General features: G+C 72.1%; 99 protein-coding genes (2 of these 99 cut by a window edge). 52 read left to right on the forward strand and 47 right to left on the reverse strand.

Annotated features, from left to right (window positions below; all coding sequences use genetic code 11):
- A protein-coding gene (locus tag AC0KTA_RS03170; RefSeq protein ID WP_481053536.1) for a helix-turn-helix transcriptional regulator crosses the window boundary here: on the reverse strand, positions 1–240 show its beginning. Its footprint begins 816 nt before the window's first position; the window shows 240 of its 1,056 coding nt (coding positions 1–240); it begins with the start codon at positions 238–240; its stop codon lies off the left edge, out of view.
- Between the two features lie 111 nt (positions 241–351).
- On the opposite strand from AC0KTA_RS03170, the gene AC0KTA_RS03175 reads away from it, so the two are divergent.
- Both AC0KTA_RS03175 and AC0KTA_RS03180 read left to right on the forward strand, forming a co-directional pair.
- Positions 352–1,071, forward strand: a complete 720-nt coding sequence (locus AC0KTA_RS03175) for a TetR-like C-terminal domain-containing protein (RefSeq protein WP_481053537.1) — start codon at positions 352–354, stop codon at positions 1,069–1,071.
- Positions 1,072–1,239: 168 nt separating this feature from the next.
- On the forward strand, positions 1,240–2,415 hold the full coding sequence (locus AC0KTA_RS03180) for an epoxide hydrolase family protein (protein ID WP_481053538.1): 1,176 nt from the start codon (positions 1,240–1,242) through the stop codon (positions 2,413–2,415).
- Between the two features lie 12 nt (positions 2,416–2,427).
- Here the strand turns inward: AC0KTA_RS03180 and AC0KTA_RS03185 are convergent, their stop codons facing one another.
- Positions 2,428–3,225 (reverse strand): SAM-dependent methyltransferase, encoded by a 798-nt coding sequence (locus tag AC0KTA_RS03185; protein ID WP_481053539.1) that lies wholly within the window; start codon positions 3,223–3,225, stop codon positions 2,428–2,430.
- Positions 3,222–4,259, reverse strand: coding sequence for an RNA polymerase sigma factor SigJ (gene sigJ / locus AC0KTA_RS03190; RefSeq protein WP_481053540.1), 1,038 nt, complete (start codon positions 4,257–4,259; stop codon positions 3,222–3,224). Before sigJ ends, AC0KTA_RS03185 begins: the two co-directional genes overlap by 4 nt.
- 158 nt (positions 4,260–4,417) lie before the next feature.
- Here sigJ and AC0KTA_RS03195 point away from each other — a divergent pair, with 158 nt between their 5' ends.
- The gene (locus AC0KTA_RS03195) at positions 4,418–5,047 is read left to right on the forward strand and encodes an LUD domain-containing protein (protein WP_481053541.1); all 630 of its coding nucleotides are present in this window, start codon (positions 4,418–4,420) and stop codon (positions 5,045–5,047) included.
- A 19-nt stretch (positions 5,048–5,066) separates the two neighbouring features.
- Here the strand turns inward: AC0KTA_RS03195 and cydC are convergent, their stop codons facing one another.
- The 4 genes from cydC to AC0KTA_RS03215 all read right to left on the reverse strand — a co-directional run bounded on the left by cydC (position 5,067) and on the right by AC0KTA_RS03215 (position 11,055).
- Positions 5,067–6,791, reverse strand: coding sequence for a thiol reductant ABC exporter subunit CydC (cydC, locus tag AC0KTA_RS03200; protein ID WP_481053542.1), 1,725 nt, complete (start codon positions 6,789–6,791; stop codon positions 5,067–5,069).
- On the reverse strand, positions 6,791–8,548 hold the full coding sequence (cydD, locus tag AC0KTA_RS03205; RefSeq protein ID WP_481053543.1) for a thiol reductant ABC exporter subunit CydD: 1,758 nt from the start codon (positions 8,546–8,548) through the stop codon (positions 6,791–6,793). Before cydD ends, cydC begins: the two co-directional genes overlap by 1 nt.
- 29 nt (positions 8,549–8,577) lie before the next feature.
- Positions 8,578–9,639: a cytochrome d ubiquinol oxidase subunit II gene (gene cydB, locus AC0KTA_RS03210; protein WP_481053544.1), complete on the reverse strand. Its 1,062-nt coding sequence runs from the start codon at positions 9,637–9,639 to the stop codon at positions 8,578–8,580.
- A 111-nt stretch (positions 9,640–9,750) separates the two neighbouring features.
- Positions 9,751–11,055, reverse strand: a complete 1,305-nt coding sequence (locus AC0KTA_RS03215; protein WP_481053545.1) for a cytochrome ubiquinol oxidase subunit I — start codon at positions 11,053–11,055, stop codon at positions 9,751–9,753.
- A gap of 259 nt (positions 11,056–11,314) precedes the next feature.
- Here AC0KTA_RS03215 and AC0KTA_RS03220 point away from each other — a divergent pair, with 259 nt between their 5' ends.
- The 3 genes from AC0KTA_RS03220 (at position 11,315) to AC0KTA_RS03230 (ending at position 14,211) form a co-directional block, all read left to right on the forward strand.
- Positions 11,315–12,244 carry a LysR family transcriptional regulator gene (locus AC0KTA_RS03220; protein ID WP_481053546.1) on the forward strand — a complete coding sequence of 310 codons (930 nt, stop codon included), beginning with the start codon at positions 11,315–11,317 and terminating at the stop codon, positions 12,242–12,244.
- Between the two features lie 312 nt (positions 12,245–12,556).
- Entirely contained in the window at positions 12,557–12,880 is a 324-nt protein-coding gene (locus AC0KTA_RS03225) for a 2Fe-2S iron-sulfur cluster-binding protein (RefSeq protein ID WP_481053547.1), read from the forward strand.
- Positions 12,880–14,211: an NAD(P)/FAD-dependent oxidoreductase gene (locus AC0KTA_RS03230; RefSeq protein ID WP_481053548.1), complete on the forward strand. Its 1,332-nt coding sequence runs from the start codon at positions 12,880–12,882 to the stop codon at positions 14,209–14,211. Before AC0KTA_RS03225 ends, AC0KTA_RS03230 begins: the two co-directional genes overlap by 1 nt.
- Here the strand turns inward: AC0KTA_RS03230 and AC0KTA_RS03235 are convergent.
- From AC0KTA_RS03235 to AC0KTA_RS03250, 4 genes are all read right to left on the reverse strand, one after another.
- Positions 14,175–14,624, reverse strand: a complete 450-nt coding sequence (locus AC0KTA_RS03235; RefSeq protein ID WP_481053549.1) for a 2-thiouracil desulfurase family protein — start codon at positions 14,622–14,624, stop codon at positions 14,175–14,177. The genes AC0KTA_RS03230 and AC0KTA_RS03235 overlap by 37 nt on opposite strands.
- A 93-nt stretch (positions 14,625–14,717) precedes the next feature.
- Positions 14,718–15,242, reverse strand: a complete 525-nt coding sequence (locus AC0KTA_RS03240) for a P-loop nucleotide/nucleoside kinase family protein (protein WP_481053550.1) — start codon at positions 15,240–15,242, stop codon at positions 14,718–14,720.
- A gap of 279 nt (positions 15,243–15,521) precedes the next feature.
- Positions 15,522–16,514 carry an adenosine deaminase gene (add, locus tag AC0KTA_RS03245; RefSeq protein WP_481053551.1) on the reverse strand — a complete coding sequence of 331 codons (993 nt, stop codon included), beginning with the start codon at positions 16,512–16,514 and terminating at the stop codon, positions 15,522–15,524.
- Positions 16,511–17,608 carry a nucleoside hydrolase gene (locus tag AC0KTA_RS03250; protein WP_481053552.1) on the reverse strand — a complete coding sequence of 366 codons (1,098 nt, stop codon included), beginning with the start codon at positions 17,606–17,608 and terminating at the stop codon, positions 16,511–16,513. The genes add and AC0KTA_RS03250 overlap by 4 nt, the downstream gene beginning before the upstream one ends.
- 98 nt (positions 17,609–17,706) lie before the next feature.
- Between AC0KTA_RS03250 and AC0KTA_RS03255 the strand changes: the two genes are divergently transcribed.
- From AC0KTA_RS03255 to AC0KTA_RS03265, 3 genes are all read left to right on the forward strand, one after another.
- Positions 17,707–18,762, forward strand: a complete 1,056-nt coding sequence (locus AC0KTA_RS03255) for a LacI family DNA-binding transcriptional regulator (RefSeq protein WP_481053553.1) — start codon at positions 17,707–17,709, stop codon at positions 18,760–18,762.
- Between the two features lie 203 nt (positions 18,763–18,965).
- Positions 18,966–20,363, forward strand: coding sequence for an MFS transporter (locus AC0KTA_RS03260; RefSeq protein ID WP_481053554.1), 1,398 nt, complete (start codon positions 18,966–18,968; stop codon positions 20,361–20,363).
- Positions 20,360–21,592: an FAD-dependent monooxygenase gene (locus AC0KTA_RS03265; RefSeq protein WP_481053555.1), complete on the forward strand. Its 1,233-nt coding sequence runs from the start codon at positions 20,360–20,362 to the stop codon at positions 21,590–21,592. The genes AC0KTA_RS03260 and AC0KTA_RS03265 overlap by 4 nt, the downstream gene beginning before the upstream one ends.
- On the opposite strand, the gene AC0KTA_RS03270 is transcribed toward AC0KTA_RS03265, so the two are convergent.
- The 4 genes from AC0KTA_RS03270 to AC0KTA_RS03285 all read right to left on the reverse strand — a co-directional run bounded on the left by AC0KTA_RS03270 (position 21,535) and on the right by AC0KTA_RS03285 (position 27,007).
- Positions 21,535–22,227, reverse strand: a complete 693-nt coding sequence (locus AC0KTA_RS03270; RefSeq protein WP_481053556.1) for a response regulator transcription factor — start codon at positions 22,225–22,227, stop codon at positions 21,535–21,537. The two genes, AC0KTA_RS03265 and AC0KTA_RS03270, sit on opposite strands and share 58 nt — an antisense overlap.
- Entirely contained in the window at positions 22,224–23,522 is a 1,299-nt protein-coding gene (locus tag AC0KTA_RS03275; protein WP_481053557.1) for a sensor histidine kinase, read from the reverse strand. Before AC0KTA_RS03275 ends, AC0KTA_RS03270 begins: the two co-directional genes overlap by 4 nt.
- A gap of 7 nt (positions 23,523–23,529) precedes the next feature.
- Positions 23,530–25,767, reverse strand: coding sequence for an MMPL family transporter (locus AC0KTA_RS03280; RefSeq protein WP_481053558.1), 2,238 nt, complete (start codon positions 25,765–25,767; stop codon positions 23,530–23,532).
- A 301-nt stretch (positions 25,768–26,068) separates the two neighbouring features.
- Positions 26,069–27,007, reverse strand: coding sequence for a bile acid:sodium symporter family protein (locus AC0KTA_RS03285; protein ID WP_481053559.1), 939 nt, complete (start codon positions 27,005–27,007; stop codon positions 26,069–26,071).
- Between the two features lie 124 nt (positions 27,008–27,131).
- Here AC0KTA_RS03285 and AC0KTA_RS03290 point away from each other — a divergent pair, with 124 nt between their 5' ends.
- On the forward strand, positions 27,132–27,716 hold the full coding sequence (locus AC0KTA_RS03290) for a DUF2975 domain-containing protein (protein ID WP_481053560.1): 585 nt from the start codon (positions 27,132–27,134) through the stop codon (positions 27,714–27,716).
- Positions 27,716–27,979 (forward strand): helix-turn-helix domain-containing protein, encoded by a 264-nt coding sequence (locus tag AC0KTA_RS03295; protein ID WP_481053561.1) that lies wholly within the window; start codon positions 27,716–27,718, stop codon positions 27,977–27,979. Before AC0KTA_RS03290 ends, AC0KTA_RS03295 begins: the two co-directional genes overlap by 1 nt.
- A gap of 29 nt (positions 27,980–28,008) precedes the next feature.
- On the opposite strand, the gene lacZ is transcribed toward AC0KTA_RS03295, so the two are convergent.
- A complete protein-coding gene (gene lacZ / locus AC0KTA_RS03300) occupies positions 28,009–31,218 on the reverse strand; it encodes a beta-galactosidase, LacZ type (RefSeq protein ID WP_481053562.1) in 3,210 nt (1,069 codons plus the stop codon).
- Positions 31,219–31,520: 302 nt separating this feature from the next.
- Between lacZ and blsG the strand changes: the two genes are divergently transcribed.
- A complete protein-coding gene (gene blsG / locus AC0KTA_RS03305; protein WP_481053563.1) occupies positions 31,521–32,669 on the forward strand; it encodes an arginine 2,3-aminomutase in 1,149 nt (382 codons plus the stop codon).
- A gap of 55 nt (positions 32,670–32,724) precedes the next feature.
- On the opposite strand, the gene AC0KTA_RS03310 is transcribed toward blsG, so the two are convergent.
- Both AC0KTA_RS03310 and AC0KTA_RS03315 read right to left on the reverse strand, forming a co-directional pair.
- Positions 32,725–33,690, reverse strand: a complete 966-nt coding sequence (locus AC0KTA_RS03310; protein WP_481053564.1) for a pirin family protein — start codon at positions 33,688–33,690, stop codon at positions 32,725–32,727.
- A 126-nt stretch (positions 33,691–33,816) separates the two neighbouring features.
- Positions 33,817–34,182, reverse strand: a complete 366-nt coding sequence (locus tag AC0KTA_RS03315; protein WP_481053565.1) for a PRC-barrel domain containing protein — start codon at positions 34,180–34,182, stop codon at positions 33,817–33,819.
- Positions 34,183–34,331: 149 nt separating this feature from the next.
- On the opposite strand from AC0KTA_RS03315, the gene AC0KTA_RS03320 reads away from it, so the two are divergent.
- The 4 genes from AC0KTA_RS03320 (at position 34,332) to AC0KTA_RS03335 (ending at position 39,406) form a co-directional block, all read left to right on the forward strand.
- Positions 34,332–35,951, forward strand: a complete 1,620-nt coding sequence (locus tag AC0KTA_RS03320; protein ID WP_481053566.1) for an SDR family oxidoreductase — start codon at positions 34,332–34,334, stop codon at positions 35,949–35,951.
- Positions 35,952–36,046: 95 nt separating this feature from the next.
- The gene (locus AC0KTA_RS03325; protein WP_481053567.1) at positions 36,047–36,391 is read left to right on the forward strand and encodes a tetratricopeptide repeat protein; all 345 of its coding nucleotides are present in this window, start codon (positions 36,047–36,049) and stop codon (positions 36,389–36,391) included.
- 513 nt (positions 36,392–36,904) lie between these two features.
- Positions 36,905–38,317, forward strand: coding sequence for a glycosyltransferase family 4 protein (locus tag AC0KTA_RS03330; RefSeq protein WP_481056295.1), 1,413 nt, complete (start codon positions 36,905–36,907; stop codon positions 38,315–38,317).
- A 162-nt stretch (positions 38,318–38,479) separates the two neighbouring features.
- Positions 38,480–39,406 (forward strand): glycosyl hydrolase family 18 protein, encoded by a 927-nt coding sequence (locus AC0KTA_RS03335; RefSeq protein WP_481053568.1) that lies wholly within the window; start codon positions 38,480–38,482, stop codon positions 39,404–39,406.
- Positions 39,407–39,528: 122 nt separating this feature from the next.
- Here the strand turns inward: AC0KTA_RS03335 and AC0KTA_RS03340 are convergent, their stop codons facing one another.
- Positions 39,529–40,596, reverse strand: a complete 1,068-nt coding sequence (locus AC0KTA_RS03340) for an aldo/keto reductase (protein ID WP_481053569.1) — start codon at positions 40,594–40,596, stop codon at positions 39,529–39,531.
- Between the two features lie 126 nt (positions 40,597–40,722).
- Here AC0KTA_RS03340 and AC0KTA_RS03345 point away from each other — a divergent pair, with 126 nt between their 5' ends.
- The gene (locus tag AC0KTA_RS03345) at positions 40,723–41,556 is read left to right on the forward strand and encodes a helix-turn-helix transcriptional regulator (RefSeq protein ID WP_481053570.1); all 834 of its coding nucleotides are present in this window, start codon (positions 40,723–40,725) and stop codon (positions 41,554–41,556) included.
- Positions 41,557–41,575: 19 nt separating this feature from the next.
- Here the strand turns inward: AC0KTA_RS03345 and crcB (AC0KTA_RS03350) are convergent, their stop codons facing one another.
- Genes crcB (AC0KTA_RS03350) through crcB (AC0KTA_RS03360) form a run of 3 tightly spaced genes read right to left on the reverse strand, consistent with a single transcriptional unit; the run spans position 41,576 to position 42,782 of the window.
- The gene (gene crcB, locus AC0KTA_RS03350; RefSeq protein WP_481053571.1) at positions 41,576–41,950 is read right to left on the reverse strand and encodes a fluoride efflux transporter CrcB; all 375 of its coding nucleotides are present in this window, start codon (positions 41,948–41,950) and stop codon (positions 41,576–41,578) included.
- Positions 41,947–42,294 carry a DUF190 domain-containing protein gene (locus AC0KTA_RS03355; protein ID WP_481053572.1) on the reverse strand — a complete coding sequence of 116 codons (348 nt, stop codon included), beginning with the start codon at positions 42,292–42,294 and terminating at the stop codon, positions 41,947–41,949. Before AC0KTA_RS03355 ends, crcB (AC0KTA_RS03350) begins: the two co-directional genes overlap by 4 nt.
- Complete coding sequence (crcB, locus tag AC0KTA_RS03360; RefSeq protein WP_481053573.1) at positions 42,291–42,782, reverse strand: fluoride efflux transporter CrcB; 492 nt, start codon at positions 42,780–42,782, stop codon at positions 42,291–42,293. Before crcB (AC0KTA_RS03360) ends, AC0KTA_RS03355 begins: the two co-directional genes overlap by 4 nt.
- A 322-nt stretch (positions 42,783–43,104) precedes the next feature.
- Between crcB (AC0KTA_RS03360) and AC0KTA_RS03365 the strand changes: the two genes are divergently transcribed.
- The 3 genes from AC0KTA_RS03365 (at position 43,105) to AC0KTA_RS03375 (ending at position 46,535) form a co-directional block, all read left to right on the forward strand.
- A complete protein-coding gene (locus tag AC0KTA_RS03365; protein ID WP_481053574.1) occupies positions 43,105–44,136 on the forward strand; it encodes an aminoglycoside phosphotransferase family protein in 1,032 nt (343 codons plus the stop codon).
- Positions 44,137–44,224: 88 nt separating this feature from the next.
- Positions 44,225–44,533, forward strand: coding sequence for a WhiB family transcriptional regulator (locus AC0KTA_RS03370; protein WP_481053575.1), 309 nt, complete (start codon positions 44,225–44,227; stop codon positions 44,531–44,533).
- Between the two features lie 118 nt (positions 44,534–44,651).
- The gene (locus AC0KTA_RS03375; protein ID WP_481053576.1) at positions 44,652–46,535 is read left to right on the forward strand and encodes a hypothetical protein; all 1,884 of its coding nucleotides are present in this window, start codon (positions 44,652–44,654) and stop codon (positions 46,533–46,535) included.
- On the opposite strand, the gene AC0KTA_RS03380 is transcribed toward AC0KTA_RS03375, so the two are convergent.
- Both AC0KTA_RS03380 and AC0KTA_RS03385 read right to left on the reverse strand, forming a co-directional pair.
- Complete coding sequence (locus tag AC0KTA_RS03380; RefSeq protein ID WP_481053577.1) at positions 46,424–48,631, reverse strand: tetratricopeptide repeat protein; 2,208 nt, start codon at positions 48,629–48,631, stop codon at positions 46,424–46,426. The genes AC0KTA_RS03375 and AC0KTA_RS03380 overlap by 112 nt on opposite strands.
- Before the next feature lie 166 nt (positions 48,632–48,797).
- Positions 48,798–50,249, reverse strand: a complete 1,452-nt coding sequence (locus AC0KTA_RS03385; protein WP_481053578.1) for a dihydrolipoyl dehydrogenase family protein — start codon at positions 50,247–50,249, stop codon at positions 48,798–48,800.
- A gap of 117 nt (positions 50,250–50,366) precedes the next feature.
- Here AC0KTA_RS03385 and trxA point away from each other — a divergent pair, with 117 nt between their 5' ends.
- Positions 50,367–50,750 carry a thioredoxin gene (trxA, locus tag AC0KTA_RS03390; protein ID WP_481053579.1) on the forward strand — a complete coding sequence of 128 codons (384 nt, stop codon included), beginning with the start codon at positions 50,367–50,369 and terminating at the stop codon, positions 50,748–50,750.
- Between the two features lie 119 nt (positions 50,751–50,869).
- Here trxA and AC0KTA_RS03395 read toward each other — a convergent pair whose 3' ends face one another.
- On the reverse strand, positions 50,870–51,955 hold the full coding sequence (locus AC0KTA_RS03395) for a LacI family DNA-binding transcriptional regulator (RefSeq protein WP_481053580.1): 1,086 nt from the start codon (positions 51,953–51,955) through the stop codon (positions 50,870–50,872).
- Positions 51,956–52,303: 348 nt separating this feature from the next.
- Here AC0KTA_RS03395 and AC0KTA_RS03400 point away from each other — a divergent pair, with 348 nt between their 5' ends.
- The 6 genes from AC0KTA_RS03400 (at position 52,304) to egtD (ending at position 58,897) form a co-directional block, all read left to right on the forward strand.
- Entirely contained in the window at positions 52,304–53,725 is a 1,422-nt protein-coding gene (locus AC0KTA_RS03400) for an amidase (RefSeq protein WP_481053581.1), read from the forward strand.
- 163 nt (positions 53,726–53,888) lie between these two features.
- A complete protein-coding gene (locus tag AC0KTA_RS03405) occupies positions 53,889–54,230 on the forward strand; it encodes a hypothetical protein (protein WP_481053582.1) in 342 nt (113 codons plus the stop codon).
- 284 nt (positions 54,231–54,514) lie between these two features.
- Complete coding sequence (gene egtA / locus AC0KTA_RS03410) at positions 54,515–55,822, forward strand: ergothioneine biosynthesis glutamate--cysteine ligase EgtA (RefSeq protein ID WP_481053583.1); 1,308 nt, start codon at positions 54,515–54,517, stop codon at positions 55,820–55,822.
- A complete protein-coding gene (egtB, locus tag AC0KTA_RS03415) occupies positions 55,819–57,183 on the forward strand; it encodes an ergothioneine biosynthesis protein EgtB (RefSeq protein ID WP_481053584.1) in 1,365 nt (454 codons plus the stop codon). The genes egtA and egtB overlap by 4 nt, the downstream gene beginning before the upstream one ends.
- Positions 57,183–57,938, forward strand: coding sequence for an ergothioneine biosynthesis protein EgtC (gene egtC, locus AC0KTA_RS03420; RefSeq protein ID WP_481053585.1), 756 nt, complete (start codon positions 57,183–57,185; stop codon positions 57,936–57,938). Before egtB ends, egtC begins: the two co-directional genes overlap by 1 nt.
- Entirely contained in the window at positions 57,935–58,897 is a 963-nt protein-coding gene (gene egtD / locus AC0KTA_RS03425; RefSeq protein ID WP_481053586.1) for an L-histidine N(alpha)-methyltransferase, read from the forward strand. Before egtC ends, egtD begins: the two co-directional genes overlap by 4 nt.
- A 97-nt stretch (positions 58,898–58,994) precedes the next feature.
- Here egtD and AC0KTA_RS03430 read toward each other — a convergent pair whose 3' ends face one another.
- Entirely contained in the window at positions 58,995–60,266 is a 1,272-nt protein-coding gene (locus tag AC0KTA_RS03430; RefSeq protein ID WP_481053587.1) for an extracellular solute-binding protein, read from the reverse strand.
- A gap of 243 nt (positions 60,267–60,509) precedes the next feature.
- Here AC0KTA_RS03430 and AC0KTA_RS03435 point away from each other — a divergent pair, with 243 nt between their 5' ends.
- On the forward strand, positions 60,510–60,725 hold the full coding sequence (locus AC0KTA_RS03435) for a dodecin (protein WP_481053588.1): 216 nt from the start codon (positions 60,510–60,512) through the stop codon (positions 60,723–60,725).
- Between the two features lie 61 nt (positions 60,726–60,786).
- Here AC0KTA_RS03435 and AC0KTA_RS03440 read toward each other — a convergent pair whose 3' ends face one another.
- Complete coding sequence (locus tag AC0KTA_RS03440) at positions 60,787–61,308, reverse strand: phosphatase domain-containing protein (protein WP_481053589.1); 522 nt, start codon at positions 61,306–61,308, stop codon at positions 60,787–60,789.
- Positions 61,309–61,367: 59 nt separating this feature from the next.
- On the opposite strand from AC0KTA_RS03440, the gene AC0KTA_RS03445 reads away from it, so the two are divergent.
- The 5 genes from AC0KTA_RS03445 (at position 61,368) to AC0KTA_RS03465 (ending at position 68,068) form a co-directional block, all read left to right on the forward strand.
- Positions 61,368–62,651 (forward strand): styrene monooxygenase/indole monooxygenase family protein, encoded by a 1,284-nt coding sequence (locus tag AC0KTA_RS03445; protein ID WP_481053590.1) that lies wholly within the window; start codon positions 61,368–61,370, stop codon positions 62,649–62,651.
- Positions 62,652–62,708: 57 nt separating this feature from the next.
- Complete coding sequence (locus AC0KTA_RS03450) at positions 62,709–63,188, forward strand: hypothetical protein (protein ID WP_481053591.1); 480 nt, start codon at positions 62,709–62,711, stop codon at positions 63,186–63,188.
- Between the two features lie 93 nt (positions 63,189–63,281).
- Entirely contained in the window at positions 63,282–64,412 is a 1,131-nt protein-coding gene (locus AC0KTA_RS03455) for an LLM class flavin-dependent oxidoreductase (RefSeq protein ID WP_481053592.1), read from the forward strand.
- Positions 64,413–64,454: 42 nt separating this feature from the next.
- A complete protein-coding gene (locus AC0KTA_RS03460; RefSeq protein WP_481053593.1) occupies positions 64,455–66,836 on the forward strand; it encodes an excinuclease ABC subunit UvrA in 2,382 nt (793 codons plus the stop codon).
- A gap of 233 nt (positions 66,837–67,069) precedes the next feature.
- On the forward strand, positions 67,070–68,068 hold the full coding sequence (locus AC0KTA_RS03465; protein WP_481053594.1) for an MBL fold metallo-hydrolase: 999 nt from the start codon (positions 67,070–67,072) through the stop codon (positions 68,066–68,068).
- Here AC0KTA_RS03465 and AC0KTA_RS03470 read toward each other — a convergent pair.
- The 3 genes from AC0KTA_RS03470 to AC0KTA_RS03480 are packed head-to-tail and all read right to left on the reverse strand — an operon-like array spanning position 68,065 to position 71,468.
- Positions 68,065–68,811, reverse strand: a complete 747-nt coding sequence (locus AC0KTA_RS03470; RefSeq protein ID WP_481053595.1) for a succinate dehydrogenase/fumarate reductase iron-sulfur subunit — start codon at positions 68,809–68,811, stop codon at positions 68,065–68,067. The two genes, AC0KTA_RS03465 and AC0KTA_RS03470, sit on opposite strands and share 4 nt — an antisense overlap.
- The gene (locus AC0KTA_RS03475; RefSeq protein ID WP_481053596.1) at positions 68,808–70,757 is read right to left on the reverse strand and encodes a fumarate reductase/succinate dehydrogenase flavoprotein subunit; all 1,950 of its coding nucleotides are present in this window, start codon (positions 70,755–70,757) and stop codon (positions 68,808–68,810) included. Before AC0KTA_RS03475 ends, AC0KTA_RS03470 begins: the two co-directional genes overlap by 4 nt.
- A gap of 3 nt (positions 70,758–70,760) precedes the next feature.
- Complete coding sequence (locus AC0KTA_RS03480) at positions 70,761–71,468, reverse strand: succinate dehydrogenase (RefSeq protein ID WP_481053597.1); 708 nt, start codon at positions 71,466–71,468, stop codon at positions 70,761–70,763.
- Between the two features lie 95 nt (positions 71,469–71,563).
- Between AC0KTA_RS03480 and AC0KTA_RS03485 the strand changes: the two genes are divergently transcribed.
- Complete coding sequence (locus AC0KTA_RS03485; RefSeq protein WP_164317895.1) at positions 71,564–72,439, forward strand: LysR family transcriptional regulator; 876 nt, start codon at positions 71,564–71,566, stop codon at positions 72,437–72,439.
- 252 nt (positions 72,440–72,691) lie between these two features.
- Entirely contained in the window at positions 72,692–72,979 is a 288-nt protein-coding gene (locus tag AC0KTA_RS03490; protein ID WP_481053598.1) for a hypothetical protein, read from the forward strand.
- A 79-nt stretch (positions 72,980–73,058) separates the two neighbouring features.
- Here the strand turns inward: AC0KTA_RS03490 and AC0KTA_RS03495 are convergent, their stop codons facing one another.
- The 3 genes from AC0KTA_RS03495 to AC0KTA_RS03505 all read right to left on the reverse strand — a co-directional run bounded on the left by AC0KTA_RS03495 (position 73,059) and on the right by AC0KTA_RS03505 (position 77,333).
- Entirely contained in the window at positions 73,059–75,239 is a 2,181-nt protein-coding gene (locus AC0KTA_RS03495; RefSeq protein ID WP_481053599.1) for a putative bifunctional diguanylate cyclase/phosphodiesterase, read from the reverse strand.
- Positions 75,236–76,048 carry an SAM-dependent methyltransferase gene (locus tag AC0KTA_RS03500; RefSeq protein ID WP_481053600.1) on the reverse strand — a complete coding sequence of 271 codons (813 nt, stop codon included), beginning with the start codon at positions 76,046–76,048 and terminating at the stop codon, positions 75,236–75,238. Before AC0KTA_RS03500 ends, AC0KTA_RS03495 begins: the two co-directional genes overlap by 4 nt.
- A gap of 286 nt (positions 76,049–76,334) precedes the next feature.
- Positions 76,335–77,333: an SCO0930 family lipoprotein gene (locus tag AC0KTA_RS03505; RefSeq protein ID WP_481053601.1), complete on the reverse strand. Its 999-nt coding sequence runs from the start codon at positions 77,331–77,333 to the stop codon at positions 76,335–76,337.
- Between the two features lie 344 nt (positions 77,334–77,677).
- Between AC0KTA_RS03505 and AC0KTA_RS03510 the strand changes: the two genes are divergently transcribed.
- A complete protein-coding gene (locus tag AC0KTA_RS03510) occupies positions 77,678–78,289 on the forward strand; it encodes a hypothetical protein (RefSeq protein ID WP_481053602.1) in 612 nt (203 codons plus the stop codon).
- A 15-nt stretch (positions 78,290–78,304) separates the two neighbouring features.
- Positions 78,305–79,069: a bestrophin-like domain gene (locus AC0KTA_RS03515; RefSeq protein WP_481053603.1), complete on the forward strand. Its 765-nt coding sequence runs from the start codon at positions 78,305–78,307 to the stop codon at positions 79,067–79,069.
- Positions 79,070–79,195: 126 nt separating this feature from the next.
- Here AC0KTA_RS03515 and AC0KTA_RS03520 read toward each other — a convergent pair whose 3' ends face one another.
- Together AC0KTA_RS03520 and AC0KTA_RS03525 are read right to left on the reverse strand one after the other, a co-directional pair.
- Positions 79,196–79,393 (reverse strand): hypothetical protein, encoded by a 198-nt coding sequence (locus AC0KTA_RS03520; RefSeq protein WP_481053604.1) that lies wholly within the window; start codon positions 79,391–79,393, stop codon positions 79,196–79,198.
- A gap of 269 nt (positions 79,394–79,662) precedes the next feature.
- Positions 79,663–81,057, reverse strand: coding sequence for a helix-turn-helix transcriptional regulator (locus AC0KTA_RS03525; protein WP_481053605.1), 1,395 nt, complete (start codon positions 81,055–81,057; stop codon positions 79,663–79,665).
- A gap of 216 nt (positions 81,058–81,273) precedes the next feature.
- Between AC0KTA_RS03525 and AC0KTA_RS03530 the strand changes: the two genes are divergently transcribed.
- The 3 genes from AC0KTA_RS03530 to AC0KTA_RS03540 are packed head-to-tail and all read left to right on the forward strand — an operon-like array spanning position 81,274 to position 83,998.
- Positions 81,274–82,059, forward strand: a complete 786-nt coding sequence (locus tag AC0KTA_RS03530) for a class I SAM-dependent methyltransferase (protein ID WP_481053606.1) — start codon at positions 81,274–81,276, stop codon at positions 82,057–82,059.
- Between the two features lie 13 nt (positions 82,060–82,072).
- On the forward strand, positions 82,073–82,771 hold the full coding sequence (locus AC0KTA_RS03535; protein ID WP_481053607.1) for a tRNA-dependent cyclodipeptide synthase: 699 nt from the start codon (positions 82,073–82,075) through the stop codon (positions 82,769–82,771).
- A gap of 18 nt (positions 82,772–82,789) precedes the next feature.
- A complete protein-coding gene (locus AC0KTA_RS03540) occupies positions 82,790–83,998 on the forward strand; it encodes a cytochrome P450 (protein ID WP_481053608.1) in 1,209 nt (402 codons plus the stop codon).
- Between the two features lie 335 nt (positions 83,999–84,333).
- Here AC0KTA_RS03540 and AC0KTA_RS03545 read toward each other — a convergent pair whose 3' ends face one another.
- Together AC0KTA_RS03545 and AC0KTA_RS03550 are read right to left on the reverse strand one after the other, a co-directional pair.
- Entirely contained in the window at positions 84,334–84,954 is a 621-nt protein-coding gene (locus tag AC0KTA_RS03545) for a transposase (protein ID WP_481056296.1), read from the reverse strand.
- An 89-nt stretch (positions 84,955–85,043) separates the two neighbouring features.
- A complete protein-coding gene (locus AC0KTA_RS03550) occupies positions 85,044–85,517 on the reverse strand; it encodes a MarR family winged helix-turn-helix transcriptional regulator (protein ID WP_481053609.1) in 474 nt (157 codons plus the stop codon).
- A gap of 58 nt (positions 85,518–85,575) precedes the next feature.
- Between AC0KTA_RS03550 and AC0KTA_RS03555 the strand changes: the two genes are divergently transcribed.
- Positions 85,576–86,352 (forward strand): alpha/beta fold hydrolase, encoded by a 777-nt coding sequence (locus AC0KTA_RS03555; RefSeq protein ID WP_481053610.1) that lies wholly within the window; start codon positions 85,576–85,578, stop codon positions 86,350–86,352.
- A 175-nt stretch (positions 86,353–86,527) separates the two neighbouring features.
- Here AC0KTA_RS03555 and AC0KTA_RS03560 read toward each other — a convergent pair whose 3' ends face one another.
- The gene (locus tag AC0KTA_RS03560; protein ID WP_481053611.1) at positions 86,528–87,325 is read right to left on the reverse strand and encodes an SDR family NAD(P)-dependent oxidoreductase; all 798 of its coding nucleotides are present in this window, start codon (positions 87,323–87,325) and stop codon (positions 86,528–86,530) included.
- A 59-nt stretch (positions 87,326–87,384) separates the two neighbouring features.
- Between AC0KTA_RS03560 and AC0KTA_RS03565 the strand changes: the two genes are divergently transcribed.
- Entirely contained in the window at positions 87,385–87,765 is a 381-nt protein-coding gene (locus AC0KTA_RS03565) for a MerR family transcriptional regulator (RefSeq protein ID WP_481053612.1), read from the forward strand.
- Between the two features lie 116 nt (positions 87,766–87,881).
- On the opposite strand, the gene AC0KTA_RS03570 is transcribed toward AC0KTA_RS03565, so the two are convergent.
- Entirely contained in the window at positions 87,882–88,856 is a 975-nt protein-coding gene (locus tag AC0KTA_RS03570) for a hypothetical protein (RefSeq protein WP_481053613.1), read from the reverse strand.
- Positions 88,857–89,110: 254 nt separating this feature from the next.
- Positions 89,111–89,548 (reverse strand): peptidase inhibitor family I36 protein, encoded by a 438-nt coding sequence (locus AC0KTA_RS03575; RefSeq protein ID WP_481053614.1) that lies wholly within the window; start codon positions 89,546–89,548, stop codon positions 89,111–89,113.
- A 481-nt stretch (positions 89,549–90,029) separates the two neighbouring features.
- Here AC0KTA_RS03575 and AC0KTA_RS03580 point away from each other — a divergent pair, with 481 nt between their 5' ends.
- Complete coding sequence (locus tag AC0KTA_RS03580; RefSeq protein WP_481056297.1) at positions 90,030–93,041, forward strand: AfsR/SARP family transcriptional regulator; 3,012 nt, start codon at positions 90,030–90,032, stop codon at positions 93,039–93,041.
- Between the two features lie 99 nt (positions 93,042–93,140).
- On the opposite strand, the gene AC0KTA_RS03585 is transcribed toward AC0KTA_RS03580, so the two are convergent.
- Entirely contained in the window at positions 93,141–93,485 is a 345-nt protein-coding gene (locus AC0KTA_RS03585; RefSeq protein WP_481053615.1) for a hypothetical protein, read from the reverse strand.
- Positions 93,486–93,787: 302 nt separating this feature from the next.
- Here AC0KTA_RS03585 and AC0KTA_RS03590 point away from each other — a divergent pair, with 302 nt between their 5' ends.
- The 4 genes from AC0KTA_RS03590 to AC0KTA_RS03605 all read left to right on the forward strand — a co-directional run bounded on the left by AC0KTA_RS03590 (position 93,788) and on the right by AC0KTA_RS03605 (position 100,465).
- Positions 93,788–97,504: an nSTAND1 domain-containing NTPase gene (locus tag AC0KTA_RS03590; protein WP_481053616.1), complete on the forward strand. Its 3,717-nt coding sequence runs from the start codon at positions 93,788–93,790 to the stop codon at positions 97,502–97,504.
- A 163-nt stretch (positions 97,505–97,667) separates the two neighbouring features.
- Entirely contained in the window at positions 97,668–98,483 is an 816-nt protein-coding gene (locus AC0KTA_RS03595; RefSeq protein WP_481053617.1) for a tRNA-dependent cyclodipeptide synthase, read from the forward strand.
- Complete coding sequence (locus tag AC0KTA_RS03600; protein ID WP_481053618.1) at positions 98,470–99,354, forward strand: phytoene/squalene synthase family protein; 885 nt, start codon at positions 98,470–98,472, stop codon at positions 99,352–99,354. Before AC0KTA_RS03595 ends, AC0KTA_RS03600 begins: the two co-directional genes overlap by 14 nt.
- A 142-nt stretch (positions 99,355–99,496) precedes the next feature.
- The gene (locus tag AC0KTA_RS03605) at positions 99,497–100,465 is read left to right on the forward strand and encodes a DUF4331 family protein (protein WP_481053619.1); all 969 of its coding nucleotides are present in this window, start codon (positions 99,497–99,499) and stop codon (positions 100,463–100,465) included.
- Positions 100,466–100,525: 60 nt separating this feature from the next.
- Here AC0KTA_RS03605 and gap read toward each other — a convergent pair whose 3' ends face one another.
- Complete coding sequence (gene gap / locus AC0KTA_RS03610) at positions 100,526–101,524, reverse strand: type I glyceraldehyde-3-phosphate dehydrogenase (protein WP_481053620.1); 999 nt, start codon at positions 101,522–101,524, stop codon at positions 100,526–100,528.
- A gap of 136 nt (positions 101,525–101,660) precedes the next feature.
- Positions 101,661–102,617: a GlxA family transcriptional regulator gene (locus tag AC0KTA_RS03615; RefSeq protein ID WP_481053621.1), complete on the reverse strand. Its 957-nt coding sequence runs from the start codon at positions 102,615–102,617 to the stop codon at positions 101,661–101,663.
- A gap of 97 nt (positions 102,618–102,714) precedes the next feature.
- Between AC0KTA_RS03615 and AC0KTA_RS03620 the strand changes: the two genes are divergently transcribed.
- Both AC0KTA_RS03620 and AC0KTA_RS03625 read left to right on the forward strand, forming a co-directional pair.
- Positions 102,715–102,867, forward strand: coding sequence for a hypothetical protein (locus tag AC0KTA_RS03620; protein ID WP_481053622.1), 153 nt, complete (start codon positions 102,715–102,717; stop codon positions 102,865–102,867).
- A gap of 7 nt (positions 102,868–102,874) precedes the next feature.
- The gene (locus AC0KTA_RS03625) at positions 102,875–106,375 is read left to right on the forward strand and encodes an NACHT domain-containing protein (RefSeq protein WP_481053623.1); all 3,501 of its coding nucleotides are present in this window, start codon (positions 102,875–102,877) and stop codon (positions 106,373–106,375) included.
- An 84-nt stretch (positions 106,376–106,459) separates the two neighbouring features.
- Here the strand turns inward: AC0KTA_RS03625 and AC0KTA_RS03630 are convergent, their stop codons facing one another.
- Entirely contained in the window at positions 106,460–107,155 is a 696-nt protein-coding gene (locus tag AC0KTA_RS03630) for a cold-shock protein (RefSeq protein ID WP_481053624.1), read from the reverse strand.
- 261 nt (positions 107,156–107,416) lie between these two features.
- Here AC0KTA_RS03630 and AC0KTA_RS03635 point away from each other — a divergent pair, with 261 nt between their 5' ends.
- On the forward strand, positions 107,417–107,941 hold the full coding sequence (locus AC0KTA_RS03635; RefSeq protein ID WP_481053625.1) for a DinB family protein: 525 nt from the start codon (positions 107,417–107,419) through the stop codon (positions 107,939–107,941).
- A gap of 625 nt (positions 107,942–108,566) precedes the next feature.
- Positions 108,567–109,106, forward strand: a complete 540-nt coding sequence (locus AC0KTA_RS03640; RefSeq protein ID WP_481053626.1) for a hypothetical protein — start codon at positions 108,567–108,569, stop codon at positions 109,104–109,106.
- Between the two features lie 133 nt (positions 109,107–109,239).
- Here AC0KTA_RS03640 and AC0KTA_RS03645 read toward each other — a convergent pair whose 3' ends face one another.
- On the reverse strand, positions 109,240–109,734 hold the full coding sequence (locus AC0KTA_RS03645) for a hypothetical protein (RefSeq protein ID WP_481053627.1): 495 nt from the start codon (positions 109,732–109,734) through the stop codon (positions 109,240–109,242).
- Positions 109,735–110,086: 352 nt separating this feature from the next.
- Between AC0KTA_RS03645 and AC0KTA_RS03650 the strand changes: the two genes are divergently transcribed.
- Positions 110,087–110,749: a class F sortase gene (locus tag AC0KTA_RS03650; protein WP_481053628.1), complete on the forward strand. Its 663-nt coding sequence runs from the start codon at positions 110,087–110,089 to the stop codon at positions 110,747–110,749.
- Between the two features lie 68 nt (positions 110,750–110,817).
- Here AC0KTA_RS03650 and AC0KTA_RS03655 read toward each other — a convergent pair whose 3' ends face one another.
- Together AC0KTA_RS03655 and lysX are read right to left on the reverse strand one after the other, a co-directional pair.
- A complete protein-coding gene (locus tag AC0KTA_RS03655) occupies positions 110,818–111,687 on the reverse strand; it encodes a polysaccharide deacetylase family protein (protein WP_481053629.1) in 870 nt (289 codons plus the stop codon).
- Positions 111,688–111,818: 131 nt separating this feature from the next.
- Positions 111,819–113,579: the 3' portion of a bifunctional lysylphosphatidylglycerol synthetase/lysine--tRNA ligase LysX gene (gene lysX, locus AC0KTA_RS03660; protein ID WP_481053630.1), read on the reverse strand. 1,524 nt of this gene lie beyond the right edge of the window; 1,761 of the gene's 3,285 nt are visible here — the last part of the coding sequence; its start codon lies beyond the right edge, outside the window; its stop codon occupies positions 111,819–111,821.

The following is a 113,579-nucleotide window of genomic DNA, read 5'->3' on the forward strand; positions in this document are numbered from 1 at the left end:
CTCCTCGGGCCGCCCGAACTCCCGCTCAAGACCGCGCAGGGACTCCGCCCCGTAACCGCGCCGCGCCACATGGAACGAGGACGCCCCGCTGACGGGGTCGAGGCCCATCAGGTGATACCCGTCGTGCGGCACGCGCCGGCCCACCTCCGCCGACACGGCCGCACCCAACTCGCCCAGCGTCGCCGCCTCGGCGGCCAACGACGGCAAGACCGACCCGTTCCCACCAAGGAGCACGCTCACCCGGTGAGTATGGCGCGGCATTCCGCCGCGGACCACGGAATTCCGGACGTCGTCCCGCTCCTACCCCGGAGGTAATCGACACCGGAACCGGGGTCTGGAAAGGTCCAGATCATGACTTCCACCCAGGCACAGCAGCACGACGGAGACGCAGTGGTACGGCGGCTGAAGGAAGAGGCATTACGGCGGATCGAGGCACGCCACAAGGTCGACCTGGCCCCCGGGGCGGTGGCCCGGGACGCCGGGGTCGACGCGCAGGACGCGGCGCGGCACTTCCCGGACGAGGAAGCGCTGATGTCCGCGCTGATCGTGGGTGCGTACAACGCCGTCGCGGACAGCGCGGAGGCCGCCGCCGAGGCGGCCGTGGCGGCGGGAGCCGATCCCCTGCGGCGCTGGGTCGCCATCTGGCAGGGCGTACGGGAGTGGGCCGTGGCCCATCCGGAGGAGTACGTCATGCTCTGGGGCCGCCCGATTCCCGGGTACACCGCCCCGCCGGAGACCGTGGAGGCGGTCGGCCGCATCGTGGGGGCGATGGTGGCCGTCCTGCGCGACGCCCAGAAGGCGGGCGAGCTCACCGAAGACCGGCCCGGCGAGGCGGCGTTGAGCGCCGGCATGCTCCAGAACGTCGAGGCGCTCGGCTCGGGGCCGCTGGAAGGCCTGCCCAGCGGCGTGATCGCCCGCATGTTCGTGGTGTGGACGCAGCTCCACGGCATGGTCGGGTTCGAGGTCAACAACCACCTCGCGGCCGTCGCGGTCGACCCCGTGTCGGTCTTCGAGTACGGCGCGGGGGCCATGGGCGAGTACATCGGGCTGCGTCGCCGGGCCGGTCAGTGACGGGTCGGTCAATGCCGGATCGTTCGATAGCGGGTCGGTGAACCGGGCGGGCAGGGCGGCGGTGACGGGCTGAGCGCGACGTGCCCGTCCCGTGCCCGCCTCCTGCCCGCTCAGGGCACCACCCTCACCCCCACATGCACCAAACGCACGTGTCCTACCATGCGTTCCATGCCGGACGCATCGCCTCGCCCCGAGCCGTTCACGCCGCGGACCGAGCCCGCGGCGATCGAGGACCTTCGCGCGCGGCTGCGCGCGACGCGCTGGCCGGACTCGCCCGAGGACGCCGGGTGGTCGCTCGGCACCGACCTCGCCTACCTCCGCGAACTCGTCGCCTACTGGGCCGACGGCTTCGACTGGCCGGCGCAGGAGGAGGCGCTCGCCCGGCTCCCCCGCTTCCGCGTCGGACTCGGCGGCCTCGGGATCCACTTCGTGCACACCCGGGCCGTCGCCCCGGCCGGGCCCGTGCTGCCGCTGGTCCTCGGCCACGGCTGGCCGGACTCGTTCTGGCGGTACACGAAGGTCGTCCCGCTCCTCACCGACCCCGGCGCGCACGGCGCCGACCCCTCCGACGCGTTCGACGTGGTCGTGCCCGACATGCCGGGCTACGGCTACTCCGACGCCCCGACCGGCCCGCCCCTGGACGCCATCGCCGTCGCCGGCCTGTGGGCCGACCTCATGGGCGTCCTCGGTTACGAGCGGTTCGGCGCGGCGGGCGGGGACATGGGCAGCCACGTGAGCCGCTACCTCGCGCTCGACCACCCCGACCGGGTCGTGGCGGTGCACCGCACGGACGCGGGCCTGCCGCGCTACACCGGCGACCCGGCCGACCTCACGCCGGAGGAGCGGGCGTGGATGGAGGGCGCCGCGGCCTGGGCCGGCGCCGAGGGCGCGTACGCCGCCCTGCACAGCACGAAGCCCCAGACCGCCGCCTTCGGGCTCACCGACTCACCGGCCGGACTCGCGGCGTGGATCGTCGAGAAGCTGCGGGCGTGGAGCGACTGCGGCGGAGACGTCGAGCGGAGCTTCACGAAGGACGAGATCCTCACGAACGTCACGCTCTACTGGCTCACGGGGACCATCGGCTCGTCGATGCGCACGTACCGTGCGAACGCCGCGATCCCTCCCGAGCAGCACGCCCGCCGCGTCGAAGTGCCGTCCGGCTTCTCCCTCTTCGCCGGCGACGTCGTCCGCCCACCCCGGGCGTGGCTGGAGCGCACGGCCAACGTGACCCGCGTGACCGAGCCCGCACACGGCGGCCACTTCGCCCCGTTCGAGGAGCCCGAGCTGTACGCGGAGGAACTGCGGGCGTTCTTCCGCCCGTACCGGGCGGCGGTGACGGGCTGACCTGGGCGTGGCTCAGCCCGTCTTGCGCGCCACGCCCCCGTAGAAGCCGATCTCGCCGGACCGCGGCGGTGGCGGTGTGTCCGGGCGCCAGAACGGGACCTGGGCCAGGCCGGGCTCGACGAGGTCGAAGCCGTCGAAGAACGGCTCGACCTCGGTGCGGGAGCGCAGGTTCAGGGTGGCGGTGGCCTTGTTGTAGACGGCCTGGGCCGCACTGCGATCGGCGAAGTCACCTGTGGCGTGCGAGAGCACGAGGAAGCTGCCGGCCGGCAGCGCGTCGCGCAGGTCTGCCACGATCTGCCGGGGATGCTCCGCGTCGGTGAGGAAGTGGAGGACCGCGACGAGGAGCAGGGCGACCGGCTCGTCGAAGTCGATGACTTTACGGACGTCCGGGTGGTCCACGACGGCCTGCGGGTCGCGCAGGTCGGCCAGCACCGTACTGCTGGCACCGGAGTTGCTGAGCAGTGCGTTGGCGTGTGCGTGCACGATCGGGTCGTTGTCGACGTACGCCACGCGCACGTCCGGCGCCACCTCTTGGGCGGTCTCGTGCACGTTCGGCGAGGTGGGCAGCCCGGTGCCGATGTCGAGGAGCTGGCGGACGCCGCTGCCGACGACGTGGCGGACGGCGCGCTGCAGGAAGGCGCGGTTGGCCCGCACACCGATGCGCGCCTCCGGTGCCGCGGCGGCGAGTTCGTCGCCCGCCTGTCGGTCCACCTCGTAGTTGTCCTTGCCGCCCAGCAGGTAGTCGTAGATCCGCGCGGGGTGCGGCCTGGTGGTGTCGATCCCCTGGGCCACGACCTTGTCCCGCCTCACACCGCACTCCTCTCGACGCCCGTCACGGCTCCCTGGTCCGCGTACGGAGGAGAGCAGCCTTCCACATCAACTTCCTTGCGCACGAACGCCGTTCCCGGTGACGACGGCCAGTGACGGAGTTTCTCGGGGTTGCGTACCACCCAGATGTGCTTGATCCGGTCGTCCGCGACGTCGAACGCGAACACCGTCACGGTGACGTCGTCCTGCTGAGCCACGAGACCGGGCCGGCCGTTGACCGTACGCTCCAGGAACGTCATGTTGCCGGGCCTCCTGCGGGCGATTTCGACCCAGGCGTGCGCGATCTGCTCACCGCCTTCGATGGGGTGCAAGAAGGTCGTGGCGAGGCCGCCGCCGTCAGCGATCGCCGTGGCATCGGGGTCGAGCAGGCCGACGAGGGCGTCGATGTCCTTGGCTTCCCATGCCTGCTTGAAGTCCCTGACGATGCCGGCGCGCCGGGCCGCCGAAGTCGCGGAAGGCCCCGAGGCCCGGACGCGGCGGCGGGCCGAGGAGGCCAGCTGGCGGCATGCCGCCGGGGTACGGCCGACGATCCCGGCCACTTCGGCGAAGGAGTGGCAGAAGACGTCGTGGAGGATGAACGCGACGCGTTCAGCCGGGGTCATCGCTTCGAGCACGACCAGGAAGGCCAGGTCGACCGACTCGTCCAGGGTGACCCGGTCGGCCGGGTCGACGGTGCTGCCGTCCAGCCGCCCCGTGCTCCACTCCGAACGTTCGGGCAGCGGCTCGGGGATCCACGCGCCCACGTAGGTCTCGCGCCGGGCCCGGGCGGAGCCGAGCAGGTTGAGGCAGATGCGGCCGGCGACCGTCGGCAGCCAGGCCGCCGGGCATTCGATGGCGTCCTGCTGCTGCGGGGACATGGCGTACCAGCGGGCGTAGGTCTCTTGGACGGCGTCCTCGGCCTCGGCCAGGGAGCCCAGGAGCCGGTAGGCGACATTGAGCAGCTGACGCCGCTCGCTCATGATCGCGTCCTGGCCCGGATCGGGCCGGCCCTGTCCTGGCTCGGATCGGGTGGTCATGGTGCCGACGGCTCCCTCGGTCGCAACTGCCCTCATCAGTACGACAAGACAGCGCACCGGAATGTGAGTCCGGCGCGTCACCTCACATTCCGCGGGGCTGTGCTGTCGAACTGCTGAGACGGACACATCATCCAGCGAACAGGAAACTCAGAGACATCATGACTACCCCCATGCCGGCCGCACCGTTCGCCGACCCGGCGCCCGCGCAGCGCCTGGAGCGGGCGGCCACCGCGCTGACCGCACACGGTTTCACCGTGGAAATCCTCGACGACGCCACCGTCGCGCGCACCCGCGTCAGAGACCTGATACCGGAGGGCGCCCGCGTGTTCACCGCGGCCAGCGAGACCCTGCGCCTGTCCGGCATCGGCGAGGACATCAATGACAGCGGGCGGTACGACGCCATCAAGCCACGCGTCCTGGCCATGGACCGCGTCACCGGCGCCGACGACATCCGGCGGCTGCTCGCCGGCCCCGACGTCGTCGTGGGCAGCGTCGCCGCGCTCACCGAAACAGGCTCCCTGGTGGTCGCCTCGGGCAGCGGAAGCCAGTTGCCCGGCTACGCAGGCGGCGCGGCCCGCGCGATCTGGATCGTCGGGGCGCAGAAGGTGGTACCCGACCTGGGCACCGCGCTGCGGCGCGTCGAAGGCCACTGCCTCCCGCTGGAAAGCGCCCGCACCCAGGAGGCCTACGGGTGGCCCAGCGCCGTCAACCGCCTGCTCATCCTCAACGCGGAACACCAGCCCGGACGCGGCACCGTCCTGCTGCTCCGCGAAGCCATCGGGTTCTGAACCGCCAGGAGTCGTCCTCTCAGGAGCCGGGCTCGCGGGCGGGGCGGATCCGGCCGCGGTCGAGGGTCACGATCTCGTCGGCCGCGGCGAGGCACGAGCGGTCGTGGGCGACCAGGAGGGTGGTGCGGCCGCGGGTCGCGGCGAGGATGTCGGTGAGTACGGCGGCGGCGGTGTCCGGGTCGAGTCCCTCGGTGGGTTCGTCCAGGACGAGGACGGGCGGGTCGGCGAGCAGTGCGCGGGCCAGGAGCAGGCGTCCGCGCTGGCCGCCCGACATCGCGGCGCCGTTGTCGCCGAGGAGGGTGTCCCAGCGGTCGGGCAGCGACTCGATCCAGTCCAGGAGCCGGGCCCTGCGGGCCGCTTCGCGCAGGTCGGCGTCCGAGGCATCGGGGCGGGCCAGCAGCAGGTTGGCACGGACGGTGGTGTGGAAGACGTGCGCGTCCTGGGTCATGCCGGTGATCGCGCGGCGGGCGTCGGCACCCGCGCAGTCGCGCAGTTCGCGCCCGCCGACGCGGATGCTTCCGGCTTCGTACGGGACGTACCGCATGAGCGCCGCGATCAGTGTCGACTTGCCGGAGCCGCTGGCGCCGAGGAGTACGGTGCGGCGGCCGGGCGGCAGTCGCAGGGTCACTCCGTCGAGGGCCGGGGCGCCGCCGGGGCGGTGGCGCACCCGAAGGTCGGTGATGTCGACGCCGAGCGGCCCCCCGGCGGGGAGCGGGGCCGGGGCGGGCGGGTCGGTGACCGGGGGCGGCGTGTCGAAGAGGTCCGCCAACCGGCGTGCGGAGGCCCGCACTTCGGCGAGTCGGCGGGCGGCGGCGGGCAGCGGCACGAGGGCTTCGAACGAGACCAGCACGAGGACCGTCAGGACGGTGAGGTGCACGGCGGGCAGCGCGCCGGCCGCGTGCGCGCGCAGCGCGAGCCAGGTGACGCCGACCGCCGCCCCGCCCTGGAGCAGCAGCACCGCGGCCGAGGCCAGCGAGGTGGTGAGGGCTCCCCGGCGTTCCAGCGCGGCGATGCGGGCGGAGGCCCGGCGGGCGCGCTCGTCGGCGCGGTCCCGGGCGCCGTACGCGGCAAGGTCCGCCGCGCCTTGGGTCAAGTCCACGGTCAGCGAGGCGAGTTCGGAGCGCGCCGCCTTCTCCGCGGGGCCCGTGCGGCGGGACAGGGCCAGCACCAGGGTGGGTACGAGGAGTCCCGCCACGGCCAGGAGCAGCCCGAGCAGGGCGCCTGCCTGCGGCAGCAGCGCGGTGGCCACTCCGGTCGCGGTCACGGCGACCGCTCCGGCGGCCGCGGCCGGGATCAGGATCCGCAGCAGCAGGTCCTGGGCGGCGTCGACATCGTCGACGAGGCGGGTCAGGAGGTCGCCGCTGCGGAAGGCGGGGGTGCCCGCGGGGGCGAGGGGCACCAGCGCCTCGTACACCCGGGTGCGGAAGCCCGCGACGGCCCGCAGCACGCCGTCGTGCCCGAGGAGCCGGTCGGCGTAGCGCAGCGCCCCACGCCCCAGGGCCAGGGCCCGTACGGCGACGATCGCGACGCTCACCGAGGCGAGCGGGGGCTGTTCGGCGGCGCGGGTGATCAGCCAGGCGGCGGTGGCCATCAGCGCGGCGGCGGCGAGGTCGCTGCCTGCCGAGGCGAGCGCGGCGGGCAGCAGCCTGCGCCAGTACGGGAGGAGGTGACGCAGGAGGCGGAGCGTGGGGCGGGAGCCGTGCACCGCCGCGGCGGGGGCGGCTGCGATGGCGTGGGAGGTCATCAGGCCAACAGCCCTTCCGTGTACACCTGTTGGGAAGCGGCGGCCCGGGGCACCGAGGCGGCGGGGCTGCCCGCTCGCCCTGTGGCGATGCCGCCTGCCCGTACCGTGATGATCCGGTCGGCGTGGGGCAGCAGGCTCGTGCGGTGCGCGACCACGACCGAGGTCCGGCCGCGCATCAGGTCGACCGTGGCGCGGGTGACGGCGGCCTCGCTCTCGGGGTCGAGGTGGGCGGTCGGTTCGTCGAGGAGGAGCACGGGGGCGTCCTTGAGGAACGCGCGGGCCAGGGCGACCCGTTGGCGCTGACCGGCGGAGAGGCCCGCGCCCTGTTCGCCGAGCACCGTGTCGTACGCCGCCGGGAGCTCCTCGATGAAGGTGTCGGCCGAGGCGGCGCGGGCCGCCCGCCGCACCTCGGCGTCGCTCGCGTCGGGCCGCCCGAGGCGGATGTTGTCGGCGACGGACGCCGCGAACAGGTGCGGGCGCTGCGGCACCCACGCCACCTGGGTGCGCCACGCGTCGGGGTCGAGGCGGGCCAGGTCGGTGCCGCCGACCTCGACGCGGCCCGAGGCGGGGGTCACGAAGCCGAGGAACAGCGCCAGCAAGGTGGACTTGCCCGCGCCGCTCGGGCCGACCAGGGCCACGTGCTCGCCGGGGGCGACTGCGAGGGAGACGTGCCGGAGGGCGGGGGCGGTGCGGCCCGGGTAGTGGACGGTGACATGGTCGAGGCGGAGATGCGTCGTGCGGGCGTTGGACGCGAGGGCATGGACGGCAGCGCGCTCTGTGGCGCGCACGCCTTCGAGGGCGTGCGGGCCGTCCTCCTCGTCCAGCATCGCGAACACCCGCTCGGCCACCGCGATGCCCTCGGCGCTGTCGTGGAAGGCCGCGCCCGCGGCACGCAGCGGCAGATACGCCTCGGGGGCGAGGAACAGGACGGTCAGGGCCGTGCCCAGGTCCAGCTCGCCGCCGAGCAGCCGCAGCCCGACCGGGACGGCCACCAGCGCCACGGACAGGGTGGCGACCGTCTCCAGGACGAAGGAGGAGAGGAACGCCACGCGCAGCGTCCGCATGGTGGCCCGCCGGTGGGCGTCCGCCATCTCGCCCACCACCCGCGCCTGGTGCCCCTCGCGGCCGAACGCCCGCAGTGTCGGCAGCCCGGCCACCACGTCCAGGAAGTGACCGCCGAGGCGGGCCAGCAACCCCCACTGCCGAGCCGTGCGCCGGGCGGTGTGCATGCCGACCAGCGCGCCGAACACGGGGATCAGCGGCAGCGTCACGACGACGATCAGCGCCGAGGTCCAGTCGGTCCACATCAGCCAGCCGACGACGGTGAGGGGCACCACGGCGGTCGCCGTCATCGTCGGCAGGTAGCCGATGACGTACGGGTCCAGGGCGTCGAGACCACGGGTGAGCAGCGTGGCCGTCTCGCCGTGGCGGCGGGCCGCCAGGCGCAGCGGGCCGGTGTGCCGCAGCCGGCCGGTGATCCGGTCCCGCAGCGTGCGCTTGGCGTCGGCCGCGGCGCGCTGCGCGAGCACGCCGCGGGCCCAGGCGAGAAGCGCGCGCAGCGCCATGACGGCGGCCAGCGCTGCCAGCGGCGCGATCCGCACCCCGTGCCCGGCGAAGCCGTCCGCGAGGACGGACGCGAGCAGCGCCGCCTGGGCGACGACGAGTCCGGCGGCGAGGAGCGCCAGCACCGTGGAGTACGTCATGTGGCGCCGCAGCACCGGGAGTTCCCGTATCAGGCGGCGTTCGACCGGCTTCATCCTTCGGCCCCTCTCGTCACTCGTGCGGTTCAGAAATAGCTCGGGTGACGGCGGCCCGTACGCCCCCGGAAGGCCCACCAGCTCCACGCCTGGTACGCGAGGATCACCGGGATCACCAGGACCCCGAACGCGCTCAGGATCTTCAACGTGGCCTCGTCCGTGACGGCGTGATGGACGGTCAGCCCCGTGCCCGCCGAGCTGATCAGGACGTACGGATGGTGCCCGGCCCCCACGAGCAGCACGGGCAGCGCGGTCGCGCAGCAGGTGGCCACGAACGCGCGGACGTGGTGTCCGCGGGAGAGGCTCCACCAGGCGCCGCCGAGCGCCGCCGCGAACAAGGCGGCGACGACCGCGGAGGTGGCGCGGTTCGTCATCGAGGCACCTGCCCCGAAGAGCGTGAGCAGCAGCGCGAGGGAACCGGCGGCGCCTGCCGCGCGCAGCAGCGCGGCACCCAATTCCCGTGCCCTGGCGGCGACTTCGGGGCCCGCGCGGAGCGCGACGAAGGCCGCGCCGTGCGCCGCGAAGAGCAGCAGGGTGGTCACGCCGCAGGACAGGACGAAGGGCGTGAGGACGTCGCCGAACCCGATGTGGAAGGATCCGTCGGCCCGGCGTGGCACGCCGTGGAGCAGCAGGCCGAGGACGAGTCCCCAGCACAGGGCGGGCAGCGCGCCGCCGAACACGATCAGCGCGTCCCAGCACCGGCGGCCGCGGGCGCTGTGGGCGCGGCCGCGCAGCTGGATGGCGGCGTTGCCGAGGACCAGGCCGACGAGGATCGCCACGATCAGCGGATACAGGCCGGACAGGAGGCTGCCTTCCAGATGCGGGAAGGCCCCGAACAGGACGCCGGTGAAGGCGACCAGCCAGACCTCGTTGCCCAGGAAGAACGGAGCCATGGCGTCGAGGGCGGCGTTCCGGGCGGTGCGTTCGGCCTGTTGACCTTCGCGGCGGGCGAGGCCTTCGCGGCGGCCGAGGCCCTCGCGGCGCCCGAGGAAGGGGTGCAGCATCTGCGCGCCGTAGTCATAGCCGCCGAGCACGAAGTACCCGGCCAGAAGCAGGCCGAGGAGGGCCAGCCAGAGGGTCTCCAGACTCATTTCGCTCAACTTTCCTTGCAGGACGGCAGGGGCCATCCCGGCAGGTGGGTGTGGGTGTGGGTGCTGCCGGTCGGACGGGGTCCGAGGGCCGGACAGCTGGCCGGGCCCGGGTCAGAGGGCCGGTACTGGGTGTTTCTCGTCAGGGGCGCCCCCGCCCGGCCCTTCGGGCACGTCGTCGGGGAGCGGCTCGGTGGCACCGAGCTGCGTCGCGTCGGGGCCGCGGCGGGCGAAGCGCGTGATCAGGGTCCAGTTCGTCACGGCCAGCGCGACGAATACGGCGATGAACACGGCGCAGGACACGGCCAGGGCGGTCGTTCCGACGTGGGACAGCGCGTCCTCGACCGTCAACTCGCCGTAGACAAGCCAGGGTTGGCGTCCGACCTCGCGGACGACCCAGCCGCCGGCGGAGGCGATGAAGGGGAACGGGATCGTGGCCACGAGGACCCACGAGGCCCATCGCCAGCGGATCAGCCGGTCCTTCCACAGCAGGACGAGCGCGATGATCGTGATGGTGGACACGGTGTTGCCGATGATCGTCATGACGTCCATCGAGATCCGCATCGTGTCCTGCCAGGGCACGTAGTCGCCGGGCCCGTACTCCTCGACGAGCCGGGCCTGCGCCTCGGCGACGCCGCTGTTCTCCAGGACCGCGTGCTTCATGGGCTGGGTCCGCTCGATCACGGGCCGCTGCATCTCGCCGACGATGACGACGAAGAAGGAGGTGAGCATGGCCACCCACAGGCCGAGGCGCAGGGAGCCGCGGAACAGCTCGGTCTCCTTGGTGCCCCGCAGGAAGTGCCAGGCGCTGATCCCGGCGACGAAGACGCCGCCCGTGGTGAGCGCGGCGAGCGCGATGTGGCCGAGCGCGACCAGGGCGCTGGAGTTGGTGAGCAGCGCCCCGAAGTCGGTCAAGTAGGCGGCGCCGTCGCGCACTTCGTAGCCCACGGGGTGCTGCATGAAGCCGTTGGCGATCATGATCCAGTACCCGGAGGCGTACGCGGTCAGGGTGACCAGCCAGATGAGCGTGACGTGCACGCCCCTGCGCATGCGGCCCCAGCCGAAGATCCACATGCCGAGGAAGGTGGACTCGGCGAAGAAGGCGATGAGGGTTTCCAGGGCCAGCGGGGCGCCGAAGACATTGCCCGCGAACTTGCTCAGGCCGCTCCAGCTGAGCCCGAACTGGAACTCCATGACGAGGCCGGTGACGATGCCGACCGCGTAGTTGATGACGTAGAGCTGGCCCCAGAAGCGCGTCATGCGCTCCCGGACGGCTCTCCTGACGGGGTCACGGGTGTACGCGGCCCGGGTGTGCATGATCGCCACGAGGGGGACGAGGCCCATGGTGAGGATCACGAACAGCCAGTGGATGCCGGTCGTGGCCGCGAACTGGAGTCGCGCCAGATCCGCAGCGCTCATGATGCGACCTTTCTGAGGCGGGGGGCGGGGGCGAGGTACGGGGAGAGACGGGAAGTACGGGAGGGGCAGGAGGGACGAGAGGGGCGGGGCCACCGCTTCGCGTGTGCAGGTGCCGGGCGCCGTTGCCCGTCACCTGTGCGGTGATCCCGATGAAGACCGTAGGGAGAATTGCTTATGCATTCCAAGACCGGTTTCGCTATGTGAAGATGACCCAGAAGGCATAAGCAGAGGTGGGTCGTCGATCAAGTGAGGGTGGACCGTGGATCTGCTGCAGTTGCGCTACTTCCAGGCCGTCGCCCGCTACGAGCACATCAGCCGGGCCGCGGAGGAGCTGCACGTCGCCCAGCCCTCGCTCAGCCGCACCCTCGCCCGCCTGGAGGCCGAGCTCGGCACCCCGCTCTTCGACCGGCAGGGCCGACGCATCCGGCTCAACCCGTACGGCGCGATGTTCCTGCGCCATGTCGACCGCGCCCTGAGCGAGCTCGACGACGGCCGCAGGGCCCTGCGCGACGCGCGTGACACGGGGCTCGGCCGGGTCAGCGTCGCCTCCGAGACCCTCCTGACGATCACCCATCTCCTCGGCAGCTTCCGGGCCGATCACCCCGGCGCCGACGTGCGCCTCTTCCAGTCGAACGCGACGGAGATGGCCCGCCAACTCCGCGCCGGGGAGGTCGACTTCTGCGTGGCCTCGCAGCCGCTGACCGGCACCAACCTGGAGGCGGTCGAGCTCGCCCGCGAGGAGGTGCTGCTCGCGGTGCCGCCCGGGCACTGGCTCGACGGGCGGGAGAGCGTGACGATCCCGGAGATCGCCGACGAGCTCTTCGTGACCACGCGCCACGGGCACTGGCCGCGCGCCCTCCTCGACCAGCTCTTCACGGCCGAGGGGCTCACGCCGCGGCTCTCCTGCGAGGGCGACGAACCGGGCGCCAGCCAGGACATGATCAGCGCGGGGCTCGGCATCGGCCTCATCCCGGCGATGTCCCGCCAGGCCGGCACGGAGACCCGCGTCCCGGTCGCCTGGGTGCACCTGGACGCGCCCGGCTGCCACCGGGTGCTGACCCTGGTGCGCAACCGCGACACCTACCTGTCCGAAGCCGCCGTCAAATTCCGGGAGTTCACCACCAGCAGGCCCTTCATGACGCACCGCATGCCCCACCCGCGCCGGGACCACGCCCACGATCCTTCCTAGCGCGCCCGGGAACTCCTCTGGTACGTTCCAACGCGCTGCCACATCTCGGCCGAGGACGTCGCGTGTCCGAACGGCCCATGGATGAGGGCGAGTTGGCAGGGGTGTCGCGTCCCCCACCGACCGCCACCGGCGGCGCCCTCCCCCGCTTCCTCACCACTTCCCACTCGACCGGCATCCGTGCCCGACCGGTTCCGTGCCCAGGCGCGCAACCGTGCCCCGCCGCGTAACCGTGCCCGCCGCGCCCATCGCGCGCGACCGGACGCCGTCGAGTCGACACCGAACACCGAGTACCGACCACCGAGGAGACCCGGCATGCCCAAAATCACCTACGTCGCCGCCGACGGGACCGCGCGGACGGTCGACGTCACCGTCGGTACGAGCGTCATGCGCGGCGCCGTCTTCAACGACGTCGACGGCATCGTCGCCCAGTGCGCCGGCCACGCCCAGTGCGCCACCTGCCACGTCTACGTCGACGAGACGCACCTCGACAAGCTGGCACCCGCCCGGCCGGACGAGGACGACATGCTCGGCTTCACGGCCTGCCCGCGCCGCCCCAACAGCCGGCTGAGCTGCCAGCTCGAAGTGACGGGCGACATGGACGGCCTGATCGTCCACCTCCCGGAACGGCAGTACTGATGGCGGCCGGCGCACAGCCCGCGTCCGTGGTCGTCGTGGGCGCCGGACAGGGCGGATACCAGACGGCGGCGGCCCTGCGCGAGCACGGCTACCGGGGCCGCGTCACGCTCATCAGCGCCGAGGACGCGCTCCCGTACGAGCGTCCGCCGCTGTCCAAGGCGTACCTCAGGGGCGAGGCGGACGAGGCGGGGCTCTGGCTGCGGCCCGCCACGTACTACGTACGCCAGTCGATCGATCTGGTCGGCGGCACCGTCACGGAGATCGACCGGGCCGCCCGCACGGTCCGCCTCGCCGACGGGTCCGCGTACGACTACGGCCATCTCGTCCTGGCCACCGGGGCCCGGCCGCGCACGCTCGGCGTGCCGGGCGGAGGGCTGCGCGGCGTATCGGGCGCGGGGCTGCGCGGCGTGCACACCTTGCGGACCGCGCAGGACGCCGCCGCGCTGCGGGCGTCGCTCGCCACCGCGCGGCACGTGGTGGTGGTCGGGGCCGGGTTCATCGGCCTCGAATTCGCCTCCGTGGCACGCTCGGTGGCGCGGGACGCGGGCCGTTCGGGCTGTGAGGTGACGGTCGTCGAAGCGCTCGACCGTCCGCTCGCCCGGGCCGTCTCGGCGCCGACCGCCGAACACTTCACGCGACTGCACCGCAAGGAAGGCACCCGGTTTCTGTTCGGCCAGGGTGTCGCGGTCCTGCACGGTGACGCCCGCGGGCGGGTGGTGTCGGTGGAGCTGGCCGACGGCCGCAGGCTGCCCGCCGACCTGGTCCTGATCGGCGTGGGCGTCACCCCGCGCACGGAGCTGGCCGCGGCGGCCGGTCTCCCGGTGAACGGCGGCATCACCGTCGACTCCCGCCTGCTGACCGGCGATCCGCACATCTCCGCCATCGGGGACTGCGCGGCGTTCCCGCGGGCGCGTACCGGGAACCTGGTGCGGCTCGAATCGGTGCAGAACGCCGTCGGCCACGCCCGCCTGGTCGCCGAGCGCCTCACCGGGTCGACGACCCGCGCCTACGACGACCTGCCCTGGTTCTGGAGCGACCAGTTCTCAACGACGCTCCAGATAGCGGGACTTGACGACGCGGAACACGACACCGAGGTGGTGCTCGACGGCACCCCCGACGCGTTCTCGGTGCTCCTCTTCCGCGGGCCGGACCTCCTGGCAGTGGAGTCCGTCAACCGGCCGGCGGATCACATGGCGGCCCGCCAACTCCTGGGCAGGGGAATCAAGGTGACCCCGGAGGACGCCACCGCCCCCGGGTTCACGCTCAAGGGCCACCTCGCACCGGACAGGCGGCGTCAGGCTCCGGGCGCGGGCCGCACGGTGATCCCGTGACGCTCCAGCAACGCCGCCGTCACCCCGTCCCCCGAAACCAACTCCCCCGCGAACGACCCGTCGTAGACCGCACCCCGGCCGCACGAAGGGCTGCGCGGCATCAACAGCGCCTCCCCGCAGCCCCCGTGCCGCGCCGCGGCGAGCGCGCGGTGTGCTCCGGCCACGAACTCCGCCGTCACGTCGCGCCCGGTGTCCTCGACGACCCGCGCCGTCCCGTCCAGCACGTCGTGCCCGTCGCCACCGACGAGCTCGGCGGGCCGGCGCGGCGTCGCGAGGCCGCCCGCGACCTCCGGACAGAAGGAGACGACCGCCCGCCCGGCCACGGCCTCATCCATCTCCGGGGACACCTTGTGCCGCCCGTCGTACCGACAGGGCACCCCGCGCAGGCACGCGCTCACCAAGACTGCTTCCATGCCGCCAGCCTAGGCGCGACCACCACAGCCCGACCCGCGCCCCTGTCTTCGCGTGACGGGCGCGCCTCAACTCGCGTGACGGGCGCACCTACCTCAACCCTTGACGGCCTCGGCGATCTGCTGGGCGGCCTGGGCAGGCGTGAGGTGCGTGGTGTCGACGACCTCGGCCTCGCTGTGCAGCCACCTGCGGGCCGCCTCGGCGTAGGGCTCGAGGTATTGCAGACGGAACGGGGAGTTGGGGCCGAGAATAGTGTCGCCCGCGATGCGCTCGCGGAGGGTGTCCTGGTCGGCGTGGAGGACGAAGTGCCGTACGGGAATGGCGTGTTCGGCGAGTCCCGTGCTGATCTCGCGCCAGTACTCCTCGACCAGGACGGTCATGGGCATCACCAGGGTGCCGCCGGTGAAGTCGAGCACGCGGCGGGCGGTGTCGACCACGAGCGGCCGCCACGGCGCCCAGTCCTGGAAGTTGCCCGTCCAGGGCAGCGCGGGCGTGATGTCCATGAGTGTCTCGCCGACCTTCTCGGCGTCGAACACCCGTGAATCCGGGATCAGCTGCTGCACGAGCGCACTGGTCGTCGTCTTGCCTGCGCCGTGGGTTCCGTTGAGCCATACGATCATGGGGCCCGAGGCTAGGGGGTGTCCGATGGGTCCTGCCGACGTCGCGGTGTCTGGCACGCGCATCTGCTGCGTTGTCGTCGGTTGCCGACGCTCCGCGTCGACGCCCTCCTCCGCCTTGCAGCTGCACGCACCAGACACCGCTCGGCCCTGATGAAAGGGCATCCCGAACATGGTCGGCCGGACCCATCGGACACCCCCTAGCGCTGTGCGGGCCGCGGGAGCGAGCACGGCGGACATCCGGTGCGGCTTCGGCGTTGCTTCGGCGTTGCTCAGGGGGCGTCAACCACCGAGATCCGCGGAACCGCGCGTGAACGCGGCGTGGGCGGCGTGTTCTTGGGTGCGGGCTTCCTCCGTGGTGGTCCATGCGGCGGCGCGGCGCAGGGCGTCGAACTCGTGGGTGAGGGACGTCGCGGACGTGGTGCGGGTGTCGGTGCTGATGGTGACGGGGAGTCCGGCGGCCAGGAGGCGGGTGGCGGGGTGGGCGGTGAGGCCGGTTACGGCGCCGGTCTGCACGTTGCTCGTGGGGCACATCTCGAGGGCGATCCGGTCGGTCCGCAGGCGGTCGAGAAGTGCGCTGTCGCCGGTGCAGCGGACGCCGTGGCCGATGCGGCGGGCGCCCAGGACGTCGATGGCCTCCCACATGCTCTCGGGCCCGGCGGCCTCACCGGCGTGCACCGTGCAGGGGAGCCCGGCCGCGTGGGCGAGGTCGAAGGCGGCACGGTGTGGCCCAGCTCCGTGCAGCCGCTCGTCACCGGCGAGGTCGAGCCCGACCACCATGTCCCGGTGGCGCAGGGCGGTTTCGGCGACGGCGAGACTCTCGTCCGGGGACTGGTGGCGCAGGCAGCACAGGAGGAGTCCGGTACGTACGCCGGTGGCCCGCCGCCCCGCGTCCAGGCCCGCTGCGACGGCGCGCACGGCGTCGTCGAGCGTCATGCCGCGGCGGCCGTGCAGCTGCGGGGCGAAGCGGACCTCTCCGTACACGATCCCGTCGGCGCTCCAGTCCTCGACGAGTTCGCGTGCCGCGCGGCTGAGGGCGTCGGGCGTCTGGAGCACCCGCAAGGGGACGTCGATGTAGGTGAGGAATCGGGTGAGGCTGCCGCAGTCGCGCGGGGCGATCACCAACTCCTCGACGGGTCCGTCCAAGGCGATGCCCTGCCGCCGGGCGAGGTCGGCGACCGTACCGGGCCGCACGGAACCGTCCAGGTGGCAGTGGAGCTCGTAGCGCGGGACGGGTGTGCGCGAGGGCGTGGAGGTCGGCTCGGAGGAGTTCATCGGGTGCTTCCGGACGAGGGGGCGACGGGGACGGCGGGCGCGTGGGGCGCGTCGGGCACGGCGGGCACGTCAGGCGCGTCAGGCGCGTCGGGCACATCGGGCAACGGCGCGAAGGCGGGGCCCCGGTGCGCGCCAGGGGGCGCCGCAGCCGGAATCCGGCGAGCCACGGTGTCGTACAGAAGCTCCTTGAATCCGCCTTCGTCCACGCGGCGCACCAGCGTCACGTTGGGGGCGGGCGCGGTCACACGACGGTCGATGATCATCTGCCCGCGGGTCTCGTCGCCCACGGCGATGTCGACGTGCGCCTGTTCCCGCTCGGTGACGAGTTCGGGCTTCAGGGCGACGGCCATGGCGACGGGGTCGGGCAGGTCGTAGCCGGCCAGGCCGGTGACGTCGCGGGCCCAGTCCGCCACGGTGCGGTTGATGCGATGGGCGAAGGCCGCCATGGGAGTACCCAGCCGTTCCAGGCGCCGCTGGTCGTCCGGGGTCATGACGGCGTCCTTGCGGGAGACGTCCCAGCCGATCCAGGTCACCTTGTCGGGCGTGGCGGCCCGGGTGACGATCCGCGCGGCCTCGGGGTCGGCCCACACGTTGAACTCGGCCGTGGGCGAGACATTCCCTCGCATGTCGGCCGCGCCGGCCATGCAGTACACGTGGCGGTAGCGCGTGAACAGCAGCGGGTCGCGCGTCAGTGCCGCGGCGACGTTGGTGAGCGGGGCGAGCGTGACGAGTGTCAGCTCGCCGGGGCGGTCGCGGGGAAGACCGAGCAGGACGTCGACCGCGTGCGCCGGGTCCGGGGCCCGTGCCGGATCGGGCAGACCGATGTCTCCCATGCCGTCCTCACCGTGCACGTGCTGCGCGCCGGACAGGGACCTCGCCAACGGGCGTGCGCAGCCGGGATGGACGGGTATGTCCGTGCGCCCGGCGGTCTCCAGGGAGATCAGGGCGTTGCGGGTGCCGGTGGCGAGCGGCACGTTCCCGGCCACGGTGGTGACGGCCCGGATGTCGCCGAGCCCGCTCGCGGCTGCCAGCAGCAGCGCGACCGCGTCGTCGGATCCGGTGTCGGTGTCGATGACCAACGGAAGAGCGGACACGGGCCGGGCTCCTTTCGTACGGGGCTTACTGGGCGTACGAGGTTCAACTGGCCCCGCCCAGACCTGTCTAAACGTTTAGATGCCAGAATGCAAGGACCATGACGAAGCGAGCAGCCAAAGCGGCGACGCTGACCGACGTGGCCCGCAGGGCCGGGGCCTCGACGGCGGTGGTCAGTTACGTGATGAACAACGGCCCCCGCCCGGTCGCCGCCGCGACCCGCGAGCGGGTGCTCGCCGCGGCGGCCGAGCTCAACTACCGCCCCAACCGCATTGCCCGCGCCCTGCGTTCACGCACGACGGGCGTCGTCGGACTCGTCCTCGCCGACGCGTCCAACCCCTACTTCGCTACGCTGGCCCGCCACATCGAGCAGGCCCTGGACACGCACGACAAGCTCACGCTGACCGGCAACGCCGACTACTCCGCGGAGCGTCAGCGGCACCTCGTCGAACGCTTCCTCGCCGCCCAGGTCGACGGCCTCGTGATCGTGTCCGCGGACGGCGGCACCGACGTGGCCGCCGAGGCCGAGGCGGCCGGTGTCCCCGCCGTCTACGTGCACAACAGGCCCGAATCGGCGCGCTCCCCCGTCGTGAGCGCCGACAACGACGCGGCCGTGCACGCGGCCGTGACCCACCTGCGCTCCCACGGGCACGACCGCATCGCCTTCCTCGCCGGCCCCCACGACGCGGGCCCGGTCGGCCGCCGCCTCGCGGCGTGGGGATCCGCCGTGGGCCGCACCGGCGACACAGCCCTCGGCACCACCGGCGACACTCTCGTCGGCCCCACCGGCGACGCGCTCCTGCGCTGCGGCTACTCGCGCGCCGCCGCGGCCGACCTGACCCGGGACCTCGTCGCCCGCGGCGCCATGCCCCGGGCGCTGATCACCGCCACCGACGAACAGGCCGTCGGGGTGCTCGCGGGCGCCTGGGCCGCCCACCTGCCCGTACCCGACCGGCTCGCCGTCGTCAGCCTCGACGGAACCCCCGACAGCGCCCACACGGCCCCCGCTCTGACGGTCACCGAACAGCCCTTGCGGGCCATGGCGCGGCGGGCCGTCGGCCTGCTGATCGACGGCGCCGACGGGGTCTCTCCCGAAGCCGTGCCGCCCGCCTCTCTGATCCTGCGGCGCAGCTGCGGGTGCGCGAACAGCGGCTGACCCGCCGTCAACGTGCCGTAGTGCGCAGGCACCAGGACACGTGAGCGGCTGGTCCGGGCGCACCAGGGGAAGACGGCGGCGGCGGACGATGCCCGGTGGGACGCCGGAGGGAAGTGTGGGAGGCGCGCGAATCTCGCGCATTCCCCTTGCCCGACGGTGTCTGGAGTGATCAACAGGTGTTAGGGACGTCCACGTCCGAAGCTGTGCTTTCCCCGGTCCGCATCGGGAGACTGTCGATCGGTGCCCTCGGCATCCTGGCACTCGCCCTCGGCACCCTGCAGACGGTGATCGAGCCTGCGCTCCCGCAGCTGCAACGTGAGCTGGGGGTCAGTCCTGGCGAAGGCGCATTGATCGGCAACGCTTTCCTCGTCACCGGCGCGGTCGTCGCACCCGTCGCGGGCAAACTCGGCGACCGCTACGGCGGGAAGCGTGTCCTTGTCTGGCTGATGGCCGTGGTCTCGGCCGGTGGTCTGTTGGCCGGCCTGGCGCCGAACCTGCCGGTGCTGTTGCTCGGTCAGGTATTCCAGGGCGCCATGGTGGGTGCGCTGCCCCTCTCGTTCATCCTGGTGCGCAAACACCTCTCGCCACGAGCGTCACACCTGGCGATCGGTTTGGTCATGGGACTGTTCACGGGCGGCGCCATGGTGGGAACGGTGATTCCCGGGCCGATCTCGGAGAACATGTCCTGGCATTGGATGTTCGGGATACCGACGATCGCGATCATCGCGACGACGTTGGTCGTGGCTCGGCTGATGCCGCAAGATCCGCCGGTCCCATCGGACCACAGGATCGACTGGCCTGGTGTGGTTCTGCTGAGCGCCACGTTGCTCACGTTCATGCTCGGGCTCGTGAAGGTGACGGGTTCCGGCCTGCCGCCACTCGGGGTCGTCGGCGTCGCGGTGCTCCTGGCCGCCCTCGCGACCGGATGGGTCGCCGTCGAGCGCCGGGCAGCCTCGCCGATGGTCGATCTGCGCATGCTGGCAAAGCCCGCGATGTGGAATGCGTGCGTGCTCACCTTCATCATCACCATGAGTTCCGGGATGGTGACCCTTCTGCTCCCGCAGCTGTTCGGGATACCGGGCGACGGGTACGGCTTCGGAGCCGACACCACCGACATCGGACTGTTCCTGCTTCCCGGCGCCATCGCCGGGTCGCTGAGCGATTCGGTCGGCGGGATCGCGGCGCGGCGTTTCCCTCCGCGTGCCCTGGTCATCGGGGGCTCCGTCGTCACGGCGGTCACACTGATCGCCCTGGCGTCGCGGCACACCGCGGAATGGCAGCTCGTCCTCGCGAAAGTGCTGACCGGTCTCGCCGCGGGCGTCGCGAGCACGGCGTTGCTTGCCACCACCGCCACCACCGTCGAGACCAAGGACACCGGCATCGCCACCAGCATGCTCGTGGTGACACGCGTGGTCGGCGTCGCCCTGGGCGCCCAGATCGGCGCCGCGATCCTCGACGCCGGGGCCGACCCGACGACGGGCCTGGCGAGCGAATCGGCCTTCGTCACAGGTTTCACCGTCGCCGGCCTCGTCGCCGCATTGTCACTGCTCGTCGTCCGTTTCACGAAGATCCGTATCACGAAGAAGGGAACCCAGGCATGACACGCGAAGTTCTGATCTCCGGGGCCAGCATCTCCGGACCCGCGCTTGCGTACTGGCTGCACCGGTCCGGATGCGCGGTCACCGTGGTGGAGAAGGCAGGCGCACTGCGCGGCGGTGGTTACCCGATCGACGTCCGCGGCAGCGCGATAGAGGTGGTCCGGCGGATGGGGATACTGCCGCAACTGCGGGACGCGCACCTCGACTCGCGTCGCTGCACGTTCCTCGACGCCGATGGCAGCACAGTGGCCTCGCTCAGACCGAGTGCCGTTGCCGGAAGTGTCGAGGGGCAGGACCTCGAGGTGCGTCGTGGGGATCTGGCCGCGATCCTCTACGGAAAAGTCCGCGACGACGTGGAATTCCTGTTCGGCGACTCCATCGACACCCTCGACCAGTCCGGACAAGGGGTCGACGTCACTTTCCGCAGTGGGCGACGGCGCACGTTCGACCTGGTCGTCGGCGCCGACGGTATGCACTCAGCTACCCGGAAGTCCCTGTTCGGCCCCGAAGAACAGTTCCACCACTACCTCGGCTACTGCTTCGCCCTCTTCACCATGCCGAACACCTTCGGGCTCTCCCGCGAGGTCGTGTTGTGGAACACCCCGGGGAAAGCCGCGGCCCTCTACGCCGTCGGGGACAACGACGAGCTGCACGCCTTCCTGAACTTTCACCGGCCAGAACCGCCGCTCGACGCCCTCCACAACCCCGACGCCCAGCGAGAGTTGGCCGCCACGGCCTTCGCGGGCGCGGGATGGGAGGTCCCCGGCATGGTCGACGCCATGCGCGACGCGGACGACCTGTTCTTCGACACGGCCGGTCAGATCCGCATGCCCCACTGGTCCAGCGGCCGCGTCGCACTCGTCGGCGACGCCGCGTACGCACCCTCGTTCCTCACCGGACAGGGCTCAAGCCTTGCGCTGGCCGGTGCCTACATGCTCGCCAACTCCCTGGCCACGCACCGGGACCACACCGCGGCCTTCGCCGCCTACGAACGCGACGTCCGCGAGTTCGTGGCCATGAATCAGGCACTGGTCGACAACGGTGCGGCCACGCTCTTCCCCACCACGGTGCGGGCCCTGGAGCAGCGCAACACCATGCTGCGTGGCCTCGTCACGATGCCCTCCGCGACAGCACGACCGGCCCACTCGGCCCTGACGCTGCCCCCGGTATCGGACTACGACAGGGGGTCGATGCCGCCGTCGGGACCCGCGCGGACCAGGCCCGTCCGGTAGGCGATGACGACGAGTTGCGCCCGGTCGCGGGCCTCCAGCTTCGTCATGGCGCGCTGCACGTGGGCGCGGACGGTGAAGGGGCTGAGGAACATCCGCTCGGCGATCTCCTGGTTGGACAGGCCGGTCGCGACCAGCGCCACCATCTCGCGTTCGCGCGGGGTGAGCACGGCGAGCCGTTCGGGATCGTGCGGCGGGGCGTCGTCCGGTGTGGCCAGGAAACGGGCGACCAGGGAGCGGGTCGCGGCGGGGGACAGCAGAGTGTCGCCGTCGGCGATCGTACGCACGGCGGCCAGCAGTTCCTCGGCCCCGATGCCCTTGCCGATGAAGCCGCCGGCCCCCGCGCGCAGCGCCTGCGCGACGTACTCGTCGGTCTCGTACGTGGTGAGGATCAGGATGCGGCTGGCGCGCAGTTCCGGGTCCGCGCAGATCTCCGACGTGGCGGTGAGACCGTCCACCTCGGGCATACGGATGTCCATGATCACCACGTCCGGGCGCAGCTCCCGGGTGAGTCTCACCGCTTCCCGGCCGTCGCCGGCCTCGCCGACCACGGTGATGTCGTCGGCGGTGTCGAGAAGCATCCGGAAGGCATCGCGCAGCAAGGCCTGATCGTCGGCGAGCAGCACCCGGAGCGTCACGGCGCATCACCGGCCTCTCCACCGCTTGTCGGTACGTCGCCTGTCGGTACGTCGGCCGTCCGCGTCGTGTCCTTGGCGGGCGGGAGGGGCAGCTGGGTGGAGACGAGGAAGCCGCCCTCCGGGCGCCCGCCCGCGGAGAGGTGTCCCCCGACGGCGGTGGCACGTTCGCGCATCCCGATCAGACCGTATCCGGGCGGACGGTCCTCCGCCGTGGACGCACCCGGTCCCGTGGACGCAGTCGGCGCCGTACCGGCGCCCCTTCCGTCGTCGGCAACGGTGATCGTCACGCGATCACGGTCCCACACGAGGCGCACCCGGGCGCTACCGGTACCGGCGTGCTTGGTCACGTTGGTCAGGGCCTCCTGGACGATGCGGTAAGCGGTGAGGTCCACTCCCGGCGGCAGCGGCCTGGCCGTGCCCTCCTGGTGCACCGACACCTCCAGTCCCGCGCGGCGGAAGGACTCGAGGAGCGTGGGAAGCCGAGATAGCCCGGGCGCCGGTTCGGCGGGCGCGGCCGCGTCCCCGGTCTGGCGCAGCAGACCGACCGTGGCCCGCAGGTCGTCGAGCGCGTCGCTGGTGGTCTCGACGAGCTCCTTCAGGCTCTTGCGGGTCTGCTCCGGGCGGGCGTCGAAGAGGTGGGCGGCGACCGTGGCCTGCGCGTTGGCCAGGGTGATCTGATGGGCCACCAGGTCGTGCAACTCCCGGGCGATGCGCACCCGTTCCTCGGCCACTCTCCGGCGCGCCTCGCTGTCCCGGCTCTCCTCGGCCCGCCGGGCCCGCTCCTCCACGGCCGCCAGATAGGCCCGCCGGTTCTGCACCGAGCGACCGAGTACGCCGGCCACCAGCGGGAACGCCGCCACCGCCCCCACCCTGCTCGCGTCCTTCCACGAGAGGGCCCCGAGCAAGGGGGTGGAGGCGACAAGCAGCGCCGCGGAGATGAGCAACACCGCGCTCGCCGCGCGCCGTTCGTTGCGCACGCCGCGCGCGTAGGAGTAGGCGGTGATCACGGCAGGGGCCACGATGAGCGGGCTCAGCAGGAGGCCCAAGGGCGGCACAAGGACGCCGCTCGCGGTCGTGACCGCCATGGCGGCCAGGGGCGCCCGGTGCCGCACCGGCAGCACGGCACAGGACGCCACGGCGATGAAGTAGGCGGCGACAGGCGGCGACGACAGCCCGCGGCCGTCTTCCTGCAGCGCGCCGCCGAGCAGACAGAGCGCGAACGCCGTCGCCGTGATCGCGCCCTCCCGCCACCACGTGCCGCGCGGTCGCGGGCCACCCCCACCCGTGTTCGTCATGGCCGGCTCAGTGCCGGTGCCGGCCGACGGGGAGCAGCGGCACCACTGCGTCCGGCACGGTCGCGGAAGCCGGGACGTGCCTGCTCAGTTTCTCCCCCTCGATGTCCACATTCGGCAGCACACGGTTCAGGATACGAGGCAGCCACCAGGCCCGGTGGCCGAGCAGCGCCAGGACCGCGGGCACGATCGCCATCCGGACCACGAAGGCGTCGAAGGCGACGGCGGCGGCCAGGCCGACGCCCATCGTCTGGATGGTCGGGCTGGTCATCCCGATGAATCCGGCGAACACGCTGATCATGATGATCGCCGCCGCGGCCACCACGCGTCCGCTGTGCCGGAACCCGGTGACGATGGCCTCGCCGGGCGAAGCGCCGTGGACGTACGCCTCCCGCATCCGGGTGAGGAGGAAGACCTCGTAATCCATGGCGAGGCCGAACACGATGCCGATGACGAGGATCGGCATCAGCGACATGACCGGCCCGGTCTGCTCGATGCCGAGCAGGTCTGCCGCCCAGCCCCACTGGAAGACGGCGACGAGGACGCCGAAGGCGGCACCCACCGACAGCAGGAAGCCGAGCGCGGCCTTGAGCGGGACCAGGACCGAGCGGAAGACCACCATCAGCAGGAGCACCGCCAGGCCGATGACGACGGTCAGATAGGGGATGAGGGCGTCGGACATGGCTTCGGAGATGTCGATGTTCATCGCGGTTTTGCCGGTCACCAGGATGCCGGCGCCCGTGTCGGCCTCGACGCCGGAGACCTCGCCCCGGATCGCGTGCACCAGGTCCCTGGTCTCGCTGCTGTTCGGCGCGGTCCGCGGGACGGCGGTGAGCACGGCCGTGTCCTTGGCCCGGCTGAGGACCGGATCACCGACCGACGCGATCCCGTCCATGCCCCGGAGTGTCTTGACGACCTGGTCCGTGGTGGCCCGGGTGTCCCCGGACTCGGACGTGTCCACGACCACGGTCAACGGGCCGTTGAAGCCGGGGCCGAAGCCTTCTGACAGCAGGTCGTAGGCGCGGCGCTCGGTGGTCTCCACCGACTTGGACTCGTCGCCGGGCAGCCCGAGTTCGAGGCTCAGTGCCGGTACGGCGACGGCGCCGAGACCCAGTCCTGCGACCATCAGTACGGCCACAGGGCGGCGCAGCACGAACCGCGCCCAGCGGGTCCCGAGCCCCTGAGGCGCCGTCGGGTGCGGGCGCTCGCTTCCCGGCCGGGCGGCCTTGCGGACACGGCGGGACAGCACTCGCCGGCCGAAGAAGCCGAACAGCGCGGGGACCAGGGTCAGGGCGACGAGTACGGCAAGGGCCACGGCGCCCGCGCCGCCCATGCCCATCTTGGTGAGCTCGGGGATTCCGACGACCCCGAGCCCGACCAGGGCGATGAAGACGGTCGCGCCGGCGAAGACGACGGCGGATCCGGCCGTGCCCACCGCCCGCCCTGCGGCCTCCTCCGGCTCGCTGCCCTGGGCGCGCTCGTCGCGGAAGCGGGAGGTGATGAAGAGTGCGTAGTCGATGCCGACCGCAAGTCCCAGCATCAGCGCCAGGATGCCGACGGTGGACGACAGGCCCAGCGGCACGGCCAGCGCGGAGACCAGGCCGAAGGCGATGGCCACGCCCACGAAGGCGGTGAGCAGCGACAGTCCGGCCGCGACCAGCGACCCCAGGGCGAGGACGAGGACCACCGCCGCCACCGCCACGCCGATGAGCTCCGTCGTACCGCCCGGTTCCTCTTCCGATTCCAGGGCCGAGCCGCCGATCTCCACGGTGAGACCCGCGTCCCGGGCCTGGCTCGCGGCGGCCTCGAGGGCGCTCTTCGTCGGCTCGGTGAGGTCGACGGCGTCCGCGGTGTAGGTGATCGTGGAGTAGGCGATGGTGCCGTCCTTGCTGACGGCGCCGGTCTCATAGGGGTCGGTGGCCGACGCGACCTGATCGCCCCCGTCCAGCGAGCCGAGCGTGTCCTCGACGGCTGCCTTGTGCTCCCTGGCCGTCACCCGCTGCCCGTCCGGGGCCTGGAACACCAAACGGGCCTCGGCGCCCTGGGAGTTGCTCTGGGGGAAGCGCTCGTCCAGCAGGTCGAACGCCTTCTGCGACTCGGTGCCGGGCATGGAGAGGTCCTCTTCCTCCCCGGCCGGCGCCATGGCCGCGGCGGCGACGGCCAGCACCAGGGCGCCCAGCCACAGACCGCCCACGAGCCGGCGCCGCCGGAAGGCCCACCGTCCGATCCGGTAAAGAAATGTCGCCACCTTTTGATCACTCCAGACACCGCTGAGGAAGGGGAATGCGCGAGATGTGCGCGCCTCCCACACTTCCCTCCGGCGTCCGGCCGGGCATCGTCCGCCGCCGCCGTCTTCCCCTGGTGCACCCGGACCAGCCGCTCGGGTGTCCTGGTGCCTACGCACTACAGGGCGGCTCGGGCCGTTACGACCGCCGCTCGACGACCTTCGCGTGCAGGAGCGTTCCGACGAGCTCGACGCGGAGACGGGTGTCGGCAGCGGAGTTCTTGGGGCGGCGCTTGACCTTGGTGCGGCACCGCGCCGCCGCAGGCTACGAACGGACCCCGATGGCGGCGGCGCTCCGGTGCGGGGCGATGCGGCGCAGCAGGAAGCCCGCGGCCAGGGCCATGACGAACATCACCACCGCGTACACCGCCGAGGGGATGGCCATCCGGGTGCTGTCCAGCAGCGAGGGGCTGAGGGCGATGGCCATCGACAGCGTGGTGTTGTGCATGCCGATCTCGAAGCAGGTGGCGACGGACTGCCGGTGGTCGCCGCGGGCCAGCCGGGTCGCCCCGTAGCCGGTGGTGAGGGAGATCGCGGCGAAGACGAAGACGACGAGGCCGACGTCGGCGAGATAGCCGAGCACGTTCTCCCGCTCGGCGGCGACCGCGGCGATGATGATGCCGATGAGCGCCGCCACGGCCGTGACCTTGACCGCCCGGGTGGAGCGCTCCGCGAAGTCCGGACGGCGGTGTCGCACCAGCATCCCCGCCGCGACCGGCACCAGCACGACGAGGAAGACCTGCAGCGTCTTGTCGAAGCGCAGTCCCAGCGCCTCGTCCGTACCGGTCATGAAGTGGTCGAGGGAGAGATTCACGACGACCGGCAGGGTGAAGACGGCGATGACCGAATTGATGGCGGTCAGCGTGACGTTGAGGGCGACGTCGCCGCCGAAGAGATGGCTGAAGATGTTGGCCATCGTGCCGCCGGGCGAGGCCGCGAGCAGCATCATGCCGACGGCCGGCGCGGGGCTCAGATCGAAGGCCAGCACCAGGCCCAGACAGACGGCGGGCAGCAGCACGAGCTGGCAGCCGAGGGCGACGGCCACGGGCCGCGGGTAGGCCGCGATCCTGCGGAAGTCGGCCACGGCCAGGCCGAGTCCGAGACCGAACATGATCACGGCGAGGACGGCTGGCAGCAGGTAGGTGGTCAGCGGCGAGTCCACAGGAACAGCCTCCGGGAGGCTGCTTGAAATGTCCACGACCATGCAGGCTGCCCGCACGCCGCGCGCACTCCGGACGCCGCGCGACCAGGGCGAACGCAGCGACTTGTCGAATATCGATATGGTCCTCTACTCTCACGCATATCGAAAATCGATAGGAAGGGGCGCGGTGAACACGCGACTCACGAGGACTCTGGCCTCGGTCACCTTTGCGCTGGCGGTGCTCTGCGGGCTCGTCTTCGCCGGCACGGCGGTCACGCACATGCTCGACGACGGGGCGGTCTGCGTGGAGACGGGCTTCTGGGCCAATGCCTCCCTGGCGGACGACCTGCCGATCGGCAAGGGCGTGGAAGCGTCCAGCAGTGCCACGCGCCTGTGCCAGGACAGCCCCTCCGTGGGACAGCGCGCCGCCGACCTCGGGGGCCAACTGCCCTGGCTGCTGTTCGGCTCCCTCGCGCTGCTGCTCTTCTCCCGGCTCCTGAATGCCGTCCTGGAGCAGGGGCCGTTCACCGACGCGGTGTCGCGACGGCTCTCCGTTCTCGGCTGGTTCGTCACCGTGGGCACGCCGCTGGCCGGACTCGTCGTCGGCTGGTCGCAGTCCTGGCTCGTCGGGAGCATGGCGCCGATCGTCGGTTCCGGCCCGACGGTCTCCGGGCCGCAGCCACTCGTCCTCGCCGGCCTCGCCGCGGTGATCATGGGGAAGATCATGCGTGAGGGCGTACGCATGCGAGAGGACCTCGAAGGGACCATCTGATGCCCGAAGAGGAACTCCACGCGATCCGGATCCACCTCGACCGGCTCCTCGCCGAGCGCGGCATGACGCTCACCGAACTGTCCGCGCGGGTGGACATCACCGTGGTCAACCTGTCCGTGCTCAAGAACGGACGGGCCAAGGCGATCCGCTTCTCGACCCTGTCGAGGATCTGCGACGTCCTCGGGTGCCAGCCGGGAGACCTGATCACCCACGAGCCCGCCGAGCAGGACCAGGGCGTGCCCGATGGGTCGGACACGCCCTAGCGGGCTGCGGCCGCCGTGGTATCAGCCTCCTAGGAGTTGGCCGGCCGCAGCCGATACGCGTACGTATACGTCTTCCCCGAGTGCAGCAGATACGGCTCCAGCGGCGGCGCGCCCCACGAGTCGTTGCCGCCGACGCCCATCTGCCGGTGGTTGACGCCGAGGATCGTCTCGTCGCGGCGCTTCACCTCGTGCGGGTGCTTCGGCCCGTCGAGGTCGAACGGCGAGTGATGCAGCGCGCTGGTCTCCAGGAGCGGCTCGCCGTCGGCGGGGTCGGCGAGCACGGTGAGGCCGTCGCCGGACCGGTCCACGAGCGAGAGGCGGCGTACGTCGGTCATGTTGCCGGTCTGCTGCGGCCTGACGTACGGCGCGACCTGGTCGTCGACCGTAGAGCGGTAACGGCCCACGAACGCGGCCGACTTGCGGTCCTGATAGTTCTCGTGCGGCCCGCGCCCGTACCAGTCGATGCGTTCGAACCCGGCCGGGACGGTCAGGAGCGCGCCCACCAGCGGCAGGTCGGGCAGTCCTGAGGCGGCCTTCAGCGTGTGCCGCACCCGGACCTCGCCGTCGCCGCGCACCGTGAACACGGTGCTGAAGTCGGACTGCGCGGGCGAGGTCGGCAGCGTGGCGGCCACCTCGAAGGTGACCTCGCCGGGCGCGGCCTGACGCGCCTTGACGGAGGTCACCTTCCGCTTCTCGCCCGCGTCGCGCCAGGTGCGCAGCGAGTTGTGGGCGCCGCGGCCGATGTCGTTGTCGGTCGGTCCGCGCCAGAAGTTCGGCACCGGGCCACCGGCGAGCAGCAGCCGCCCCTTGATCTTGTACGAGGACAGCGTGCCGGACGCCTTGGACAGGACGACCTCCACGTCCCGTCCGCTGACCTTGAACTCGCGGTCGGTCTCGGTGAGGTGGAGCGGAGGCAGGGTGCCGGGCGCCGGGTCGTCCGGGGCGGGCGCGTGCCAGTCGAGCGCGAGCTGTTCGGCGGCGACCGGGTGCCCGGCGTCCGCCCAGCTGGTCCTGCGGCGCAGCACGAAGGTGACGTTCAGCCAGTACTCGGCGCCGGGTTGCGGCGTGCCGGGCTTCTTGTACGGGATGCGGACGGACTCGGTGGCGCCGGGTGCGACGCGCGGCGCGGGCAGTGTGCCGTGCTGGACGGTCTCGCCGTCACGCGTCACGGTCCAGCGCAGCTCGTACGCGTCCAGGCCGCTGAAGAGGTGCTTGTTGGTGACCTGCACGGTCCCTGCCGCGAGGTCGTCGGCCGCGACGGACACCGGCTGGTAGACCTTCTTGATCTCCAGGATTCCGGGGTGCGGGGCGCGCGTGGACGCCACGAGTCCGTTGCAGCTGAAGTTGCCGTCGGTCGGATATCCCGGGTGCCAGTCGCCGCCGTAGGAGAGGTAGGTGCGCTTCGGGTCGCCGGGGATGGGCAGGCGGATGTTCTGGTCGGTCCAGTCCCAGACGAAGCCGCCGTGCAGGTTCGGGTACTTCTCGAATATCTCCCAGTACTCGGGCAGGTTGCCGTTGCTGTTGCCCATGGCGTGCGTGTACTCGCAGAGCATGAACGGCTTGGGGTTGCCGGACTTGCCGTACTTCTCGACGTCGTCCGGCTTCGTGTACATCTCGCTGTGCACGTCGGCGGCGGAGTTCATGCCCTCGTAGTGCACGGGGCGCGAACTGTCCCTGTCGTGCACCCACTTGGCCATGACCTTGAAGTTGTCGCCCTGTCCCGCCTCGTTGCCGAGCGACCACGCCACGACGCTCGCGTGGTTCTTGTCGCGCTCGACGAGCGAGCGGAGGCGGTCGACGCAGGCGTCGGTCCAGTCCGGGAGCGAGCCGGGCAGGCGGTCGCGTACGCCATGGGTTTCGAGGTTGGTCTCGTCGATGACGTACAGGCCGTACTCGTCGCAGAGTTCGAGCCAGTGCGGGTGGTTGGGGTAGTGCGAGGTGCGCACGGCGTTGATGTTGTGACGCTTCATCAGCAGGACGTCCTGGAGCATCACCGACTCCGGTACGGCCTGCCCGTGATCCGGGTGGGACTCGTGCCGGTTGGTGCCGTAGAACATGACGGGTTTGCCGTTCACGGTCCACTTGCCGGGCCCGAAGTCGACCTGGCGGAAGCCGACCCGGGTGCGCTGGATGTCGGTTTTCCTGCCGGACGCGGTGTCGGTGAGGGTGACGACGAGGGTGTAGAGGTTGGGCTGCTCGGCGGACCACAGGGCGGGCGCCTTCACGTCGGCCTTGAGCGTGAGCGGCTCGTCGAAGACGGGCTCGCCGCGCAGCGGCGCGCGCAGCACGGGCCGCGACCTGGCGTCGTACAACTGCGCCTCGACGCGGTGCTTTCCGCCCGTCGCCGCGCCGCTTCGGTCGCGTACGACAGTGGTGACGCTGAGCGTCGCGTCGCGGAAGGCGGAGTCGAGGTCGGTACGTACGAAGAGGTCGTGGACGTGCACGACCGGGACGGAGTACAGATAGACGTCGCGGAAGATGCCGGACAGGTCGATCATGTCCTGGTCTTCCAGCCAGCTGCCGTCGGACCAGCGGTAGACCTCGACCGACAGCGAATTGCGGCCCGGGCGGAGGTACTTGGTGAGGTCGAACTCGGCCGGGGTGTAGCTGTCCTCGCTGTAGCCGACCTTCTTGCCGTTGACCCACACGAAGAAGGCGGACTTCACGCCCTGGAAGGAGATCAGGGTGCGGCGGCCGTCCCAGTCCTTCGGGACGGAGAAGTCGCGGCGGTAGGAGCCGACCGGGTTGAAGTCCTTGGGCACGTGCGGGAAGTCCGGCTTCTCGTAGCCCTCCCACGGATACTTGATGTTGAGGTAGATCGGCTCCGGGTATCCCTCGATCTCCCAGTTGGACGGCACGGGTATGCGGTCCCAGCCGCTCACGTCGTAGTCGTCGGCCTCGAAGCCGAGGGGTCGCGCGTCCGCGTTCTTCGCCCAGTGGAAGCGCCAGCGGCCGTTCAGGGAGCGGTGGTACGGCGAGTCCGTGAGCTTGCCGTGCAACGCGTCGTCCGTGTTGGCGAACGGGACGAGTCTGGTGCGGGCGGGCTCTCTGTTGACCTGGAACACACGGGGGTTGGCGTTCCACTCCGGGGGTCCGGCGGCCGCGCCCGCCCCCGCTTCCGCCGCGGCCCCGCCCGCGTCCTGAGCGAAGGCTTGCTTCTGTGCGGCGAAGGCGGCCCAGCCCACCAGCGCGGTTCCGGTGGCGAGGAAGGACCGGCGGCTCGGCCTGTGGGAACTCATGCTGCAACTCCGAACGTAAGGCAACAAGAAGCACCAGCATCAGACGAGATCGCTCACCACACAAGACCCCCTGCACACACGGAAGTTGCCTTCAAGCCGATGTCCGACCGGCCGCACAAACGTGTCCGACGGGCCGCACAAAGGCGTCCGCCGGGGCCACCCGAACGGCGGTCTCCAGGTGCCGCGCCGAGCGGCGTGGCGAAGCCTGGGAGGCGGGCCATGTGGGAGTGGGCAGCGTCGTGCGGCACGCAGGCTCGGACCACGCCGGGCCCCCACCCCGGAGCGAGAGGGCAAGGTCGAGCATGTCGGATCCCGAGGCCAGAACCGTCCCCGCGACGCCCCCGGCCGGGGTGAGCCCGGAGCAGTGGGCCGACTGGCGCTGGCACATGCGGCACCGGGTCACCACGCTGCCCGAGCTGCGCCGCTGGATCGAGGTCACGGACGCGGAGGAGGAGGCGATCCGGGCCTGCAAGGGCCGCTACCGGTGGGGGATCACGCCGTACTACGCCGCGCTGATGGACCCGCGCGATCCGTCGTGCCCGGTGCGGCAGCAGGCCGTACCGGCACCCCAGGAACTCCTCTCCGACCCCGCGGCGGACATCGATCCCGTGGGCGACCGCTTCTACCGCAAGACCAACCGGGTGGTGCACAAATACCCGGACCGCGCCATCATGCTCATCACCGAGGCATGCCCCGTCTACTGTCGGCACTGCACCCGCAAATTCCACACGACGGACGTCTCAGGCAGCTACTTCCGCGACAACGAAGGCGGGGACTACGCGGAAGATCTGCGCTACATCGCCGAACACAGCGAGATCCGCGACGTCCTGCTGACCGGAGGCGACCCACTGTCCTACCGGGACGAGAAGCTGGAGACGATCATCGCGGGGCTGCGCGCCATCCCGTCCGTGGAAATCATCCGGATCGGCAGTCGGTTCCCGGTCCTCCTGCCGCAGCGCATCACCCCTGCTCTGTGCGCGATGCTGGAGCGCCACCAACCGGTCTGGCTGAACACCCACGCCAACCACCCGCGCGAGGTGACGCCGGACTTCGCGGCCGCCGTGGACCGGCTCCTGCGCCACGGCGTTCCCGTGGGCAACCAGACCGTGCTGCTCAAGGGCGTCAACGACGACGTCACCACCATGCGGACGCTGATGACGGAACTGCTGCGTGTGCGGGTACGGCCGTACTACCTGTACCACTGCGACAACGTCACCGGCGTCTCGCACTTCATGACCTCCATCCAGAAGGGCTGGGAGATCATGAAGGGGTTGCAGGGCCACATCACGGGCTTCGGCGTACCGCAGTACGTCCTCACCACCCGTCTCGGGAAGATCCCGGTGAACCCGCCGTACCACGTGGAACGCGACGGTGAACTCGAACTGCGCAACTACCGTGACGAACGGCTCGTCCTGGGGCCGGACGGCCGCCCGCGGACGACGAGCTCTTGAACAGCGGTCGCGCAGGACCGGCATGAGGCCTGAAACCAATGCCTCCTGCCCCAGGTCAGCGCACCCTCCCCCGTGGCTTCAACGGCACCGCCGGCAGCTCCGGTGCCGGCAGCGGACCGCCGTCGTAGCCCTTCACCTCACCGAAGCGGGAGCCCGTCATCCAGTCGGCGCGCGCCTGCTCGATGTCCTCCTGCGTACGTCCGATGAAGTTCCACCACATGATCAGCTCCTCCTCGAACGGCTCGCCGCCGAGGAGCATCAGGCTCGCGTCGGACTCGGCGCGCAGGGGGAGCTCGGTACGGCCGCAACCGAGGTACAGCATGGAGCCGGGGAGGACCGGGACGCCGTCCACGTGGGCGTCGCCCGCCATGGACAGGACGGCGTACTCGAAGTCCGGCTCCAATGGAAGGCGTACGTCCGTTCCCTGAGCGAGGGTCAGGTCGGCGCCGACGATCGGCGTGTACGTGGTGCCGGGGGACTCCGCTCCGTCCAGCGCGCCGAGGACCAGCTTCGCGCTCAGGCCCGGCGCGGTCACGACCGGCAGGTCCGCGTGGTGCTCGAAGTGCGCCTCGGTGTGCCGGTGGGTGTCCGGCAGCGCGACCCAGAGCTGGGCGCCGTGCAGGAAGCGGGCGTGCGACTTGGGGCTCTCCTCGGAGTGGGAGATGGCCCGGCCGGACGTCATGAGGCCGAGTTCGCGCGGGCGGATGGTCTGCAGGCTGCCCGTGCTGTCCCGGTGCAGCACCTCGCCCTCGTGCAGCCAGCTCACCGTCTGCAGGCCCATGTGCGGGTGCGGCGGCACCTGCATGCCGGGCTCGTCGGCGATGTCGTCGGGGCCGTAGTGATCGACGAAGCACCAGGCGCCGACCATCCGGCGCCCCAGGTTCGGAAGGAGACGCCGCACCTCGGTCGCCGCACCGAGCTTCACGTGCCGTGGGCTGAGGAGTTCACGGACCGGTTCCGCCACGACGAACCCGCGGCCGCCGCACAGGGAGGGCACCGCCTCGCGATCAAGATTGCTCATACCGCACAACTTAGCCCTGGGCACCCGGAGCGGACAGGGCAACGCCCCGTCCGGGGGCATGAGCTCTGGCCAGGGCGCCGTCGGAACTTCGGCCAGAGCTCTGACCAGGACCCCTCAGAGCTCGGGTCAGAGCTCCGAGCCGCGCTCCAGCGTGGCGTAGTACGCACCCACCTCGTTGAGGTACGCCGGATCCGTCGTCTGGCTGTCGGTGGTGAACTGCGGCGCGTCCTTGACCTGTTCCTTGGAATGGCCGACCGTCACCGTCCTCGCCGCCCGGTCGATGCGGGTGACGGCACCGGCCGGAATCAGCACGCTCTTGCCGAAGACCCACATTCCGGTGTCCACGACCAGATGCTGCCGGCCCGGCCGGTCCACCTGGCGGTCCACCTGGCCGATGACTCCGTCGGTCGCCTCGACCGTGAATCCGGTCATGGGCTCCTGCTGCTCGCCCCGGTGGCCGCTGCCGGGCGGGTAGACCCACATGTCGTTCACGGTATGCGCTCCCTGTTCTCGTACGGCGTATGGACGACGGGGTGCTGAGAGTCGGCTCATTGTCCACCCCCGCGGGCCTCGGTGAGCGGTGCCGGCAAGACATCGGGCGCCCGGTCGCGCCGCGGCGAGCAGGGGATCACCATGGACGGATGCAGACCAGTGGCGGTGCCGGACCGGCCGACGACCACTCCGCCGAAGCCGGCCACCCGGCCGGACCCGACCGTCCCGCCGAACCCGGCCTCCGCGTCCTCGTGACCGGCGCCACCGGCTACATCGGCGGGCGCCTCGTGCCCGAACTGCTCGGCACCGGGCACCGCGTGCGCTGTCTGGCGCGCTCGCCGGAGAAGCTCCGGGACCACCCGTGGTCGGGCCGGGTCGAGGTCGCCCGGGGCGATGTGACCGACGCCGGGTCGGTGGGCGAGGCGATGCGGGACACCGACGTCGCGTACTACTTGGTGCACGCGCTCGGCACCGGCGCCGGCTTCGAGGAGACCGACCGGCGGGCCGCCCGTGTGTTCAGCGAGGCCGCACGCGCCGCCGGGGTCCGCCGGATCGTGTACCTGGGCGGGCTCACGCCTCCGGGAAGGCCGGAGGCCGAGTTGTCGCCGCACCTGCGCTCCCGCGCCGAGGTGGGACGGATCTTCCTGGACTCCGGCGTCGACAGCGTCGTCCTGCGCGCCGCGGTCGTCATCGGCTCGGGCTCCGCGTCCTTCGAGATACTGCGCCACCTCACCGAGCGGCTGCCGGTGATGGTCACGCCGAGCTGGGTGCGCACCCGCATCCAGCCCATCGCCGTCCGCGACGTGCTGCGCTACCTCGTCGCCGCCGCCCGCCTGCCCGCGGGCCTGAACCGGGCCTTCGACATCGGCGGCCCCGACGTCCTCACGTACCGCGACATGATGCGCGCGTACGCCGCGGTCGCCGGGCTGCCGCGGCGGCTCATCGTGCCCGTGCCCGTCCTCACTCCGGGCCTGTCCAGCTACTGGATCGGCCTTGTCACCCCCGTGCCGCACGGCATCGCCCGCCCGCTCGCGGAGTCCCTGCGCCACGAAGTCGTCTGCCGGGAACACGACATCGCGCGGTACGTTCCGGACCTGCCCGGGCGCCCGCTGGCGTTCCCGGCGGCGCTGCGGCTCGCGCTGCGCCGGATCCAGGAGGCGCAGGTCGCCACCCGCTGGTCGTCCGCCGCCGTGCCGGGCGCGCCCAGCGATCCGCTGCCCACGGACCCCGACTGGGCCGGCGGCACCCTCTACACCGACCGGCGGCAGCTCACCGTGGACGCCTCCCCGGATGCCCTGTGGCGGGTCATCGAGGGCATCGGCGGCGACAACGGCTGGTACTCCTTCCCGCTCGCCTGGGCCGTGCGCGGCTGGATCGACCGGCTGGCCGGCGGCGTCGGACTGCGGCGCGGACGCCGTGACGCCGCGCGGCTACGGGTCGGGGACTCGCTCGACTTCTGGCGGGTCGAGGAGATCGAGCCGGGCCGGCTGCTGCGGCTGCGCGCCGAGATGCGGCTGCCCGGCCTGGCGTGGCTGGAGATGTATGCGGAGCGCGGCACCGACGGCCGTACGCGGTACCGCCAGCGGGCGCTGTTCCACCCGCACGGGCTGCTCGGCCACGCCTACTGGTGGAGCGTGGCCCCCTTCCACTCCGTCGTCTTCGGCGGCATGGCCCGCAACATCGCGCGGACGGCGGGCCGGGCGGCCACGGCGGAGGGGCGGGAGCCGGGGCGGGGCGCCGTCGACACGCGGGACGCGGCCGGTCGGTGACCTGCCGCACCGGGCGCAGGGCCGGACCGACCCCACCCCTCAGTGGTGGAATATTCAACCACCTGGGGTCGTTGTGCCCGGTCAAGGAGGCAACAGTGGAGTTCACCTACTTCGACCACGGCACGGCCGCCGAGCGCTGGGAGCGTGCGGGGCAGTTCTTCGACGCCAAGGAGTACGCGACGGCGGCGCGCATCCTCGCCCCGCTGGCCGACGAGGTGCCCGAGCAGGTCGCCCCGCGGCTGCTGCTCGCGCGCGCCTACTACCACTCGGCGCAACTGCGGCGTGCGGAGACGGAGTTGCGTACGGTCCTCGATCTCGACCCCGTCGAGGGGTACGCCCGGCTGATGCTGGGCCGGACCCTGGAACGGCAGGGGCGGGACGCCGAGGCGGCGACACAGTTGCGGCTGGCGGCGGCGCTGGCGGGCGAGCTCACGGCATAGCCCGCCCCGGGGCCGGCTCGGCCGAGGCCTGCTGCGCGGTCGAGCTGGCGTCCTGGCAGGGGTCGGGCTCCAGTGGGGCCGACCGTCGCCGGGTCGTCAACTCAGCGTAGATCGCGACAAGGCGTCCGCGATGGAGCGCGGACGGCTGTTCGCCAGACCGGCCGTCGCGGTCCTCGCCCCGTGACCCTCACCACACACCCGCAACTGCCACGGATGGCGCGGGCATCCTCGGCAAGCAGCACAGTGTGAGACATCCGGCAAGCCCGCCGCGCGTCGCCCCGGGCCGCCTCCGTGCCGCGCGGGGGCCGCCCGTCGCGGGCGCGGGGCGTGGCGCGTTCTCGTCGCTCGCCCACCTTGGCCGGAATCCCCGGTTACCCCGAGGCGCACGAGTGGCCTTTCGTTTCCTCCACCGTCTCGCGCCGTTCACCATTCCGTACCGTACGTTTCCGTGCGAACCGACCCCTCGCACGGAACCATCGAGCTCCGCCGGGGGGATCTCTCCGCATGAAGGCCCTGAAGGTCGTGTTCCTGCTGCACAACGCCTTCGCCGTGGGCGGCACCGTCCGCACCACTCTCCACCTCGCGTCCGCGCTGGCCGACCGCGGTCATCACGTCACCGTCGTCTCGCTGATGCGCCACCGCGAGAAGCCGCGGTTCGCGGTCGACCCGCGGGTGGCCCTCGTGCCGCTGGTGGATCTGCGCGCCGGTGGCGCGGACGCGGCGGATCCGCTGCTCGCGGAGCCCGCCCGGGCGTTCCCGGCCGCGGAGAAGCGGCATCGGCAGTACTCGCGCCTGCACGACGTGCGCGCCGAGTCCTGTCTGCGCGACTGCGGCGCGGACGTGATCATCGGTACCCGGCCCGGCCTCAACGTCTACCTCGCCCGGTTCGGGCCGCACCGCGCGCTGCGCATCGCCCAGGAACATCTGCGCCACGACGCGCACAGCAGGAGGCTGCGCGCCCAACTCAAGCCGCACTACCGGAAACTGGACGCCCTGGTCACCATCACCGACGCCGACGCGGCCGTCTACCGAAACCGGATGAAGCTTCCGGGCGTACGCGTCCTCGCCGTGCCCAACATGGTGCCCGCCCCGTCCGTCGCGCCGTCCGACGGCACCGCGAAGGTGGTCGCCGCGGCCGGGCGGCTCGCGCCGGGCAAGCGGTTCGACCTGCTGGTGCGGGCGTTCGCGACCGTCGCCGAGCGGCATCCCGACTGGCGGCTGCGGATCTACGGCGGCGGCCCGCAGAAGGAGCCGCTGCAGGAGCTGATCGACGGCCTCGGGCTCGGCGAACACGTCGAGCTGATGGGCGTGCGCTCCCCCATCGAGGCCGAGTTCGCCAAGGCGTCGGTCGTCGCGTCGGCGTCCGATGCGGAGTCGTTCGGGATGACGCTGGTCGAGGCCATGCGGTGCGGGGTGCCGGTGGTGAGCACCGACTGCCCGCTCGGCCCCGCCGAGATCATCACCGACGGGCGCGACGGCCGGCTGGTGCCGCCCGGTGACGCCGACGCGCTCGCGAAGGCGCTCGAGGAGCTGATCGAGGACCCGGCGCTGCGCCGCGCGATGGGCGCCGCGGCCCTGGAGAGCGCCCGGCGCTACGACCCCGCACCGATCGCCGCCCGCCACGAACGCCTCTTCGCCGAGCTGCGCTCCGCGCGCCGCAGACGCGCCTGGCGCAGCACACCGGCACGGGGGCGGAAATGGGCCCGGAGATGGACGCGGAGGTGGGCGCGGAAATGGACTCGCTCGCGGGCGGGGCGGGTGCTGCGGCCCGTGCTGGCGCCGGTGTTGGGGCCGGTGCTGCGGCGTGTGCGGGCGATGGCCGGGCGGCGGCGAGCCAGAGGTGCGGCCGGGAGCGCGGCAGGGGGCACGGCCGGGGGCGCGACAGGGCGGACCACGCGGCCCACCCCGCGTACTAAAGCGCATTAGTTCCCTCCGCGCTCTAGCCTGCGTCCCCCTTCCTCGTCAGAATTGCGGCGACCTGGATCGGTCCGGATCGGATCGGCAGCGAATCCGCCTGGGTGGAGAATCAGCCTCGGCGGAGAATCTGCCTCGGTTCGGCAATTCGACGGAACCGGAGGAGAGTTCGGGATGAAGAGACGCAGTGTCCTTCTCGGTGCCCTCGCCCTGACGGTGGCGGCGGGCACGACGGCGACCGCCGCGCCCCGCGCCGCGGCGGGCAGACGCGTCGTCGTCTATTACCAGACGCAGTACACGAACGGCAGATATGTCTCGCCGCTCGGCCTGACCCGGCACAACACTGGCGTGACCGACGTCCTCGTCGCCGCCGTGCACCTCAACGACCTCAACGGCCCTTACACGCCGGTGCACTTGAACGACGATCCGCCGAGCGCCGCGAAGTTCGACCAGATGTGGCGCGACCTGAAGACGATGCAGGGCCAGGGCGTGCACGTACTCGCGATGGTCGGCGGCGCGGCGCCGGGCAGTTTCACGCGGCTCGACACCGAATTCGACACGTATTACCCGCTGTTGCGCGATTTCATTCGGCAGTACGGACTCGACGGCGTCGACCTGGACGTGGAGGAGCGGATGTCCCTCGCGGGCATCGAGCGCGTCATCGACGCGCTGCGCGCCGACTTCGGCCCGGGATTCCTCATCACGCTCGCTCCGGTGGGCTCCGCTCTCAGCGGCGGCGGGAATCTCTCCGGTTTCGACTACGACCGGTTGTACCGCGACCGGGGCGGCGACATCGCCTGGTTCAACGCGCAGTTCTACAACGGCTGGGGCGGCATGACGTCCACGTCCAGCTACGACGCGGTCGTCCGGCGCGGGGTCGTTCCGGCGTCGAAGGTGGTCGCGGGGACCTTGACGGACCCGTCCAACGGCGGCAGTGGCTACGTCGACCCGGCGCGGCTGAAGTCGACGATCCGCAGTCTGGTCGCCAAGTACCCGGACATGGGCGGCGTCATGGGCTGGGAGTACTTCAACTCGCAGCCGGGCGGGACGGCGGAGCCGTGGCGGTGGGCGGCGGAGGTGTCGGCGGCTCTGAAGGGCTGAGCGGGGCACGTCCCACAGAGGTGATCGCCCACGACCAAGGACCGCTCATACAACCGGCCCTGGGCCATGCCGAGATCGCCCCGAGGGCGGCGGTTGTGCCGCCCTCGGCGCTCGAACGCGTATCAGCGGCGCGTTGTTTCGATCTTCAGGTCGCCCGCGGTCACCTTGCGGATGTGGTCACTGGCGAGCATGTCGTGCGGGAAGCCGAGTCCGATCCCGCTTGCCTCGTCGAGGCGGGCCAGTTGGGAGTCGGTGAAGTCGACCTCCAGGGCGCCCAGATTGTCCCCCAGCTGCGCGGGGGTGCGGGCGCCGATGATCGGTGCCGTCACGTCCGGCTGCTGCAGGGTCCAGGCCAGCCCGACCTGGGCGGGTGTGCGGTCCAGCTCCGCGGCGACCTCCTGCACGACATCGGCAATGGCGAGATTGCGTTCGGTGAGCGTGCCCAAGGCGGAGTTGAAGCTCTTGCGGGTGCCGTCGCCGGATGCGACGTTCGTCGCGGTCAGGTCGTCGCGGCTGTACTTGCCGGTGAGCACCCCGCCGGCCAGCGGTGAGTACGGGACCACACCCAGCCCCATCTCACGTGCCATCGGGATCAGGTCACGTTCCCCGGTCCGCTCGATCAGGTTGTACTCGATCTGCAGCGCGACCAGCGGCGACCAGCCGCGCAGGTCGGCGATCGTCTGCATGCGCGACACCTGCCAGGCCGGGGCGTTGCAGATCGCCACGTACAAGATCTTGCCCTGCCGGACCAGATCGTCCATGCCGCGCAGGATCTCCTCGACCGGCGTCGTGAAATCCCACACGTGCAGGTAGAGCAGATCGATGTAGTCCGTATCGAGCTGTCGCAGACTCGCTTCCACCGACGCGAACAGGCTCTTGCGGTGACTGCCCCCGGAATTCGGGTCGCCGGTCCTGCGCAGCGTCGTGTATTTCGTTGCCAGCACCAGGCTTTCGCGCTTGTCGCGGGTGAACTCGCCCAGGAGGCGCTCGGAGCTGCCGTCGGTGTAGGTGTTGGCGGTGTCGATGAAGTTGCCGCCTTGCTCGACGTAGAGGTCGAACAGCTTGCGTGCCTCGTCCTGCTCGGCGCCCCAGCCCCACTCGGTGCCGAAGGTCGCCGCGCCCAGCGCCAGCGGTGAGACCCGCAGCCCCGAGCGGCCAAGCAGCCGGTAGGTGTCGAGGGTGAGCGACATCGTGTCCTCCTGTACTCGTGATCCGTCGTCGAGAACGTCGAGAACAAGGCTGTGACCGCCGCGAGCCGGAGGTAAGGGAAAGAGGTTCCTGGGAACGCCGGTCCCACCCTGGCTGTTGGAACGAACATGACGACCCACACCGTGGACACGACACACGAGCTGGCCGCGTTCCTGCGGACCCGGCGCGAACGCCTTGACCCGCGCGATTTCGGTCTGCCGTCGCGTCGGCAGGCTCGGCGGACCCCGGGACTGCGCCGCGAAGAGGTCGCCGAACTGGCCGGGATCAGCGTCGACTACATCGTGCGGCTGGAGCAGGGTCGCGGCCTGCGGCCCTCGGCGGACGTGGTGGAGGCGCTGGCCCGGGCGCTGCGCCTGGCCCCCGCCGAGCGCGCGTACTTCTTCGACCTGGCCCGGCAGCGCCCCCGCACCGCCGACAAGCCCGCCACCGCTGCGGCGCCGCCGCTTGCCCGGCTGGTCGCCGACCTGTCGCCGCTGCCGGCCATGCTGATGAACCACCGCTTCGACATCCTGGCCTGGAACCGCGAAATGACGAGGCTGCTCCTGGATTTCGACACCCTGCCTCCGTCGCGGCGCAATGCGATGTGGCTGTGCCTGATGCATCCGGAGATACGCGAGTTCTACGTCGACCGGGACCGCGTCGTCCGGGAGGGGATCGCCCACCTGCGCGCCGCGTGGGCCGCACATCCGGAGGATCGGGCATTGACCGACCTCATTGCCGAATTCATCACGCGTGACGAGGAATTCGCGCGCTTGTGGTCCGAGCGGGAAATCAAGGTCAACGGCCGCGGGGACAAGGTGATGCGGCACCCTGACGCCGGCGTGTTCGCAGTGCGTTTCGAGGTGCTGACGCCGCTGCAAGATCCGGATCAGCGGCTGCTGATCTTCCGCGCCGCGGACGACGAGAGCCAGTCGGCATTGGACCGGTTGTGCGCGCTGTGATGCCGCCGCCGCACGCCCGTCACACCCACACAGCCTCCGCGAAGGCGATCCCCACGAAGGCCGCCCCGAGCCCGGCGACGACGCTCGCGACGACGTTGGCCGCGGCATGGAACCGCGCACCGTCCTCCGCGAGCCGCAGCGTCTCGTACGAGAACGTCGAGTACGTGGTCAGCGCCCCGCACAGTCCGGTCCCGAGGAACAACTGGGTGTGCGAGGACGCCGCCCCCGCCGTCACCGCGCCGGTCACCAGGCCGAGCACGAGACAGCCCACGACGTTCGCCGTGAACGTCCCCCACGGGAAGACGGTGTCGTGCCTGGCCTGCACCGCCCGGTCGGTGAGGTACCGCAGCGGGGCGCCGACCATCGCCCCGGCGACCACGACGAGCCAGTTCACCGCTCCGCCTCCCGGCCCACGTACCGGATGACCTCGCAGTCGTCGAGGATCACCAGGCCTTCGGATACCAGGTCGTCGAGCTGCGGCAGGAACGCCCGGATCTTCTCCTCGGTGTCGACGACCACGATCGCGACGGGCAGGTCCTCGCTGAGGGACAGCAGACGGTGCGTATGGATCAGCGACGAGGCGCCGAAGCCCTCGATGCCGCGGAACACGCTCGCGCCCGCGAGTCCCGCCTCGTGCGCGCGGTGCACGATCTGCGTGTAGAGCGGCTTGCGGTGCCAGAGGTCGGACTCGCCGATGAAGATCGTCACCCGCAGGGCCCTGCCCGTGAGCCTCGTCATGATTGCCTCCACGCCACGACGCGGCGCGTCACCGCGGCCGCGCACCACACCGCCGCGAGCGCCGCGAGCAGCGTCAGTGCCAGATAGGCCAGCCCGGTGCGGGCGTGGCCCGTGTCCACCAGCTTCTCGATGTCCACCGCGTACGTCGAGAACGTCGTGAACCCGCCGAGCACCCCGGTCCCGAAGAACGGCCGCACCAGCCGGTGCGCGGCCCGCACCTCGCTGATCACCACCATGAGCACACCGATCAGCGCGCACCCGACGGCGTTCACCGCGAGCGTCGTCCACGGAAAGGCGCCGCCGGCGACCGGCCAGATCAGCGAGGCGCCGTAGCGCGCCGCCGCCCCGAGTCCGCCGCCGACGGCCACGACGGCCAGGATCGGGCCCTGCCCGCGCAGCACCACGCCCCGACGCCGCCCGGTCCGGACGAAATCGATGTCGGGGTCGATGGGTTCGGCCGCCACTTCCGACCGTCGTTCGGCTCCCATGGGCATACGTCTCCTACTCGCCGCGCGCCCTCCACTGGGCGCGCTCCGTCGCAAGCAGGGACCGTTGGCGGCAGCCGTGCCGCGGTTCGGGTGCGGCGAGCCCCACCGCCGCGCGGCGTCCACGAAGATCACCGCATCCCCAGGCTAGCCCGGCACGCGCGGCGCGTGCCAGTCGATCTCGTCGTACCGAGGTTCTCCAGGTCGGCGACGACGCGGGAAAACTCGGTGGACAGGAGATCGTCCGGTGGGTGGGATGAGGCTTTGCTCGGCGCGGCTGTCCTGGCCGGGCCGATGTCCGGTCGAGTTCCGTCGAGGAGAGTCCGTGTCAACTGGTGGTGCCGGCAAGCCGTTCGCGTACGAGGAGTACGAGGATCACGACGACTTCGAGGACCATGAGGACGACGAAGACGGCCCGGACGGTGCCGACGGCGCCGGCCACGCGGGGGACGACGGCGACGTACGCATAGACGAGCCGCTGTTGCGGCGGCTGCTCCGCGCACAGTTCCCGCAGTGGGCGCACCTGCCGATCAGGCCGGTGCCGCGCTCCGGGATGGACAACGCGACGTACCGTCTGGGCGACGACATGGCGCTGCGGCTGCCCCGGTACGCCCGCTGGGTCGGCCAGGTCGAGCGGGAGCAGCGCTGGCTTCCGTGGCTGGCCCCGCAGTTGCCGCTCGCTGTCTCCCAGCCGCTGGCGCAGGGCGAGCCCGGCGAGGGCTACCCCTTCCCGTGGTCGGTCTGCCGCTGGCTCGACGGTGAGCCCGCCACGACGGACGGCCTGGCCGACCCGCACCGCACGGCGGCCGAACTCGCCGAGTTCGTGACGGCGCTCCAGAAGATCGATGCGACGGGCGGCCCGGAACCGCAGTGGAGCAACGCCTTCCGGGGCGCGCCGGTCGGCGCCGAGTGCGACTCGCTGGCCGCCGACTCGACCGTACGCACCAAGATCGCGAAGCTGCGCGGCATGGTCGACACGGACGCGGTCACGGCCGTGTGGGAGGAGGCGCTGGCGGCGCCCGCGTGGGACCGGGCGCCGGTGTGGCTGCACGGCGACCTCGCGACCGGCAACCTGCTGGCCGTCGACGGCCGCCTGAGCGCGGTCATCGACTTCGGCACGCTGGCCGTGGGCGACCCCGCGTGCGACCTGATACCGGCGTGGATGTTCCTGCCCGCGACGGCCCGCGCCACGTTCCGCGCGGCGGTCGGCGCCGACGACGCGACGTGGGCGCGGGGCCGCGGGATCGCGCTCGCGGGGTCCCTGCCGGTCCCGGACGACCCGTTCTTCCAGCAGGACCCGGCGCGGGTGACGACGGCTCTGCGCCATCTGGAGGGGATCCTCGCGGACGCGGCGTGACCGACGGGCGGGCCCGCCGCCCGTCGTCCGTTTGCCCGCGGCGGCCCCGGGTCGTTTGCCCGCGGCGGCCCCGGGCACCCGGCGCCCCATGGATGAGGTACCGCTGCGACAGGAGTGGATCCAGCGGGCCGCGTGTGCCGACGTGGATCCCGATCTCTTCTTCCCGGTCGGGCCGGCCGGCCCGGCCGAACGGGACCAGGAAGAGGCCAAACGAGTGTGCGAACGCTGCCCCGTGGCGCGTCAGTGCCTCATGTACGCGCTGCGCTCCGGTCAGACGTCGGGTGTGTGGGGCGGCAAGGACGAGGGGGAGCTGGCGAGGCTGCGAGAGCAGCGGCGCGCGGCTCAGCACAAGCCGGAGCGGGAGACGGCCGGCCGGGGAGTCCGCCGCGCGGGGTGACACAGGAATCCGCGTACGTCCCGTTCGCCCCGCCCTCGGGCGCGGTTATCGTTGCGGCCTGGCGGGTGCCCCGGCGCGTCCGCGGGGCGTACGGAGTCGCAAGGGGGAAGCGGGGTCCATGGGGCGGGCGGAGTGGATACGCGTGCCGGTCGGCGACGAGGCCGAGCGATGGGCGACGCGCGGGCGCTGCCACAAGGTGCTGCTGATCGTCCACAACGTCACGTCCGCGACCAGGCTGCTCGACGTGCTTCCCCTCTTCCGTGACGACCTGCGTGTCCAACTGCTCGCGACGTGCACGGGCTCCTCGGCGTTCCGGGCGGGCACCGCGGAGCTCCTGGAGGAGGTCGGGGTGCCGGTGCTGCCGTGGGAACAGGCCGTACGGACCCCCGTCGACCTGGCCCTCGCCGCCAGCTTCGGCGGTCAACTCCAGTCCCACAGCGGGCACTTGGCGATCCTCTCGCACGGCGTTGGCTACAATAAGAGACTCGCGGAGCCGGGAGCCGGGAGCCGGGAGCCGGGAGCCGGGAGCCGGGAGCCGGGAGCCGGGAGCCGGGAGCCGGGAGCCGGGAGCCGGGAGCCGGGAGCCGGGAGCCGGGAGCCGGGAGCCGGGAGCCGGGAGCCAGTGTTCGGGCTGTCGCCGGAGTGGCTGCTCGCCGACGGCAGACCCCTCGCGGACGCCTTGGTGCTGTCCCACCCCGAGCAGGTCGAACGGCTGCGTGCCGCCTGCCCGGAGGCCGCCGCGACGGCCGTCCTCGCGGGCGACCCGTGCTACGACCGGCTGCTGGCGGCCCGCCCCTACCGCGACCGGTTCCGCCGCGCCCTGGGCATCCGTCGCGGGCAGCGGCTCGTGCTGCTCAACTCCACCTGGAACCCCGAATCACTGTTCGGTGACGGCGGCGAGGACGTGCTGCCCGCGCTGCTGCCCCGCCTCACCGCCGAGCTGCCCGCGGACGAGTACCGCGTCGCCGCCGTCCTGCACCCGAACATCTGGCACGGCCACGGCCCCGGCCAGATCAGGATGTGGCTGGACCGGGCCCGCCGCGGCGGCCTGACCCTGGTCGATCCGCTGCACGGCTGGCGCCAGGCCCTCCTCGCGGCGGACATCACGCTGGGCGACTTCGGGTCGGTGACCTACTACAGCGCGGCCCTCGGCACGCCGGTGCTGCTCGGTGCGGCCGCGTCGGACGGCCTCGGCGAGGACTCCCCCGTCGCCGCGTTCGTCCGCGCCGCGCCCCGCCTCGATCCGTACCGCCCGCTGCGGCCACAGCTCGACGCGGCCGCGGCCCACCACCCCGTACCCGGCCCCGCCGAGCTGACGTCGTCCGCCCCCGGGTGCTCGGCCGAGCTGTTGCGGCGCACGTTCTACGGACTGATGGGGATACCGGAGCCCGCTGCCCCCGCACTCCTGGACCCGCTCCCCCTGCCCCCGTACGAGCCTCCCGACCGCACCGCTCCCCTGCGCGTCATCACACGGCTGCGCGGTGCGGGCGAGGTCGGCGTCGCCCGGTACGCACAGCCGCGCGGCGAACCGGACGCCGACGGTGAGGCACACACCGCGGTGCACGAGGACACCCTGGACCCCCGCGACCTCACCCTCGCCGACGTGATCCTGCGTCACGGCACCCCGGACGACCCCCGGCTCGGCCCGCCCGCCGACTGGGCCAGGGGCGTCCTCGACCGCCACCCCCACTGCGGCATCGCCGCGTACGTGACCGGCCCCGGCGCCTGCACCGCGCTCACCCGCGACGGCCGCCTGCTCCGCCTGACCACCGACCCGCACGCGGTGGATCCGGGGGCCTGCGCCTCCGCGCTGTACGCCTGGCTGGCGGCGGGCAAGGGCCTCGACGAGCTGGTGGACGGGCTGACGGTGTGGACCGGCGGGACACGCAGTCAGGTCGCCGTCGTGCCCGCCGAACCCGCACCGCCCCTGTTCGGATCACCGTCTTCGCCACCGCCACCGCTTCCGTCGCCGTCCCGCAACGCCCGCAGATACGCGAGGTGATACCCCGCGTTCTCCTCCGCCAGCGCCCGCAGGGCCCAGTCGATCAGGGGCAGCGCGGCGTCGCGTCGGCCGCTGAGGACGTACAGCTCCGCGAGGTCGGTGCGGGCCCGGGCACCGTTGTACGGCTCCTCCTGCTCGTCGAAGCGCCGGACAGCGTCCCTGAGACGCCCCTCCGCCTCGTCCAGGGGCAGACCCTCGCGGAGGGCGATTCCGCGCTGCGCCCTGCCGCGGAACCGCTGCAGCAGGGCCTCGATCCGCGGCAGGTCCTCGAAGCCGTCGTCACCGGGACCGATGCGGCCGGCGATGCGCCCCGACTCCGCGAAGAGGGCGTCGGCCTCGTGGAACGCCCAGCGGGCCAGCTCGACCCGGCCGAGCGTCTCGACGGCCGTGGCCTGCCCGCGCAGATGCCCGGCGCGCCGCTCGGCCACCAGCGCCGCCTCGGCCTCGCGCTCCGCCTCGTCGTAGGCGCGCGTTTCGATGAGGGCGGAGGCGAGGGAGGTGTGCATGCGGCCGGCCATCCGCGTGCCCGGGCACACCGTGTCCGCGGCCTGCGCCGCGGCGCGCAGCGCCGGAAGCAGCGTCTCGTGGTGTCCGGCCTTGAGCTGCACCGCCCACAGCGCCTCCGTCAAGGAGCAGGCGGTGTCCCCGAAGCCGAAGTCCTTTGCGGCGAGCACCGCTTGGACCAGGTTGCCCAGTTCGTCGAGGAGCGCCGCCAGGGCCCGGCCCTTGTCCGGGTACGTTCCCGGGGTGGCGCCCTCGTAGGCGGCGCCCAGATGCCAGCGCTCCGGCAGGGCGTCCAGGTCGGCCTGCACGGCGAACCGCAGATACCACCGGAGGGTGCGCTCGATGGCCCGCGAGCACCCGCGGGTGCCGTCGTCCCGCGTGGCCATGCGCTCCGCGTGCCCGAGCACCAGCGGCCGGTACCGATGGCGCCCCGGGCCGATCCGCTCCAGGAGCCTGAGCTCTACGAGCCGGTCGAGTCCCGCGCCCGCGGCTTCCTCCGTCACCTCCGCCGCAGCGGCGACGGGCCCGGCCGTGAACGCGGGCCAGGGCCACAGCGCCGCGCGCCGGTAGAGCCGGGCGAGGCCGGGGTCGAGGGACCGGTAGATGTCGTCGAGAAAGGCGTCGTCACCGCCCACGGAGCCCCCGCCCGTCGTGTCGTCCGTCCGGGGCCCGCCATCGGGGACGAGGCCCGCTTCCCACTGCGCGGCGGTGGCCCACAACGCGTACGGCGATCCGGCGCACCGCGCGAGCGCGACCGGGAGCGCCGGGCCGAGCCGCCCCACCAGGTCGCTGCCCGCCGCCTTCTTCAGCAGGTGCAGGGAGTGGCGCCTGGAGAGCGGCTCGACCTCGATCGGCTCGGCGTCGAGCCCGGGCAGCCGGCGGCGGGCGACGACGACGGTGAACACGTCGACGGAGGCCGCGAGCAAGGGGCCGACCTGCGCCGCCGAGTGGGCGTGGTCGAGGACGACGAGCATCCGCCGCCCGTCGACGAGCCGCTGGAAGAGGGCGGCCCGGTCCCCGGGTCCCGGCGGTATGTCCCTGTCCGGTACGCCGAGGCCGCGTAACGCCGACCGCAGCGCCGCCTCGGCGTCAAGTCCCGTACCCGCGTGGCCGCCCGCGAAGTCGACGTACAGACGCCCGTCGGGATACCGGTCGTGCGCGCTCGCCGCGAACTGCACGGCGAGCCCGGTGGTGCCGATGCCCTCCGGCCCGTACAGCAGTGCTCTGCGCGGCCGCCCGTCGTGCTTGCGCAGGGCCTCGCGGCGCAGCCGTCGCAGGGGCTCCTCGCGGTCGACGAACGTCCGGATCGCCGGGGGCGGCGGCGCCACGGAGAGCACCACGGACTGCTGGAAGGTCCGCAGGGCCAGCCCCCGCAGCTCGGCGAGCCGCCCGGCCACGACCGGGTCCCGGCGGGCCGCCTCCAGCAACTGCGGTGCGAGCGCCGTCAGTTCGGCCGACCGCTCGGGGGCCCGTGTCTGCCCGCCGAAGAGCCCTCCGACGAGCAGGTAGAGCTGTTTCCCCGCCTCGTTGGCCATGCCGAACCCCACCGCCGCCAGCGTCGCCGTGATCATCCCCAGCGATACGGGATCCACCCTGCCCCCCACTCTCCCCGGGCGCGCACCGTCGCGCCGCTGTCCTGGCAGGCCACAGTATCGGCGCCTCGCGGAGACGAACATCATCCGGCATCATCCGGCCGGACGGCGCCCGTCTCCACGACAACTTCCGGCCACCGCCTGGCCAGTTCGCCCTGGGAGGCCCTCAGCCCCGGTACGTCTCCAGCAGCCGCAGCCACACCTCGCTGATCGTGGGATACGCGGGCACCGCGTGCCACAGGCGCTCGATGGGGACCTCGCCTGCGACGGCGATGGTGGCCGAGTGGAGGAGTTCGCTGACGCCGGGGCCGACGAAGGTCGCGCCGAGGAGGATCTCGCGGTCGAGGTCGACGATCATGCGGGCCCGGCCGCGGTAGCCGTCGGCGTAGAGGCCGGCGCCCGCCACCGACGCGAGGTCGTAGTCGACGGCGCGGACGCGGTGGCCTGCGGCCTCGGCGGCGGCGAGGGTGAGGCCCGCGGAGGCCGCCTCGGGGTCGGTGAAGACGACCTGCGGGACCGCGGCGTGGTCGGCGGTGGCGCTGTGGGCGCCCCAGCGGTCGGTCTCCAGGAGGGGGATCTTCCGGGCGCGGGCGGCGATGGCGGCGCCCGCGACACGCGCCTGGTACTTGCCCTGGTGGGTGAGGAGCGCGCGGTGGTTCACGTCGCCGACGGCGTACAGCCAGTCGCTGCCCACCACCTGGCAGCTGTCGTCGACCGGCAGCCACGCGCCGGGTTCCAGGCCGACCGTGCCCAGGCCGATGTCGTCGGTGCGCGGGGCGCGGCCGGTCGCGAAGAGGACCTCGTCGGCCTCGACGGAGGTGCCGTCGTCGAGGCCGAGGGTGACGGTGGCGCCCTCGCGGCGCACCTCGGTCACCGAGGTGTCCGTGCGCACGTCGGCGCCCGCCTTGCGCAGCGCCTCCGCGACCAGTTCCCCGGCGAACGGCTCCATCCTCGGCAGCAGTCCCCCGCCTCGTACGAGCAGCGTGACCCGGGAGCCGAGGGCCTGCCACGCGGTGGCCATCTCCACGCCGACCACGCCGCCGCCGACCACGGCCAGGCGCGCGGGCACATGGTCCGCGCTGGTCGCCTCGCGGCTGGTCCACGGCTTGGCGTCGGCGACGCCCGGCAGGTCGGGGACGACGGCGCGGCTGCCGGTGCACACGGCCACGGCGTGCCGGGCGGCAAGGCGCCGGAGCGTGCCGTCGGTGCCGGTGACCGTGACCTGACGGGTGCCGGCGAGGCGGCCGTGGCCGCGGTAGAGGTCCACGCCGATGGAGTCCAGCCAGCCCACCTGGCCGTCGTCCTTCCAGTGCGAGGTGTAGTAGTCACGGTGCGCGAGGACCGCGGGCGCGTCGAGCGGTCCCTCGGCGAGCTGCCGCAGGCCCGGGACGCGGCGGGCGTCGGCGCGGGCCACGGCCGGGCGCAGCAGGGCCTTGCTGGGCATGCAGGCCCAGTACGAGCACTCGCCGCCGACGAGTTCGCTCTCCACGACGGCCGCGCTCAGGCCCGCCGCGCGGGCCCGGTCGGCGACGTTCTCGCCCACCGGTCCCGCGCCGAGGACCACGACGTCGTAGGTGATCGTTTCGCTGGCTTCGGTGGCATCCGTGGCATCGGTCATGAGGACAGTCTGGTCCCAGGTGTGCGGCGTGGCCACATGGGTACGCGCGCGGAATACGGCCGTCGCCCCGGCCGTTGTGCACGACGGCTTCGCCCTCACCAGGAAGAGAGACTGACCATGAGCAGCACGACAGTGGAGCTCACGAAGGAAAACTTCGACCAGACGATGACGGACAACGACTTCGTCCTGATCGACTTCTGGGCGACCTGGTGCGGGCCCTGCCGCCAGTTCGCCCCCGTGTACGAGAAGGCCGCGGAGGCCAACCCCGATCTGGTCTTCGGCAAGGTCGACACGGAGGCGCAGCCGGAGCTGGCGGCCGCTTTCGGTATTCAGTCGATCCCGACCCTGATGATCGTCCGCGATCAGGTCGCGGTGTTCGCGCAGCCCGGCGCGCTGCCGGCGGAGGCCCTGGACGACGTCATCGGCCAGGCCCGCAAGCTCGATATGGACGAGGTGCGCAAGTCCGTCGCCGAGCAGCAGGCCAAGGAGCAGAGCGAGTAAGAAACCCGTCGAGGGATCAGTGCCGGGCGGGGGCGGCGGGACTTCGGTCCCGCCGCCCCCGCCCGTCTTCTCCCGCCGCGTCGGCTCGATGCCCGCCTGTTCCGCTGTTCCGTGCCGCGTCAGCTCGATTCGCGGTGCACGACGCTCGCTCCGAGTACGTCGTGCACCTCGGGTTTACCGCCCGGTTCGCGCACCACCCTGTCGACCAGCTCCGCGAGGCCGCGGCCCGAGGGCAGCTCGATGCGAACGCTGCTCAGGCGCGGGCGCAGCAGCCGGCCCAGCATCAGGTCGTCGGCGCCGACGACGGCCGTGTCGTCGGGGACGGCGATGCCCCGGTCCTGGAGGGCGCGCGTCAGGAGCATCGCGTACTCGTCGTTGTACGTGAACACGGCGTCGAGGGCGAACGCGGACCAGTGGTCGGCGAGGCGGGCGGCGGAGTCCTCCGTGTAGGCGAGGGGCAGCTCGGTCGCCTCGCCGTCGATCGCGGCCCGCACGGCGGCGTGTACGCCGTCCAGGCGCGGCCGGGAGAAGGCTTCGAGGCCGGGTTCCTCGGGGACGACGACGCCGATGCGGCGGCGGCCGCGGGCCAGCAGGTGTTCGGCGGCGGCGCGGCCGACCAGGCGCTGGTCCATGAGCAGGGCGTGCGCGCCCTCCGCCCGCTGCGGGCCGAGGGTGAAGACGGCCTTGGCGCCCGAGCGTTTGAGCACGGCGACGCCGCGGGCGCCGAGCGCGGTCGCGTCGGGCGCGAGGACGGCGACGGGGCGCAGTTCGGCCCAGGCGCGGGCGGCCTCCTCGCCGGTCAGGCCGAGGCTGCCGTACTGCACGACGGTGTAGTCGAACCGGCTCAGCGCCCACTGGAGTTCGTTGAAGAAGGCGCTGAACAGCGGGCCCACGGCGATCTGCGGGGTGGGCATGAGGACCATGCGGGTGTGCCCGGCGCGCAGGCTGCGGGCGGCGGCGTGCGGGACGTAGCCGAGTTCCTTGGCGGCCGCGTGCACGCGGCGGCGGGTGGGCTCGCTGATCCGGACGGCGCTGGTGTTGTTCAGGACGTAGCTGACGGTGGCGCGGGAGACGCCGGCGAGGCGGGCGACGTCGGCGCTCGTCGGCACGGAGTGCGGGGTGCCCTGCGGCACGGAGTCGGGCGGGGGACTCGGCGCGTCCGGCGCCGGGCCCGGCGCGGGCTGCTGCTTCGGTATCTGCACCATGACGGGCGCAATCCTTCCAGACGGCACCGGGGCGCACCCAGGCGGGCGCGGGGGCGCTGCCGGGCAGGCGCCGGGGCATGGCCGCGCACGCCGTCGGGCCTGGTCGCGCGGCCCGTCGCACACGCCCGCGGCGGCGCACGCACGGCTTTGCGGAAGCGTCGCGCGCCGCTCCCGCGCGCCGCCGCGGCGGACCGCCGCACCCGGTGGGCGGCGCGAACTCCGCCGTGCGGATACCGCGTTGGGCCGCCGGAGGCTACCGTTCGGTAAACCTGCCCGCCCGGGCGGCCACCAGCCATGTCCCCACCGCGCGGCCGCGCCCACACGCCGCCCGACCGGAGGTGCCCCCACATGACCGCCGACCGTTCCGCAGGCCTCGCGGAGACCGCCCGCGCCCTGGCCGAAGGCGAGGTGTCCGCACGGGAGTTGACCGAGCGGGCGCTCGCCCGCATCGAGGCGGCGCAGCCCGTATTGAACGCGTTCCGCGTGATACGCGCCGAGGCCGCGCTCGCCGAAGCGGCCGCCGCCGACCGGGAGTTGGCGGCGGGCGTGCGGGGGCCGCTGCTCGGTGTGCCGGTCGCGGTGAAGGACGACACCGACGTGGCGGGCGAGCCCACCGCGTTCGGCTGCCCCGGCGACTTCCCGCCGAAGGCCGAGGACGCGGAGGCGGTGCGCAGGCTGCGGGCGGCCGGGGCGGTGATCGTCGGCAAGACCAACACGTGCGAGCTGGGACAGTGGCCGTTCACGGAGGGACCGGCGTTCGGCGACACCCGCAATCCGTGGCACACGGGGCACACGCCGGGCGGCTCGTCGGGCGGCTCGGCGGCCGCGGTCGCCGCGGGGCTCGTACCGGCGGCGCTGGGCTCGGACGGGGCGGGGTCGGTGCGGATACCGGCGGCGTGGACGCACCTGGTCGGGATCAAGCCGCAGCGCGGGCGCATCTCGACGTGGCCGTGGCCGGAGGCCTTCAACGGCATCACCGTCAACGGCCCGTTGGCCCGCACCGTCGCGGACGCCGCCCTGCTCCTGGACACGGCGAGCGGCAACCACGCGGACGACCCGCACCAGCCGCCCGCGATCCGCGCCGCCGAGGCCGCGACGCGCGAGCCGGGCCGGCTGCGCATCGCGCTGTCGCTGGGCATGCCGTTCACGGCGACGCCCAAGCGGCTGCATCCGCTGGTGCGCGGCAAGGTCGTGGAGCTCGCGGAGCGGCTGACCGCGCTGGGCCACGACGTGACGGAGGCCGACCCGCGCTACGGCCAGATCGGCCTCGCCTTCGTGCCGCGGGCCACGGCGGGCGTGGCCGACTGGGTGCGCGAGGTGCCGGACCCCTCGCTGCTCGACCGGCGCACCAAGGACGCCGCGCGCCTGGGGAAGCTGCTCGGCGGCGCGCCGCTGCGTCTGTCGCGCCGTGCGGAGGCCACCCTGCACCGGCGGGTGGGCGCCGTCTTCGACACGTACGACGTGGTGCTCGCGCCCACGACGGCCACCCCGCCCCCGCGCGTCGGCACGATGGCGAGGCTCAGCGGCTGGCGCACCGACCAGGCGATGATCGCGGCCTGCCCGTACGCGTGGCCGTGGAACGTGCTCGGCTGGCCCGGCGTGAACGTGCCCGCGGGCCGGGTGGCGCACGGCCTGCCCGTCGGCGCCCAGCTCCTCGGCCCCGCCGGCAGCGAGCCCCTGCTGATCTCCCTCGCGGCCCAGCTGGAGGACGACCGCCGCTGGCACGAGCAGTGGCCGACGCCACTGACGGACGCCCAGGCGGCGCCGTGAGCCGGGCAGCGCGCGCCACCGCCGCTCCGGACCACCTGCCCCAGCACTGGATAGAACGTTCGTTCCAAACTGCTCGGACATGAGCCCGCCCGAGCAGCCCCGCCCTCGGCCCGCCCCCGAAAACCCGGTGCGGTCGCCGCGCCGCCCGCCTACCGTCCAGGGCGTGCAGATCTACGAAATCCACATCCACGGATGCGCCGGGACGGACGCGGCGCTCGCCCTCCAGGAACCGCTCGCGCGGCTGCTGTGCCCCGTCGAGGACCACGAGGGCCCCTGCGAGGTGCCGTGGGGGTTCACGCTGCGCGACGAGCGGGGCGAGGACGATCCGCAGCGGGTCCTCGTCCTCGGCATCTTCGCGAGCGCGGAGAAGGCCGCCGAGGTCAGGGACCGGGTGCGGACGTTCGTCGGCCCGGCGCACCCGGTGGCGCTGAGCGAGGCCGTCACCGACACCTTCGACGAACTGGCGGACCAGTACCGCATCGAGCAGGGCCCGAGCACGGCCTGAGCGGAGGGCGACCGCCTCAGCCCACCCGTCCCCCGCCCGGCGGCCCGCCCCGCCGCGCTCCGCGTGCCGGGCGCCGCCCGGTCCCGCATCCTGGACGTGGCCGCGTACGCATGCAGATCCCCCGTGACGAACATGAACAGATGGTGTGCCGTGCCTGTCGGCCGTCGCAACAGCATTTCCCGGCCACGAGGGCACTCTTGTGCGAAATAGCTTCAACGTCTTGGGTGTTACGAGCGCTGCGCGGGCAGTTCGCCCGGGCAAGCCGGAACAGGAGGATCCCCGCCATGCCAGAGGGAGACTGTACGAAGCGCCGCGCCCGGCTCGGCGAAGCCGTGACCGAGGCGGAGATCGAGGCCTTGGTGCGCGGCATCTGCTTCAAGACGGGCCCACCCGCCCGCACCGGAGTGGAGCTCGAATGGCTCGTGCACACCCCGGACGCGCCCAGCGTCCCCCTGTCGTCCGCCCGCGTCGAAGCCGCCCGCGCGGCCCTGCGGACCAAGCCGCTGCACTCGGCGGTCACCGTCGAACCCGGCGGCCAGCTTGAGCTCAGCTCGCTGCCCGCCGCCTCGCTCATGGAGTGCGTGTCGACCGTATCGGCCGATCTGGCCGTCGTACGCGACACCTTGAAACCCCTCGACCTCACCCTCACCGGCCTCGGCGCCGATCCCTGGCGCGCCCCGGCCCGCATCCTGCACGAGCCGCGCTATGACGCGATGGAGTGCTGGCTGGACCGCGCGGGCGACGCGGGCCGCCGCATGATGTGCTCCACGGCGTCCGTGCAGATCTGCCTGGACGCCGGGTACGAGGAGCCGGGCCCGCTGGGCTACGCGCGCCGCTGGCGGCTCGCGCACCTGCTCGGCCCCGTCCTGGTCGCCGCGTTCGCCAACTCCCCGCTGCAGGACGGCCGCCGCACCGGCTGGCGCTCCACGCGGCAGGCCGTGTGGGCCGGCATCGACCCCGGCAGGTCGGGCGCGCCCGCGCTCGACGGCGAGCCGCGGGCCGCCTGGACGCGGCACGCCCTGGACGCGCCGGTGATGTGCGTGCGCGCCGACACCGCTCCCTGGCTGGTGCCGGACGGGCTGACCCTGCGGTCCTGGGCTCGCTCCGGCGAGCCGCGTCCGCCCACCCGCGACGACCTCGACTACCACCTCACCACGCTGTTCCCGCCGGTCAGGCCGCGCGGTCACCTGGAGCTGCGGATGGTCGACGCGCAGCCGGGCGAGCACGGCTGGATCGTGCCGCTCGCGGTGACGTGCGCGCTGTTCGACGATCCGGGTGCCGCCGAGACGGCCTACCGCACGGTCAAGGCGCTGGCCGAGCGCGCGGGCGCCACGCCGCCGCCGCACAGCCCGCTGTGGCTGGACGCGGCCCGGCACGGCCTCGCCGACCCGGAGCTGCACGAGGCCGCCACGGCCTGTTTCGCCGCCGCGCTCGACGCGCTGCCGCGGCTCGGCGCCGACGCGCGCGTGCTGGCGGCCGTCGCGGCGTACGCCGACCGGTATGTCGCACGCGGGCGCTGCCCCGCCGACGACCTGCTCGACGAGGAGCACGCACACGGGACGCCCCTGCCCGGGAAGGACGCACACCGATGACCGGTTCCACGACGGGACTCCAGCACGTCTCCGCCACCGACCCCGAGGCGCTGCGGGCCCGCGCGCAGACCGCGCTGCTCGCCGCGCGGGAGCGCACCGCGCTCCTCACGTCCTGCGTCGAGGACCCCGAACTGACCGCGCAGCACTCGCCGTTGATGTCCCCCCTGGTGTGGGATCTCGCGCACATCGGCAACCAGGAGGAGCAGTGGCTGCTGCGCGCGGTCGGCGGCCGGGCGGCGCTGCGGCCCGAGATCGACTCGCTGTACGACGCGTTCGAGCACCCCCGGGCCACCCGCCCCTCGCTGCCGCTGCTCGCGCCCGACGAGGCCCGCCGCTACGCCGCCGACGTGCGCGGCCGCGCCCTCGACGTACTGGAGAGCACCCCGTTCCACGGCTCGCGGCTCACCGACGCGGGCTTCGCCTTCGGGATGATCGCGCAGCACGAACAGCAGCACGACGAAACGATGCTGATCACCCATCAGCTGCGGGCGGGCGCCCCGGCGCTCACCGCCCCGGACCCCGGGCCCGCTCCCCTGTTCACGGGGCCGCCCGAAGTCCTGGTGCCCGGCGGCCCGTTCACGATGGGCACGTCGGCCGAACCGTGGGCGCTCGACAACGAACGCCCCGCGCACCGGCGCTTGGTGCAGCCGTTCTTCATCGACACCACGCCGGTCACCAACGCCGCGTACCAGCGCTTCATCGAGGCGGGCGGCTACGACGAGCCGCGCTGGTGGCACGAGCGGGGCTGGGAGACGGTGCGCCGCAACAAGCTCACGGCACCGCTGTTCTGGCGGCGCGAGGCGGGCCAGTGGCTGCGCCGCCGCTTCGGCACCCTCGAACCGGTGCCGGACGACGAGCCGGTCCTGCACGTGAGCTGGTACGAGGCGGACGCGTACGCGCGCTGGGCCGGGCGGCGCCTGCCGACCGAGGCCGAGTGGGAGAAGGCCGCGCGCCACCACCCGGACGAGGACCGCTCGACGCGCTACCCGTGGGGCGACGCGGACCCGACGCCGGACCGGGCGAACCTGGGCCAGCGGCATCTGCGCCCGGCCCCCGCGGGCAGCTACCCGCAGGGTGAATCGCCGCTCGGCGTACGGCAGTTGATCGGCGACGTGTGGGAGTGGACGGCGAGCGACTTCCTGCCCTACCCGGGCTTCGTCGCCTTCCCCTACCGCGAGTACTCGGAGGTGTTCTTCGGCGGCGACTACAAGGTGCTGCGCGGCGGCGCGTTCTCCGTCGACGCGGTGGCCTGCCGGGGCACGTTCCGCAACTGGGACCACCCGGTGCGGCGGCAGATATTCTCCGGCTTCCGCACGGCGCGCGACGTCACGGCCGCCGAGACCGCCCAGGGACTCGTCTGATGTGCCGTCATCTCGCGTTCCTGGGTGAGCCGCAGCCGCTCGGCGCGCTCCTCGTGGAGCCCGCGCACAGCCTCTTCCGGCAGTCGTGGGCGCCGCGCAGGCAGCGGTACGGGACGGTCAACGCGGACGGTTTCGGCGTCGGCTGGTACGCGGACGGCGATCCGGTGCCGGCCCGCTACCGCCGTGCCGGGCCGATCTGGGCCGACCAGTCGTTCGCCGACCTCGCCCGCGTGGTGCGCTCCGGCGCGGTGCTCGCCGCCGTGCGGGACGCGACGCTCGCGGGCGCGGACGGGGAGGCCGCGGCGGCGCCGTTCGCCGCGGGGCCGTGGCTGTTCAGCCACAACGGCGCGGTGTCCGGCTGGCCGGACTCGCTCGCCGCGGTGGCGACCGCGCTGACCCCCGCCGACCTGCTGTCCCTGGAGGCGCGCTGCGACTCGGCCCTGGTGTGGGCGCTGGTCCTGGAGCGCCTGCGGCGCGGCGACGAGCCGGCGCAGGCGCTCGGCGACGTGACCGTCGAGGTGGCCCGCGCGGCGCCCGCGTCCCGCCTGAACCTGCTGCTCACCGACGGCGAGACGATCGCCGCGACGGCCTGGGGCGACACCCTCTGGTATCGCGCCGACCCCGGCCGCTCCACCGTCGTGGCCTCCGAGCCGTACGACGACGACCCGCACTGGCGCGAGGTGCCCGACCGCACGCTGCTCGCCGCCGGTGCCACCGACATTCTGCTGACCCCGCTCAAGGAGCCCACTGCGTGAGCCCGTTCCTGCTGACCCGCACCCTGCCCGAGGACGCCACCGGCGCCGCGCTGCGCGCCGACGTCCTGCACGGCCTCACCCGTACGCCCAAGTCGCTGCCGCCGAAGTGGTTCTACGACGCGCGCGGCAGCGTCCTGTTCGACGAGATCACCACACTGCCCGAGTACTACCCGACGCGCGCCGAACGGGAGATCCTGGTCGCCCGCGCCACCGAGATCGCCGAGGTGACGGGCGCGCGCACGCTCGTCGAGCTGGGCTCGGGCTCCTCCGAGAAGACCCGCCACCTGATCGACGCGCTGCCCTCGCTGCACACGTACGTCCCCGTCGACGTCAGCGAGTCCGCGCTCACCGGCGCGGCGCACACGCTGCTCGCCGAGCGGCCCGCGCTGAACGTGCACGCCCTCATCGCCGACTTCACCCGCGGCCTGGCCCTGCCCGGCACACCCGGGCCGCGCCTCGTCGCCTTCCTCGGCGGCACCATCGGCAACCTGCTGCCCGCCGAGCGCGCCGCGTTCCTGACGTCGGTACGCGGCCTGCTCTCCCCCGGCGACGCGCTGCTCCTCGGCACGGACCTGGTCAAGGACGAGGCGGTGCTTGTGTCGGCGTACGACGACGCGGCGGGCGTGACCGCCGCGTTCAACAAGAACGTCCTGCACGTCGTCAACCGCGAACTGGGCGCGGACTTCGACTCCGACGCGTTCTCGCACGTCGCGGTCTGGGACCGCGCCCACGAGTGGATCGAGATGCGGCTGCGCGCACGCGCCGCCCAGACCGTGAAGGTCCCGGCACTCGACCTCGCCGTGCACTTCGAACGCGGCGAGGACCTCCGGACGGAGATCTCCGCGAAGTTCCGCCAGGAGGGCGTGAAGTCGGAACTGGCTGCGGCAGACCTGTCGTTGACCCACTGGTGGACAGACGAGAGGGGCCGCTTCGCGTTGTCGCTGAGCACGGTGTCCTGACGGGTTGGCCGTTGTGGGCAATCGTGCCGCAGGGCGGCACGGGTGGGCACAACCCCCGGTGCCGGGCGCGAAGAATGCAACGCCCGGCTAAACGGCCTCACGGCCCCGTGGCGTCCAACGCTCTGGTGATCCGGCCGGAGGCCACCTTGGCCTCACGGGCCGGATCACCTCCACCGAGCACCTTGGACATGTACACCTTGATGGGATTGTCCGCCTCAACGGCAGCCCACTGCGGCGAATTGGGCGTCGCCCGCCCCCGCGCGGCGCTCACCGCCATCGCGGCGACCCCCGCCTCCCCAGAAACGGCGGACGCCAACGTCGACTTGTTCGGCACATAGTCCATCGTCCGCGCCAGATCCTTCTGCCACTTCTCACCGGCGAGCGCCTTGACGACCTCGACGGCACCCTTGCGCTCGTCGGTGCCGTCGCGCACGACGAGGTCGGACCCGCCGGTGAACACGGCGCCCGGCTTGCCGGCGCTCTTGCCGGGGATGGGGAAGTACCCGAGCTTGCCCTTCAGCTTCGGGTTCTTCTCCTCGATGGCGCGCGCGGTGCCGGGCACGGCGATGATCTGCGCGACGTCGCCCGCGGCGAACACCCCGGCTTGCGGCGGGTGTTCCTCGTCCGCGCCGGGCGGGCCGTCGCCGAGGGCCTGGAGCTGCCGGTAGAAGTCCATGCCGCGCAGGGCGGCGGGGGTGTCCAGGGCGCCCTGCCAGGTGCCGGCCTTCTCCTTCGCGAGGTCGCCGCCCTCGTCCCAGATGAATCCGGCGAGCGTGTACCAGTCCTGGCCGGCCAGATAGATCCCCTGGTCCCCGCCCGAGTCGAGCCGCCGGGTGTCGGCGAGCCACTGCTGCCGCGTCTTCGCGGGCCGCTCGATCCCGGCCCGGGCGAACAGGTCCTTGTTGTAGATCACGACGCGGTTCGCGGCGTACCAGGGGATGCCGTACTGACCACCGTCATAACGCCCCGGCTCGGCGAGGCCCGGCAGCCAGTCCTCCATGCCGAGGTCGCGGGCGGACTCCAGGGTGAGGTCTTCGAGGCCGCCCTGGTCGACGTACTGGGCGACCTGGGTGTTGCCGACCTCGATGACGTCCGGCCCGTCGTCGTCCTTCAGGGCCGCCTTGACCTTCTCGCCGATGCCGGTCCACTCCTGGACGCTGATGTCCAGGTCGATGTCGCCGTGCCGCTTCTCGAAGTCCTCCGTGAACCGCTTCATGAAGGCGTCCGACGCGCTGCCGCGCATCAGCCACACCTTCACGGTGCTGCGGTCGTCCCCGCCTCCGGGCAGTCGGCCGCAGCCCGGGAGCAGGGCCGTGGAGGCGAGGGCCAGGGTCAGGGACAGGGCGATGCGGAGACGGCGGGGATTCACGTCGGTCACTTTCTGCCTGCGGACAGGACGGGGGAAGCCCGACGTGGGGAAGAGCTTGAAGCTCGAACGGGTGTGCAGGATTTTGGTATGGACCAACGCGTCGGTCAAGAGGTGTGGAGGGATCCGTGGCACTTCTGTGAAGGCCGCGTGACCACGGGGCGGCGCTTCCGTCGACAGGCCCGCACGGCCCCCCGGCACTACCGTGGAGGGCACCGCAACGCCGCGGAGAGGAGAAGCCCGCTCATGTCCGACCACACCTACCGGGTCACCGAGATCGTCGGCACCTCGCACGAAGGCGTCGACCAGGCCATCCGCAACGGCATCGAACGCGCCGCACAGACGCTGCGCGGCCTCGACTGGTTCGAGGTCACCCAGGTGCGCGGCCACATCGAGGACGGACGGATCCAGCACTACCAGGTCGGCCTGAAGGTCGGATTCCGCCTGGAGGACGCGCCCTAGACAGACCCGGCGGGGGGACGCGCCCCAGAACCAGGGAGACTTGCCCCCTACGGCCGAGGGCTCACGTACGCCCTTCCCGCTCCTGCGCGTCCCGCAGCTCCGCCGACACGCTCCCCCACCGCGCCCGCACCACCGTGAACCCGGCCCGCTCGGCGTCGTCGCACACCAACGCGTCGTCGTCCACCAGCATCCGGACCTCGCGGTCGCGGGCGAGGCGGCGCAGGATCTCCAGCTTGGTGCGGCGCGCGGGCCGCCGGTCGTGGTCGCGCCGCATCCAGATCCGCCCCTCGGGCAGCCCCTGCGCGGCCAGCCACGCCTCGGTGTCGGCACGGCAGCGCTCGGGCCGCCCGGTGAGATAGACGACCTCGCACTCCCCGGCGCTGTCCAGGACGAGCCGCACCCCGTGCGGCAGCGGCGGATCGTGCGGCGCCGCCGCGAAGAACGCGTCCCAGTCGCGTGGCCTGCGCTCCAGGAAGCGCTGGCGGTGCGCGGTGTCCGCGAGGGTGCCGTCGAGATCGAACACGGCGAGGGGCCGCTCGGCCGCGTCGGCGGCGTACGTCGCCGGGGTGTTGTCGTACGTCACGCCGTCAGCGTACGGAACGTACGCAGCTGGCGGCCCCGCGGCCTGGGTACGACGGAACCGTGCCCGGCCGACGCGGCCGGAGCGGGACGGAGGACGAGGTGCGCAGGATCGCGATCGTGGGGGCGGAGCAGGCGGGGCTGCAGCTGGGGCTCGGGCTCCTGGGAGCCGGGTACGAGGTCACGCTGGTCGCCGAGCGGCGCCCGGAGGAGGTGCGCGGCGGGCGGGTGACCTCGACGCAGCTCATGTTCGGCCCGGCCCTGCGCGTCGAGCGGGCGGCCGGGCTCGCGCTCTGGGACGACACCGCACCCGTGATGCCGGGGTTCGAGCTCAGCCACTGGGAGCCGGAGGGGCGACCGGACGCACCGGTGCACCGGTTCACCGCGCCGTTCGACGACGAGGTGCGCTCCGTGGACCAGCGGGTCAAGCTGGCCGCCTGGCTGGAGCTGTTCGAGGAGCGGGGCGGGCGCGCGGAGTACCGGTCCGCCGGCCCCGCCGACGTGGCCGCCCTCGCCGCCGCACACGACCTGACCGTGCTCGCCACCGGGCGCGGCCGGCTCTCCGCGCTCTTCGAGCACGACACGTCCTGGCCCGCCCACGACCGGCCGCCGCGCACGCTGGCCTGCTTCTACGTGCACGGCGTCGCGCACGACGCCTCCGACCCGGCCGCCGACTGCGTCCGGACCACCGGCGTACCGCCAGCCGGTGACGTGATCATCCTGCGGGCACTCACGGTCGGCGGGCCCTGCGACATCGCGCTGTTCGAGGGCAAGTGGGGCGGCCCGTACGACTGCTGGGACGACCGCCCCACCGCCGCCGACGGACTGCGGCGCGCCCTCGACCTGCTGCGGACGTACGCGCCTTGGGAGTACGAACGCTTCCGCCGCACCGAACCCACCGACCCCGGTGCCGCCCTGTACGGCGCGATCACCCCAACGGTCCGCCGTCCCGTGGCCCACGTGGACGGCGACCGCCCCGTCCTCGGCATGGCGGACGCCCTCGCCGTCCACGACCCGATCACCGGCCAGGGCGCGAACAACGCCGCGCGGGCGGCCGCCAGTTACCTCACCGCCATCCTGCAGCACGGGGACCTCCCCTTCGACGAGGAGTGGATGCGGGCGACCTTCGACACGTACTGGGAGAACGCCCGACATGCCCACGCCTTCACCGAGTTCATGCTGCGCGAGCCGCAGCCCGAGCAGGTGCGGCGCGCCATCGAGGCCGCCTTCGACCACCCGGAGGTCGCCCACCGGTTCGCCAACGGCTACGCCGATCCGTCGACGTACCGCGAGTGGCTGATGGACCCGGAGGGGGCCGACGCCTATCTGGCCCGGTTCGCCTGCTAGAGCGCCGCAAGGTCAGGCCGCTGGTGTCGCGGCACCGGTTCGGACAGCATGCGGCGCATGGACTGGATGCCTTTGCTCTCCACGCTCGCAGGTGCCGCCATCGGCATTGCCGCCACCCTGATCGCCGATCGCAACAGATGGCGGCGCGAGGAATCACGACAGGCCCGGGAAATGCGGCGCGCCGTGTACACGGAGTACGCCACCGCGCTCAAGGACGCGGGGGAAGAGATACGGGCGGTCGCCCTGGGCGATCACATGACCGAGTCGGCGCGTGACGCGGCGGTGCGCGAAGCCTTCCGCAGGACCGGACTGCACACGGCCAGCGAACAGCTCTGGCTCGTGGGCCCGCCGCCCGTTGTCGCGGCCGGGAACGAGGCGTTCCACAGCCTGCGCCGGATACGCGATGCCTATGCCCGCGGGGTGGCGGTCGGCTCCGCCGAGGACAGGGCCTTCATCCAGCAGCGCCGCACAGCCATGGCCGAGATGCGCCGCCTCATGCGTGCGGATCTGGGCGTCGGACCCCTCGGGATCGAATGACCACCGGCCGGTCGGCTCGCCTTCACCCTCGGCCGAGCGCTCGACAGCGCGGAGATCAGAATCACTTTGCCTGCCCCGGACACCTGGCGGATCATGGAAGCAGCAGAGGAGATCAGCCGGGTGACAGCCGGATCCCACTCCCCCGGAGCAGCCGTGCACGACGAACAGCGGAGCGGGATTCCGCAAGGATCAGCGCCCCGTGCCGACGGCGTGCGGTTCTCCGTCCTCGACCGTTCCCGCACCCGCGAGGGGCACGACGCCACGCAGGCCCTGCGTGACACCGTCGCCCTCGCCCAGGAGCTGGAGGCGCTCGGCTATCACCGCTTCTGGGTGTCCGAGCACCACGGCGTGCCCGGAGTAGCCGGTTCCGCGCCGACGGTGCTCGCGGCGGCGGTCGCCGCGGCCACACGGACGATCCGGGTGGGCACGGGCGGCGTGATGCTGCCGAACCATCAACCGCTGGTGGTGGCCGAGCAGTTCGGGGTGCTCGAGGCGCTGTTCCCGGGGCGGATCGACATGGGGCTCGGGCGTTCGGTCGGGTTCACGGACGGCGTGCGCAGGGCGCTCGGCCGCGACAAGCACGACGCGGACGACTTCGCGGCGCACCTGACCGAGCTGCTCGGCTGGTTCCGCGGCACCTCGGACACGGGCGTGCACGCCCGCCCGGCCGAGGGCCTGAGCGTCCCGCCGTACGTCCTCGCCATCGGCGAAGGGGCGCGCATCGCGGCGGAGGCGGGGCTTCCGATGGTCGTCGGCGACATCAGGGGCCGCGACAAGATGCTCGCCGCCATCGAGCGCTATCGCGCCGCGTTCCGGCCCTCCGCCTGGTCGGACGAGCCGTACGTGGTCGTCTCGGGCTCGATCGCCGTCGCGGGCTCCGAGGAGGCGGCCCGCCGGCTGCTCATCCCCGAGGCCTGGTCGTTGGCGTACTCCCGCACCCACGGCACCTTCCCGCCGCTGCCGCCCGCCGAGCGCGTCGAGGAGCTCGCGGCGACGGGCGCCATGACCGACAAGGAGCGCGGTTTCTACGAGTCGGCGCTGCGCGGGCACATCCACGGCACCGAGGACCGGGTCGCCGCCGAGCTGAAGCTGCTGATCGAGGAGAGCGGCGCGCAGGAGGTCCTGGTGACGACGAGCACGTACGACCGCGAGGGCCTCCGCGACTCCTTCCGGCGCCTCGCGCGAGCCGCGGGCTTGCGGGCTCCCGCGCGGCCCCCGGCCTAGAATCGTGGGGTTTGCCCCCGATCCGCGTACGGAGCCCGCCCCATGCACAGCCGCCCCGCCCACGAGCACGATCCTTTCGTACGGGTCCGGGGTGCCCGCGAGCACAATCTGCGCGGGGTCGACGTGGACGTTCCGCGCGACGTCATCGCCGTCTTCACCGGGGTCTCCGGCTCCGGGAAGTCCTCGCTCGCCTTCGGCACGATCTACGCGGAGGCGCAGCGGCGCTACTTCGAGTCGGTCGCCCCGTACGCGCGCCGCCTGATCCACCAGGTGGGCGCACCGAAGGTCGGGGAGATCACGGGGCTGCCGCCCGCGGTCTCGCTCCAGCAGCGGCGCGCGGCGCCCACGTCCCGCTCGTCGGTGGGCACGGTCACGACGCTCTCCAACTCGCTGCGGATGCTGTTCTCGCGCGCGGGCGACTACCCGGAGGGCGCCGAGCGGCTCGACTCCGACGCGTTCTCGTCGAACACGGCGGCCGGGGCCTGCCCCGAGTGCCACGGCCTCGGCAAGGTCCACCGCACGACGGAGGAACTGCTCGTACCCGACCCCTCGCTCTCCATCCGCGAGGGCGCGATCGCCGCCTGGCCGGGCGCCTGGCAGGGCAAGAACCTGCGCGACGTGCTCGACACCCTCGGGCACGACGTGGACCGCCCGTGGCGCGAGCTGCCGCAGGCCGACCGCGACTGGATCCTGTTCACCGACGAACAGCCGGTCGTCACCGTGCACCCCGTCCGCGAGGCGGGCCGCATCCAACGCCCGTACCAGGGCACGTACATGAGCGCCCGACGCTATGTGATGAAGACGTTCGCCGACTCCAAGAGCCAGACGCTCCGTGCGAAGGCCGAACGCTTCCTGGCCAGTGAGCCGTGTCCGGCCTGCGGCGGCAGTCGGCTCCGGCCGGAGGCGATGGCGGTCACGTTCGCGGGCCGCACCATCGCGGAGCTGTCCGCGCTGCCGCTGTCCGAGCTGGCCAAGTGCCTTGAGGAGGCGGCTGGTTCGGGAACTGGCGCGGGCGGGGCGGAGACGGCCGGGGTCCTCACCGCCGATCTCCTGGCCCGCATCGGCACGATCACCGAGCTGGGCCTCGGCTACCTCTCCCCCGACCGTGCAACGCCCACCCTCTCGGCGGGCGAGCTGCAACGCCTGCGCCTGGCCACGCAGTTGCGCTCGGGCCTGTTCGGCGTCGTGTACGTCCTGGACGAGCCGTCGGCCGGACTGCATCCCGCCGACACCGAGTCGCTGCTCACCGTCCTGGACCGGCTGAAGGCGGCGGGCAACTCGGTGTTCGTGGTCGAGCACCACCTGGACGTGATGCGGCACGCGGACTGGCTGGTCGACGTGGGGCCGCGCGCGGGCGAGCACGGCGGGCGGGTGCTGCACAGCGGCCCGGTGGCCGATCTCGAGGCGGTGGCGGAGTCGGCGACGGCACGCTTCCTGTTCGACCGGGAGCCTGTGGCGGTACGTCAAGTACGTACGCCGCGCGGCTGGTTGAAGGTCGGGCCGGTGTCGCGGCACAACCTGCGGGACGTGACCGCGGAGTTCCCGCTGGGGGCGTTCACGGCGGTGACGGGGGTTTCCGGGTCGGGCAAGTCGACGCTGATCGGTGAGCTCGCCGAGAACGCGGCGGATCTCGCGGGTGTGGACCGGCTCGTGTGCGTGGATCAGAAGCCGATCGGCCGCACGCCGCGCTCCAACCTCGCCACGTACACCGGGCTTTTCGACGTCGTCCGCAAGGTCTTCGCCGAGACGGACGAGGCGCGGGCGCGCGGCTACGGCGTGGGGCGCTTCTCCTTCAACGTGGCGGGCGGGCGCTGCGAGACGTGCCAGGGCGAGGGGTTCGTGAGCGTCGAGCTGCTCTTCCTGCCCAGCACGTACGCGCCCTGCCCGGACTGCGAGGGCGCCCGCTACAACCCGGAGACCCTTCAGGTCACCCACGGCGGGCTCACCATCGCGGACGTGCTCGACCTGACCGTCGAGGCCGCCGCCGGCTTCTTCGCCGACACTCCCGCCGTGCTGCGCAGCCTGCGCACGCTCCTCGACGTCGGGCTCGGCTATCTGCGGCTCGGGCAGCCCGCGACGGAGCTGTCCGGCGGCGAGGCGCAGCGGATCAAGCTGGCCAGTGAGCTGCAGCGGGTGCGGCGTGGGCACACCCTCTACCTCCTCGACGAGCCCACCGCCGGGTTGCATCCCGCGGATGTGGAGGTGCTGGTGGGGCGGTTGCACGAGTTGGTGGACGCGAGGCACTCCGTGGTGGTCGTCGAGCACGACATGGCTGTGGTGGGCGGGGCGGACTGGGTGGTGGATCTGGGGCCGGGGGGTGGTGCGGCCGGGGGGCGGGTGGTTGCTGCGGGTACGCCCGCCGACGTGGCTGGGGTCGGCGGGAGTCGGACTGGGGCTTATTTGGCGCGGGTGGTGGGGCGGTAGGCCCTGCGGGGCTTTCCCCGCTGCGTCCATTAGCGCGCTCCGCGCGCGGGCGCCCCTTCCCGAAACCGGGGGCCGCCGCCCCCGGACCCCCGCTATCGGCCTGAACGGCCTCGTCCTCAAACGCCGGACGGGCTGAAAGGCCTCACCTGGCCTGCGGTGATAGCCGAACTCGTATCAATCCGCGACCAATTCGCTCTTGGACATGATGCTGCGTCACCTGCTTCGCTGCCGTCATGAACACCAACGGGAGTCCCAACAGCCCCGGTCGCCGCGTCCTGCTGCGCGGTGCCGCCCTCGGCGCGGCCGCGCCCCTGGTACCCGCCGCCGCGTCCGCCGACAGCCCGGTGGGGGCCGCGCGCCCCGGTCACCGCGGGTCCGCCGCCACGTATCGCTGGCTCGGCACGTCCGGGTGGCGTGTCGACGTGGGCGAGGGGGACGGGAAGAAGAAGACCATACTTGTCGATCCTTACGTCACGCGCTTCCCCACCGGGCTCTCCACGGGTGACTTCGACGCCGCCACGCCGCTGCGTACGGACGAGGCGTTGGTGCGGCGGCACGCGGGGGAGCCCGAGGTCGTCCTCGTCACCCACAGCCATTGGGATCACTTCAACGACGTTCCCTACCTGGCCCGTTCGACGGGTGCGCGGGTCGTCGGCACGGAGACGACGTATCACCTGCTGCGGGCGCTCGGCGTGGACGGCGGGCAGATCTCGGTCGTCAAGGGCGGGGAGGTGCTCGACTTCGGCGGGTACGTCGTCGAGGTCGCCGCCTCGCTGCACAGCCGCAACGCGAAGTACTCGTACTTCGCGCCCGGCACCCTGCACGCGCCGCCCGCCGCGCCGAAGACCGTGTCCGACCTGCCGGAGGGCGACACCCTGGCCTTCAAGGTGACGCCTCGAGGCGCGCCCTCGGCGCTGTTCATGGGGGCGAGCAACTTCGACGAGCGGGCCTTCCGGGGGCTCGCGCCCGACATCGCGATGGTGGCGGTGGCGGCGAGCAAGGCGACGTACGCGTACGTGCCGCGGCTGCTCGACGCGCTCGGCCGGCCGGGGGTGGTCGTGCCGGTGCACTGGGACGACTTCGAGCGGCCGCTGAGCGAGGGGCCGCACGCCGACCGCACGATGGACCTCGACGCGTTCACCGCCGAGGTCCGCCGGGCAAGTCCCCGCTCGCGCCTGGTCGTTCCGGACTACCGGACCGTGTACGGGGGCGACCTGCGGCCCCGCCGCTAACGGCTCACCTTGCGCGTCGCCCGCAGCCACTCCTTGTTCATCGCCGCGATCGACGGCAGCGGGATGCCCTTCGGGCAGGCCGTCGCGCACTCGCCGGTGAGGGTGCAGCCGCCGAAGCCCTCGGAGTCCATCTGGGCGACCATGTCCAGGACGCGGGTCTCGCGCTCGGGGGCGCCCTGCGGCAGCACGTTGAGGTGGTTGACCTTGGCGGACGTGAACAGCATCGCCGAGCCGTTGGGGCAGGCCGCGACGCAGGCGCCGCAGCCGATGCACTCGGCGTGCTCGAAGGCGAAGTCCGCGTCCGGCTTGGGCACGGCGGTCGCGTGGGCCTCCGGGGCCGAGCCGGTGGGGGCGCTGATGTAGCCGCCGGACTGGATGATGCGGTCGAAGGCGGAGCGGTCGACGACCAGGTCCTTGATGACCGGGAAGGCGGCCGCCCGCCACGGCTCGATGTCGATGGTGTCGCCGTCCTTGAAGGACCGCATGTGCAACTGGCAGGTCGTGGTGCGCTCGGGCCCGTGCGCGTCGCCGTTGATGACGAGCGAGCACGCGCCGCAGATGCCCTCACGGCAGTCGTGGTCGAAGGCGACCGGCTCCTCGCCCTTGACGATGAGCTCTTCGTTGAGGGTGTCGAGCATCTCCAGGAAGGACATGTCGGAGGAGATTCCATCCACCTCGTACGTGGACATCGCTCCTTCGGCGTCGGCGTTCTTCTGGCGCCAGACGCGCAGGGTGAGCTTCATGCGTAGCTCCGCTGAGTGGGGTGGACGTACTCGAAGGTCAGGGCTTCCTGGTGCAGCACGGGGGCGTCGCCCGTCGCTGTGAACTCCCAGGCGGCGGCGTACGAGAAGTCCTCGTCGACGCGGGCGGCCTCGCCGTCCGGGGTCTGGGACTCCTCGCGGAAGTGGCCGCCGCAGGACTCGGCGCGGTGCAGCGCGTCGAGGCACATGAGCTCGGCGAGCTCCAGGTAGTCGACGATGCGGTTGGCCTTCTCCAGGGACTGGTTGAACTCCTCGCCGGTGCCGGGGACCTTGATGCGGCGCCAGAACTCCTCGCGGATCTGCGGGATGCGCTCCAGGGCCTTGCGCAGGCCGGTCTCGGTGCGGGCCATGCCGCAGAACTCCCACATGAGCTCGCCGAGTTCGCGGTGGAAGGAGTCGGGGGTGCGGTCGCCGTCGACGGACAGCAGGAGGTTCAGGCGGTCCTCGGTCTCCGACAGGACCTCCTGGACGGCCGGGTGGTCGGCGTCGACCTCGTCCTTGTGCGGGTTGCGGGCGAGATAGTCGTTGATCGTGGAGGGCAGCACGAAGTAGCCATCCGCCAGGCCCTGCATCAGGGCGGAGGCGCCGAGACGGTTCGCCCCGTGGTCGGAGAAGTTGGCCTCGCCGATCGCGAACAGGCCGGGCACGGTGGTCTGCAGGTCGTAGTCGACCCACAGGCCGCCCATCGTGTAGTGCACGGCGGGGTAGATCCGCATCGGTACCTCGTACGGATCCTCGTCGGTGATCCGCTGATACATGTCGAAGAGGTTGCCGTACTTGGCCTCCACCGCCTTGCGGCCCATGCGCTCGATGGCGTCGGCGAAGTCCAGGTACACGCCCTGGCCGCCGGGGCCCACTCCCCTGCCCTCGTCGCAGACGTTCTTGGCGGCGCGCGAGGCGATGTCGCGCGGGACGAGGTTGCCGAAGGACGGGTAGATGCGCTCCAGGTAGTAGTCGCGCTCGTCCTCGGGGATCTCGTTCGCCGGGCGGGTGTCCCCCTTGGCCTTGGGCACCCAGATGCGGCCGTCGTTGCGCAGCGACTCGCTCATCAGCGTGAGCTTGGACTGGTGGTCGCCGGTGCGCGGGATGCAGGTGGGGTGGATCTGCGTGAAGCAGGGGTTCGCGAAGTAGGCGCCGCGCCGGTGGGCCCGCCACACGGCCGTCGCGTTGGAGTTCATGGCGTTCGTCGACAGGTAGAAGACGTTGCCGTAGCCGCCGGACGCGAGGACGACGGCGTCCGCGAAGTACGTGTCGATCTTGCCGGTGATCAGGTCGCGGGCGACGATGCCGCGGGCCCGCCCGTCGACGACGATCACGTCCAGCATCTCCGTACGCGGATGCATCTCGACGTTGCCCGCGGCGATCTGCCGCGAAAGCGCCTGGTACGCGCCGAGGAGCAGCTGCTGTCCGGTCTGGCCGCGCGCGTAGAACGTACGCGAGACCTGCACGCCGCCGAAGGAGCGGGTGTCGAGCAGGCCGCCGTACTCCCGGGCGAACGGCACGCCCTGGGCGACGCACTGGTCGATGATCTCGACGGAGATCTGCGCGAGGCGGTGCACGTTGGACTCGCGGGCGCGGAAGTCGCCGCCCTTGACGGTGTCGTAGAACAGTCGGTGGATGGAGTCGCCGTCGTTGCGGTAGTTCTTCGCGGCGTTGATGCCGCCCTGCGCGGCGATGGAGTGGGCGCGGCGCGGCGAGTCCTGGTAGCAGAACTGCACGACGTGGTAGCCCTGTTCGGCGAGCGTGGCGCCCGCCGAGCCGCCCGCGAGGCCGGTGCCGACGACGATGACGGTGTGCTTGCGGCGGTTGGCGGGGTTGACCAGCTTGGCCTCGAAGCGGCGGGTGTCCCAGCGCTCGGCGACGGGGCCCTCGGGCGCCTTGGTGTCGGCGACCGGCTCGCCGGTGGTGTACTCGGAATAAGAATTCATCGGTCAGCTCACCACTCCGGTCATGACACCGACGGGTACGGAGACGAAGCCCGCGGTCAGCAGCAGCGCGAGGCCGTTGGCGCAGGTCTTCAGGACGCGGTCGCGGGTCGCGTTGCCCACGCCGAGGGTCTGGGCGGCACTCCAGAAGCCGTGCCGGACGTGGAAGCCGAGGGCGACCACGGCCGTGATGTAGATGACGTTGCCGTACCAGGTGGAGAAGGTGTCGATGACGTTCTGGTACGGGTGCAGGTGCTCGTAGCCGCCGGGGTGCACGGTGCCCGTCGTCAGGTCCAGGATGTGCCAGACGATGAACAGGCCGAGGATGATCCCGCCCCAGCGCATGGTGCGGGTCGCGTAGCTGGAGCGCGGCTTCTTGTGCACGTACTTGCTGGGGCGCGCCTTGATGTCGCGGCGGCTGAGCTGGTACGCGGACACGGCGTGCGCGACGACGGCGGCGACGAGTCCGACGCGGACGACCCACAGCGTCCACTCCCAGCGCATGACGGGCTCGCCGAGGGTGCGCAGCCAGTGCGCGTAGTGGTTGAAGTCGCCCGGACCGAAGAAGATCTTCAGGTTTCCGATCATGTGGGCGACCAGGTAGAGCAGCATGATCAGGCCGCTCACCGCCATCACGGTCTTCTTGCCGACGGTGGAGTCCCACACGGTGCGCGGGAGGGACGGCCGTCGGTCGGTCCGCGTTGCCAGAGCCATGTCACGAACGCTACGGCCGAAGGTCCCGATCAGTCCAAGAGATGCTCCTGCTCATCTCCATAGGCTTGGCCTATCGATATCGTATCGTGGTGCGCATGCAGTTCCAGCAGCTTCTCTACTTCGTGGCGGTCGCCGAGACCCGGCACTTCACGCGGGCCGCCGAGCAGGTGCACGTCTCGCAGCCGTCGCTGTCGCAGCAGGTGCGGGCCCTGGAGAAGGAGCTCGGCGCCGAGCTGTTCAGCAGGGCGCGGGGGAACATCGCGCTCACGGACGCGGGCGAGGCGCTGCTTCCGCTGGCCCGCCGCATCCTCGCCGACGCCGACACCGCGCGCATCGAGGTGCAGGAGCTGGCGCAGCTCCGCCGGGGCCGGGTGCGGCTCGGGGCCACGCCGAGCGTCTGCACGGGTCTGCTGCCGCAGGTCCTGCGCGACTTCCACGACCGGCACCCCGGTATCCAGCTCCTGATCGAGGAGGGCGGCAGCCACGACCTCGTACGCCAACTCGCGCGCGGAGCCCTGGACCTGGCCCTGGTCGTGCTGCCGCTGCCGACGCCGTCGCCCGCCCTGACGACGGTGGAGCTGCTGCGCGAGGACCTGGTCGTCGTGTCGTCACCGGACGCCCCCGGCCTCGGCGCATCCGCGCGCGTCGCCGACCTCCAGGGCGAGCGCCTTGTGATGTTCCGGCACGGCTACGACCTGCGCGAGCTCACGGTCGCCGCCTGCCGCGCGGAGGGCTTCGAGCCCGAATTCGCCGTCGAGGGCGGCGAGATGGACGCCGTCCTCGGCTTCGTCCGCGCGGGCCTCGGCGTCGCCGTCGTCCCCCGCATGGTCGCCGAACGCGCCGGCAGCGGCCTCCGCATGACGCCCCTGTCCCGGCCCCGGCTGCGCCGCACCATCGCCCTGGCCCACCGCAGCGACGTCGCACCACCGCGGGCGGCGCGGGAGTTGCAGGGGATGCTGCTGGCACGGTGAGCGCACCTGAAGGCCCGTCACCGGCTCATGCGGCGCACTTCCGAGCGGGCCGCTGAGCCGCTCATGCACCGAATGCACTCATTAGAGCTACTTTCTGCCTACGTCGGTGATGCGGCGGGGAGATCGTCCGCAGTCCGGCCGTCCGTGCGGTTCAGCGGCGGCCGCAACGCGCTGCACAACTGCACTGCACAACTGCACTGCACACCTGCGGAGAGGAACCCCATCGTGAGATGAATCAGTACGGCGCTGGCCGTGGCCTTCGCCTTCGGCGTCGCGCTCGTCCCCGCGGCGGCCCAGGCCGAGCCGCCGCCCCAACTGCCCCGCTACACCTGCCAGGTGATCTACGAAGAGGACTACGGCGACACCCTGGACGCCGACGGCCACAACTGCACGCCCGCCAACGGCGCCCCCGCCGAGGGCGAGATCACCGTTCCCTTCTACATCGCCGATGGCGAGGCCGGTTACATCTGTGGGTACGGACGGGTCGAACCGCCCTGGGTGTGGACCCATGACTGCACCCGCGTAGAAGAGCCCGGATAGGCCTGAGAACGCCGGTGGGGTCGGCCGGGCGCCCGGCCGACCCCGCAGTCCGGGAACCGGCCGGCCGCGCAGGGGCGTCTCAGCCCGTCGCGTCCGCCAGGGCCAGTTCGTGCAGGCGGTCCGGCGGGCCCGGGCGTGCGTAGTACCAGCCCTGGGCCGTGTCGCAGCCCAGTTCGCGCAGTTGGTCGGCCTGGGCGCCGGTCTCCACGCCCTCGACCGTGACCGCGAGGTCCAGGCTGTGGGCCAGGGAGACGATGCCCTCGACGATCTTCAGGTCGACCGGGTCGGCCGGGAAGTGCTGCATGCCCTGGGTGAAGGCGCGGTCGAGCTTGAGGATGCTGACGGGCAGGCGGCGCAGGTTGGCGAGGTTGGAGTAGCCCGTGCCGAAGTCGTCGAGCGCGATGTCCACGCCCATCTCGGCGAGCCTGCGCAGCGGCTTGAGCAGATCGTCGTCGGCGCCGATCAGGGCCGACTCGGTGACCTCCAGGCACAGCGCGCCCGGCGCGAGGCCCGCCCGCTCCAGGATCTCGACCGTGTCGGAGACCAGGCCGGGGTGGGTGAGCTGACACGGCGACAGGTTCACGTTGACGCGCAGCGGTCCCGTGGCCTCGTCCGCCCCGGACACCGCCTCCCAGGTGCGGGCCTGACGGACCGACTCCTCCAGGACCCAGCGCCCGAGCGGCACGATGAGACCCGTGTGCTCGGCGAGCGGAATGAAGCGGTCCGGGCTGATCACGCCGTGCTGCGGGTGCAGCCAGCGCACCAGAGCCTCCGCGCCGCGCACGCTGCCGTCGCCGAGGTGCACGAGCGGCTGGTACTCGATGAAGAACTCGCCGCGCTCCAGGGCCACCGGGAGCGCCGTGGTCAGGCCGTGGCGCGTGATCGCGCGGGCGTCGGCCTCCGGGTCGGCCAGCTCGTAGCGGTTGCCGCCCGCGTGCTTCGCCCGGTACATCGTGATGTCGGCGCTGCGCAGCACCTCCGCCGCGCCGCGCTCGGCCGCGGGGCCCTCGACGATGCCGATGGAGCCGCGCACGGTCAGCTCGCGCCCCTCGACGCGGATCGGGGCGGCGAGGGCGTTCATGATGCGCCCGGCCAGCTCGTCGACCTCGCGCTCGGTGTCCGGGCCGGTCGTCAGCGCCACGAACTCGTCGCCGCCGAGCCGCGCCACCATTTCGCCGGGCGCCGTCGCGCAGGCCTGGAGGCGGTCGGCGACCTCGACGAGGAGGCGGTCGCCCGCCGCGTGCCCGAGGCTGTCGTTGACGGTCTTGAAGCCGTCGAGGTCCAGATAGCAGAGGCCGAACCGGGCGCCCGCGCCCGCCGACAGGGCCTTCTCCAGGCGCTCGAAGAACAGCGTCCGGTTGGGCAGGCCGGTCAGCGCGTCGTGCGTGGCCTCGTAGCGCAGGCGCAGGTTCAGGAGCCGGCGCTCGGTGGTGTCCTCCATCAACGCGAGCTGGTACTGCGGGACTCCGTCGGCGTCGCGCAGCAGGGACACCGTCAGATTGGTCCACAGGACGGTGCCGTCGGGGCGGTAGAAGGCCTTCTCGACGCGGTAGTGCTCGCGGTCGCCGCGTACGAGCTCCTCGTACAGCCTCCAGATGTGCGGCGAGTCGTCGGGGTGCGTCCACTCGGCCACGTTGCTGCCGCGCAGCTGGTGCTCCAGGCCGCCGAACATGCGGACCAGCGCGTCGTTGGCCTCCAGGACCGTGCCCTCGAGGTCGGCGATGCCGATGCCGATGGCGGCGCCGTGGAACACCGCGCGGAACCGCGCCTCGCTGGCGTGCAGCGCTTCGGCGACGGTGCCGCGCGCGTCGAGGGCCGCCCGGGATATGGCCTCCTGCTCGGCGAGGGTCCGCTCGCGCAGTGCCCGGGCGAACCCGGCGGCGACGGCGTGCTGGATCCGGGAGCAGCGCGCCCGCAGCTCCTCGCGCTCACCGGCACCGCCCGCCCGGCCCGCCTCGGCCTCCGCGGCGTCTTCGCCGCAGTACAGCACGAGGTAGGCGTCGACCACGTCGAGCGTGCGGCTGAGCGCCTCCGGCTCGGTGCAGTGCGTCGCCACCAGCGCGGCGCCCACGGCCTCGCCGTCGGCGGCACGGAACGCCCGCCCCGCGAGGGCCTGCCGCAACTGCCCGGCGAGCGGCAGCAGTTGGTGCTCGAACTCGGGGCGGGTGAGCGAGGTCGCGGTCACCGGGAACAGCGCGCGGCTCCAGATGGTGGCGAACCTGCGCAGTCTGTCCTCCGGCCCGTCCGGCTCCGCGCTCAACGCTTGCGTCCCACGCCGGCGAACCCGGAGAAGGACCACGGGTCCTCCTCCGCGAGCTCCGTGTCGGCCCGCCAGTGCGGCATCGGCACGAGGCCGGGTTCCACCATGTCGTATCCCTCGAAGAACCGCGCGATCTCAGCACGCGATCGCATGATCAATGGATTGCGGATGTCCTTGTAGACGGCGACGGTGCCGTCCGCCTGTTCCCGCGGAACCGGTATCCCTTCGTACGAGGCGTGCGTCACGGCGATCAGGCTGCCGGGCGCCAACGCGTCCCGCAGCTCGGCGACCGCCGCGTACGGATCGTACGCGTCCTCGACGAAGTGGAGTATGGCCACCAGCAAAAGCGCCACCGGCCGGTCGAGATCCAGAAGGGCCTTCACCTCGGAACTGCCCAGGATGTCGCGGGGTTTGCGCAGATCCGCGTAGGCCGCCGCGGCCTGGTCATTGTCTTCGAGAACCGCACAACTGTGCGCAACGGCGACCGGATCGTGGTCGACGTACACGATCCGAGCGGTCTCGTCGGCCTCCTGTGCGATCTCGTGGACGTTGCCGAACGCGGGGATACCGGAGCCGATGTCGAGGAACTGTGTGACGCCCTCGTCGACGGAGAAACGTACAGCTCGGCGCATGAAGGCACGATTCGCCTGCATGATCTTGGGTAACCCCGGCATGAACTCCATCGCCTTGCGGGCGGCCTCCCGGTCCGCCTCGAAGTTGTGCGAGCCGCCCAGGAAGTGGTCGTACATCCGGGCCACGCTCGGCATCGTGATGTCGATGCCCGGCGGGGCCCAGTCGGGACGCTCCATCAACACTCCAAGGCTTAGGGGGAGTCAAGGCGAGCCGGTGTTCGAAGGTGAGGCTACTGATCGCCGGCCAACGGAGCGAGTCAAACCGGAAATTGGCCGTCCGTTCTCGGTCACTGCCTTTGGCAAGTGCCGTGGACAGCCCAAAGAACCGGCCCATTCCTTCCCTTTGGTACGGAAGGAACGGACCGGTCGGTGTGGGGGGGGAGGCTGTCGTGGCCCTCGCGGGGGAGGCTGTGGTGGCCCGGCGGATTCGGCGGACCGCCGGGCCGCGGCGGCCGCTGGGGGGCTACTTCGTGGCGCCCACCGGCTTGCCGTTGGGGGCCGCGGCGTACCAGGTGCCACCGACGCCCTGCCCGTTGGTGTCGCCCGGCTTCTTGTCGCCCGCGAAGGTGTACAGCGGCCAGCAGTCGATCGTCTGCTGCTTGATGCCGTCGGGCCGGTCGAAGGTGACGAAGCCCTTCTTCAGGATGCCCTTGGTGTCGTTCTTCTCCACCGGCTTCACGACCGGCCATTTCTCCAGGCAGGCGCCGGTGCACGCGGACTTCATCGGCCAGGCGGAGTCCTTCGTGAAGCGGTAGACGGTCATGCCGTTCTTGTCGACGACGATCTCGCCCAGCTTGGGGTCGTTGCGGGTGGAGAGCCCGGCCAGGTCGGCTGGCTGGGCGGCGTCGCCGCCGGCCTCCGCGTCGTCGCCGTAGCCGGAGTCGGCGCCCGAGTCGGCGCCGGAGTCCGCACCGGCGCCCGCGCCGCCGGGTGCCGCCTTCTTGCCGTCGGGCGCCGCGGCGTACCACGTGCCGCCCACGCCCTGGCCCTTGGCGTCGCCCGGCTTGGCGTCCTTGGCGTACCGGTACATCGGCCAGCCGTCGATCGTGAGCTGCTTGGTGCCGTCGGACCGGGCGACCTCGCCGAGCAGCGACTTGTCGACGCCGGGCGGGGCCTCGGCGCCCTTGGCGGCCACCACGGGCCAGGCCGTCTCGCAGGCCCCGTCGCAGTTGGACTTGGGCGGCTGGGCGGTGTCCTTGTCGAAGCGGTAGAGCGTGAAGCCCGCGCTGTCGGTGACGACCTTGCCGAGTTTCTTGCTGTCCCACACGGCCAGTTGCCCGGCGGCCTTCGCCTTGCCCGCGCTGTCCGCGGCGCTCCCGGTGTCCGAGCCGTAGCCGTTGCCCGAGCCATAGCCGTCGCCCGCGTCCGCCCCGTCCTTGACCGGGGCCTGGTTGCCCACGTTCTGGCCGTCCGGGGACTGGTCTCCCTTTTCCTGGCCGCACGCCGTCGTCAGCGCCAGCATGGCCGCAGCAGTCGCTACGAGGGAGGCACTCCGCCGGGCCCGGGGGGAACCCCCTGATACATGCTGCATTGGTAACTCCCGCTGTGTGCTTGGCTGTTGTGACGCAGTCGCGTCACGGTGACGCCTGCTGCGTCACGCATGGCCCTAGGTACGGGCGGGACCGGCCGGAGCGTTCAACGCGATCCCGAAATTCTTTCGGGTGGGCCGTGCGCGGGCGCGGAAGGGTTGCGGCGGGGAGCCGGTGCGCAGGGGGCGCGCGAACCCGCGTACGGCCGCTCCCACCTTCGGACGATTGGGCGACGGCTCACGCCCTCGCGGACGGCGCACGGTCCATGATCTCCGTCGTGCCCGGATCCTCCAGGGGCCTCACGGCCCCCGTCACGCGCGCCCTGGCGCTGCTCACGCTGGCCTGGCTCCTCGGCGCGCCGGCGGGCGCCGCGGCGGTGCCCGCCGATGCCTGTGCGTACGCGTCGACCGGTCAGGGCGGGGGCGCGACGGCCGTCGCCGGCGACGGTGCGCAGTGCACGCCGAGTCCCACGCCCCCGCCGAAGCCGACGCCGACGCCGATTCCCCCCAAGCCGAAGCCGACGCCCGTCCCGAGTCTGCCCAAGCCCACCCTCGTACCGCCCCCAAAACCCACGCCTCCACCCCCGCCGCCTCCCTCCCCCAAACCCTCACCTCCGCCGCCCCGAGCGGCCCCCGAACCCCCTCCGCCCCCACCGTCCCGCACTCCCCCACCACCCCCGAAACCCCAGCTCGCACCCCCTGCCGACCCCACACCCACCCCCACCCCCAGCACCCGTCGCCCCACCCCGTCACCCGAGCCCGTCGTCTACCCCGCGTACCACTCCCCGCCGCGCAAGCAGCCGCCCCGCGGCGGGCCGTCCCTGGTCTCGCTCACCCTGCTCGTCACCGCGCCCGCGGTGTTCGCCGTCGCCGCCCTGCGACCGCGCTGACCGCCGGAGGACCCCTTGTCGGAATGGCTTGTTCTCACCCTCGCGATGGCCGCCGCGTGCGCCGTCGTCCTCGTCATCGTGGTGCTCCGGCACCGACGAACCTCCACGGACTACGACACTTCGGAAACGCCCGACGTGATGGAGTACATGACGATGATGATCGGCGTGGTGTACGCCATCGTCCTCGGCCTGGCCATCGCCGGCGTCTGGGAGGCCCGCAGCGCCGCCCAGGATCATGTGCGGGCCGAGGCCCAGGCGCTGCACGAGGTGCACGAGCGGGTGCGCGTGTACCCGGCGAAGGAGCGCGAGCGGATCCGGGACGACGTACGGGCGTATGTCGGCCATGTCGTGACCACGGAGTGGGACACCATGACCGACAGCGGCGAGATGACCGACCGCGGCGACGACCTGCTCACCCAACTGCGCAACGACGTCACGGACTTCAAGCCGAAGACCGACTTCCAGGCCCAGGCCTACCAGCCCCTCATCGACCAGGTCGCCCTCGCCGACGACGCCCGCGGCAACCGCGCCGACAGCGCGGGCGCCACCATGCCCGGCGTCGTCTGGTTCGGCCTCATCACCGGCGGCCTGGTCACCGTCGGCCTCATCTTCGCCCTCCAGATCCGCCGCACCACCCGCGAACTCATCCTCGCCGGCCTCTTCTCCGCCCTGATCGCCTTCCTCCTCTTCCTCATCTGGGACTTCGACGCCCCCTACAGCCGCGGCATCACGGCCACGGCGGAACCGTTCCAGGAGATGTTCCCGGGGACGGGCGACTGAGCGGGAGCGGGTCGGGAGGACGACGGGCCGGGCACATCCCTGAAGATTTCTCCCCAGAACCCTCCATGCCCGGCCCCTACTCCCCCCTGATCGTCTCCCACTCGTCTCCCAGTCATTTGCGAACCTTCACGAACGACGGCGGGCACGGACCGCGGACATCACCGCGATCTGTCCGGAGGGGAGTGTGCGCCAGCGTGAGCCGACGGCTTTGCGGTGGGCGTGGATCAGGTCGGTGACCAGCTGGACGGTCGCCCTCGACAGCGGCAGGCGGACCCGGTGGTCAGCTTCGGCGTGGCCCCCGGAGGAGCTGGTGTTGTTCTTCACGGACCGCCAACTGCCGCCGGTGGCCCGTCCTCCTTCGGCACGATCGACAGGCCGAGCTGCTCGCACAGCTGCGTGCAGCGCACCGGCTGGCCCGCGTCCCGGACTGCGGCATACAGCTGCTGGTAGTCGGCGGGCAGATCGGCTGGGCCAGCGGCTCCTCCTCGGTCGGCAGCTGGGCCACGACCTGTTCACACAGCGCCTGCCGCCTTCGTTCTGAAGTGGTGTCGACGGGTGGGAGTGGTCACGGAGTGGACTTCCTCATGACGGGATCAGTGTGTGGGATGTTCGGTCAGGGTGTTGATGAGGTCTCGTACGGTGGGTTCGGTGGTGTGGGGGGCGAATCGTTGCCGGAACTGGTGGGCGAGGCCGGGCGGCAGGCTGCCGACGAGGGCGGCGGCGCGGTGGGCGCTGTGGGTGGCGGCGCCGAGTTCGCCGAGGGCCAGCTGTGCGTCGACCACATACAGGAGGCGTCTGGCGGCGTATGGGGAGGGAGAGTCGGGCATGCGCGAAGAGGGGCCGTCGTCGAGCAGCGTGGTGAAGTGCGGCAGTGCCTTCTTGGGCCGGCCCAGATGAAGCCAGGCGGATCCAGAGGACACGGCCAGCCACTCCTCGTCGACGTTGACGCACAGCAGGTCGGTCGCAGGGCCCACGTCGGTCGCATCGGCGGCGAGTGCGCTGGTGGCTCGATCCAGAGCCCGGGTGCTGGCGGTGCTGTCTCCGAGGCGGGCGTGGGCTTGGGCCTCCCTGGTGTGCAGGGTGACCGCGAGGCCGGCCGGGGGGTGCCGGACGATCGCCCGTATGGCATGGACCAGGGACAGCATGTCCCTGGGATCGCCGGCTACGAAATGGCGGGCCGCCAGGTCGATCATGCCGGAAGCCACCCGGGGCCGTGAGCCCGCGGCGGTGGCGGCGCGGATGGCCGCCAGGGCATACCGTTCCGCCCTGGTGTCCTCGCCCAGGCAGCCACTGAGCCATTCGCACAGCGCGGCGGTGCGGGCGGCGAGGAGGAGCAGCCGGGCCCCGGCTTTGCGTTCGTAGCCGCTGCTGGTCAGGAGTGTGGTGAGCAGCCGGTGTTCTGCGCGGGCGGCGAAGTACAGGGCCATCGGGGTGGCCGATGTCGCTGTCTCCTGCAGTTCGAGTGCTGCGACACGGGCTTCGATACGGGCCAGCGTGTCGGGGGTGACGGGGCGTCCGTCGCGGGTGGGTGGCGGCTGCGGGTCGGCCAGGGCGGCAAGTGTCGCCCTGATCTGGGCGTCGAGCGCGGGGCCGGTGACGGCGAGGTAGGAGCGGGGCCGCGTATCGGCGAGCCGCGCGGTGCTGTACAGGGCATCGATGGCGGCCTGGGAGGTCCACGACTGGTTCAGCAGCGTGGCGTCGTCGGTGGCCAGGTACAGCCAGCGGGGCCAGCCGAGGCGCAGCACGTCCTCCGGGCCCACACCGTGGATGTGTGCGATGGCAAGTTGCGTGTTGGGCTCGGGTTCATTGCGCCCGGACTCCCAGTGCAGGACCGTGTAGTGGGTCCTGACCATCTTGGGCCCGAAGCCGAGTTCGTTGTGGGCTTTGGCGATCAGGCGTGCGTAGTCGGTCTGGGAGAGGCCGAGCGATTCCCGTGCCGCCTTCAACGGGTGCCGTGCAATATCGGATGTGCCTGGTCTCTGGTACATGCCCTTACCCATGGGTAATTGAACGGTCGCCGAATCGTAGAGAGCTTTTCCGGGCCGCACCAGTAGAGCCGGGCAAGGCACCCCTTAGTCACATCCGAGTTCATTGAGACGCGGCACGGATCACGTTTTCCTGAGTCCTGCGAGCCCGTTCCCTCCGGTTCTGCGGAGGGGCCTGTGGCGCATCGCTCCATCCGGCGAATGACCAGGGAGAGCGTCTTGGACAGTCAGTTCGATTCCACCGTTGCCGCGTACGAGCAGAGCATGGACCGCTTGCCGTTCCGCGAGCATGTCGAGGCGTACAGCCTGTCGAAGGCCATGGGCAGCCTGGTGGGACTCGCCGTGCTCGACCTCGGCTGCGGTACGGGCCTTTATGCGCGGCGCTTCCGTGCCGTGGGCGCCAAGCGGGTGGTAGGCATGGATACGTCGAAATCCATGATCGAATACGCCCGCCGCAAGGAGGAACAGGAGCGACTGGGCATCACGTACGTGCACCACGACGCCACACGCTCCCTCGACGACGACGGTCTCGCCGACGCCTTCGACCTGGTGACATCCGTCTATGTACTCCCCTATGCGACATCGGAGAATGATCTCGCCGGGATGTGCGCGACGGCCCGTCAGGCGCTGTCCCCAGGGGGTGGGCGGTTCATCGCGATGACCCTCAACCCCGACTTCGCTGCCCACCCCGACTGGTACCGCAGCTACGGCATGACGCTCACCACGGACCGGCCAGGCGCTGAAGGAGCCACGGTCCACCTGACAGCGCGGGTCGGCGAAAACGTCATCGATGTCGACGCCCGCCGGTGGTCGGCCGGTGCCCATGAACGGGCCTTGCGGACCGCCGGGTTCACCACAGTCAACTGGATCCGGCCCGAAGTCTCAGAGGCGGGCCGCAGGTGGTTCGGGGATGACCACTGGACGAATTACCTCTCCCACCCGCACGCGCTGATCATCGACGCCACCGCGGGTCCGGACGACACCCCCGGCAGCGGTACCCACTGAAAGGACCGCTGACGTGGAGTTCCTCATACGGCCGTGCACCGACGACAGCCGGAACATCCTCAACCGCGCCGAGCACGTTCTGATCGGGCTCAGCCCCTGGAACGGCTACTACAAACCCCGGACCGTCGAGGCGCTGGTGGAATGGGCCTGCGCGAACTTCGCGGCCGTGGACGTCTTCGTCCCCGGATACGAGGCCGCCCACACCCTGACCGCGGCCGGCCTCCCACCACGCGAAGCGGTCCACCGCACCCGGCGCGCCGTCAGCCAGCTGCGCAACCCGGCCCAGCGCGCCCTGCGCCGCACCGGTATCACCGACCCGGAGCTCCGCTTCCACAGCTGGACACAACTGGTCAACCGCCCCGCCTACCAGCACACGTTGAAGCGCGTTCGTCATGCCTACCGGACCGATGAAGCGGTGCGCCGTGCATGCCGCCTCACCGCCCGCGGGGCCGTGCTGCACGCCGCCGGGCACGAGCCGACCGAGCAACAGATCGACCAGGCCGTCAGCTACGCCATCGCCGAACTGCCCCTCGTCCTCGACGCGCCGGCGATCTTCGGAACGGAATCCTCCCTGTTCGTCTACCACCGGGACATGGATCTCCTCGCCCCCTTCATCACCGGCAGGAGCACCTGGCTCCGCCCCGCCCCCGGACAGGGATACGCCGTGGTGAAGGCACCCCAGCCCGCTCCCTCACCCGCCCGCCGGTCATGACAGCGAACGGAGCCCGCCATGACGCACCCGACCGACGACCCCGGCCTGCCGTTGCGCTACCCCTTCCCGCCGGGTGACCTCGGCACGCCCCCACCGGTCCTGGACTGGGCCCGCAAGAAGCAACCGGTGTGCCCGGTCGCGCTGCCCAGCGGCGACCGCGTATGGATGGTCACCCGCAAGGACGACATCACGCGCGTCCTCACCGATCCGGACTTCTCCCGCAACCTCACCTACCCCGGTGCACCCCGGTTCGTCGGCGACGACTTCACCTCCGTCCCGGGCGGGATATTCAACCTCGACCCACCCGACCACACCCGGGTCCGCCAGGTGATCAGCCGCTTCTACACCCGCAGCGCCGTCGAACGCCACCGGCCGATGATCGAACAACACGCGGCCCGGCTACTCGACGACATGGCCCACGGCCCGAACCCGGCCGACCTCATGCCCGCCTACGCCGACGCGCTCCCCCTGCACGTGGCCCGTGAAATCCTCGCCGTACCACCCGAGTTGCACAGCCTCTACCACAGCTGTTTCCGCACCCAGACCCACCTCGCCGCTTCCGCGGAGGCAGTCGCAGCGGCCACCGCGGCCATCACCGACTTCACCAGGGAAGTCATCGAGACGAAACGACGGGACCCGGACCCCGACGAACCCATCGGGGCACTGATCCGAGCCCGCTCCGACGACCTCATCAGCGAAGACGAACTGATCGGCACCACCTCCTACCTGTTCGTCACCGGATCCGAACCACTCACCGCCTCGCTCGGCACCGGCATCGTCACCCTCCTCATCCATCCCCGACAACTCCGGGACTGCATCACGGCCCCGGACCTGTGGCCCAAAGCCGTGGAAGAGATCCTGCGCTACCACCACAACGGCGTACTCGGAATGCCCAGGGTCGCAACCACAGACGTCACGCTGCACGACGTCACCATCCGCAAAGGCGAGGGTGTGTGCTGCCCGATGCTCGGAGCCACCCACGACCCCGCGCACTACCCCAATCCCTCCCGCTTCAACATCCACCGCACCACCGACGCCTCGGCCACCTTCGGTGCCGGCCCTCACTTCTGCCTCGGCGCCCCCCTGGCCCGCCTCTTCCTGCAGACCGCCCACCGGGCCCTCTTCACCCGATTCCCGTCCCTCTTTCTCGCCGTCCCCGAGCGCGAGATCCCCTGGGAGGACAACCTCGTCTTCATCAAACCCGCGAGCCTCCCCGTCGCCTGGTGACAGCCGCACGCGCATCCCCGATGACGCAGGATGTTGCTCAGCGCGGTGAGGTACTTGCGGACCACCGGGCGGCGTCGGTACCCGGCGTTCAGGAGCACCCATGAGGGCTGGGGCTGTCAAGGCGCACGACGCCACCCCCGCCCGGAGTGAGTCTTGGGACCCGCGCCGAGTTGATCGCCGTGTGGGACAGCTGCGCCCGACGGTGGTTCCCCGAGTCGCGGTCGTGCGGAGAGGACTCGCAGGCATCCATTCGACCCCGGCCGACCGGGCCGGATCATGCCCCTTCTTCGAGGGCCGGGGGGCTCATTCTGGCAGGCGAGCGCGGCACTGCTGGCTCATGCGCAAACGCAAGCTGGCCCGGAGCTTGGCGTCCGTCCTTGGGATGTGCTGGTCATGCTTGCGTGCACAGCTCCCTTTGCTGCATGGAAGCGATCAGCGACCTCGATTGCGTCGGGTGTCGCCGCACGGACGGCGCGGCTGTAGCCGCGGTCGCGGTACACGATCTCCGTCCCGAGGTGCGCGGTGGACCAGGCCGCCAGGATCTCGCTGGTCCAGTCCGGCAGCACGCCGATGATCGCGGAGGTCTCGATGTCCAAGACGGTGGTCCCGTACTCCCGGGAGCGGCGGAACGCGAAGTCGTCGACACCCAGTACGCGTGGGCTGCGAGCCGGCACCGCACGTGCGTGCAGATGTCCGAGCAGCCGGGCCCGTCCGGTCGGCGCCGCCAGGGCACGGCGCAACCGCGTCCCCGGCCGCCCGCCCACCGCGGGCGCAACGGCTCGCCACCACACCTGCATCCCCGGGTCCGGCACGGGCACATTTGCCGGTCGGGCCTCCACCTGCTCCACGAACGTTCGACGTGGGCAGTCGGCGTTGTCGCAGAAGAGCCGCCGCACCGACACTTCACGGCGACCTGGCGCCCGCCGACCGGCAGCTCGGCCAACCGTCGTAGGCATCTGCTGTGCACACGGCGGGAGTATGCCGAGCAGTCCGGACACCTCAACTCGTGGGCACCAACCTGGCGTTCGTGCTTATCCGGCCTGGCTCAGTCGACGTCGCCGTTGCCCATGAGTTCGAGGAGGCGGGAGAGGACTCGGAGGCAGGTGTCGACCTCGGTGTCGGTGAGGTCGCCGCCGACTTGGCGCAGCACTGCGCGTTCGCGGGCGAGCACGGCGGTGATGGCGGTGTTGCCCTGTTCGGTCAGCTGGATGAGGGATGACCTTTTGTGGGCCGGGTTGGGGGCGGGCTCGACCAGACCTCGTGCGGCCGCGTCGTTGACCATGCGCTGGACGAACTGGCGGCTGAGTGCCTGCGCCCGGCCCATTTGAGGGACGGTCATGGGACCGTGCTCACGGAGCAGGTTGAGTACGGCCCGCACCCCCACCAACAGCCCCTCGACGGACACGTCCTGTTCCACCTTGCGCTGGGTGCGCCGGTACAGCGGGCCTACCAGGTCGAACACCTCGGTGAGTCGGTCGGTCAGCTCTTCGGACGCCAGGCCACGATCTGTCTCATTCACGCCACCATGATGACACCTTGGTTGCCATCCTCCTCCCGACAATGACACCTTGATTGTCATGAATGATCTGTTCTGGCTCGACACCGGCACTGGCCGACCCCTCGTCCTGCTGCATGGCGGCTTCCTGGACCACCGCATGTGGGACGAGCAGATCCCCGCCCTCGCCGGGCGGTACCGCGTCATCGCGCCCGACGCCCGCGGTCACGGCCGGTCCGCCAACGCCACCGAACCGTTCCGGCACACCGACGACCTCGCCGCGCTGCTACGGCACTTGGGCACCGGCCCCACCGTCCTGGTGGGCGTCTCCATGGGCGGAAGCATCGCCGTTGACACCGCGCTGGAGCATCCGGAACTGGTCAGCGCCGTCGTCGTCAGCGGCGCCGGGACCGGTGAACCGTACTTCACCGACCCCTGGACCACTCGCACCTGGACCATGTGGCAATCGGCGATGGCAGCCGGCGACCTGGACGCCGCCGTCGAGGCGTTCACCCTCTTCGCCGCGGGCCCGCACCGCACCCTCGACGATCTCGACCCGGAAGTCGTCGGCCACCTGCGCGAGATGACGCGCAGCACCCTGTCCAAGCACACCCCCGACGAAACCGACCTGCGCATCCCCATCCACGACACCTGGAACCGCGCCGCCAAGATCGACGTGCCCGTGCTGGCCATCAACGGCGCCATCGACTCACCCGACCACCTCGGCATGGCCGAACGCCTCACCAACACCGTCGCCAACGGCAGCGCGACATCGATCGACGGAACCGCCCACTACCCCAACATGGAACGCCCGGACGCCTTCAACAGGGCCCTCGAAGACTTCCTACGTACCGTGTGACCACACAACCCTCAGCCCTGCGATCACCGATCGTCACCACTGGCGGCCAGATAACTCCCCGCCAACCGGCCGCCAGCGGGGAACCATTCTTTTCCCAGTCGATCACAGCCCGCACGGGAGGCAGTGCCGGAGGCGTCGGGGCGCGGGCGCGGTTGTGGAGGCCGGGCGGAGGCGGTCATTCGCCGAGGCCCTGGCCGAACCCGCCGTCCACGGGCAGTTCCACACCGGTGGTGAAGGTCGCCTCGACGGCCAGGTACAGCGCGGCGGCGGCGACCTCTTCCACGGTGCCTCCTCGGCCCATCGGTGTGGAGGCGTTGCCCTGTTCGATGAACTCGGTGCGCTGCTCGTCGGTCAGTTCGGCGACGCCCATGGTGGGGGTGAGGATGAAGCCGGGGGCGATCGCATTGACGCGGATCTTGCGGGGGAGCAGCTCGGCGGCGAGCACCTTCGTGAAGGCGGCGACGGCTTCCTTCGCCCCGGAGTAGGCACTGAGACCGGGGAAGATCTGGTCGTTGGAGACGGTGGTGAACACGATCGAACCACCCTCAGACATCAGCGGCGCCAGTCGCTGGACGGTGAAGAAGGCGCCCTTGGCGTTCACGTTGAAGATGCGGTCCCACGATTCTTCTGTGACTTCTTCGAGCGTCTGGAACTCGGCGATGCCCTGGTTGATGAACAGGTAGTCGATGCCGCCGAGGCGTTCGGCGACCTGATCGCGGAGGGCGGCGATGGCGATGGCGTCAGTGGCATCGGAGCGCACCGGGTGGGCCAGTGGGGTGTTGAGCGCCGCCTGGGCCTCGGCGAGTCGCTGATCGCTGCGCCCGGTGTACATCACTTCGGCGCCGCGGTCGGTCAGGGCTCGGACGACGGCCCGGCCCATGCCGATGGTGCCGCCGGTGACAACAGCCCTTTTACCGGCCAGGGTCGTCGGGTCGATGGGTGAACTGTGCTGGGTGCTGTGGTTCGTTGCCATGCCGGTCAAGCTAAACCTTGACATTGACGTCAGAGTCAAACTTCTGTGCCGGGAGTCACATGTTCATCGGCGAGCTGTCGAGGCGCACCGGCGTCAGCACCAGGAGCCTGCGGTACTACGAGCAGCAAGGGTTGCTGCGACCGCAGCGGCGAGCCAGCGGTTACCGCGAGTTCGACGAGTCCGATGTGGCCGCCGTGCGCCGGGTCCGGATCCTGCTCGCGGCCGGGCTGAATACCGACCTGATCCGGGAGGTGCTGCCCTGTATGGCTGAAGAGGGAGCCATCCTGGCGCCAACCTGCGAGGAAATGGCCCAGGACCTCAGGCACGAACGCGAGCGCCTGAGCCGCTCCATCGAACAGCTCCAAGCCGCCCACACCATGCTCAGCTCGATCATCCACGCAGGCGAAGCGATCACCGCCGGGGTCGGCCGCAACGGATAGGGACGCGAGTTCAGCAGCGGACGCGTCCACGACTCCGCCGGCAGCCTCGGTCGGCTGGTCGAGGCACGCATGAACCGCGTCCGTGCGCCGGAGCGGACGCCTGCGGCAGCTCCTGGTCAGCCGTGGTTGGTGGCGTCGTCCCGGCGCTCCACCGTCAGCAGCGCCTTCGCGCGCAGGGACTGGTAGGTGGCGATCTCGCGGCCGAGATCCCTGGCGACCTGCTCGCGGTAGTGACGGTCGAGCGAGCGGACGAGCCCGGCCCTGCCCACGGACGCGTCGCAGGTGGCGTCGGCGACAGCCACCGCCGTCTCGCGGCGCTTCGCAGCGGCCTCGCCGCGCGCGGTCTTCTTCCGCAACGCCTTGTCGTACGCGTCAAAGACCGCCGACCTTGCCGCGGACGTGTCGCGGTAGCGGTGCCCGGCGGCGGCCATGCACCGACGCCAGGGAGCGTCGAGCGCCACGACCCGCTTGTCCTCAAGGAGCCTGCGGTCGATCTCGGCGTCGAGGTTGGTCGCCACCATCTGCGCCCTCATCCACACCACCAGATTCCCGTAAAGGGTGTGCAGCGCCCGCGCGTTGCAGCCGTCGGCGTACATGTAGGTGTCGCTGCCGTCGGGGAGCTCGGTCTGGACCTTGTGGCCGAGCGTGCCGAAGAGCGCCGCCGTGTACGAGGTCCGCTTCGCCGGGGTCAGGGACCGTACGTAGGCGGCGTTGGGGTCCGCGGGGAGCCGCGCCTTCCGCAGGTGCGCGGCGGCCTGGTATCCGGACTGGCGGCGTCGCTCCACCTGATCACCCCGGCGTGGGTCGTCCTCGCCGGGAGTACGGGGCACGAACCAGGGATTGGGCCGGTAGCGGAAGCCCCGGCCGGCCATGCAGCGGACGACGAGCCGTTCCTGTGCGTCATGGAGCCGCTGCTGCTGCGCCTCGGTGCCTTTGACGCGTGCGAGGGCGGCCCTGTCGAGTACGGTCGGCTGCTCAGGCCGGGCGGAGCGGTGCGGTGCGGTGTGCTCCTGTGGGGAGCACGACGCGAGGAGCAGCAGCGCCATGCATCCGGCGACCGCTGCCCGGCGGGGTGTCACGACTCGCTGCATGGGGGACCTCCGGTCGGGTACGCCGTAGCGGGCAGGGGCGGTTCGGGGAAGGCCAGTTGGGAACCGAGCGCGCGCCCTGCCCGGGGGCGCGCGCCCGGCTGCCCGGTCCCGGCTGCCGGGTCGGGGCCATACACCCGGACACCGGGTCACCGGACGTCCCGGGGCAGGCCCGCGCGAGCCCTGCTCGCGACGCGCCCGGCCCGGGGTCTGTGGTGCTGCTCAGCGGGTCACAACGGGGCCGATCGGGAAGGCCCTCAGCACCGCATCCACTTGTTGCTCTCGCCGTCGTCGTTCGGCCGGTGCTGGGTCCAGCCCTGCCCCCTGGGGAGACAGCCCAGCTTGCGGCCGTAGTTCTCCTCGCCGTAGAGGGCCACGCCCAGGCCCGAACGGCCGTTGTTCCACGATGAGGAGTCATTGTTGAAGATGGCCCAGCGCCTCCACGACGGGTTGTTGTCCTTGAAGAAGTAGTCCTCGCCCCGGTAGCTCGCGTGCAGGTAGACGCAGTAGTACTCGCGCGGGCAGCCGGGCGGAGCAGCGGCCTGCTTCGCCGCAGCCGGCTCCGAACCCTTGGCCGACGTCTGTGCCGGGGCCTGCGGCGAGGCCGCCCCGGCCGACGGGGCGAACGCGAGACCCCCGCCCAGCAGCGCCGCACCTGACACCAACGCCAGACGCGTGGCAATGCGTGCCGTCATGTTCCCGTCCTCTCCTTTGCACCGATGTGCCGGACGAGAAGGAGTCAACACCGGTGCGCTCACCAGGCTGCCTCCGCGCGCTGTCCGTCCGATGAGCGCGCCCACGAGACGGCTCGCCCGTCGAAAGAGCGTGGTCGGCCCCGTCCAGTAGCCGTGCCGCGGCCGAGCCGCCGGACTTTCGGCCGGACTTTTCGTCCGGTAAGACACCTGTGACCGCATCCCGGGGGCCGCTAGGTTGAGCCGTCTGCCGGAACAAGAGAGCCCGGAGGCGGACATGGCGACACGGCAGTCGGTCTTCGCCCGGCTGTGCGCCCGGCGCCAGTGGGAGCAGCCGGCGGTGTTCATGGCGGTGTACGACGCCACGGCGCGGCGGCTCGGTGAGCCGGGGCGGATCACCGTACGGCAGTTGCACCGCTGGCGGCAGCCCGATCCGCCATGCCCGCGCCCCGCCAGCCGGCGGGTGCTCGAGGAGATGTTCGGCATGCCGCTGGAACGGCTCGGCTTCACGCTTCCCGCCCACCGCCACGCACCGCCCGGCCCCGGCCGGACTCCCGCGCAGGGCGCAGCCCCGGCCCACGACGCCCGGCGGCCCGCGCCCCCACTGCGTTTTCAGGTGCTCGGTCCTGTCCGTGTGCGGTGCGGTACGGAGGCACTGCCCGAGGGCCGCCCCCAGGAACGGGCCCTGCTGACCGCGCTGCTACTGCGGGCCGGGCGCACGGCGACGGCGAGCGAACTCATCGACGCCATATGGGGACAGGCGCCGCCCGCCCAGGCACTCCCCGCCCTGCGCACCTACGCCTCCCGGTTACGCAAGGTCCTCGGCCGCCGCACCCTCGTCTCCGAGGCCGGGGGATACGCGATTGCCCTGCCGGACGGGGCACTTGACCTGGCGGTGTGTGAGAAGTACGAGGCGCAGGCGGCCGAGGCCCGTGCCGCACACGACCCGCACCGCGCACGGCGGGCCCTGCGCGACGCGCTGGCGCTGTGGAACGGAGAACCCCTGGGCGGCGTCCCCGGCCCCTTCGCCGACGCCCAGCGTTCCCGGCTGACCGAATGGCGCCTGGCCCTGCTCGAACACCGCCTCGCCCTCGACCTGGAGCTCGGCGGACACCTTGACGCCGTCTCCGAGCTGACCTCACTCACTGCCGAGCACCCGCTGCGTGAGGGCCTGCGCGCCCTGCTGATGCTGGCGCTCTACCGCGGCGGACGCCAGGGAGAGGCGCTGGGCGTGTACGCCGACACCCGCCGCCTGCTCGACGAGGAACTCGGCGTCAGTCCCGGCCCGGAGCTGACGGCACTGCACCAGCGCGTTCTGCGCGCGGACCCCGGCCTCGCCGCACCCCCCGGCACCGGCGGCGCGGACGAGCCGCCGCGTCAGGCGGCACGCCTGGCCCAACTCCCGGCCGAGCTGGCCGACTTCACCGGCCGGGCCGCCGCCGCGGCACACCTGCGGCGAGAACTGCTGCGCGACCCGGGCCGGGTGATGCCCATCGCCTCGGTGCGCGGACTCGGCGGCGTCGGCAAGACCGCGCTGGCGGTACGGGTGGCCCACGCCGTCCGCGGCCACTTCCCCGGCGGGCAGCTCTACGCGGACCTCCTCGGCCAGAGCGCCCGGCCGGCCAGGCCCCACGACGTCCTTGGCGCCTTCCTGCGCGCCCTCGGAGTCCCCGACTCCGCCCTTCCCGACGACCCTGAGGAACGGTCGGCGCTCTACCGGTCCACCTTGGCCGGACGCCGGGTCCTCGTGCTGCTCGACAACGCACACGGTGAGGCCCAGGTGCGTCCGCTGCTGCCCGGCGCCCCGGGGTGCGCCGTGCTGATCACGAGCCGCGCCCGGCTGGTCACGGTCCCCGGCGCCCAGGTGCTCGACCTCGACGTCATGAGTGAGCAGGAGGCCCTTGCCCTGTTCACCCGCATCGTCGGCGCCCCGCGTGCCGGGGCCGAGCCGACCGCCTGCCGTGAGACCGTCGCCGCCTGCGGATACCTGCCGCTGGCGATCCGTATCGCCGCCGCGCGCCTGGTCGCCCGCCCGGCCTGGGCCGTCTCCACTCTGGCCGGGCGGCTCACCGACGAACGCCGCAGACTCGACCAGCTGCGCCTCGGCGACCTCGCCGTGGACGCCTCCTTCGAGCTGGGCTACGGCCAGTTGGAGCCCGCGCAGGCCCGGGCCTTCCGCCGCCTCGCGCTGCCGGACGGCCTCGACATCTCCCTCGCCGCGGCCGCCGCCGTACTGGATGAGAGCGAGGACACCAGTGAGCGGCTGCTGGAGTCCCTGGTCGACATCAGTCTGCTGGAATCCGCGGCCCCGGGCCGCTACGGCTACCACGACCTGCTGCGGCTGTTCGCACGCGACCGTGCCGTACGCGAGGACCCGGGTGGGGACCGGAGGGCCGTGCTGTCCCGCCTGCTCGGCTTCTACCTGGCCACGGCCTGCCACGCGTACGCGCTGGAGAACCCGGGGGACCGGCTGCTGGAACATCTGGCGCCCACCGCCTGCCGGGCCTTGCCGTTCGACGACCGCCAACAGGCCCTGGACTGGGTGTTCTCCGAGGGGCCCGCTCTGCTCGCCACCGTACGCCAGTGCGCGGCGGAACCGGCGCTGGCGCCCATGGCCGCCGATGTCCTGCTGGTGACGCAGGACCTGATGGAGTCGGGCGCCTACCGGCAGACGTATGCGTCGGCGGCGTCGGCCGTGGCCGAGGAGGCTCGGCGCGGCGGCGATCCGCGCACCGAGGGCCGCGCCAGGGTGGTTCTCGGCCAGGTGCACCACTTGGCGGGCCGCGCGGAACGGGCGCGCGAGGAGGCCGAGCGAGCCCATGCCCTCGGCGCCGCCGCCGACGACGCGCTCACGCTCGGCTACGCGCCCAACCTGCTGGGCCTGCTCGCCATCTTCCACGGCCGCCACCAAGCCGCCGCCGCCCGCTTCACCCAGGCCCTGAGCGCCTTCAGGGCCGACGGCAACCGCTACGGCGAGACGGCCATGCTCATGAACCTGGGCCGGGCCCAACTGGGCCTCGGGCAGACCGAGAGCGCGATTGCCGCGTCCGAGCAGTCGGTGGAACTGTGGCGCGGGCTCGGCGCCACCCTGCGGCTTGCGAACGGCTACTACGCCCTCGGCCTCGCCCTCCACGAGGCGGGCCGCTATGACGAGGCGCTGGAACGGTTCCAGCAGGGCCTCGTGATGTTCCAGGAGAGCCGACAGCCGTACTGGACCGGCATGACCCACTTCCGTATGGCCACCGCCCAACTGGCCGCCTCGCGCGCGCGTGAGGCCGCCGCGCACGCCGAAACCGCCCTCGTCCTGCTGCGCGACATCGGCGGCGACCGACGGCTCGCCGGTGTGCTGTCCCTGCTCGCCCGGACGCTGCGCCGGCTCGGTCAGCAGGAACGTGCGCACACCTGCTGGCAGGAGGCGCTGTCCCTGCTCGAACGGATCGGAAGCCCCGAGGCCGCACATGTACGTGCCCTGCTCACCCCGGCCGGCAACTCCTGACCATGGCCTCCCGGCGCGCCGGTACCGCCCACCCACTTGGGCGGACGGCACCGGCTCAGGAACGCGCACTGCCCTGCCGTGGCCGGGCAGGCTTCCCCGTCAGGGGAGTCGCACGCCGATCGCGGCGGCCAGCCGCGGCGGCGGCCAGTTGCCCGTGTTGGTGGTGCGGGGCGGGGGCCAGTTGCCTGTGTCAGTGGCGTACGGCGGCGGCCAGTTGCCCCTGGTGATGGTTCGAGGCGGCGGCCAGTTGCCCACCTCGGCGGTGTACGGCAACGGCCGGCTGCCCGCGTCCGTGATGCGGGGCGGCGGCCAGTTGCCTGTGTTCCGTGCCGCCGAAGCCGCTTCACCGGGCACGGCGCCCGGTTCGGCCGCCGCGGCGCTGGTCAGGAGGACCACTGTCGCGGCCGCCCCGACTCCCACGCCGATCGCTTGCTTGATGTGCATGGAGTATCTCCCCCGGCTGAGCCCGGGTAGGGCTCGTCCAATCGCTGTGATGTGTCCGGCCTCGGGGGACGGCTGAGGCACCTGGGCGAGAACCCCCCGTGGCACCGGCCGATCCCTGGCCGATGAGTCGATTGCAGCCGCCGCCGCGTTGTCAGGCAGCCCCCCGCGATCACTCCGGACAAAGGCCGACGCCGCCGGTCGCACGGGGTGGCCGAAGAAAGCCCTCGCCTGTTGCGGCGTGTTGCCGTGCGTCACGGCCCCGCGTACTTTGACGCGGTCCGCCGCGTGCCGGGGAGGGAACTGTGGGGCGTCGGGAGAGTCCGCTGGACCCGGATGCGGGACCCGTGCAGCGCTTCGCGTACGACCTGCGCGCGCTCCGCCGCGACGCGGGCGGCCCGACCTACCGGACGATGGCCGCGCGCGGCGGGTACTCGGTCACCACCCTGGCGCAGGCGGCCGCGGGAGAGCGGCTGCCGTCGCTGCCGGTCCTCCGGGCCTACGTGGCGGCCTGCGGCGGTGACGAGACGGAGTGGGAACACCGCTGGCGCGAGGCCGGAGCAGAGGCGGCCGCCGTGCCCTCGGCCGCGGACGACGAGCCCGCGCCCTACCTCGGCCTGGCCCGGTTCGAACCGGGCGACCGGGAGAAGTTCTTCGGCCGCGAGCAACTGACCGGAGAGTTGCTCACCGTCGTGGCGGAAAACCGGTTCGCCGCGCTCGTCGGAGCCTCCGGCAGCGGTAAGTCCTCGTTGCTGCGTGCGGGGCTGATCCCCGCCCTCCAGCACGCCGACGAGCCGCACCGGCGCCCCGCGGCCATTCGCATCCTCACCCCCGGCGAGCGCCCCCTCGCCGCGCACGCGGCACCGCTGTCCCCGGCGGACGGCGAACGCGACACGGTCGTCGTGATCGATCAGTTCGAGGAGACCTTCACCCTGTGCCGGAGCCAGGAGGAACGGGCAGGGTTCATCGACCGGCTGCTCACCGCCCGGCAGCCGGACAGCCGGCTGCGCGTCGTCATCGCCGTACGCGCCGACTTCTACGGCCGGTGCGCCGAGCACCGCGCGCTCGCCGCAGCACTGCGGGGGGCCAGTTTGCTGGTGGGGCCCATGAGCCAGGAAGAGCTGCGCCAGGCCATCGTCGGTCCTGCGGCCACCCGGGGAGCCCTCGTCGAACGGGCCCTGACCGCCCGGCTCGTCACCGAGGTCACCGACGAACCGGGCGGTCTGCCCCTGCTGTCCCACGCGCTCCTCGAGACATGGCGGCGGCGCAAGGGCCGAGCGCTGACCGAGTCGTCCTACGAGGCGGCAGGCGGCCTGCGAGGGGCCATCGCCCGCACCGGCGAGGAGGTGTACGCGCGACTCACTCCCGGTGAGGCCGCTCTCGCGCGGCATCTTCTGCTGCGTCTGATCACGCCCGGGGAAGGGGCGCCGGACACCCGGCGCCCGGCCGACCGCGCCGAACTCCTCGCGTTGGGCCCGGGCGCCGCCCCGGTCCTGGAACGTCTGGCACGCGCCCGGTTGATCACCCTGGAGGAGTCCTCGGTATATCTGGCCCATGAGGCGCTGATCACGGCCTGGCCCCGGCTCAGCACCTGGGTGGAGGAGGGCCGCGAGCGGTTGCGGCTGCACCGTCGCCTGACGGACGCGGCGAACGCGTGGGAGGAGAGCGGGCGCGACACCGGGGCCCTGTACCGGGGCAACCGCCTGACCGCCGTGGAGGAGGCGTTCGCCGGGAGGGACGGCGCGTTCGACGGGACGGACGGCGACGTCGCGCTGACCGGGCACGAGCGGGCTTTCCTGGCCGCCGCTGTCGCCGCCCGCGCCAGGGAACGCCGCCGCAGTCGGTCCCTGCTGGGGACGCTGTCCGTGCTGCTGGTCCTGGCACTGGTGGCCGGTGTGGTCGCCTGGCAGCAGAACCGCACGAGCGAGAAGCGCAGAACCGAAGCCGTCGCCCGTAAGGTCAGCGCCCTGGCGAACGGCATGCGCTTCTCCGACCCGGTCACGGCCATGCGGCTGAGCGTCGCCGCCTGGCGGGTGGCCGACACACCGGAGACCCGCGCGGGACTCATGGGTGCCCACACCCAGCCGGAGGAGGACGTGTTCACGGTGCCCGAGAGCCTGGACTCCCAGCAGTTCCTGAGCCGGGACGGGCGCACCGTGGTCGTCGCCGACAGGGGTCACGTCACGAAGTGGGACGTGCGGACCAAGCGCACGACGGGAAAGTACCCGGGTCTCGGCCGCCACGTCGGTTCGGCCACTCATCTCAGCCCCGACGCGCGCGGACTCCTCGTGGAGACGGATGACGGCGTCTTCGTCTGGGACATCGCCGCGGGCCGTCCGGCCGGACGCCCGCTCGGCTCGCCGAACGCGGTGAGCCTGGGGTTCGGCTCCACCGCGCGCACCGTCGTCCTGGGTGACACCGCCGACGTGCGCCCCCGCGTCTGGGACACGGCGCGCCGGCGTGTTCTCTTCACTGCCCCTGTCGGCCAGGTGGAAGCGGCCGTCGTCAGTCCGGACGAGCGCATGGTGGCGCTGTGCCCGGCCGGGAGCCGGCTCCAGGTGTGGGACATGGCCCAGCGGCGGCGGCTTCCCGTTCCCGGCTCCTTGCCGCGCGGGGGTGACGACGCGTGTGCGGAGGTCCGGTTCGCACCCGACAGCCGCACGGTGGCGGCCGTCACGCCCGACGCCGTGCGGAGGTGGCGGGCGCGGACCGGCAAACCGCTGCCGGGCATCGAGCAAGTGGGTGTGACCAGCCTGGAGTTCGGTGCCGACGGCCGGTTCATCGTGACGTCGGACGCCGAGGAGATCAGTCTCTGGCGGCTGTCCGACGCCGAGGACCCGGTGCTGCGCTATCCGGTCACCACGCTCTCCGTCGGGCAGCTCAGCCTTGACCTCGACGACCGTCGCATCCGCTATCTGTCACAACGCCGGATGCAAGGGGGCGTCGTGCGCTCGGTCGCCCTGCGCGGTGCCACCGCCACGACCTGGCTGGAACCCGCCGTGTCCGGCGCCGCGTTCGGCGCGGACGGCCGCCTGCTCGCCAGGTCCCGGCAGGAGGCCGACGGGACCCGCTTCCAGCTGTTCGACGTGCGCACCGGGCGCCGGGCGAGAGAGCTGCCCCGGCTGCGGTGCACTGAGGAGTACGTGGCCGACTGTCTGGAGGACATGGAGTTCAGCGCCGACGGACGCACGCTCGCCTATCGGACGGGCCCGGTGGATTCGGCGGCGGGGGAACGGTTCGCCGTCTGGGACGTCGCCGCGGGCCGGGACAGGACACCGAAGGCCCTCCGGGCTCCCGGCTGGGAGGGAGAGGGCGGCCTCGCGATGGCGCTGAGCCCGGACGGGAGATCCCTGTTCCTCTCCCGCGGGGAGGACGAGGACGGGCGCACCGATGTCTTCGACGTACGCCGGGGAAACCGCACCAAGGTGCTGCGCGGGATGGGCGGAGGCGCCCTGGCCGTACGGCCTGACGGAAGGCTGCTGGTGAACACGAACGGCCGGGCGGCCGACCTGCGGAACGGCCGGGTGACCCGAGTGAGCCTGGGCCAGGACTCGGTGACCGCGATCACGTTCAGCCCCGACGGCCGGTTGTTCGCGGCGGGCGACACCTCGGGGCGGGTCACCCTCCGGGACGGCGAACTGCGCCGCCGCGTCGGGGAGTTCGACGGTACGTTCACCAGCGAACGGCAGGACGCCGCCCAGCCGGTGGGCGCCCTGGCCTTCTCCCCCGACGGCAGGACCCTCGCCGTGGGCGGTTCCGAGGGCACGCTGCGACTGTGGGACACCACCGCCAACCAGGCCCTGGGAGCCGCGCTTCCCACACCCGGCGACCGGCAGATCTCTCTCGCCTTCGGCCCGGACAGCGCCACCGTGTACGCGGCGGGCGAGCGCGTCCCGCTTCAGCGCTACCGCGTCACTCCGCGGCAGGTGGCCGCCGATGTCTGCGCCCGCACGGGCACCGGGCTGTCCCGGCGCGACTGGAAGGCGTACATCGCGGAAGTACCGTACCGACCCACCTGCTGAGCCTCGGCAGCGACGGGCCGTTCAGCTGCTGCCGCAGCTTCACCAACGACGGCGGGCCGCAGAGTGATCTGAACCCCTCCCGGGCTTGACGCGCCTTGGCGCTCAATTGTCCGGCCCCCCTCGTTCGGGTGATTGCCATTACTAGCCCATTAAACGCTCCTCCATGCGCGCACCATTTACGTGTGCAGCGGCATCGTGGCGCGGGCGTCCGTGCCGCGTGCCGCTTCCTGACCAAGCCGGGAGCGAGAGGGGGGCGTTGGGTCTGTCGACCACACAACTCAGGTTCGTCTGCGAGCCGTTGACCGAGAACTGCCACAGGGTCTGGGACCGGGGGGAGCATGTCCTGGTAGGGGTGAGCCCTGGCAACAGCTATTTCAGTGAGGCGCTGCTGACGGGGCTGCTGGGCTGGTTGTCCAGGGCGTTCAGGCGCGTTGATGTCGTCATTCCCGACTCCGGGCTGCGGGAGACGCTGCTGGCTGCCGGGTACCCGGGTCCGCAGGCCGCGAAGAAGGTTCGCGGAGTCTCCCAGCGTCTTCGCAACCGTGTGACCCGTGCCCGGCAGGCCGCCGGGGTGCCCGCGGAGCGGTTCGGGCTGCACCTGCTGTCGGAGCTGGAGACCCGCCCTCTGTACCAGGCGCTGCTGCGCGAGGTCGAGGAGGCGTTCGCCGACGACCCGCAGGTGCGGGCCGGCAGTACGAATGGCGCACGGCAGGTCCTGCGTTCCTACCTCAACGGCAGCGAGCCCACCGAGGAGCAAGTCGAACAGGCCGCGCGGTATCTGCTCGCCGAGACGCCCTTTCTGCTCGACACCCCGGGCGTCTTCGGGGTGCCCAGCTCGACGGCCATCTACCACCGCCGCATCGAGTACGTCGATCAGTTCTACACCTTACGGAGCGCGCTGCGGACATCTGAGCACCAGGCGTTCGCCGTCGTCCGCCCTCATGACGTGAGCGCCGGGACCGCCTGTGAACGACCATGAGCTGGACGCCGCGCAGCTGCACGGTTCCCTGCTGCGCGAGGCGTACACCCACTGCGCCGAACTGCTGGGCCGCAACAACCACGCTTCTCAGCCGTGGACGCGGTCCGGGCTTCCTCCGGCCAAACGTCCCTACTGGGATGCTGTGATCGCTTTCTGCGGATACGCCGACGACCTCGCCGACGACCCGGACGCCGCCCTGGACAACCGGCTTCGGCGCCTGCGCGCTCTCCAAGGAGAGCTCCACCGGCTCCTGCGCGGGCAGCACAGACCGCCGGAGACGGCGGAGCGGCGCACACAGGCCCTGCTGTGCCAGGCGTTCGCCCACTTCGTCAACGTTTGGCAAGTACGCGAGCAAAGCGTCTGGGAAGCAGGCCATGCACTCCTGGCCGACTTGACCGTCCGCGACTACGACACAGTGTCCGACCTCGAACGCTATTTCTACGGGGTGAGCGGACAGCCCGCCATCTGGTTCAGCACGTTGCTGGAAGGGACCGGCAGGCGGGCCGAGGATGCCGCGATGGCCTGGGGCTACGGCATGCAGACGCTCGACATCCTGATCGACGTGGAAGAGGACCTGCGCCAGGGCAAGCTGTATCTGCCCCTGGAGGACCTGCAACGATGCGGCCTGCGGCGCGAGGACGTCGAAGTCCTGCTTGCCGCCCGGCACACGACGGGACCGCTGCGCAAGCTCATAGGACTGCAGACCGACCGGGCCCGGCGGTATTTCAACGCGGCCGAGGAATGGGAACGTCTGGTCCATCCCTCCGGCCGTGAACTCGTGCGCCAGTCGGTGGCCCGGGCGCGATTGGCTCTTGAGCGCTTCGCGGATTGCGACAACGACGTGTTCGTGTTCTGTGGGCAGGATTTGTAGAGAGCGGACGTGTGGCAGGGCCGCCGACGGCCGGAGTGGGGTCCGTGACGCGGCGCCGTCGCCCCTCTCAACGGGTGAATGCGGGGTGTCCGCGTCTGTGTCGCTCCTGCTCCGCGCGGCGAGGGGCTTGGAGGCTGAGGGCATGTCACACCACCTCAGCGGGCCGAATCTCCGGTCCCCCATGGGCGATGCCCGGCTCGACATGACCGATCTGTTCGCCTTCACGGCGGCAGGTGACCGCACCGTGCTGATCATGAATGTCAACCCCGTCGCCCCCACCGGCGGCGACGCCTTCCACCCCGACGCGGTCTACCGCATCAACGTGGACACCGACGGCGACAACCAGGCGGATGTGGCCTTCAGTTTCGTCTTCTCACAGCCCCAGGCCGGGCAGCAGACCGTGACCGTGTACCGCGCGGATGGCGAACAGGCCCGGTCGCACGAGGCCGGCGGACAGAAGATCATCACCGAGGGGCCGGTCTCCTTCACCGCACGGCCCGAGTCCATCGCCGCAGGGCCCTACCGATTCTCCGCCGGGCTCCGCAGCGACCCGTTCTTCGCGGACTTGGACGGGATCGTCAAGGACTTCCAGTGGACCGGAGTCGACTGGGGCGCCGACAAGAACGTCTTCGGCATCGTCCTCGACATGCCGGCCCTCGAGCTGGGCCCAGCCCCGGTCATCGGCGTCTGGGGGCGGGTGAGCGTCCGCCAGGACGGGCATCTGAAGTCAGTGGACCGGGGTGCCCATCCCTCGCTCACGGCCTACTTCAACCAGGACGATGCCAAGGACGCGTACAACGCAGCCGAGCCGGCACAGGACTGGGACACCTACCTGCAGCCGTGGACCGCGGTCCTTGCGCACACCGGCGGCTACGACGACCAGGCCGCCGAAAAGGCCCTGCGTACGGTCCTGCCGGACATCCTGCGCTACGACCGGTCCAAGCCCGCCGCGTACCCGAACGGGCGGACCCTGACGGACGACGTCACCTCCGCCCGGCTGAACATGATCTCCGGCGGCAAAGTCACCAGCGACCACATCGGCCCGCACACCGACCTGCTGCCCGACTTCCCCTTCCTCGGCACACCGCACCCTGCCCCCGCGCCCGCCTGAGACCGACACTCTCTCCACGCGCGGTCGCCGGACGCGGGGGCGCACCACCCCGGCGTCCGGTCAGCGCGTGGCGAGGAGTTCGAGTGTGTCGATCACGCGGTTCGAGAAGCCCCACTCGTTGTCGTACCAGGCGACCACCTTGACGTGGCGGCCCTCGACGCGGGTGAGGGCCGAGTCGAAGACCGACGAGGCGGGATTGCCCGTGATGTCGGACGACACGAGCGGGTCCTCCGAGTACTCGAGGACGCCGGCGAGCGGCCCCTCCGCCGCCGCGCGGTACGCCGCAAGGACGGCGTCGCGCGTCACGTCACGGGCGACGGTCGTGTTGAGTTCGACGATCGAGCCCACCGGCACCGGTACGCGGATCGAGTCGCCCGACAGCTTGCCGTCGAGGTCCGGAAGCACCAGGCCGATCGCCTTGGCGGCGCCGGTCGTGGTCGGCACGATGTTGATGCCGGCGGCCCGGGCGCGACGGGCGTCGCGGTGCGGACCGTCCTGCAGGTTCTGCTCCTGCGTGTAGGCGTGCACCGTCGTCATGAACCCGTGCTCGATACCGGCGAGTTCGTCGAGGACCGCGGCCAGCGGTGCGAGCGCGTTGGTGGTGCAGGAGGCGCTCGAGACGATCGTGTGCACGGCCGCGTCGTACGCGTCGGTGTTGACCCCGTACGCGAGCGTGACGTCGGCGCCGTCCGACGGCGCGCTGACGAGCACCTTCTTCGCGCCCGCGTCGAGGTGGGCCCGGGCGGCCTTGGCCGAGGTGAAGCGGCCGGTGGCCTCCAGGACGATGTCGACGCCGAGTTCGGCCCACGGCAGCTGCGCCGGTTCGCGCTCGGCAAGCACCGTGATCCGACGGCCGTCGACGACGAGGACGTCCCCGTCGACGGTCACCGGGCGTCCGAGCCGGCCGGCCGTGCTGTCGTAGGCGAGCAGCCGGGCGAGAGTGGCGGGCTCCGTCAGGTCGTTGACGGCGACGATCTCCAGCGCGCTGTCGCGCTCCAGCAGTGCGCGCAGCACATTGCGTCCGATGCGGCCGAATCCGTTGATGGCGATGCGAGTCATGAGTGATGTCCCTTCCCTTCCGCACCAGGCTCGCCCGCGGCCGACGCCGCTGACAGTGGCGGGATCGCCACGGTTCAAAAGGATCCCGCCACGAAAAGATCCCGCCACGCGGCGCCGGGCGGGTCACTCACCCCGGTCACTCACCCCGCGTGAAGGTGCGCCGGTATTCGCTCGGTGTGGTGCCGAGGATGCGCTGGAAGTGCAGGCGCAGGTTCGCGCCGGTGCCTAGCCCGACGTCGGCGGCGATCTGTTCGACGCCGCGCTGCGAGCGCTCGAGCAGTTCGCGGGCCAGGTCGATGCGGGCGCGCATCACCCACTGCATCGGCGTGTAGCCGGTCTCCTCGACGAAGCGCCGGGAGAACGTGCGCGGCGAGACCCCCGCCTGCCGCGCCAGTATGTCGAGGGTGAGGGGCTCGCCGAGCCGGTGCAGCGCCCACTCGCGGGTGGCGGCGAACTGCTCGCCGAGCGGCTCGGGGACGCTGCGCGGTACGTACTGGGCCTGGCCGCCGCTGCGGTAGGGGGCCGCGACCAGACGGCGGGCCGCGTGGTTGGACGCGGCCACGCCGAGGTCGCCGCGCAGGATGTGCAGGCACAGGTCGATGCCGGAGGCGGCGCCGGCCGAGGTGAGCACGCTGCCCTCGTCGACGAACAGCACGTTCTCGTCGACCTGGACGAGCGGGTGCCTGGCCGCGAGTGCCCGCGTGTAGTGCCAGTGCGTCGTGGCGCGCCTGCCGTCGAGCAGGCCCGTGGCGGCGAGCGCGAAGGCGCCCGTCGAGATGGCGGCGAGCCGCGCGCCCCGGTCGTGGGCGGCGATCAGTGCCTCGACGACGGCCCGCGGCGGGTCGTCGCGGTCCGGGAACCGGTAGCCGGGGACGAAGACGATGTCGGCCCACGCGAGCGCGTCGAGGCCGTGGGCGACGTGGTACGCGAGGCCATCGCCGCCGGTCACAAGACCTGGAGCCGCCCCGCACACCCGCACCTCGTACGGCATGCTCGCGCGGGTCGTGAAAACCTGCGCGGGAATTCCGACGTCGAGCGGCTTCGCACCCTCGAGCACAAGGACGGCGACGCGATGGAGGCGGGGAGCAGGCACAGGAAGAGGTTACGTGGGGCCTGCCTTCGGGTCGGTTGCCCTACGCTCGATGCCCGAAGCGTGTCCAGGCAAGGGCAGAGAGGTGTCCATGGAACGGATGGCTGCGGCAGTCGGCGGCGCGGAACGCGCCGCGCGCGTCGAGTGGTCGGCGCGGGCGCCGGCCGAGCGGGCCCGGCACGACTCCGTGTTCGCCGATGCGCCGCGGGCCCGCGACGACAGAGACATCGGCCTCGACAACCACGGCGGGTAGGCGCAGGGTGACGGGGCGCAGGCAGCCCTCGGGGGACACGCACAACGTCACCAGCGGTGGACAGCAGGGCTTCCTCATCCAGGCGCGCGACATCGTGAACCTGTACGTCCAGCCGCACGTGGCGGTGGGTCTACCGGGGCTGGCCGCGGGCTTCGGGCTGTATCTCCTCGCCGTACGACCGGAGTTGCCGCTCTCCCGCGGCTACGACCCGGGGCCGGTGCGGCTCGGCTGGCTGCTGCTGGCCCTGGCCGTGGCGTCCGCCGTCGCCGCACGTGTACTGGCCGCGCGGGCCAGGAGACGTGCCCGGGTCTGGCAGTCGCCGGAGCACCTCCAGCGGGTCGCGGACGGTCTCGCCGAGGTGCTGCGGCGGCAGTACGCCCGCGACGAGCGGCTGCTGCACATCGCGGAACCCCACCCCATCGAGGTGGAGTGGACGCCCGCCGGGGACGCGCCGGGCGCCTCCATCTCCGCGTACTTCGAAGGCACCCCCGACCGGCGGCTCGTCGTCCTCGGCGGCGCGGGCGCGGGCAAGACGGTGCTGGCCCTGCGGCTCGCCTCCGAACTCCTTGAAGCACCGGCCACGGACCCGCCCCGGCCCGTCCCTCTGGTGGTCTCCCTCGCGTCCTGGAACCCGCGCCTGGGACTGGCCCCGTGGCTGGCCCGGCAGCTGGCCGCCGACTTTCCCCAGGTGTGCACGCCCGTGCCCGACGCCCGCCCCTACGCCGTCGCCCTCCACCTCCTGCGTGCCACCGACCGCGTGCTGCTGATCCTCGACGGATTCGACGAACTGCCCGCCGCGCGCCGCAAGGAAGCCCTGCGCCAGCTCGGCGAGAGCCTGCGGGGAAGGCCGTTCGTCCTCACCAGCCGCGAGGACGAGTACCGCGAACACGCACCCGACCCGAGCGTGTTCACCCGCACGGAGATCGTCCTGCAGAGCCTCACGGACGACGCCGTGGGCACGTACCTCAACCCCGCGGGCTCGGACCGCTCCCCCTGGGCACCGGTACTGGACCGGCTGCGCGACGCGCACGACGTGTCCGCCGAGACGGTGCGGCTGCGCGAGGTGCTGCGCGTGCCGCTCATGGCCGGACTGGCCCGGGTCGCCTACGGCTGGGACGGCAACGATCCCCAGGAGCTGCTGACCGCGGGCCGGTTCACCGAAGAGGGCGTACTGGAACGGCACTTGTACGACGCCTTCCTCGACACCGCCTACGGCGCCTCCCCCGACATACGCGCCGAACACGGCGGCTGGGCGCCCGGCGACGCGCGCCGGTGGATGGGCTTCCTCGCCGCCCGGATGAAGGCCGCCAACGAGCAGGACTTCGCGTGGTGGCGGCTGCAGGAGGAGATGCCGTGGCCGGTGCGGGGACTGTGTCTGGCGCCCGCGTATCTGCTGCTGGTCCTGCTGGTGGTGCGGACCGGCGTGGGCGTCGCGTGGTGGGGTGCGTGGCTGCCGGTGTGGGCCGCGTTCGCGCTGACCTGCCTGCTCATGCTCTACGGCTTCGCCGCCGACCCCGAGAGCGAGCGCCCCTCTCCGTGGCGGTTCGACCGGCCCACGGGGCGGCGGGTGCGTGCGGCGCTGCGGCAGCGGAAGGTGCGGGTGGGGGCCGTGGCCCTCGCGCTCACCGCCGGGGCCGCCGTCGCCGCGGCCATGGCCCACTGGTGGGTGGTGGCGGGCTGTTGTGTGCTCTTCCTCGGGCCCCAGCTGCAGCCGGTCGTGCTCGCCGTGTGGCGGTCCGCCGATCCGGCGGTGGGCCTGTCCCCGAGAGAGGTGCTCCGGGCCGACCGGCGCGCGCTGCTCGGCCTGGGCTGGCTCGCGCCGCTGAGGCTGTTCGGCCCGTCTGACGCGGGGTTCCCGCTGTTGCCGATGGTGATCCCCCCGACGGCCTTCATCGCCTGGCAGTCGACCGACCGCGGCCCGCACCCCGCGACCCCGCGCGACTGGGCGTTCGCCGCGGCCGCCACCCTGCTCGCCTGGTGGCTGTATGCCGCCGGGTACTCGGCATGGGGCCGGTACAGCGCGGCCCGTGCGTGGCTCGCGGCCACCGGCCGACTCCCCTGGCGCCTCACGGCGTTTCTTGAGGACGCGCACGCCAGGGGCGTGCTGCGGCAGGCCGGGGGTGTGTACCGGTTCCGGCACGTCGAGCTGCGGGACCGCCTGGCGGAGGGCTACGACAGGGGGGAGCCCCGCGGTCGTACTTCGAAGGTGGCCGTGTCCGCGGACTGGTCCTCCTCGGCCGGTGGCCTCGCGGTGTTCGTCCTCTTCTTCAGCGTCATGACCACTGACCCGCCGCCGGACCCGGTCGCCTACGCCCCCGAGGCGTGTTCACTCCTTGACGACCACGTGATGCGGCAGGTCATGACTGACGGCACGAAGACGGGCCGTACGAAGAAGCACTTCGTCATGCCGCTGGACCTGAGTCTGATCGTCCCGAGCCGCAATGGGTGTGCCGTCTCCGAACAGTCCCCGTTCGCGCCGGACGCGGAGATCGGGATCGCCGCCGTGGGCTGGAAGTCGTCCAAGGACCTCAATGGAGTCCGGTACGCCGCCGAGCGGTTCCGCAGCATCGGGGAGGGGCCCTTCGTGAAGGGGGAGCGGCGGCTGGCGGGCATCGGTGACGAGGCCGCCGAACTCGTCGAGAAGAACGGTTCCGGGCTGCCTGCCGTGGAGGGCGAGTCCTGGCAGGCGATGGTGCGGGTACGGGTCGGCAACGCGCTGTTCTTCGTCACCTACGCCGAGGAGTTCGCGGGCCGGGAGCGCACCAGGGAGATCGCGGAGATCCTGATGCGTGGCTTCCTGCGGCGCGCGGGCCTGGACTCCGGTTCCGGTTCCGGTGGCGATTCCGGTTCCGGTGGGGGGCACGGGGCGGGGACGCCGGCGGCGAGCCGGCGCCGACTGGCCGATGTCCCGCGGGCCGAGGTCCCGAAGGAGGGCACCCGGCTGACCAAGTACAGCCGCATCCCGGCGCACTCCGTGTACGGAGCGACCTGGAGAGAGAAGGAACGGTCGCGCGTGTGGGACAGTCGGCGCCTGCCGTTCGCCTTCCGCGCGCCCAAGCCGCTGTTCTGCCGCACCGGCGGCGAGGGCGATCTCCTCACGTACGAGTGTGAGCGCGGTGTATCGGAGACCGGACTGGGGCCCGACGTGAAGATCCGGATCGCGTCCCACCTGGGCTGCGGGGCCTCCTGCAAAGAGAGGGACGCCGACGCCTACGAGCGGGGGCTCCTCAAGTACGGCGACCCACGCTGGAAGAGCATCCCCTCGTCCCGCGAGCGCGGCACGGCCGCGTACGCGCAGGAGGCCGACACCACGGGCCGGAAGCAGCGCTACGCGATGTACCTGCGCCGAAGCGTCGGCTACCAGAGCGAGGGCAAGCAGCTGACCTGGCGGCTGTGGGTGAAGGTGGACGTGCCGGAGAAGGAGAAGGACAGGGACCTGGCCCAGAAGGTGGTGAACGACATCTTCACCCAGTCCGGCGGGGCGAGGCCGGGCCCGGCCGCCGACTGAAGCCGATCACCGAGCCCTCGCCGGACTGCGGGATGTTGCCCCCGCCGTCCGCCCTCGCCGGACTGCAGGGTGTTGCCCCCGCCGTCACCGGTCCGACCCGTCGGAATGCTGCGGCAGGCCCGGGGAAACCATCCACAGCGCCGGCGAACCAACTTCCTGCTCCAGCAGCTGCTGGTCCGCGACGTCGGCTTCCTGCAACTGCACGCACCAGGGACAGGTGTCCACGTCATCCGCTCGAAGTGCCGTGTCCTCGGCGTCGGTACGTCCGGTATCGAGGGCCGGGCCCCGGCCGAGCCCGAGGGCTTCCGCATCCGGCCGACGGCTCCGCCCCGCCCCGGCAACGGCATTGCCCGGCACGGCAGTTGCACTGCCACCCATGCGCCGCGAGCCACGCCCACGCAGCGCACCGCTCCACACCGGCACGCGCAGCAGCCACCGGCCGACTGCCCCGAGGGCCCGGCGCACGCCCACACTGCCGGGCCCTCCACCGGGGCGGACCATGCGCTCTTCCACCTCAACGGGCGGCCCGGCTTCCCGGCACGCAGCCGTGTCACCTCCCGATCCGTCGGCCGGCACGCAGCCCTCCGGCATCACACGGCGGATGTTGTCGGCCCGGACCGCCCAGCCGTCCGGGGTGACGTCGCAGCACACCCGCTCACCTGCGACCAGCATGCCCTCGGCGACACCATGGACTGCCGAGCGGTCAGCGACCGCGTCGACTTCCCCGTCGTCCAGGGCGATGGCCCCTACTCCGCGGACCGGATCGAACCACTTCACCACGCCGCACGGCATAGACACCCCCCAGTTGGAACAGGTCGAGCGGAAGGTGTACAAAGCGTCCGCCCGCGCACCATCAGCGGCAACCCGCGCGCACCCCGGCGCGCGACGCAGGCGTCCCGCGCCCGGCCGACACAGTGCCCGCGACCCACGTCACGTTCCCCACGTGCCGCCGCAACCAGCCGTGGATTCCTCGCACTGTCAGTGGCCACTGTTACGTTCCGCTACGCAGGCAGACACGGGCAGGCAGAGGGAGGAACTCGGATGGATCCAGAGGCGAGCACGGCGACCAGGCACGTCCCTCTTCGAGGGGGTGAGAAGGAGAGTCTGCGCGTTGCCCTCGACCGGCACCGGGACGTCGTCCTGTGGAAGCTGGAGGGACTGGACGAGGAACAGGCCCGGCGACCGTTGACTCCCTCGGGGACGAGTCTGCTCGGCCTGGTGAAGCATCTGGCTGCCGTGGAGTACGGCTGGTTCTGCGAGACGTTCGGCCGCGAGGTGGAGCCACTGTGGTTCGACCCGGAGACGGAAGACCTGACGGTGGCCGATGACGAGACCACCGAGCGCATCGTCGCGTTCTACGGGCGTGCGCGCTCCGCGGCCGACAGCGCGATCGCCGGGACCGGGCTCGAGGAAACGGGCACGGCCTGGGACGGGCGCGAGGTGACGATGCGCTGGGTACTCATTCACATGCTGGAGGAGACGGCCCGGCACGCGGGGCACATGGACGTCGTGAGAGAGCTGATCGACGGAGCGACGGGGGACCATCGGGAGTACGCGGGCAGCTGAGCGGTCATCGGGCGGTCTGCGGGCTGTGGTGATCACTTCCGGCCGCCGGCAAGCAGCCCGCGGCGCTCAGGGGCCGGGCCGGGATCGCCCCGTCGGGAGGCATGGATCCGATCCCGCCCGGCAACCGCGGGGGCCACCGGCGCAGGGGAAGTACCGGTGGCCCGGCCGCCGGACGCCCCCGTTGTCCCCCGTGGTGCCCCATCCGTACGGCATATGCGTCATCCAACCCCGGGGGACGGCCGTGCGGGGAGTGTGTGCGCCGGGTCAGTGCGGGTGCGGGGATCACACGGCGTGTGAGCCGCGCAGGCCCGGAGCCCACGCCCATGCGCCCGCGCCGGACCCTCGCCGTCCGGGCCCATGCGCCGCCCACGCCGGACCCCACCGTCCGGGCCCGTACGCCCGCGCCGGACCCCGCCGTCCCGGCCTGACGCCTTGCCACATCCCCCGCCCGCACCGCCGCGCCACGCCGCCCCGTTCCCCTGTCCGGCCCACAGGGATGCCCCGTTCGCACGACAGCGATCGCGGCGGGCCGGGGGCCTGCCTAGCGTTCACGGCATCGAGGTGCATTTCAGGCGCAAGCGGAAGAAGGTCCGCGGCTGCTCCTCGGGGACCTGGAGGATTGCTCATGCGCGCGATACGCGTCGCTTCGGCCGCTCTGCTGACCGCCACCGCCCTGACCCTCACCGCGCCCCCCGCGTCCGCGGCCGTCGCGGGCGAGGAGAACATCACGTCGTTCGGCTTCCGCGTCACCCCGTCCACGATCGCCGCGGGCGGCCAGGTCACGCTGAGCGTCGACGGCTGCGAGCACAACACCAAGGTGACGTCCGGCATCTTCGACGACGTCACGATTCCCAAGGGCCAGACGACGGCCACCGCGAAGGTCTTCTGGGACGCCAAGCCCGGTGCCATGTACGAGGTGACGTTCACCTGCGGCCAGGAGTCCGGCACCACCGACCTCACCATCGTCGGCGGCCAGTCCAGCACCAGCCCCAACCCCACCCATCACCCCACGCCCCGCCACACCCGTGGCGTCAAGGCGGGCGTCGGGGGCAGTTCGGACGGCTTCGACGCCCAGCAGATCGCACTCGGCGGCGCCCTCATCGCCGGCGTCCTCGGCACGGCGTACTACTGGACCCGCCGCCGCACCGGCCAGGACGGCTCCTGAGGCCCTCGGCGCAGGCGGCCGTGAGGTGGTGGCCCTCGGCGCAGGCGGCCGGCCTGGCACGGAAAGGCGGCCGGCCCGGCGCGGAAGGGGGACGCGCCGGGCCGGTCGGCCGTCGGTGTGCGAAGACCGGCGGTCAGACCTTGCTCTCGGACCGGCGGCGCATCCAGAACACGCCACCGCCCACGACGGCGGCCGCCACCAGCGCCCCGCCGATCGCCATGTCGGTCCGCGTCGCCCCGGACGTCGTACTGCCGCCGATACCGCCGCGGACACCGCCGTGGATGACGGTGAAGGCGTGCGGCCGGGTGAGCGTCTTGCCGCCGCAGGAGGCCGTGATGTCGTACGCGCCCGGGTGGGCGTGGTTGTTGACCTTGACGGTCGCGCTCGCGGTGGTGCCGCCGGGGATGGTCTTCAGGTTCGTCCGCGGGAACGTCGGTGACTCGACATAGCTGCCGGGCGAACTGCAGGAGCTGCCGTCGACGGTGACCGTGAGCTGACCGCCCCGGGAGATGACGCTGGGCATGGCGACGATGTTGCTGGGCTCCGCCCAGGCCGCGGCGGACGGCGCCGCCAACCCGACCAGGGCCCCGGCGGCGACCACGGCCGCCAGTGCACGAGAGTTACGCATGGGTCTTTCCTCCGCGGAAGGCGCCCCGGGGACAACCATGTCCCCGGTCGATCGGCGAGAGAGCGCCTCCCAGACAGACCCTCAGACGTGCCGCGTGGGGCCGCATTTCGGGAATCGGCCGTCCTGGTGAGGAGACACGCCGACGCGCGTCCGTACGAGCCGATATTGCCGCAGGTCACGGACCGTCAGAAATTTCCTGCGGGCGGCGACTCGGATGGCGCAGGCCGGGCCGCGGGCCCGTGCGCGGGCCACCCGTTCGCTCCCGCCCTTTCGCACGCCGCGCGTGCTGCGCATAGCGTGCTGCTACGTGCAATGGACGCGGCCGGAATGCCGCGTTGAGAGGGGATAGAGAATGTCTTCGTCCCAGCCGTCGGAAGAGTTCGAAGAGGCGGAGAGGCAGCGGAAGCGCGCGCCGTGGGGCGTCATGGCGCTGGTTCTGCTGACCGGACTCGCGCTGATCCGCAATGGCTCCGGCGAGTTCGACGCGGGCCCCCCGCAGCCCGCGTCGGCCGCGGCGGCGGACCGCGCCCCCGACAAGGCGGGCGCCCCGGCGCCCCTGACGTTCTCCGCCGCCGACCGCATCCGCATCAAGGCCATCCGTGTGGACGCGCCCATGATGGCCGTCGGCCTGGACAGCGAGGGCTGGGTGGACGCGCCGCCGCCGGACGACCCGAATCTGGCGGGCTGGTTCACCGGCGCGATCTCGCCGGGCGAGAAGGGCACGGCGGTCGTGGTCGGGCACGTGGACAATCAGCGCGGCCCCGCTGTCTTCTACGGCCTGGGTTCGCTCAAGAAGGGACAACGCGTCGAGATCCTGCGCAGGGACCGGCGCACCGCCGTTTTCGAGATCTACGGCATCGAGGTGTTCGACAAGAACAATTTCCCGGGCGACCGCGTGTACGCGAACGGCGGAACTCCGGAATTGCGGGTCATCACCTGTGGCGGCGGTTTCTCCAAGCGGAACGGCTATGACGGGAATGTGGTGGTGTTCGCCCGCCTCGCCGAGGTGCGCTGACGCGCCGTACGAAAGTCGGCGGGCGACGGCCGGACTCATTCCGGATGACGGGCGGAAGACCGTATGCCTCACACCAGATAGCGGCTCGGTACGGTGATCCGGTACCCGGCGTCCAGGAGTTCGGGCAGATAGGCGCGCAGCGCGTGCACGCTCTGGGAGCGGTCTCCGCCCGCGTCGTGCGAGAGCACCACGACGCCGGGGCCCGCGCCGCCGAGGACGCGCCGCACGATGGCGCCGGTGCCGGGCGTGCGCCAGTCGAGGGTGTCGACGGTCCAGGCGAGCGGCTCCATGCCGAGCTCCGCGCCGAGCTCGAAGGCGGCCCGGTTCCACGCGCCGTACGGAGCCCGGAACCACACCGGCGGCGCGCCCACCACGCCGTCCACGATGTCGCAGGTGCGCTCCATCTGGCGGCGGATCCCGGCGCGGGACAGCCGGGGCAGCAGCGGGTGGCTCCAGGTGTGGTTGCCGATCACGTGCCCGTCGTCGGCCATCGCGCGCAGCAGGTCCGGGTGGGCCTCCGCCATCTCGCCGCACACGAAGAACATCGCGCGGGCGTCGTGCCGCCGCAGGATGCGCAGGATGTCCGTGGTGTAGCGCGGGTCGGGCCCGTCGTCGAAGGTGAGGACCATGGCGCGGGCCCGGTCCGGTAGCCGCAGGATCGGCGCGCGGCGCACGGCCGGGCGCGCGGGGGCGCCGCGCTGGGGTCCGTACCCGGCCATGGGCTGCAGCCGGTACGCGGCGGCCCCCGCCGGGGACTTGCGCGGGCGCGCGGCCCCCGGCCCCGCGGCGGGTCCGGACGCCGCGGCGGCGCCGGACGCGGCCCGGCCGGGGGTGCCGGCGGTGTCCGCGGTCAGGAGCCGGGCCGTGGCGGCCGCGCCGAGCACGGCGGCCCAGCGGAGCAGGACCCGGCGCGCTGGTGGCAGCTGATCGGTTTTCATCATTAATCCGTCGCATGGCCGAAGGCCGCGACGTCTCCGCGACACTGGCGCGGCGCGGTAATGCACCCGAGCGGCCCCGGAATGCACCCGAATGCACCCGATGGGACCAGCGCGTTCGCGGGGCCGTGTGGTCAGCGGCGGCGGACCAGCGGGAACGGCAGCGTCTCGCGGATGGTCAGGCCGGTGAGGAACATGATGAGCCGGTCGACGCCGACGCCGAGCCCGCCGGTGGGCGGCATGGCGTACTCCAGGGCGTCGAGGAAGTCCTCGTCGAGCTCCATCGCCTCGGGGTCTCCCCCGGCGGCCAGCAGCGACTGCGCGGTGAGGCGGCGGCGCTGTTCGACGGGGTCGGTCAACTCCGAGTAGGCGGTGCCCAGTTCGGTGCCGAAGGCGACGAGGTCCCAGCGCTCGGCGAGGCGCGGGTCGGCGCGGTGCTGGCGGGTGAGCGGGGAGACGTCGGTCGGGAAGTCCTTGTAGAAGGTGGGCAGCGTCGTCTTCTCCTCGACGAGGCGCTCGTACATCTCCAGGACGACGTCGCCGCGGCCGTCGTCGACCGTGTACGGGACGTGGGCGCGGTCGCACAGCCGGTACAGGGCGGGCAGCTCGGTGTCCGCGTCGACCTGCTCCCCCAGCGCCTCGGAGATGGCCCCGTACACGGTCTTGACCGGCCAGGCGCCGGAGATGTCGTACTCGGTGACGCGCCCCTCGGCGTCGGCCTTGCGGGCGATCGGCGAGCCGAAGGCGGCGGTCGCGGCGCTCTGGATGAGTTCGCGGGTCAGATCGAGCATCACGTCGTAGTCGGCGAAGGCCTGATAGGCCTCCAGCATGGTGAATTCGGGGTTGTGCTTGTAGGAGACGCCTTCGTTGCGGAAGGTGCGGCCCATCTCGAAGACCTTCTCCATGCCGCCGACGCACAGCCGCTTCAGGTACAGCTCGGGTGCGATGCGCAGGTACAGGTCGAGGCCGTAGGCGTTGATGTGGGTGGTGAAGGGGCGGGCGTTGGCGCCGCCGTGGATCTGCTGCAGCATCGGCGTCTCGACCTCGAGGTAGCCGCGGTCGAGCAGGCCCTGGCGCAGGGCCTGGACGGCGGTGGAGCGGGCGCGCACGGCCTCGCGGGCGGTGGGGCTCGCGACCAGGTCGAGATAGCGGCGGCGGACCTTGGCCTCGGGGTCGGTGAGGCCGCGGCGCTTGTCGGGCAGCGGGCGCAGGCACTTGCCGGTGAGCTGCCAGGCGGTGGCGAAGACGGTGAGCTCGCCCGTCTCGCTGCGGCCGACCTCGCCGGTGGCGGTGATGTGGTCGCCGATGTCGGTGCCGTGCGTGAAGGCGTCCAGGACGTCCTGGCCGGAGCGGTCGCGGGTGAAGGCGAGCTGGAGGTCGCCCGACCAGTCGCGCAGCACGGCGAACACGACGCCGCCGAAGTCACGTACGAGCATGACGCGACCCGCGACCGTGACCTGATCGCCCGTCATCTCGGGATGGACGGCGGCGAGTTCGTGGGTGCGGGGTGCGATGCCGACCGGGTAGGGGTCGACGCCGTCCGCGCGCAGCCGGTCGAGTTTGCGGTGCCGGACGCGGATCTGTTCGGGCAGCGCCTCGACGGGGTCGCGGGCCGCCTCGTCGTCGGCGGTGCCGAGGCCGAGCGCGGCGATGGACGGCAGGCCCTCGGTGGTGGCGGGTTTGGTGACGCCGCGCGGCCCGGTGTGACCCTTGCCCCAGAGCGTGCGCAGCGACGGTACGGAGACGAAGCCCTCGGCGATGCCGGACGCGAGGCCGATGCGGGCCAGCGAGCCGGTGTCGCCGTAGCAGATGAAGCGCGGGTACCACTCGGGGTGGTACTTGGCGTTGGACCGGTACAGGGCCTCCAGCTGCCACCACTTGGAGAAGAACAGCAG

The sequence above is a fragment of the Streptomyces sp. Y309 genome, assembly GCF_056712025.1.

Coding starts and splice junctions, on each gene's coding strand:
- AC0KTA_RS03345 (WP_481053570.1), top strand. CDS start 40,723: ATGACGACCCACACCGTGGACACGACACACGAGCTGGCCGCGTTCCTG.
- AC0KTA_RS03340 (WP_481053569.1), bottom strand. CDS start 40,596: ATGTCGCTCACCCTCGACACCTACCGGCTGCTTGGCCGCTCGGGGCTG.
- cydD (WP_481053543.1), bottom strand. CDS start 8,548: ATGAAGCCGGTCGAACGCCGCCTGATACGGGAACTCCCGGTGCTGCGG.
- AC0KTA_RS03640 (WP_481053626.1), top strand. CDS start 108,567: ATGCGCGCGATACGCGTCGCTTCGGCCGCTCTGCTGACCGCCACCGCC.
- AC0KTA_RS03265 (WP_481053555.1), top strand. CDS start 20,360: ATGACACGCGAAGTTCTGATCTCCGGGGCCAGCATCTCCGGACCCGCG.
- AC0KTA_RS03180 (WP_481053538.1), top strand. CDS start 1,240: ATGCCGGACGCATCGCCTCGCCCCGAGCCGTTCACGCCGCGGACCGAG.
- AC0KTA_RS03575 (WP_481053614.1), bottom strand. CDS start 89,548: ATGACGGCACGCATTGCCACGCGTCTGGCGTTGGTGTCAGGTGCGGCG.
- AC0KTA_RS03225 (WP_481053547.1), top strand. CDS start 12,557: ATGCCCAAAATCACCTACGTCGCCGCCGACGGGACCGCGCGGACGGTC.
- AC0KTA_RS03650 (WP_481053628.1), top strand. CDS start 110,087: ATGTCTTCGTCCCAGCCGTCGGAAGAGTTCGAAGAGGCGGAGAGGCAG.
- AC0KTA_RS03295 (WP_481053561.1), top strand. CDS start 27,716: ATGCCCGAAGAGGAACTCCACGCGATCCGGATCCACCTCGACCGGCTC.
- AC0KTA_RS03485 (WP_164317895.1), top strand. CDS start 71,564: ATGCAGTTCCAGCAGCTTCTCTACTTCGTGGCGGTCGCCGAGACCCGG.
- AC0KTA_RS03570 (WP_481053613.1), bottom strand. CDS start 88,856: ATGCAGCGAGTCGTGACACCCCGCCGGGCAGCGGTCGCCGGATGCATG.
- AC0KTA_RS03195 (WP_481053541.1), top strand. CDS start 4,418: ATGACTACCCCCATGCCGGCCGCACCGTTCGCCGACCCGGCGCCCGCG.
- gap (WP_481053620.1), bottom strand. CDS start 101,524: ATGACTCGCATCGCCATCAACGGATTCGGCCGCATCGGACGCAATGTG.
- add (WP_481053551.1), bottom strand. CDS start 16,514: ATGAACTCCTCCGAGCCGACCTCCACGCCCTCGCGCACACCCGTCCCG.
- AC0KTA_RS03370 (WP_481053575.1), top strand. CDS start 44,225: ATGGATGAGGTACCGCTGCGACAGGAGTGGATCCAGCGGGCCGCGTGT.
- cydB (WP_481053544.1), bottom strand. CDS start 9,639: ATGAGTCTGGAGACCCTCTGGCTGGCCCTCCTCGGCCTGCTTCTGGCC.
- AC0KTA_RS03385 (WP_481053578.1), bottom strand. CDS start 50,249: ATGACCGATGCCACGGATGCCACCGAAGCCAGCGAAACGATCACCTAC.
- AC0KTA_RS03320 (WP_481053566.1), top strand. CDS start 34,332: ATGCAGACCAGTGGCGGTGCCGGACCGGCCGACGACCACTCCGCCGAA.
- AC0KTA_RS03635 (WP_481053625.1), top strand. CDS start 107,417: ATGGATCCAGAGGCGAGCACGGCGACCAGGCACGTCCCTCTTCGAGGG.
- AC0KTA_RS03400 (WP_481053581.1), top strand. CDS start 52,304: ATGACCGCCGACCGTTCCGCAGGCCTCGCGGAGACCGCCCGCGCCCTG.
- AC0KTA_RS03585 (WP_481053615.1), bottom strand. CDS start 93,485: ATGCACATCAAGCAAGCGATCGGCGTGGGAGTCGGGGCGGCCGCGACA.
- AC0KTA_RS03335 (WP_481053568.1), top strand. CDS start 38,480: ATGAAGAGACGCAGTGTCCTTCTCGGTGCCCTCGCCCTGACGGTGGCG.
- AC0KTA_RS03240 (WP_481053550.1), bottom strand. CDS start 15,242: ATGATCGTATGGCTCAACGGAACCCACGGCGCAGGCAAGACGACGACC.
- AC0KTA_RS03230 (WP_481053548.1), top strand. CDS start 12,880: ATGGCGGCCGGCGCACAGCCCGCGTCCGTGGTCGTCGTGGGCGCCGGA.
- AC0KTA_RS03450 (WP_481053591.1), top strand. CDS start 62,709: ATGGACTGGATGCCTTTGCTCTCCACGCTCGCAGGTGCCGCCATCGGC.
- egtC (WP_481053585.1), top strand. CDS start 57,183: ATGTGCCGTCATCTCGCGTTCCTGGGTGAGCCGCAGCCGCTCGGCGCG.
- lacZ (WP_481053562.1), bottom strand. CDS start 31,218: ATGAGTTCCCACAGGCCGAGCCGCCGGTCCTTCCTCGCCACCGGAACC.
- AC0KTA_RS03275 (WP_481053557.1), bottom strand. CDS start 23,522: ATGACGAACACGGGTGGGGGTGGCCCGCGACCGCGCGGCACGTGGTGG.
- AC0KTA_RS03460 (WP_481053593.1), top strand. CDS start 64,455: ATGCACAGCCGCCCCGCCCACGAGCACGATCCTTTCGTACGGGTCCGG.
- AC0KTA_RS03645 (WP_481053627.1), bottom strand. CDS start 109,734: ATGCGTAACTCTCGTGCACTGGCGGCCGTGGTCGCCGCCGGGGCCCTG.
- AC0KTA_RS03285 (WP_481053559.1), bottom strand. CDS start 27,007: ATGGTCGTGGACATTTCAAGCAGCCTCCCGGAGGCTGTTCCTGTGGAC.
- AC0KTA_RS03215 (WP_481053545.1), bottom strand. CDS start 11,055: ATGAGCGCTGCGGATCTGGCGCGACTCCAGTTCGCGGCCACGACCGGC.
- AC0KTA_RS03580 (WP_481056297.1), top strand. CDS start 90,030: ATGCCGCTGGAACGGCTCGGCTTCACGCTTCCCGCCCACCGCCACGCA.
- AC0KTA_RS03175 (WP_481053537.1), top strand. CDS start 352: ATGACTTCCACCCAGGCACAGCAGCACGACGGAGACGCAGTGGTACGG.
- AC0KTA_RS03500 (WP_481053600.1), bottom strand. CDS start 76,048: ATGGAGCGTCCCGACTGGGCCCCGCCGGGCATCGACATCACGATGCCG.
- AC0KTA_RS03620 (WP_481053622.1), top strand. CDS start 102,715: ATGGCTGCGGCAGTCGGCGGCGCGGAACGCGCCGCGCGCGTCGAGTGG.
- egtA (WP_481053583.1), top strand. CDS start 54,515: ATGCCAGAGGGAGACTGTACGAAGCGCCGCGCCCGGCTCGGCGAAGCC.
- AC0KTA_RS03555 (WP_481053610.1), top strand. CDS start 85,576: ATGAATGATCTGTTCTGGCTCGACACCGGCACTGGCCGACCCCTCGTC.
- AC0KTA_RS03465 (WP_481053594.1), top strand. CDS start 67,070: ATGAACACCAACGGGAGTCCCAACAGCCCCGGTCGCCGCGTCCTGCTG.
- AC0KTA_RS03355 (WP_481053572.1), bottom strand. CDS start 42,294: ATGACGAGGCTCACGGGCAGGGCCCTGCGGGTGACGATCTTCATCGGC.
- AC0KTA_RS03655 (WP_481053629.1), bottom strand. CDS start 111,687: ATGAAAACCGATCAGCTGCCACCAGCGCGCCGGGTCCTGCTCCGCTGG.
- blsG (WP_481053563.1), top strand. CDS start 31,521: ATGTCGGATCCCGAGGCCAGAACCGTCCCCGCGACGCCCCCGGCCGGG.
- AC0KTA_RS03525 (WP_481053605.1), bottom strand. CDS start 81,057: ATGTACCAGAGACCAGGCACATCCGATATTGCACGGCACCCGTTGAAG.
- egtB (WP_481053584.1), top strand. CDS start 55,819: ATGACCGGTTCCACGACGGGACTCCAGCACGTCTCCGCCACCGACCCC.
- AC0KTA_RS03565 (WP_481053612.1), top strand. CDS start 87,385: ATGTTCATCGGCGAGCTGTCGAGGCGCACCGGCGTCAGCACCAGGAGC.
- AC0KTA_RS03235 (WP_481053549.1), bottom strand. CDS start 14,624: ATGGAAGCAGTCTTGGTGAGCGCGTGCCTGCGCGGGGTGCCCTGTCGG.
- AC0KTA_RS03595 (WP_481053617.1), top strand. CDS start 97,668: ATGCGCGCACCATTTACGTGTGCAGCGGCATCGTGGCGCGGGCGTCCG.
- AC0KTA_RS03470 (WP_481053595.1), bottom strand. CDS start 68,811: ATGAAGCTCACCCTGCGCGTCTGGCGCCAGAAGAACGCCGACGCCGAA.
- crcB (WP_481053573.1), bottom strand. CDS start 42,782: ATGGGAGCCGAACGACGGTCGGAAGTGGCGGCCGAACCCATCGACCCC.
- AC0KTA_RS03395 (WP_481053580.1), bottom strand. CDS start 51,955: ATGGTGCAGATACCGAAGCAGCAGCCCGCGCCGGGCCCGGCGCCGGAC.
- AC0KTA_RS03540 (WP_481053608.1), top strand. CDS start 82,790: ATGACGCACCCGACCGACGACCCCGGCCTGCCGTTGCGCTACCCCTTC.
- AC0KTA_RS03560 (WP_481053611.1), bottom strand. CDS start 87,325: ATGGCAACGAACCACAGCACCCAGCACAGTTCACCCATCGACCCGACG.
- AC0KTA_RS03435 (WP_481053588.1), top strand. CDS start 60,510: ATGTCCGACCACACCTACCGGGTCACCGAGATCGTCGGCACCTCGCAC.
- trxA (WP_481053579.1), top strand. CDS start 50,367: ATGAGCAGCACGACAGTGGAGCTCACGAAGGAAAACTTCGACCAGACG.
- AC0KTA_RS03455 (WP_481053592.1), top strand. CDS start 63,282: ATGGAAGCAGCAGAGGAGATCAGCCGGGTGACAGCCGGATCCCACTCC.
- AC0KTA_RS03545 (WP_481056296.1), bottom strand. CDS start 84,954: ATGCCTACGACGGTTGGCCGAGCTGCCGGTCGGCGGGCGCCAGGTCGC.
- sigJ (WP_481053540.1), bottom strand. CDS start 4,259: ATGACCACCCGATCCGAGCCAGGACAGGGCCGGCCCGATCCGGGCCAG.
- AC0KTA_RS03475 (WP_481053596.1), bottom strand. CDS start 70,757: ATGAATTCTTATTCCGAGTACACCACCGGCGAGCCGGTCGCCGACACC.
- AC0KTA_RS03375 (WP_481053576.1), top strand. CDS start 44,652: ATGGGGCGGGCGGAGTGGATACGCGTGCCGGTCGGCGACGAGGCCGAG.
- AC0KTA_RS03605 (WP_481053619.1), top strand. CDS start 99,497: ATGTCACACCACCTCAGCGGGCCGAATCTCCGGTCCCCCATGGGCGAT.
- AC0KTA_RS03480 (WP_481053597.1), bottom strand. CDS start 71,468: ATGGCTCTGGCAACGCGGACCGACCGACGGCCGTCCCTCCCGCGCACC.
- AC0KTA_RS03310 (WP_481053564.1), bottom strand. CDS start 33,690: ATGAGCAATCTTGATCGCGAGGCGGTGCCCTCCCTGTGCGGCGGCCGC.
- cydC (WP_481053542.1), bottom strand. CDS start 6,791: ATGACCTCCCACGCCATCGCAGCCGCCCCCGCCGCGGCGGTGCACGGC.
- AC0KTA_RS03505 (WP_481053601.1), bottom strand. CDS start 77,333: ATGCTGGCGCTGACGACGGCGTGCGGCCAGGAAAAGGGAGACCAGTCC.
- AC0KTA_RS03255 (WP_481053553.1), top strand. CDS start 17,707: ATGACGAAGCGAGCAGCCAAAGCGGCGACGCTGACCGACGTGGCCCGC.